Annotated in this window: 87 protein-coding genes; 52 read left to right on the plus strand and 35 right to left on the minus strand. The window is 59.4% G+C overall.

What is annotated here, in order from left to right:
• Positions 1 to 328: 328 nt before the first annotated feature.
• The gene (rhtA, locus tag ACIOZM_RS11035) at positions 329 to 1216 is read left to right on the plus strand and encodes a threonine/homoserine exporter RhtA (protein ID WP_401213229.1); all 888 of its coding nucleotides are present in this window, start codon (positions 329 to 331) and stop codon (positions 1214 to 1216) included.
• A gap of 170 nt (positions 1217 to 1386) precedes the next feature.
• A complete protein-coding gene (locus tag ACIOZM_RS11040) occupies positions 1387 to 1668 on the plus strand; it encodes a hypothetical protein (RefSeq protein WP_401213232.1) in 282 nt (93 codons plus the stop codon).
• Between the two features lies 1 nt (position 1669).
• Here the strand turns inward: ACIOZM_RS11040 and ACIOZM_RS11045 are convergent, their stop codons facing one another.
• Positions 1670 to 2248, minus strand: a complete 579-nt coding sequence (locus tag ACIOZM_RS11045) for a TetR/AcrR family transcriptional regulator (protein WP_401213234.1) — start codon at positions 2246 to 2248, stop codon at positions 1670 to 1672.
• 90 nt (positions 2249 to 2338) lie between these two features.
• Between ACIOZM_RS11045 and ACIOZM_RS11050 the strand changes: the two genes are divergently transcribed.
• Positions 2339 to 3067, plus strand: a complete 729-nt coding sequence (locus ACIOZM_RS11050) for an SDR family oxidoreductase (RefSeq protein ID WP_401213237.1) — start codon at positions 2339 to 2341, stop codon at positions 3065 to 3067.
• 44 nt (positions 3068 to 3111) lie between these two features.
• Complete coding sequence (locus ACIOZM_RS11055) at positions 3112 to 3702, plus strand: 2-hydroxychromene-2-carboxylate isomerase (RefSeq protein WP_401213239.1); 591 nt, start codon at positions 3112 to 3114, stop codon at positions 3700 to 3702.
• Positions 3703 to 3771: 69 nt separating this feature from the next.
• Here ACIOZM_RS11055 and ACIOZM_RS11060 read toward each other — a convergent pair whose 3' ends face one another.
• The 4 genes from ACIOZM_RS11060 to ACIOZM_RS11075 form a co-directional block, all read right to left on the minus strand.
• The gene (locus ACIOZM_RS11060; RefSeq protein WP_401213241.1) at positions 3772 to 5580 is read right to left on the minus strand and encodes an aminopeptidase P family protein; all 1809 of its coding nucleotides are present in this window, start codon (positions 5578 to 5580) and stop codon (positions 3772 to 3774) included.
• A 54-nt stretch (positions 5581 to 5634) separates the two neighbouring features.
• Positions 5635 to 6801, minus strand: a complete 1167-nt coding sequence (locus ACIOZM_RS11065) for an aminotransferase class V-fold PLP-dependent enzyme (RefSeq protein ID WP_401213244.1) — start codon at positions 6799 to 6801, stop codon at positions 5635 to 5637.
• Positions 6802 to 7006: 205 nt separating this feature from the next.
• Positions 7007 to 7621, minus strand: coding sequence for a LysE family translocator (locus tag ACIOZM_RS11070; protein ID WP_401213247.1), 615 nt, complete (start codon positions 7619 to 7621; stop codon positions 7007 to 7009).
• A gap of 103 nt (positions 7622 to 7724) precedes the next feature.
• The gene (locus tag ACIOZM_RS11075; protein ID WP_401213250.1) at positions 7725 to 7982 is read right to left on the minus strand and encodes a hypothetical protein; all 258 of its coding nucleotides are present in this window, start codon (positions 7980 to 7982) and stop codon (positions 7725 to 7727) included.
• A 389-nt stretch (positions 7983 to 8371) separates the two neighbouring features.
• Here ACIOZM_RS11075 and msuE point away from each other — a divergent pair, with 389 nt between their 5' ends.
• The 4 genes from msuE to ACIOZM_RS11095 are packed head-to-tail and all read left to right on the plus strand — an operon-like array spanning position 8372 to position 12448.
• Positions 8372 to 8935: an FMN reductase gene (gene msuE, locus ACIOZM_RS11080; protein WP_401213253.1), complete on the plus strand. Its 564-nt coding sequence runs from the start codon at positions 8372 to 8374 to the stop codon at positions 8933 to 8935.
• Positions 8936 to 8945: 10 nt separating this feature from the next.
• A complete protein-coding gene (ssuD, locus tag ACIOZM_RS11085; protein WP_401213255.1) occupies positions 8946 to 10085 on the plus strand; it encodes an FMNH2-dependent alkanesulfonate monooxygenase in 1140 nt (379 codons plus the stop codon).
• A gap of 48 nt (positions 10086 to 10133) precedes the next feature.
• Positions 10134 to 11321 (plus strand): acyl-CoA dehydrogenase family protein, encoded by a 1188-nt coding sequence (locus ACIOZM_RS11090; RefSeq protein ID WP_401213258.1) that lies wholly within the window; start codon positions 10134 to 10136, stop codon positions 11319 to 11321.
• A gap of 23 nt (positions 11322 to 11344) precedes the next feature.
• The gene (locus tag ACIOZM_RS11095; RefSeq protein WP_401213260.1) at positions 11345 to 12448 is read left to right on the plus strand and encodes a sigma-54 interaction domain-containing protein; all 1104 of its coding nucleotides are present in this window, start codon (positions 11345 to 11347) and stop codon (positions 12446 to 12448) included.
• On the opposite strand, the gene ACIOZM_RS11100 is transcribed toward ACIOZM_RS11095, so the two are convergent.
• Positions 12445 to 12810: an antibiotic biosynthesis monooxygenase gene (locus ACIOZM_RS11100; protein WP_401213263.1), complete on the minus strand. Its 366-nt coding sequence runs from the start codon at positions 12808 to 12810 to the stop codon at positions 12445 to 12447. The two genes, ACIOZM_RS11095 and ACIOZM_RS11100, sit on opposite strands and share 4 nt — an antisense overlap.
• 94 nt (positions 12811 to 12904) lie before the next feature.
• Between ACIOZM_RS11100 and soxR the strand changes: the two genes are divergently transcribed.
• From soxR to ACIOZM_RS11120, 4 genes are all read left to right on the plus strand, one after another.
• Positions 12905 to 13357, plus strand: coding sequence for a redox-sensitive transcriptional activator SoxR (gene soxR, locus ACIOZM_RS11105; protein WP_401213266.1), 453 nt, complete (start codon positions 12905 to 12907; stop codon positions 13355 to 13357).
• A 130-nt stretch (positions 13358 to 13487) separates the two neighbouring features.
• Positions 13488 to 13946, plus strand: coding sequence for a VOC family protein (locus ACIOZM_RS11110; protein ID WP_401213268.1), 459 nt, complete (start codon positions 13488 to 13490; stop codon positions 13944 to 13946).
• 212 nt (positions 13947 to 14158) lie between these two features.
• Entirely contained in the window at positions 14159 to 15034 is an 876-nt protein-coding gene (locus tag ACIOZM_RS11115) for an alpha/beta fold hydrolase (RefSeq protein ID WP_401213270.1), read from the plus strand.
• Positions 15035 to 15055: 21 nt separating this feature from the next.
• Positions 15056 to 16063, plus strand: coding sequence for a LysR substrate-binding domain-containing protein (locus tag ACIOZM_RS11120; protein ID WP_401213273.1), 1008 nt, complete (start codon positions 15056 to 15058; stop codon positions 16061 to 16063).
• Positions 16064 to 16111: 48 nt separating this feature from the next.
• On the opposite strand, the gene leuD is transcribed toward ACIOZM_RS11120, so the two are convergent.
• Together leuD and leuC are read right to left on the minus strand one after the other, a co-directional pair.
• Positions 16112 to 16726 (minus strand): 3-isopropylmalate dehydratase small subunit, encoded by a 615-nt coding sequence (gene leuD, locus ACIOZM_RS11125; protein WP_401213275.1) that lies wholly within the window; start codon positions 16724 to 16726, stop codon positions 16112 to 16114.
• Positions 16723 to 18141, minus strand: a complete 1419-nt coding sequence (gene leuC / locus ACIOZM_RS11130; protein WP_401213278.1) for a 3-isopropylmalate dehydratase large subunit — start codon at positions 18139 to 18141, stop codon at positions 16723 to 16725. Before leuC ends, leuD begins: the two co-directional genes overlap by 4 nt.
• A gap of 386 nt (positions 18142 to 18527) precedes the next feature.
• On the opposite strand from leuC, the gene ACIOZM_RS11135 reads away from it, so the two are divergent.
• Genes ACIOZM_RS11135 through ACIOZM_RS11170 form a run of 8 tightly spaced genes read left to right on the plus strand, consistent with a single transcriptional unit; the run spans position 18528 to position 24794 of the window.
• A complete protein-coding gene (locus ACIOZM_RS11135) occupies positions 18528 to 19730 on the plus strand; it encodes a PepSY-associated TM helix domain-containing protein (RefSeq protein WP_401213281.1) in 1203 nt (400 codons plus the stop codon).
• Positions 19727 to 20269 (plus strand): thiamine pyrophosphate-binding protein, encoded by a 543-nt coding sequence (locus ACIOZM_RS11140; RefSeq protein ID WP_401213284.1) that lies wholly within the window; start codon positions 19727 to 19729, stop codon positions 20267 to 20269. Before ACIOZM_RS11135 ends, ACIOZM_RS11140 begins: the two co-directional genes overlap by 4 nt.
• Positions 20266 to 20607: a hypothetical protein gene (locus ACIOZM_RS11145; protein ID WP_401213286.1), complete on the plus strand. Its 342-nt coding sequence runs from the start codon at positions 20266 to 20268 to the stop codon at positions 20605 to 20607. The genes ACIOZM_RS11140 and ACIOZM_RS11145 overlap by 4 nt, the downstream gene beginning before the upstream one ends.
• On the plus strand, positions 20604 to 21179 hold the full coding sequence (locus ACIOZM_RS11150; protein WP_401213289.1) for a DUF6162 family protein: 576 nt from the start codon (positions 20604 to 20606) through the stop codon (positions 21177 to 21179). Before ACIOZM_RS11145 ends, ACIOZM_RS11150 begins: the two co-directional genes overlap by 4 nt.
• Before the next feature lie 35 nt (positions 21180 to 21214).
• Entirely contained in the window at positions 21215 to 22144 is a 930-nt protein-coding gene (locus ACIOZM_RS11155) for a metal ABC transporter substrate-binding protein (RefSeq protein WP_401213292.1), read from the plus strand.
• Positions 22141 to 22992 carry a metal ABC transporter ATP-binding protein gene (locus ACIOZM_RS11160; protein ID WP_401213295.1) on the plus strand — a complete coding sequence of 284 codons (852 nt, stop codon included), beginning with the start codon at positions 22141 to 22143 and terminating at the stop codon, positions 22990 to 22992. The genes ACIOZM_RS11155 and ACIOZM_RS11160 overlap by 4 nt, the downstream gene beginning before the upstream one ends.
• Positions 22989 to 23888: a metal ABC transporter permease gene (locus ACIOZM_RS11165; RefSeq protein WP_401213298.1), complete on the plus strand. Its 900-nt coding sequence runs from the start codon at positions 22989 to 22991 to the stop codon at positions 23886 to 23888. The genes ACIOZM_RS11160 and ACIOZM_RS11165 overlap by 4 nt, the downstream gene beginning before the upstream one ends.
• Complete coding sequence (locus ACIOZM_RS11170; protein WP_401213301.1) at positions 23889 to 24794, plus strand: metal ABC transporter substrate-binding protein; 906 nt, start codon at positions 23889 to 23891, stop codon at positions 24792 to 24794.
• Positions 24795 to 25138: 344 nt separating this feature from the next.
• Here ACIOZM_RS11170 and ACIOZM_RS11175 read toward each other — a convergent pair whose 3' ends face one another.
• The 5 genes from ACIOZM_RS11175 to ACIOZM_RS11195 all read right to left on the minus strand — a co-directional run bounded on the left by ACIOZM_RS11175 (position 25139) and on the right by ACIOZM_RS11195 (position 29700).
• Positions 25139 to 25360: an MbtH family protein gene (locus ACIOZM_RS11175; protein ID WP_401213304.1), complete on the minus strand. Its 222-nt coding sequence runs from the start codon at positions 25358 to 25360 to the stop codon at positions 25139 to 25141.
• A gap of 83 nt (positions 25361 to 25443) precedes the next feature.
• Entirely contained in the window at positions 25444 to 26853 is a 1410-nt protein-coding gene (locus ACIOZM_RS11180) for an aspartate aminotransferase family protein (RefSeq protein WP_401213306.1), read from the minus strand.
• 143 nt (positions 26854 to 26996) lie between these two features.
• Positions 26997 to 27482, minus strand: a complete 486-nt coding sequence (locus tag ACIOZM_RS11185) for a GNAT family N-acetyltransferase (RefSeq protein ID WP_401213309.1) — start codon at positions 27480 to 27482, stop codon at positions 26997 to 26999.
• Between the two features lie 215 nt (positions 27483 to 27697).
• Entirely contained in the window at positions 27698 to 29020 is a 1323-nt protein-coding gene (locus ACIOZM_RS11190) for an ATP-binding protein (RefSeq protein WP_401213311.1), read from the minus strand.
• The gene (locus ACIOZM_RS11195; protein WP_401213314.1) at positions 29020 to 29700 is read right to left on the minus strand and encodes a response regulator; all 681 of its coding nucleotides are present in this window, start codon (positions 29698 to 29700) and stop codon (positions 29020 to 29022) included. The genes ACIOZM_RS11190 and ACIOZM_RS11195 overlap by 1 nt, the downstream gene beginning before the upstream one ends.
• Positions 29701 to 29967: 267 nt before the next feature.
• Here ACIOZM_RS11195 and ACIOZM_RS11200 point away from each other — a divergent pair, with 267 nt between their 5' ends.
• From ACIOZM_RS11200 to dsbG, 4 genes are all read left to right on the plus strand, one after another.
• Entirely contained in the window at positions 29968 to 30651 is a 684-nt protein-coding gene (locus tag ACIOZM_RS11200) for a hypothetical protein (RefSeq protein WP_401213316.1), read from the plus strand.
• A gap of 128 nt (positions 30652 to 30779) precedes the next feature.
• On the plus strand, positions 30780 to 32516 hold the full coding sequence (gene dsbD / locus ACIOZM_RS11205; protein WP_401213319.1) for a protein-disulfide reductase DsbD: 1737 nt from the start codon (positions 30780 to 30782) through the stop codon (positions 32514 to 32516).
• Positions 32516 to 33397: a prolipoprotein diacylglyceryl transferase family protein gene (locus ACIOZM_RS11210; RefSeq protein WP_401213321.1), complete on the plus strand. Its 882-nt coding sequence runs from the start codon at positions 32516 to 32518 to the stop codon at positions 33395 to 33397. Before dsbD ends, ACIOZM_RS11210 begins: the two co-directional genes overlap by 1 nt.
• On the plus strand, positions 33373 to 34143 hold the full coding sequence (dsbG, locus tag ACIOZM_RS11215; RefSeq protein ID WP_401213324.1) for a thiol:disulfide interchange protein DsbG: 771 nt from the start codon (positions 33373 to 33375) through the stop codon (positions 34141 to 34143). The genes ACIOZM_RS11210 and dsbG overlap by 25 nt, the downstream gene beginning before the upstream one ends.
• Before the next feature lie 85 nt (positions 34144 to 34228).
• Here the strand turns inward: dsbG and ACIOZM_RS11220 are convergent, their stop codons facing one another.
• Both ACIOZM_RS11220 and ACIOZM_RS11225 read right to left on the minus strand, forming a co-directional pair.
• Positions 34229 to 35053, minus strand: a complete 825-nt coding sequence (locus ACIOZM_RS11220; RefSeq protein WP_401213326.1) for an alpha/beta fold hydrolase — start codon at positions 35051 to 35053, stop codon at positions 34229 to 34231.
• Positions 35054 to 35245: 192 nt separating this feature from the next.
• Positions 35246 to 48244, minus strand: a complete 12999-nt coding sequence (locus ACIOZM_RS11225) for a non-ribosomal peptide synthetase (RefSeq protein WP_401213329.1) — start codon at positions 48242 to 48244, stop codon at positions 35246 to 35248.
• Positions 48245 to 48611: 367 nt separating this feature from the next.
• Between ACIOZM_RS11225 and ACIOZM_RS11230 the strand changes: the two genes are divergently transcribed.
• Positions 48612 to 49166, plus strand: a complete 555-nt coding sequence (locus tag ACIOZM_RS11230) for an RNA polymerase factor sigma-70 (protein WP_401213330.1) — start codon at positions 48612 to 48614, stop codon at positions 49164 to 49166.
• A 272-nt stretch (positions 49167 to 49438) separates the two neighbouring features.
• Here the strand turns inward: ACIOZM_RS11230 and ACIOZM_RS11235 are convergent, their stop codons facing one another.
• The 3 genes from ACIOZM_RS11235 to ACIOZM_RS11245 form a co-directional block, all read right to left on the minus strand.
• Positions 49439 to 50452 carry a GNAT family N-acetyltransferase gene (locus ACIOZM_RS11235; RefSeq protein WP_401213333.1) on the minus strand — a complete coding sequence of 338 codons (1014 nt, stop codon included), beginning with the start codon at positions 50450 to 50452 and terminating at the stop codon, positions 49439 to 49441.
• 87 nt (positions 50453 to 50539) lie between these two features.
• Positions 50540 to 51337 carry a substrate-binding periplasmic protein gene (locus ACIOZM_RS11240; RefSeq protein ID WP_401213336.1) on the minus strand — a complete coding sequence of 266 codons (798 nt, stop codon included), beginning with the start codon at positions 51335 to 51337 and terminating at the stop codon, positions 50540 to 50542.
• 91 nt (positions 51338 to 51428) lie between these two features.
• Positions 51429 to 52052 carry a TetR/AcrR family transcriptional regulator gene (locus ACIOZM_RS11245; RefSeq protein ID WP_401213339.1) on the minus strand — a complete coding sequence of 208 codons (624 nt, stop codon included), beginning with the start codon at positions 52050 to 52052 and terminating at the stop codon, positions 51429 to 51431.
• Positions 52053 to 52238: 186 nt separating this feature from the next.
• On the opposite strand from ACIOZM_RS11245, the gene ACIOZM_RS11250 reads away from it, so the two are divergent.
• The 8 genes from ACIOZM_RS11250 (at position 52239) to ACIOZM_RS11285 (ending at position 61585) form a co-directional block, all read left to right on the plus strand.
• Positions 52239 to 54029, plus strand: a complete 1791-nt coding sequence (locus ACIOZM_RS11250) for an acyclic terpene utilization AtuA family protein (RefSeq protein ID WP_401213342.1) — start codon at positions 52239 to 52241, stop codon at positions 54027 to 54029.
• Positions 54030 to 54041: 12 nt separating this feature from the next.
• Positions 54042 to 54926 carry an SDR family oxidoreductase gene (locus ACIOZM_RS11255; protein ID WP_401213345.1) on the plus strand — a complete coding sequence of 295 codons (885 nt, stop codon included), beginning with the start codon at positions 54042 to 54044 and terminating at the stop codon, positions 54924 to 54926.
• A 3-nt stretch (positions 54927 to 54929) separates the two neighbouring features.
• Complete coding sequence (gene atuC, locus ACIOZM_RS11260) at positions 54930 to 56546, plus strand: geranyl-CoA carboxylase subunit beta (RefSeq protein WP_401213348.1); 1617 nt, start codon at positions 54930 to 54932, stop codon at positions 56544 to 56546.
• Between the two features lie 30 nt (positions 56547 to 56576).
• The gene (gene atuD, locus ACIOZM_RS11265) at positions 56577 to 57734 is read left to right on the plus strand and encodes a citronellyl-CoA dehydrogenase (RefSeq protein WP_401213350.1); all 1158 of its coding nucleotides are present in this window, start codon (positions 56577 to 56579) and stop codon (positions 57732 to 57734) included.
• Complete coding sequence (locus tag ACIOZM_RS11270; RefSeq protein ID WP_401213353.1) at positions 57731 to 58528, plus strand: enoyl-CoA hydratase/isomerase family protein; 798 nt, start codon at positions 57731 to 57733, stop codon at positions 58526 to 58528. The genes atuD and ACIOZM_RS11270 overlap by 4 nt, the downstream gene beginning before the upstream one ends.
• Positions 58529 to 58644: 116 nt before the next feature.
• The gene (locus tag ACIOZM_RS11275; protein ID WP_401213355.1) at positions 58645 to 60606 is read left to right on the plus strand and encodes an acetyl/propionyl/methylcrotonyl-CoA carboxylase subunit alpha; all 1962 of its coding nucleotides are present in this window, start codon (positions 58645 to 58647) and stop codon (positions 60604 to 60606) included.
• A 70-nt stretch (positions 60607 to 60676) separates the two neighbouring features.
• Positions 60677 to 61219, plus strand: a complete 543-nt coding sequence (locus ACIOZM_RS11280; RefSeq protein WP_401213358.1) for an exonuclease domain-containing protein — start codon at positions 60677 to 60679, stop codon at positions 61217 to 61219.
• A gap of 81 nt (positions 61220 to 61300) precedes the next feature.
• Positions 61301 to 61585, plus strand: coding sequence for a pyrimidine/purine nucleoside phosphorylase (locus ACIOZM_RS11285; RefSeq protein ID WP_401213361.1), 285 nt, complete (start codon positions 61301 to 61303; stop codon positions 61583 to 61585).
• 83 nt (positions 61586 to 61668) lie between these two features.
• On the opposite strand, the gene ACIOZM_RS11290 is transcribed toward ACIOZM_RS11285, so the two are convergent.
• Both ACIOZM_RS11290 and ACIOZM_RS11295 read right to left on the minus strand, forming a co-directional pair.
• Positions 61669 to 62475 (minus strand): MOSC domain-containing protein, encoded by an 807-nt coding sequence (locus tag ACIOZM_RS11290; RefSeq protein ID WP_401213363.1) that lies wholly within the window; start codon positions 62473 to 62475, stop codon positions 61669 to 61671.
• Between the two features lie 91 nt (positions 62476 to 62566).
• On the minus strand, positions 62567 to 63502 hold the full coding sequence (locus ACIOZM_RS11295) for a chemotaxis protein CheV (protein ID WP_401213366.1): 936 nt from the start codon (positions 63500 to 63502) through the stop codon (positions 62567 to 62569).
• Positions 63503 to 63955: 453 nt separating this feature from the next.
• On the opposite strand from ACIOZM_RS11295, the gene ACIOZM_RS11300 reads away from it, so the two are divergent.
• Positions 63956 to 64426, plus strand: a complete 471-nt coding sequence (locus ACIOZM_RS11300) for a hypothetical protein (RefSeq protein ID WP_401213368.1) — start codon at positions 63956 to 63958, stop codon at positions 64424 to 64426.
• Between the two features lie 33 nt (positions 64427 to 64459).
• Here the strand turns inward: ACIOZM_RS11300 and ACIOZM_RS11305 are convergent, their stop codons facing one another.
• Positions 64460 to 64663, minus strand: a complete 204-nt coding sequence (locus tag ACIOZM_RS11305) for a hypothetical protein (RefSeq protein WP_401213370.1) — start codon at positions 64661 to 64663, stop codon at positions 64460 to 64462.
• Between the two features lie 257 nt (positions 64664 to 64920).
• On the opposite strand from ACIOZM_RS11305, the gene ACIOZM_RS11310 reads away from it, so the two are divergent.
• Positions 64921 to 65814: a sensor histidine kinase gene (locus tag ACIOZM_RS11310; RefSeq protein WP_401213495.1), complete on the plus strand. Its 894-nt coding sequence runs from the start codon at positions 64921 to 64923 to the stop codon at positions 65812 to 65814.
• Positions 65811 to 66470, plus strand: a complete 660-nt coding sequence (locus tag ACIOZM_RS11315) for a response regulator (RefSeq protein WP_401213372.1) — start codon at positions 65811 to 65813, stop codon at positions 66468 to 66470. Before ACIOZM_RS11310 ends, ACIOZM_RS11315 begins: the two co-directional genes overlap by 4 nt.
• Here ACIOZM_RS11315 and yegS read toward each other — a convergent pair.
• A complete protein-coding gene (yegS, locus tag ACIOZM_RS11320; protein WP_401213374.1) occupies positions 66454 to 67371 on the minus strand; it encodes a lipid kinase YegS in 918 nt (305 codons plus the stop codon). The two genes, ACIOZM_RS11315 and yegS, sit on opposite strands and share 17 nt — an antisense overlap.
• Before the next feature lie 316 nt (positions 67372 to 67687).
• Here yegS and ACIOZM_RS11325 point away from each other — a divergent pair, with 316 nt between their 5' ends.
• Positions 67688 to 67996, plus strand: a complete 309-nt coding sequence (locus ACIOZM_RS11325; protein WP_401213376.1) for a hypothetical protein — start codon at positions 67688 to 67690, stop codon at positions 67994 to 67996.
• Positions 67997 to 68050: 54 nt separating this feature from the next.
• Here ACIOZM_RS11325 and glp read toward each other — a convergent pair whose 3' ends face one another.
• Entirely contained in the window at positions 68051 to 69277 is a 1227-nt protein-coding gene (gene glp, locus ACIOZM_RS11330; protein ID WP_401213379.1) for a gephyrin-like molybdotransferase Glp, read from the minus strand.
• Positions 69261 to 69800: a molybdenum cofactor biosynthesis protein B gene (gene moaB / locus ACIOZM_RS11335; RefSeq protein WP_085710731.1), complete on the minus strand. Its 540-nt coding sequence runs from the start codon at positions 69798 to 69800 to the stop codon at positions 69261 to 69263. Before moaB ends, glp begins: the two co-directional genes overlap by 17 nt.
• A gap of 82 nt (positions 69801 to 69882) precedes the next feature.
• Here moaB and mobA point away from each other — a divergent pair, with 82 nt between their 5' ends.
• Positions 69883 to 70485, plus strand: a complete 603-nt coding sequence (mobA, locus tag ACIOZM_RS11340; protein WP_401213382.1) for a molybdenum cofactor guanylyltransferase MobA — start codon at positions 69883 to 69885, stop codon at positions 70483 to 70485.
• Positions 70486 to 70563: 78 nt separating this feature from the next.
• The gene (locus ACIOZM_RS11345; protein ID WP_401213384.1) at positions 70564 to 70785 is read left to right on the plus strand and encodes a YgdI/YgdR family lipoprotein; all 222 of its coding nucleotides are present in this window, start codon (positions 70564 to 70566) and stop codon (positions 70783 to 70785) included.
• Between the two features lie 84 nt (positions 70786 to 70869).
• Here ACIOZM_RS11345 and ACIOZM_RS11350 read toward each other — a convergent pair whose 3' ends face one another.
• From ACIOZM_RS11350 to ACIOZM_RS11360, 3 genes are all read right to left on the minus strand, one after another.
• Positions 70870 to 71760, minus strand: a complete 891-nt coding sequence (locus ACIOZM_RS11350; RefSeq protein ID WP_401213387.1) for a pseudouridine synthase — start codon at positions 71758 to 71760, stop codon at positions 70870 to 70872.
• A gap of 81 nt (positions 71761 to 71841) precedes the next feature.
• Complete coding sequence (locus tag ACIOZM_RS11355) at positions 71842 to 72159, minus strand: transcriptional regulator (protein WP_401213390.1); 318 nt, start codon at positions 72157 to 72159, stop codon at positions 71842 to 71844.
• A gap of 172 nt (positions 72160 to 72331) precedes the next feature.
• Complete coding sequence (locus tag ACIOZM_RS11360; RefSeq protein WP_401213393.1) at positions 72332 to 72568, minus strand: glutaredoxin family protein; 237 nt, start codon at positions 72566 to 72568, stop codon at positions 72332 to 72334.
• A gap of 206 nt (positions 72569 to 72774) precedes the next feature.
• Here ACIOZM_RS11360 and ACIOZM_RS11365 point away from each other — a divergent pair, with 206 nt between their 5' ends.
• Positions 72775 to 74487 carry a cation:proton antiporter gene (locus ACIOZM_RS11365; RefSeq protein WP_401213396.1) on the plus strand — a complete coding sequence of 571 codons (1713 nt, stop codon included), beginning with the start codon at positions 72775 to 72777 and terminating at the stop codon, positions 74485 to 74487.
• Positions 74488 to 74498: 11 nt separating this feature from the next.
• Here ACIOZM_RS11365 and ACIOZM_RS11370 read toward each other — a convergent pair whose 3' ends face one another.
• Positions 74499 to 75707: an ammonium transporter gene (locus ACIOZM_RS11370; RefSeq protein ID WP_401213398.1), complete on the minus strand. Its 1209-nt coding sequence runs from the start codon at positions 75705 to 75707 to the stop codon at positions 74499 to 74501.
• A 306-nt stretch (positions 75708 to 76013) separates the two neighbouring features.
• On the opposite strand from ACIOZM_RS11370, the gene ACIOZM_RS11375 reads away from it, so the two are divergent.
• The 8 genes from ACIOZM_RS11375 (at position 76014) to ACIOZM_RS11410 (ending at position 87364) form a co-directional block, all read left to right on the plus strand.
• On the plus strand, positions 76014 to 76328 hold the full coding sequence (locus ACIOZM_RS11375; RefSeq protein WP_025113166.1) for a YqjD family protein: 315 nt from the start codon (positions 76014 to 76016) through the stop codon (positions 76326 to 76328).
• 2 nt (positions 76329 to 76330) lie between these two features.
• Positions 76331 to 76717: a phage holin family protein gene (locus ACIOZM_RS11380; RefSeq protein ID WP_401213402.1), complete on the plus strand. Its 387-nt coding sequence runs from the start codon at positions 76331 to 76333 to the stop codon at positions 76715 to 76717.
• On the plus strand, positions 76714 to 77052 hold the full coding sequence (locus tag ACIOZM_RS11385; protein ID WP_401213405.1) for a hypothetical protein: 339 nt from the start codon (positions 76714 to 76716) through the stop codon (positions 77050 to 77052). Before ACIOZM_RS11380 ends, ACIOZM_RS11385 begins: the two co-directional genes overlap by 4 nt.
• 124 nt (positions 77053 to 77176) lie before the next feature.
• The gene (locus ACIOZM_RS11390) at positions 77177 to 78340 is read left to right on the plus strand and encodes an EAL domain-containing protein (RefSeq protein ID WP_401213408.1); all 1164 of its coding nucleotides are present in this window, start codon (positions 77177 to 77179) and stop codon (positions 78338 to 78340) included.
• Positions 78341 to 78408: 68 nt separating this feature from the next.
• The gene (locus ACIOZM_RS11395) at positions 78409 to 79737 is read left to right on the plus strand and encodes a deoxyguanosinetriphosphate triphosphohydrolase (protein ID WP_401213411.1); all 1329 of its coding nucleotides are present in this window, start codon (positions 78409 to 78411) and stop codon (positions 79735 to 79737) included.
• 353 nt (positions 79738 to 80090) lie between these two features.
• A complete protein-coding gene (locus ACIOZM_RS11400) occupies positions 80091 to 80717 on the plus strand; it encodes a response regulator (protein WP_401213413.1) in 627 nt (208 codons plus the stop codon).
• Between the two features lie 8 nt (positions 80718 to 80725).
• Positions 80726 to 84370 carry a transporter substrate-binding domain-containing protein gene (locus tag ACIOZM_RS11405; protein ID WP_401213416.1) on the plus strand — a complete coding sequence of 1215 codons (3645 nt, stop codon included), beginning with the start codon at positions 80726 to 80728 and terminating at the stop codon, positions 84368 to 84370.
• Between the two features lie 48 nt (positions 84371 to 84418).
• Positions 84419 to 87364, plus strand: coding sequence for an HD domain-containing phosphohydrolase (locus ACIOZM_RS11410; RefSeq protein ID WP_401213419.1), 2946 nt, complete (start codon positions 84419 to 84421; stop codon positions 87362 to 87364).
• On the opposite strand, the gene ACIOZM_RS11415 is transcribed toward ACIOZM_RS11410, so the two are convergent.
• Positions 87365 to 87847 (minus strand): GAF domain-containing protein, encoded by a 483-nt coding sequence (locus ACIOZM_RS11415; protein WP_401213422.1) that lies wholly within the window; start codon positions 87845 to 87847, stop codon positions 87365 to 87367.
• On the minus strand, positions 87844 to 88734 hold the full coding sequence (locus ACIOZM_RS11420; protein WP_401213425.1) for an ATP-binding protein: 891 nt from the start codon (positions 88732 to 88734) through the stop codon (positions 87844 to 87846). The genes ACIOZM_RS11415 and ACIOZM_RS11420 overlap by 4 nt, the downstream gene beginning before the upstream one ends.
• 166 nt (positions 88735 to 88900) lie before the next feature.
• Between ACIOZM_RS11420 and ACIOZM_RS11425 the strand changes: the two genes are divergently transcribed.
• Complete coding sequence (locus ACIOZM_RS11425; RefSeq protein WP_401213427.1) at positions 88901 to 91222, plus strand: response regulator; 2322 nt, start codon at positions 88901 to 88903, stop codon at positions 91220 to 91222.
• Here the strand turns inward: ACIOZM_RS11425 and ACIOZM_RS11430 are convergent.
• The 3 genes from ACIOZM_RS11430 to msrB form a co-directional block, all read right to left on the minus strand.
• The gene (locus ACIOZM_RS11430; protein ID WP_401213430.1) at positions 91206 to 91667 is read right to left on the minus strand and encodes a MarR family winged helix-turn-helix transcriptional regulator; all 462 of its coding nucleotides are present in this window, start codon (positions 91665 to 91667) and stop codon (positions 91206 to 91208) included. The genes ACIOZM_RS11425 and ACIOZM_RS11430 overlap by 17 nt on opposite strands.
• Positions 91664 to 92149 carry a glutathione peroxidase gene (locus ACIOZM_RS11435; protein ID WP_401213432.1) on the minus strand — a complete coding sequence of 162 codons (486 nt, stop codon included), beginning with the start codon at positions 92147 to 92149 and terminating at the stop codon, positions 91664 to 91666. Before ACIOZM_RS11435 ends, ACIOZM_RS11430 begins: the two co-directional genes overlap by 4 nt.
• 123 nt (positions 92150 to 92272) lie before the next feature.
• On the minus strand, positions 92273 to 92668 hold the full coding sequence (gene msrB / locus ACIOZM_RS11440) for a peptide-methionine (R)-S-oxide reductase MsrB (protein ID WP_401213435.1): 396 nt from the start codon (positions 92666 to 92668) through the stop codon (positions 92273 to 92275).
• A gap of 224 nt (positions 92669 to 92892) precedes the next feature.
• Between msrB and ACIOZM_RS11445 the strand changes: the two genes are divergently transcribed.
• Both ACIOZM_RS11445 and htpX read left to right on the plus strand, forming a co-directional pair.
• The gene (locus ACIOZM_RS11445) at positions 92893 to 94104 is read left to right on the plus strand and encodes a pyridoxal phosphate-dependent aminotransferase (protein WP_401213437.1); all 1212 of its coding nucleotides are present in this window, start codon (positions 92893 to 92895) and stop codon (positions 94102 to 94104) included.
• A gap of 305 nt (positions 94105 to 94409) precedes the next feature.
• Positions 94410 to 95297, plus strand: coding sequence for a protease HtpX (gene htpX / locus ACIOZM_RS11450; protein WP_401213439.1), 888 nt, complete (start codon positions 94410 to 94412; stop codon positions 95295 to 95297).
• A 201-nt stretch (positions 95298 to 95498) separates the two neighbouring features.
• Here the strand turns inward: htpX and ACIOZM_RS11455 are convergent, their stop codons facing one another.
• Positions 95499 to 96155 carry a thiopurine S-methyltransferase gene (locus ACIOZM_RS11455; RefSeq protein ID WP_401213441.1) on the minus strand — a complete coding sequence of 219 codons (657 nt, stop codon included), beginning with the start codon at positions 96153 to 96155 and terminating at the stop codon, positions 95499 to 95501.
• 104 nt (positions 96156 to 96259) lie between these two features.
• Between ACIOZM_RS11455 and ACIOZM_RS11460 the strand changes: the two genes are divergently transcribed.
• Positions 96260 to 97027, plus strand: a complete 768-nt coding sequence (locus ACIOZM_RS11460; protein WP_401213444.1) for a DODA-type extradiol aromatic ring-opening family dioxygenase — start codon at positions 96260 to 96262, stop codon at positions 97025 to 97027.
• A gap of 117 nt (positions 97028 to 97144) precedes the next feature.
• Here the strand turns inward: ACIOZM_RS11460 and ACIOZM_RS11465 are convergent, their stop codons facing one another.
• Positions 97145 to 98818: a DEAD/DEAH box helicase gene (locus ACIOZM_RS11465; protein WP_401213498.1), complete on the minus strand. Its 1674-nt coding sequence runs from the start codon at positions 98816 to 98818 to the stop codon at positions 97145 to 97147.
• Positions 98819 to 98846: the final 28 nt, after the last annotated feature.

Consider the following 98846-nt stretch of genomic DNA (forward strand, 5'->3'; position numbering starts at 1 on the left):
CAGATCTCTCTTCAGCGGGAGGCGAATTCTACAGCGTTACACGCTGCTGTCAACACCTCTTTTTCAACTTCCTTTTGGCTTCGATGAACTGAAGCAACCTGCTGCCGAAACCTACATAACTCTTTGTTTACCAAGGAGTTTTCCGTTTCGACTGCGCCGGAAGTGGGGCGAATTATAGAGACTCAGAATCTGCCGTCAACCGTTAATTTCGCTTTTCGCCGAGAGATGGAAAAAACCTGCTTATATATAGACGCGACCTACGTCAGTGCGCACTATATTGCCCAACATCCGCCCTAGACCACGCCCTCACTTCGGACGACGCCTCGTAATGACTGACCAACCCCGCTCGCTGGCCACATTGTTGTTCCCGGTTGGCCTGCTATTAATAGCCATGGCATCGATCCAGACCGGCGCATCTCTGGCCAAGAGCATGTTCCCGATAGTAGGCGCACAGGGAACCACCACCCTGCGACTGATTTTCGCCAGCGTGATCATGCTGCTGATACTGCGTCCATGGCGAGCCAGGCTGACCGCGAAATCCCTGAAGACCGTGATCGTCTACGGCATGGCCCTGGGCGGGATGAATTTCCTCTTCTATATGTCATTGCAAACGGTGCCCCTGGGCATCGCCGTTGCCCTTGAATTCACCGGACCTCTGGCCGTAGCCATTTATGCATCTCGGCGAGCGATCGACTTCGTCTGGATTGCACTGGCAGCCGCAGGCTTGCTGTTATTGATACCGACGGGAGCCACAACATCGGGTATCGATCCGGTAGGCGCTGGTTATGCATTGGGCGCCGGCGTGTGCTGGGCACTGTACATTCTGTTCGGCCAGAAGGCTGGTGCTGACAACGGCGTCACAACCGCAGCTCTGGGCGTAATGATCGCAGCGCTCTTCGTCGCGCCTATCGGTATTGTCCATGCAGGCGCTGCATTGCTGACGCCTTCGCTGATCCCGATCGCGATTGGCGTCGCCATCTTATCCACCGCCCTGCCCTATACCCTGGAAATGGTCGCGCTCACTCGAATGCCAGCTCGCACTTTCGGCACTCTGATGAGTATCGAGCCAGCATTCGGCGCGCTGTCGGGCCTATTGTTCCTGCATGAATACCTGACGTTGTCACAATGGATGGCAATCATGTGCATTATTCTGGCGTCCGTTGGCGCGACCATGACCATGGGCAGTGCCGCCAAGCCTGCGATTGCGGCAGATTGAAACGGGATTTGACGAAGGTCTGGCAATTGATGCGCATTTAGGCCATGTTTAGCCACGTAACTCAGTGCCAGGCATGGATTTTTTAAAGACAGGGATATCAGAACGCTTAAAGCGCGAGCGAATGCAAGCAGACCCGAGCGCCAGACTCGTGGCCGCTATTAAGGACAGTAATGAAACGAATTTTGATACTGATCGCTGTATTGGCAGTTGCGGGTTGTGCAGCGACCTCGAATACCCAGGTAAAACACGGCAAAAAAGGGCTGCACATCAACTGTTCCGGGCTCTCGTCCTCTTGGGACAAGTGTTACACCAGCGCTGCAAATGCCTGCGCACCAAAAGGCTACAAGGTCATTGCCAAATCGGGGGACGCCGTGGAAGAACCAGGCGACTACCCGTTCGGTCTTAATCCGGCCGGCTATACCAGCCGCAGCATGATCGTCATCTGCAAATAGATCAGCCTTGCTGCCCGACATGTCGAGCAGCCAGTTGATGAGCGATCTCCTCATGACTGGACTTCAGCACCGCACGCTGAATGTCCGGCGTGACCAGCATCCGTGCAACCACCAGCGCGCCGACACATTGCGACAGAATCGCCCAGGCGAGGCTGTCGCTCTGCAGAATCTGCGCCCAATTCGCCTGCAACCGACAAATCCATAGCTCTGCCTGCTCGCGCACCAGCTCGTCTGAACGAGCGATTTCCGCGCCCAGAGTGGGTAGCGCGCAACCGGATTCAGGTTGCTCGACATGGGCCATGCTCAAATATTGCTTGAGACAGCGCTCCAGACGCTCACGATCCTGCTCGCCCTGCCCTCCCAATCGATCCAGGCTTTGACCCAGTTCACGTTCGACGATGGCGGCGAACAAAGCATCTTTTGAAGAAAAGTGGCTATAGAACGCTGCCCCGCTCAGGCCGATCGCTTTCATCAAACCGTCGACACCCACCGTGGAAAATCCGGATCTCTTGGCCGAGAGCGCGCTGCTTTGCAGGAGTTTCTCTCGGGTCTCCAGCTTGTGACCGGCGGAATAACGCATGTATTTACCCTCAAATCGACCGCCTTGACGTTGCCCGAATCCTAGCATAACGTTCGTTCAGTTAACGATCGTTTACTAAAGGGCTCAACCATGAATAACAAGAAGGTCGTATTGGTAGTCGGTGCTGGTGACGCCACAGGCGGAGCGATCGCCAAACGCTTTGCCAAGGAAGGGTTCGTGGCCTGTGTGACACGGCGTAGCGCCGACAAACTCCAACCATTGGTGGAAGCCATTCAGAACGATGGCGGCGAAGCCTACGGATTCGCTTGCGATGCGCGCAAGGAAGAAGACGTTATCGCGCTGATCGAAGACATTGAAACCCGGCTCGGCCCTATCGAAGCGTTCGTGTTCAACATCGGCGCTAACGTGCCTTGCAGCATCCTCGAAGAAACCGCGCGTAAATATTTCAAGATCTGGGAAATGGCTTGTTTCTCAGGGTTTCTCAATGCCCGTGAAGTAGCCAAACGCATGGTCACCCGCGAACGCGGCACCATCCTGTTTACCGGCGCCACTGCCGGACTGCGCGGTGCTTCTGGATTTGCCGCTTTTGCCGGCGCCAAGCACGGCATCCGCGCTTTGGCACAAAGCATGGCGCGAGAGTTGGGCCCACGCGGTATCCACATAGCCCACGTCGTGGTCGATGGCGCCATCGATACGGACTTTATCCGCAGCAACTTCCCTGAGAAGTATGCGACCAAGGATCAGGATGGCATCCTCAACCCTGACCATATCGCCGAAAACTACTGGTATTTGCACAGCCAACCACGGGACGCCTGGACCTTTGAGCTAGACCTGCGCCCGTGGAACGAACGCTGGTAAGCCTTCTATCCTGCAAACCAATAACAAAACAGAGAACAGTGCACATGAGCAAGACCGTGGAGTTCTACTTCGACCTCGGCAGCCCCGCCACTTATCTGGCTTACACCCAACTGCCGAAGATCTGCGCCGAGAACAACAGTCAACTGGTCTACATCCCGATGCTGCTCGGTGGTGTATTCAAGGCAACCGGTAACGCGTCACCGGCCATGATTCCGGCCAAGGGTCGTTACATGTTTGTGGATCTGGATCGTTACGCCAGACGTTACGGCGTACCGTTGAAATTCAACCCGCACTTCCCGATCAATACCCTGATGCTGATGCGCGCCGTCACCGGTATTCAATTGCGTCAGCCAGAGCGTTTCCAGGCGTTCATCGATTGTCTGTTCAAAGCGATATGGGTAGAAGGCCAAGCGCTGAATGATCCGGCCACTGTCGCTGCGGTATTAACCGAGCACGGTTTCGATCCCGATGAAGTTCTGGCCCTCACCGGCGATGAAGAAGTTAAGGCAACGCTCAAGGAAAATACCGAAACAGCCGTTAAACGAGGCGTTTTCGGTGCCCCCAGTATGTTTGTCGACGGCCAACTGTACTTTGGCCAGGATCGGCTGGATTTCGTCGCAGAAGCCTTGCGCTAGATTGCGACCAAAATGACTCAGGCGCTGAATTCAGCGCCTGAGCTTCAACCGGCTAACAGCTTCAGACCGTTAAATAGCCGCCGTCCGAGTAACCAGCCATTCCAGAGCCGCGCCATCGAGCAACGGACTCAAGCGCTCACGCACTTCAGCGTGATAGCTGTTGAACCACTGCTTCTCGTCCTGGGTCAGCAACGACACTTCCAGACAGCGGGTATCAATCGGACACAAGGTCAGGGTTTCGAACTTGAGGAAATCGCCGAACTCGCTGCTCCCCGCCTCGCGGTTCATCGCCAGGTTTTCGATACGCACGCCCCAACGACCCGGACGATAAGTGCCCGGTTCAATCGAAGTGATCATCCCCACCTGCATCGCGGTTTGCGGTGCTGCTGCGGCCTGATAGGCAATCACTTGCGGACCTTCGTGCACGTTGAGGAAATAACCCACACCATGACCGGTGCCATGACCGTAATCGACGTTATCGGCCCAGATTGGCGCCCGTGCAATCGCGTCCAGCAACGGCGACAGAATGCCTTTCGGGAAATGCGCCCGTGACAGCGCAATCACACCTTTCAGCACGCGGGTACAATCGCGCTTCTGCTCGGCGTTTGGCGTGCCGACCGGCACCATGCGAGTGATGTCGGTGGTGCCGCCCAGATACTGACCTCCGGAGTCGATCAGCAGCAGACCATCACCTTCGATCACCGCGTGCTCTTCTTCGGTGGCGTGATAGTGCGGCATCGCGCCATTGGCGTTGAACGCTGCAATCGTGTTGAAACTCAGCGACACATAATCCGGACGACGCTCACGGGCGGCGGTGAGTTTTTCGTCGATGGTCAACTCAGTGATGCGTTCGCGGCCCCAGGCCGATTCCAGCCAGGCGAAGAACTCGCACAACGCCGCGCCATCCTGCTCCATCGCCTGACGGATATGCGCCGCGTCAGCCTGACTCTTTTGCGACTTGGCCAACGTGGTCGGGTTCAGACCTTCGACCAGGGTCACGCCGCTATCGAGGTTATCCAGCAAACCACTGGTGATCCGCGCCGGATCAACCAGCAGGCTCGCGCCGCTCGGCACAGCACGCAGGGCGTCGACGACTTCGTGGTAATCACGCAGTGTCACGCCGTCACGCTCCAGCACCGCACGTAAATCTGCATCGACCTTGTTCAGTGCCACGAACAGCGTCGCTTGCTGCTGGCTGATCAGTGCGAAGGATACGAATACCGGGTTGAACGAGACATCGCCGCCACGCAGGTTGAACAACCATGCGATGTCGTCGAGGGTGGCAATAAAGTGCCAATCGGCCCCGCGCTCTTGCAAGGTTTCGCGCAGTTTGGCGAGCTTCTCGCCACGACTGACGGTCGCTTGCGGTGGCAGATGTTGATAGATCGCTGCGGTCGGCAGACTCGGGCGATCAGACCAGACTTCGCTCAACAGATCGATATCGGTACGCAGACGTGCGCCGCGGGCTTCAAGTTTGCTGCTCAGAGTGCGAGCGGAAGCCACGGCCATTACCGCACCATCGACCGCCACTACGCCACCTTCTGGCGTCTGTTCAGCCAGCCAGTCCAGCGGACTCGGTTGACCCGGTTGCAGCTTGACCAGTTCGATACCGCTGCCTTTCAGTTCCTTGGTCGCCTGCTCCCAATAACGGCTGTCAGCCCAGACGCCGGCGAAATCGGCGGTGACAATCAAAGTGCCGACCGAACCATGGAAACCCGACAGCCACTGCCGCCCTTGCCAGTAACCCGGAAGGTATTCCGACAGGTGCGGGTCAGCCGACGGCACCAGCAACGCATGAATGCCTTCGCGACGCATCAGTTCGCGGGTGCGCGCGAGGCGCTGGGGAACCGTTCCTTCGGTCAAAGTCTGGGTACTCATCATGTCTCCTGCCAATCACTTCTTCGTTATTGTTCGTAGCCGGAATTCGGCTGATTAAAGCCCTGTCGCCCAGAATGCCGGAGCACTGGCGCAGGCGGTCTTGATCAGTGCACAAGCCTTGTCGATATCGTCGGCGGTGGTGAAACGGCCGAGGCTCAGGCGGATAGTGCGGCCGGCCAGACGTGCATCGTGACCCAGCGCCAACAGCACGTGGGACGGTGTGTTGCTCGCCGAATTGCAGGCCGAGGTCGCCGAGAACGCAATCGAATGACTGAGGGCGGCGCTGTTGAACTCGCCGTCAGCGAACGTCAGGCTCAAGGTGTGCGGAATACGCTGGCTGGCGCTGCCATTGAGGCGTACGCCAGGCAGGCTGAGCAATTGTTCGAGCAAGCGTTCACGCAGCGCGACAATCAGCTTTTTCTCTTCATCGAACGCGGCGTGAGCCAAGGCAAACGCTGCGCCCATGCCGGCAATCTGATGCGTGGCCAACGTGCCAGAGCGCAAACCGCCCTCGTGCCCGCCACCATGAATCTGCGCCAACACACGCTGCTGCGCCCGAGGGCCGACGTACAGTGCGCCGATGCCTTTGGGGCCGTAGAGTTTGTGCGCCGAGAACGACATCAGGTCCACTGGCAACTGCGCGAGGTCAATCGCAACCTTGCCCGCGCCCTGCGCCGCATCGACATGGAACAACGCCTCACGCCCACAAACTACCTCACCGATGGCCGAGATATCGTTGACGGTACCCAATTCATTGTTGACCAGCATCAGCGACACCAGAAAGGTGTCATCGCGCATCGCTTCGCTGACCGCTTGCGCAGTGATCAGGCCATCGGCGTCCGGCACCAGATAGGTCACGGCGATGCCGGCGTCCTGCAATTGCCGGGCGGTGTCGAGAATGGCTTTGTGTTCGATCTGGCTGGTGATGATGTGCCCGCCGGGCACACCGCGAGCCTGGGCCACGCCTTTGAGGGCGAGGTTATTGGATTCGGTGGCGCCGGAGGTCCAGACAATCTGTTCGGCTTGCGCGCCGACCAGTTCGGCGACCTGTCGGCGCGCCTGCTCGACCGTTTGCCGGGCCTGCTGACCGAAGGCGTGGGAGCTGGAGGCCGGGTTGCCGAAATTACCGTTGAAACCCAGACACTCGATCATCACCTGGATGACCCGCTCGTCCACCGGAGTGGTGGCGGCGTAATCGAAATACAGCGGACGTTGATTCATAAAAAGACTCGCAGAGCGTGTTCCGGGATCAGGAGGCTCGTATCTGCAAACGACAAACACAGCCTTGTGAGCTGTGCCGAGGTCCGAGAGCGTCATCAATACCTGATCGGATGCCGTTAAAGAAGAACAACTTCATTTAAAAGTGCGTAGGAACGCTCCTGAAGCCGAGCTTAACAGGCATCGGGCCGGCGATTGAAGCAATGCGTCAGCTAAAGCTTTCGAGCAGCAGCGGGTACAAAGAAATGACCAGCAGCGCCGCCATGCCCCAGTTGAACACGCGCAACCAGCGCGGGTCCTTGAGCACGTTGCGCAACAGCGTGCCGCAGCCGACCCAGATCCCGACGCTCGGCAAGTTGATGATGGCGAAGACGGCGGCGATCACCACGACGTTGGTGAAATAACCCTGCATCGGCGTGTAGGTGCTGATGGCACCGATTGCCATGATCCACGCCTTGGGATTGACCCACTGAAACGCCGCGGCGCCGAGATAAGTGATCGGCTTCGCCTCGCCCTGCTCACTGTCGCTGACCGGCCCGGAGCGGGCGATTTTCCACGCGAGATACAGCAAGTACGCGGCCCCGGCATAACGCAGGATCGAGTACAGCAGCGGATAAGTCTGAAACACCGTACCCAGGCCAAAACCCACGGCCACGACCAGCACGAAGAAGCCGCAAGTCACGCCGAGCATATGAGGGATGGTGCGGTTAAAGCCGAAGTTCACGCCCGATGCCAGCAACATGGTGTTGTTGGGCCCCGGCGTAATCGAGGTGACAAATGCGAACAGGGCAAAGCCCAGCAGCAGATCAAGCGAGAGGTTCATCGAAGGGGCAGTCCGTCAGGGTCATTCAGGTGTTGACCCTATCGCACGCAACGGCGCGAACCCATAGACAGCCAGGTAAAATTTCGAGCAGTACAGTCTGGTTTCAGCTTGGGCGACCGTGCAGCTGTATGGCCCGTTCGGCGCTCATTTCAGCTTTCTTGTCGAACTGCGAATGACTGAGTAATCGGGCTTTTTTCGCATGGTATTCATCAAAGGACAGTCCGCTGCGGTTCAGCGCTTCCATCGCCAGTTCGCGACTTTCTTCGGCGGTATAAGGCCGTTCTTCCGGGGCACCGTGGCTGGCGCAGCCGGCGAGCACGGAGACAGCGAGCAGCAGCGAAACAGTCAGTAAATGATTCATGGGGAGCGTCCTGGCGAGCAATGTTGGTCGATGGACAAAGGCTACGCCCGGGCACGCTCGCGTAGAAATCAACGCTCTCAATAGTGGCTATCAGGATTTGAGCATTCAAAACCGCATATTCACTAATCGAATATAAATATCGATTAACGTTCTTTTACGGAATAACCAACAGCCTTTATAAATCCCTGCATGCGCTCGGCACTGTTGTCCGAGCAACTGTTGCTCAGGCAACAGCGGTTCAACAAATCCACCTGAATCATCTGCAACCGACCGCCATAGACACGCTCAACACCCCGTAAACCGGGGCTTAACGGAATTGGTACAGCGTTTGCTCAAGCCTGAGCACTAACTCACTGCTCGCTGAGCAACTGTTGAAAAAGGAACTGATCATGTCGCGTCCCCTGAAAGTTGTCGCCCTGTCCGGCGGTACCTGGCGTCCATCGCGCACTCTGGTGCTGACTCAAGCCCTGTTGAGCGAACTGGCCGGGCATTTGCCGATCGAGAGTCATCTGATCGAACTCGGTGACATCGCCCGCCCGCTCGGCAGCGCCCTATCGCGCCAGGAACTGAGTGCCGAAGTCGAAGCTGAACTGCAAGCCATCGAACAGGCCGATTTGCTGATCGTTGCCGCGCCGGTGTATCGCGGTTCCTACCCGGGCCTGCTCAAGCATCTGTTCGACCTGATCGACCTCAATGCGCTGATCGACACCCCGGTGCTGCTGGCCGCGACCGGGGGCAGCGAACGCCATGCACTGGTACTCGATCACCAATTGCGTCCGCTGTTCAGTTTCTTCCAGGCCGTGACCCTGCCGATTGGCGTGTACGCCACCGAAGCCGATTTCGTCGACTACCAGATCACCAGCGACACCTTGAAAGCGCGGATTCGTCTGGCCGCCGAACGCGCCGCGCCACTGTTCGGCACACAAATCAAACCGTTGCTGAAAATCGCCTGAGGAGCCGTTCATGGATGTTTTCTGGTTCCTGCCGACTCACGGCGACGGCCACTATCTGGGCACCACCCAAGGTGCGCGCCCGGTCACCCTCAACTACTTGAAACAAGTGGCCCAGGCCGCCGACAGCCTTGGCTATCACGGCGTGTTGATTCCGACCGGGCGATCCTGTGAAGACTCATGGGTAATCGCCTCGGCGTTGGTGCCGTTGACTGAGCGCCTGCGTTATCTGGTAGCGATCCGCCCGGGAATCATCTCGCCCACCGTTTCGGCGCGCATGGCGGCGACGCTCGATCGTCTGTCCAACGGGCGCCTGCTGATCAACGTGGTGACCGGCGGCGACCCCGATGAAAACCGTGGCGACGGCAGCTTCCTCAGCCACAGCGAACGCTACGAAGTCACCGATGAATTCCTGCACATCTGGCGCCGGGTGCTGCAAGGCGAAGCGGTGGATTTTGAAGGCAAACACCTCAAGGTGCAGAACGCCAAAGCCCTCTATCCGCCCGTGCAGAAGCCATATCCGCCGCTGTATTTCGGTGGTTCTTCCGACGCTGCCCATGACCTCGCCGCCGAGCAGGTTGACGTCTATCTGACCTGGGGCGAGCCACCCGCCGCCGTCGCGGAAAAACTCGCCGATGTGCGTGAGCGAGCAGCACGCCACGGACGCACGGTGAAGTTCGGCATTCGCCTGCATGTGATCGTTCGTGAGACCGCCGAAGAAGCGTGGAAAGCCGCAGACAAACTGATCGAACACATCAGCGACGAAACCATCGAGTCTGCGCAGAAATCCTTTTCGCGATTCGACTCCGAGGGCCAGCGGCGTATGGCGGCGCTGCACGACGGGCGTCGCGACAATCTGGAAATCTCGCCCAACCTGTGGGCCGGCGTCGGTCTGGTGCGCGGCGGTGCCGGTACTGCGCTGGTGGGCGATCCGCAGCAAGTGGCGGCGCGGATCAAGGAGTACGCGGATCTGGGCATCGAGAGTTTCATCTTCTCCGGTTATCCACATCTGGAAGAGGCCTATCGCTTTGCCGAACTGGTGTTCCCGTTGCTGCCCGAGCCGTACGCGAGTCTGGCTGGACGCGGCGTGACCAACCTGACCGGACCGTTCGGCGAAATGATCGCCAACGACGTCCTGCCCAACAAGTCCTGACCCAACACAAAACCGTGTAGGAGATCTCTTGAAGCAAGGAATCTGCGTGTGACCGCCAAACCGCAAAGCACCCTGTTATCCCCGTTGCAGACCGCGCGCCAATTGGCCGCCGGGTTTGCCCTGACCGCCGTCGAGCGTGACGAGCGCGGTGGCACGCCGAAAGCCGAGCGTGATGCCCTGCGCGACAGCGGCCTGCTGGCCCTGAGCATTCCCACCCGCTACGGCGGCCTCGGCGCGCCGTGGAGTGAAACCCTGCAAGTCGTGCGCGAGTTCGCCAAGGTCGACAGTTCCATCGCCCACGTCTTCGGTTTTCATCACCTGATGCTCGCCACCGTGCGCCTGTTCGCGCGCCCGGAACAATGGCAACCGTGGTTCGAACAGACCGCACGGCAGAATTGGTTCTGGGGCAACGCACTCAACCCGCTCGACACCCGCACGGTGGTCAAGGACTGCGGCGGCTGGCGCGAGTTTTCCGGGAAGAAAAGCTTCTGCTCCGGCGCCACTGACTCACAGATGCTGATCGCCTCGGCAGTGGACGAAAGCGCTGGCGGCAAATTATTGATCGCCGCAATCCCCAGCGGCCGCAGCGGCATCACCCTGCACGACGACTGGAACAACATCGGCCAGCGCCAGACCGACAGCGGCAGCGCCACGTTCGAACGGGTGCGGGTCGAGGAATCGGAGCTGCTGCTCGACCCCGGCCCGTTGAGCACACCGTTCGCCTGCCTGCGACCGCTGATTGCGCAACTGACGTTCACGCATATGTTTCTCGGGATCGCCGAAGGCGCGTTCGAAGAAGCGCGGCAATACACCCTCAGCGAAACCCGGCTCTGGCATAAATCTTCAGCTCGCGAAGTGCGCGAAGACCCTTATGTGCTCGCGCATTACGGCGAATTTTGGGTGGCATTGGAAGGCATTCGTCTACTGGTCGAGCGCGCCGCCGCGCTGCTCGATGAAGCCTGGGCCAAAGGCGCGAATCTCAGCGCCGATGAACGTGGACGACTGGCCACAGCGATTGCTACCGCCAAGGTCGCCGCCAGCCGTCAGGGTCTGGATATTTGCAGCCGATTGTTTGAGGTCACCGGCGCGCGCTCGACGCACGCCTCGCTGCGCCTCGACCGCTATTGGCGCAACCTGCGCACGCAAACCCTGCACGATCCGCTGGATTACAAACTCCATGAGCTGGGCGACTGGGCGCTGAACCAGTCCCTGCCGGTGCCGACGTTCTATTCCTAGCCTTTCCTTGATGGAGCGAGCCTATGCAACTGCTGACCTTACCGCCGTCACCCGCCCTGGCGACGTCGATCCGCGCCACCGCGCAGGTATTCGAAGACCCGAAATCCCAGGCCCTGCTCGCGCATTTGCAACAGGTGGCGCCGAGTGAGGCCAGTGTGTTGATAATCGGCGAGACCGGTACTGGCAAGGAGCTTGTCGCGCGGCATATCCATAACCTGAGCAATCGTCGGCATCGGCCGTTTGTTGCGGTGAACTGCGGCGCTTTCTCCGAATCGCTGGTTGAAGCCGAACTGTTCGGCCACGAAAAAGGCGCGTTCACCGGCGCCCTGAGCGCCAAGGCCGGCTGGTTTGAAGAAGCGGATGGCGGCACCTTGTTCCTCGATGAAATCGGCGATCTGCCGATGGCGATTCAGGTCAAGTTGCTGCGGGTGTTGCAAGAGCGCGAAGTGGTGCGCCTCGGTTCGCGCAAAAGTATTCCGATTGACGTGCGGGTGTTGGCGGCGACCAACGTGCAACTGGAGAAAGCCATCAACGCCGGCAATTTTCGCGAAGACCTTTATTACCGTTTGAACGTGGTCAATCTGGAACTCAGCCCCTTGCGCGAACGGCCCGGCGACATCCTGCCGTTGACCCGACACTTCATCGAGGCCTACAGCCAGCGCCTCGGTTATGGCCGCGTCAGTATCAGCCCCGGTGCCGAACATAAACTGCGCAGCTACAGTTGGCCGGGCAATATTCGTGAACTGGAAAACGTCATCCATCACACCTTGTTGATCTGCCGTAACGGCGTGATCGAACGTGATGACCTGCGCCTGTCGAATCTGCGCATAGAGCGGCCTGACGATCAGCAGTCGAATGTCGATGACTCGCCGGAAGCATTGCTGGAACGGGCCTTTCAAAAGCTCTTCGAACAACAGGCCGGCGCCCTGCACGAGAAGGTCGAGGATGCCTTGCTGCGTGCCGCATATCGCTTCTGTCATTACAACCAGGTGCACACTGCGGCGCTGCTCGGTCTGAGCCGCAACGTCACCCGCACGCGGCTGATCAAAATCGGCGAACTGGCGGTAAACAAACGGCGACTGACGGAAAACTTGCGCGGCGAACGCCTGATTCAGCTGTCGATCTAGCCAACCAGATTGCAGTGCAATGCATCGTCGTGACTGCGGGCGATGCTGCTCAGCACCTGGAACGAACCGAAGGTCACGGTTCGCGCCTGATGGGCATGGATCAACTGCCAGAAATCCTGCTCGCCACTCTCGAAACTGCTGAACGCCGCCTCCCCGGCCTCCCGCGTCTGCCATTGCAGAAAGCTCAGCACCCGCCGGCCATCGTCGCTGGCCTGCACGCTGGCGCTGAGAAAACCGCCGTAGCGCTGGGCCAGACGTTCAGTCTGCACCGACAGCGCCGATACCAGCGCCGATTGCTGCTGCGGTTCGATCTCGAATTCAATCAATTGGGTAAAGCTGCGGTTTTTCGCTGATGACTGCATGAAAGCCCCCACTCATCTGTAAGACGAATCTTGCGACTCGAAGGCGTGCAGGGTAAAACCTCTAGTTAAGTCAAGGTCAAGAGCCATTTGCAAAATGATCACTCCCGAGAACGTGCACAAGCAACTCACCGTCGGCGAAGTCGCGACTCGCAGCGGGGTCGCGGTCACGGCCCTGCATTTTTATGAATCCAAGGGATTGATCCAAAGCCAGCGTAATGCCGGAAATCAACGGCGTTATCCGCGAGAAGTCTTGCGTCGAGTCGCGCTGATCAAGGTTGCGCAACGGCTGGGGATTCCGCTGGCAGAGATTGGCGAGGCGCTGAAAATCCTCCCGAACGACCGGGCACCGACGGCAGCGGACTGGAAGATTTTGTCCGAGCAATGGCGGCGCGAACTGGATGAGCGGATCAATCAGTTGACGTTGCTGCGTGATCGGCTCGATGGCTGCATTGGCTGTGGCTGTTTGTCGATGCAGGCCTGCCCGTTGCGCAATCAGGGCGATGTGCTGGGGGAACAAGGCCCGGGGCCACACTTCCCTCTGGATTGAATCCATTTTTTAGAAGACCACAATCTCCATGTACATCCAGTCGTCGGGCCAGCGGCTGGCGCACATCCACAGTTCTATAGTGAATCGACCGGAATCCGGTGTGTTCATCAACAAGAACAGGGAGAACGTCATGAGCGTCAAACCCATTCCCGAGGGGTATCACAGCATTACCCCTTATCTCGGCATCCAGAAAGCGGCCGAAGCCATCGACTTCTACAAGAAAGCTTTTGGTGCCACCGAAGTCATGCGCCTGACCATGCCCGACGGCGGCATCGGCCACGCTGAACTGCGTATCGGTGACAGTGCGATCATGCTCGGTTCGCCGTGCGATCAAGGGCCATTGAGCAGCCCGGATAAAGCAGTCACGGTTGGCTTGCATCTGTATGTGACTGATGTCGATAAATCCTTTCAACGCGCACTGGACGCCGGGGCGACGGCGGTTTCGGAGGTCAAGGATCAGTTTTATGGTGACCGTAGCGGGACGTTGAAGGATCCGTATGGGCATTTGTGGTTTCTCGCAACGCGCAAAGAAGATCTGACTCAGGAGCAGATTGAGCAGCGGGCGAAGGAGATGTTCAGTCAGGGTTGAGAATCGCGGGGCCCAGTCAGGCCCTATCGCCAGCAGGCTGGCTCCCACAATTGATCGCTTTCCCCTGTGGGAGCCAGCCTGCTGGCGATAGGGCCCGTATTGGCAACTCACATCACACTTCATGAACCGCCACACCACGCTTCAACCCTTGCCCCAGGCACAGAACGATTTCAGGATGCAGGCAACAAGAACCCTGAACAAGGATCAGCCCGATGTTTGCCGGATTCCTCAAAGACCAGCGCCACGTCAACGGCGTCGATATTGCCTACCGCATCGGCGGCAGCGGGCCCGGCCTGTTGCTGCTGCACGGTCACCCGCAAACTCATGTGATCTGGCACAAGATCGCCGAACAACTGGCCGAACACTTCACCGTGGTCGCCGCCGACTTGCGCGGTTACGGCGACAGCGGCCGACCTGCCGCCGATGATCTGCACACCAACTATTCAAAACGCGAAATGGCCCGTGACGGCGTCGATTTGATGCAGGCGCTGGGTTTCGAAAAATTTTCGATCCTCGCCCACGACCGTGGCGCCCGCGTTGCCCATCGTCTGGCGCTCGACCACCCCGCAGCGGTGCAACGCATGACGCTGCTCGACATCGCCCCGACCCTGTCGATGTACGCGCAAACCAACGAAGCCTTCGCCCGCGCCTATTGGCACTGGTTCTTCCTGATCCGCCCGGCACCGCTGCCGGAAACCCTGATCGAAGCCGATCCCGAAGCCTACCTGCGCAGTGTGATGGGCAGCCGCAGCGCCGGGCTAAAGCCATTCACCGACGAAGCGTTCGCCGAATATCTGCGATGCCTGCAACGTCCCGGCAGCGCCCGTGGTATCTGCGAAGACTATCGCGCCAGCGCCGGAATTGACCTGGAACACGACCGTGCCGACCTCGACGCCGGCCATCACCTGAAGCTGCCACTGTTGGTGCTATGGGGCGCCGAAGGCACGGTCGGCCGTTGCTTCGATCCACTCAAGGAATGGCAACAAGTCGCCGGCGATGTACGCGGCAAGGCGCTGCCGGCCGGCCACTATCTGGCCGAAGAAGTCCCCGAACTGCTGCTCGCCGAAGTACTGGACTTCCTGCGCTGAACCGCCCGTAGAGGCGATGCTATGCTGGCGGCTTGTGCCGCCAGTGTTCGTTTCGACATGACCCAGAAGAAAGACACCGTGCCCCTGCCCGAAGACCTGCGCGTTCTGCTCACCGTGATCCGCAAGAACGGCTTTGCCGCTGCCGCCGATGAGTTGGGCCAGTCGCCGGCCTATGTCAGCAAGCGCATTCAGATCCTCGAAACCACCCTCGGCACCCGCCTGCTGCACCGTACCAGTCGGCGCGTGGCGCTGACCGAAGACGGTGAGCGCGTGCAGCGCTGGGCCTTGCGCATTCTTGATGACTTCCAGCAACTGCATGACGAACTGACCGACGCCCACGACAGCCCTCGTGGGCGGTTGCACATGTGCAGCAGTTTTGGTTTCGGTCGCAATCACGTTGCACCGGCCATCTCGTTGTTGGCCGAGCGTTATCCGGATCTGGAGATTCGCCTCGACCTGTTCGACCGCACGGTGGACATCGTCAATGAAGGTTTCGATCTGGAGATCCGCGTTGGCGATGATCTGCCCGGCCAGCACATCGGGCGGCAACTGGTCAGCAACCGGCGGGTGCTGTGCGCAGCGCCAGGTTATCTGCAGCGCCACGGTACGCCGCAAAGCCTGAGCGATCTGCAACAGCATCAATGTCTGGTAATCAAGGAGCGCGACAACGCTTTCGGGGTGTGGAACCTGGATCGCGACAGCGCGCAGGAAAGTGTCCGGGTCAGCGGGCCGTTGTCGTCCAACAGTGGCGAAATCGTCCTGCAATGGGCACTCGACGGGCGTGGGATATTGCTGCGCTCATTGTGGGACGTGAAGCCATTGCTCGAACAAGGCCGACTGGTGCAAGTGCTGGAGGATTACAGCCAGAGTGCCAACGTCTGGGCGGTGTACCCGACGCGGCTGGCGAGTTCCGGGAAACTGCGCGCGTGTGTGGAGTTTTTGCAGGAACACTTCAAGGATCTTTCAATCCCTTGCAGGAGTGAGCCTGCTCGCGATAGCAGTTATTCGGCCGATGATGATGTCGACTGACACGACGCTATCGCGAGCAGGCTCACTCCTACAGGGTTAGCGGGGGCGTCAGTTCAGCCAAGGATTATTGGTCAGGTGTACACGTTCGAAGGCCTTGATCTGTTCGCGACGCTGCAAAGTGCTGCCGATAGCATCGAGCCCCAGCAACAAGGCAGTCTTGCGCAGCGTGTCGATCTGAAAATCGACGACGCTGCCATCCGCCAATCCAATCTGCTGCGCCTCGAGATCAATGCTGATCCGCGCACTGTCAGGCTGGCTGACAAGTTTGCCGATGCGCTGCACCTGCGCCTCGTCCAGCGTGATCAGCAACACGCCGTTGCGCTGACAGTTGTCGTAAAAGATCCCGGCGAAACTGCTGCCGATCAACGCGCGGATGCCCATCTGTTGCAGGCCCCATACCGCGTGCTCACGGCTGGAGCCGCAGCCGAAATTCGGCCCGACCAGCAGAAAACTCGCGCCCTGCCACGCCGGTTGATTCAGCACGAAATCGGGATTGGCCGAACCGTCCGCCAAAAAGCGCAAATCAAAAAACAGACCGCGATCCAGGCCCTGCCGGTCGATGCCCTTGAGAAACTGTTTGGGCATGATCACGTCGGTGTCGACGTTGGCCGCCAGCATCGGCGCGGCCTGGCCGCTGACCTGAGTGAAGGGTTGCAGGCTCATAGGCGTTCTCCAAAATGGCGAATGTCGGTCAAGTGGCCAGTGATTGCCGCCGCCGCGACCATCGCCGGGCTCATCAAATGGGTGCGCGCGCCGGCGCCCTGACGGCCTTCGAAATTGCGATTGGTGCTGGAGGCGCAGCGGTCGCCGGGCGCCAGTACGTCGTCGTTCATTGCCAGACACATCGAGCACCCGGACTGACGCCATTCGAAACCGGCGTCGATAAAGATCGCCGCCAGCCCTTCAGCCTCGGCCTGAGCACGGACTTCGCTGGAACCGGGCACGATCATCGCCCGCACATGCGCGGCGACCTGCTGACCACGCACGACACTGGCGGCATCGCGCAAATCTTCGATCCGCGCATTGGTGCACGAACCGATAAACGCATGGCTGATGACGATATCGCTTAGCGCCATGCCCGCTTCAAGGCCCATGTAGTTCAGGGCACGGCGCATGTCCTGGCGCAGGATCGGGTCGTCGATGGCTTGCGGATCGGGCACCCGGCCGCCGATGGGCGCGGCCTGATCGGGGCTGGTGCCCCAGGTGACCATCGGCTCCAGTGCATTGGCGTCGAGCTGCACTTCGCGGTCGAACACGGCGCCGGGATCGCTGCGCAGCTCGCGCCACTTTTCCACGGCCTGTTCGAAGATTTCACCCTGAGGCGCACGTGGCCTGCCTTTGAGATAAACAAAGACCTTGGCGTCCGGGGCCATGAACGCACCGCGTGCGCCAGCCTCCACCGCCATGTTGCAGATGGTCATGCGCGCCTCGACGCTCAGGGCATCGATGGACGAACCGCAGAATTCAATCGCGTAACCCGTGGCGCCGGAGGCACCGATCCGACTGATCAGCGCCATGATCACGTCCTTGGACGTCAGGCCCGGCGCGAGGTCGCCATCGACGGTCACACGCAGGCTTTTCAAGCGTTTGTAGACCAGCGTTTGCGAGGCCAGCAGATGTTCGATCTCGGAAGTGCCGATGCCAAAACCGAATGCACCGAGCGCGCCGTAGGTGGTGGTATGGCTGTCGCCGGCAGCGATCACCATGCCCGGCAGAATAAACCCCTGCTCCGGCGCGATCACATGCTCGATGCCTTGGCGCTGATCGAGAATGTCCAGCAACTCGATGCCGAAGTCCCGGCAGTTTTCCGCCAGATACGACACCTGCCGCGCACCACCTGCATCAGGCATCGCGGCCACCCGTAGCGGCGTGGTCGGGTTGACGTGATCGACCACCGCCAGCGCCGTGCCCGGCCGCCAGACTTCGCGCCCGGCGGCGCGCAAACCGCTGAAGGCCTGCGGGCTGGTGTATTCGTTGATCACCTGACGGTCGATGTACAACAGGACATGGCCCTGGTCATCGAGACGGCACACCGTGTGCGAATCGATGTGTTTGTCGTAGAGGGTTCTGGGTTTCATCAAGCGCTCACTTGGGGAGTCTGTTTGATTTCCATCATAGGCAGCGCGTGGCGGCCATCAATCGGCGGACAGTGATGGCGCAGATCATGAATCGTGTTCGATCCCCTGTGGGAGTGAGCCTGCTCGCGATAGCGGTGTATCCGCCAATAAATGTGTTGGCTGATGCATTGCTATCGCGAGCAGGCTCACTCCCACAGGGATCAGGCTGTTTTCGCGAAGTGCGAAACATTTACTTTCATATCCCTCATCGGGATTTGCTTCGCTCATCCGTCCTATAGAGATGCAGGCCGTTCGCGTAGGCAACAGCCACGACCGGCCCTTTCAGGGACCACCGTGCTGCGAAGCCCGTAGTGAAGGCTCCTCTCACCGAATCAAGACGTTGAATCATGTCGAAGAAATCCCGCTCGAAACTGTGGTTCCTGGTGCACAGCTGGCTCGCGTTACCGATCTGGTTTTTTGTCCTGATCGTCTGCGTCACCGGCACGCTGGCCGTGGTCAGTCAGGAAATCGTCTGGCTGGCCAATCCGCAAATGCGCGCCAGTGCGCCTTCGGACGATGCGCCGCTGCTCAGCTATGACCAGGTCATCGCGGCCATCAAGAAAGCCGAACCGCAAACGCTGGTCGAAAGCATCAGCCGCCCTGACGAATCGCACTTCGCCCTCGACGTCGAAGTCAGCTACCCCGACGGCCGTTCGCAAACGGTCTACGTCAACCCTTACACCGGGGTGATCCAGGGTTCGGCGCCGCAATTCAACTTCAAGGCATTCACCCGGGCCCTGCATGGCTGGTGGCTGGTGCCGTTCACCAACGGTTACAGTTGGGGCTGGTACCTGGTGTCGTTCCTCGGTTTGCCGATGCTGGTTTCGCTGATCACCGGGCTGGTGGTCTACAAGCGTTTCTGGAGAGGTTTCCTGCGCCCGACCCTGCGTTTCAACCACGGCGCGCGGATCTTCTGGGGCGACTTTCATCGACTCAGCGGCATCTGGTCGATCTGGTTCATCGCGGTGATCTCCATCACCGGCACCTGGTTTCTGATTCAGGCTTTTCTCTTCGACAATCAGGTATCCATTTCAACCGAGCCGATCATTCCGGCGATGGCCCGCGAAAGCGTACCGTTGTCCGTCGACGCCACCTCACCGCCGCGCATCAGCCTCGACCGCGCAGTGAGCATCGCCGAGCAGAAGATTCCCGGCCTGGAAGTCAGTTTCATCAGCCTGCCGGGCAATGCCTACAGCCATATGAGCGTCGGTGGACGTGGCTGGTATCCACTGATGTTCCAGACCGCCACACTCAATCCATACAACGGCGATATGGCGGCATCGCGGCTGATCTCCGATCGCACATCGCTGGAGTTCATCACCGAATCCATGCGCCCGCTGCACACCGGTGACTTCGGAGGGCTGTGGATCAAGCTGATCTGGTTCTTCTTCGGTCTGCTGTTGAGCATGATGGTGCTCAGCGGCCTTTTGATCTGGACCAAACGCACCGCGCTGGCCACCGCCAATGCGCTCAAACGCGAGAGCAAGAAAGCTTGCAGCACACCGGCAAAAACGGCCATCGCCCGTGAACCTTCGGAGGCCAGCCTGTGAGCCAGTCCACGCCTGTTGCCCAACCCTCGCGCCTTGGCCGGATCTGGCGCAAATGGCGGTTCCATATCAACGCGCTGCTGCTCCTGATTCCGCTGGGGTTCATGCCTAAATACTTCGCCGACGCCGCGTTATTTCGTGGCGACAGTGGACTTGGCGAACGGGAGATCGGCGAAGTCCAGGTCGGCCCCTGGAGCCTGCGACTGGCTGAGTTGCGGAATGAGGCACCGCTGCTCACCGGCCCTGCCGGCTACATGAAAGATTTCAATGCTGCGCTATGCGACGCCTGTGTCGAACAGGTCAAGGCCACCTACCTGCGCATCGGCAAACCCCGCAGCCTGCGCGCCGCCGGGGTGATCTTCTTCGGCACGCCATACCGCATGGGCAGTCAACTGCCGATTCCGGAAAAGACCAAAACCGATGCCGAGCTGTGGATCACCATGGAAGGCTGGGACGGCACGATGCATCAAGCGTCGATTCCGCTGAGCCAGGCCTCCCCCGCCACCATCGCCTGGCTGAACAAACAAGGAGCCAAACCATGAGCCACGTTCAACGCCCTTCCCGCCTGCGGCTGAGCGCCGCGCTGCTGCTTGTTTGCGCCGGTTTCAGCACCAGCACGCTGGCCCATAACCCGATGTGCGAATGCAAAGCCGTCGGTGACGAACAGATCAAGTGCACCGGGGGGTTCTCCGATGGCAGCGGCGCGCCGGGGGTGACCCTTGATGTGATCGGCTACGACGAGACGATTCTTGTACCGGGCAAACTCGGCGCCGACTCGACCCTGACCTTCAAGAAGCCCGGCGCCGAGTTTTACGTGCTGTTCGATGCTGGCCCCGGGCATGTCGTCGAGATCGACCAAGCGGATATCGAGACCCCATGAGCACGCCAACCACCCAAGTCGTACGCCCGGCCGGCGCTGGCCACGAAACGCTGACCGTACTGTGTTTGTGCCTGCTGATTCTGGCGGTCGCAGGCTCGGTGGTGGCTTGGCGGAGTGTGTCGCAGGAACCGGAGCCGGTCGCCAGCAACCAGTTGGACGCGCGCCGTGACCTCGCCGCCTCCGAGCAGGGCATCTACGCCGATCTGCGGGTGACCCTCGACGAAATCCACCTGCTGCGCGAAGAACAGAAAACCCTGCCGACTCCGCAAAACCTTGCTGACGAAGGCTTCGCACCGTTTGCAAGGGATGCCAGTTCGGTCAGCCGTGGTGGCCATGTCTGGCAGTTGATTGCCGATACCAGCTACTTCGGTCACAGCCAGTCGCCCGCCATCGCCGGCTCGTTCCTGATGCGCGTGAGCGCCGATGAACACGCCGCACCGGACATCTGGCTCAACCGCAACGCCGATCTTCAGGCGCCCTCCGATCTGACCGACGCCGTGCTGTCCGCTGCCGGCTGGAAGCAGATCGTCGCGCAATTCGATGCCGGGGTTACCCGCGAACATCGCCACTGAACCTTCGCCTTCACCCGAGAGAAGACCGCTTGCCCATGTCTATTTCATCTCCTCGTCGTCCGTTTCTGCGCCTGCTGCTGGTTGGTTTGTGCGCCTGTCTGCTGAGCCCGTTGGCCAGCGCCGATACCGCCAAACGCCTGCGCATCGGCATCACCCTGCATCCTTATTACAGCTATGTGGCGAACATAGTCGGCGACAAGGCTGATGTAGTGCCGCTGATTCCTGCCGGTTTCAACCCGCACGCCTACGAGCCTCGCGCCGAGGACATCAAGCGCATCAGCGGGCTGGACGTGATCGTGCTCAACGGCGTCGGCCATGACGACTTCGCCGACCGCATGATCGCCGCCAGCGAAACGCCGAACATCAAGACCATCGAAGCCAACGAAAACGTGCCGTTGCTGGCCGCCACCGGCGTCGCCGCGCGCGGGGCAGGCAAAGTGGTCAACCCGCATACGTTCCTGTCGATCAGCGCTTCGATTGCCCAGGTCAACAATATTGCCCGCGAACTGGGCAAGCTTGATCCGGACAACGCCAAGACCTACACGCAGAACGCCCGCGCCTATGGCAAACGTCTGCGGCAGATGCGCGCTGATGCGTTGGCCAAGCTGACTCAGGCGCCGAACGCCGAGTTGCGCGTCGCCACGGTTCACGCGGCGTACGACTATCTGTTGCGTGAATTCGGTCTTGAAGTTACCGCTGTGGTTGAGCCGGCCCACGGCATCGAGCCGAGCCCGAGCCAGTTGAAAAAGACCATCGACCAACTGCGCGAACTCGACGTGAAGGTGATTTTCTCGGAGATGGACTTCCCGTCCACCTACGTCGAAACCATCCAGCGTGAGTCGGGCGTGAAGCTGTATCCGCTGTCGCACATCTCCTACGGCGAATACACCGCCGACAAGTACGAAAAGGAAATGACCGGCAACCTCAACACCGTGGTGCGGGCAATTCAGGAGTCCGGCGCATGACTTCCAGAGAAACCCTAATCCCGGACAGCACCGACTCCCCTGTGAGAGCGAGCTTGCTCGCGAAGGCGTCAAGTCAGTCACCATCATCTTTGAATGAGGCTCCGCTTTCGCGAGCAGGCTCGCTCCCACAGGTTTTGGGGCCGACTCTGGATTTCTCCAATGTTTGCCTGACGCTGGGGCGCACGACGATTCTCGACCAGGTCACCTTCCAGGTGCAGCCCGGCAGCGTGCATGCGCTGGTCGGGCCGAATGGCGGCGGCAAGAGTTCGCTGATCAAGACCTTGCTCGGACAAATGCCACATCAGGGTCGCTTGAGCCTGCAATGGCCAGGCGAAACGGGGATCATCGGGTATGTGCCGCAGGCGCTGGAGTTTGATCGCGGTTTGCCGATGACCGTCGACGATTTCATGGCGGCGATGTGTCAGCGCCGTCCGGCGTTTCTCGGTTTGAGCAAACACTACGCTGGCGCCATCGGTGACGCGCTGGAGCGGGTCGGCATGCAGGACAAGCGCAAACGGCGCATGGGTGCGCTGTCCGGTGGCGAACGCCAACGCGTGCTGCTCGCGCAGGGCCTGATTCCGGCGCCGCAACTGTTGGTCCTCGACGAGCCGATGTCGGCCCTCGACGAAGCCGGGATTCAGGTCTTCGAACGCCTGCTCAATGACTGGCGTGCGGCGGGCATCACTGTGCTGTGGATCGAACACGATCTGCAAGCGGTGAAACGTCTGGCCAACCGGGTGACCGGCCTCAATCGCCGCGTGCTGTTCGACACCACGCCGGAACTGGCGCTGACTCCGGAACGCTTGCTGTCGCTGTTCTCGACCCATCCACGGAGCGCTGCCAAATGAGCTATGAAGCCTTTCGTTTGATGGTCCAGGGCTGGGCCTCGGCGGGTTACCTGCCGGAAGCGCTGGCCTACGGTTTCGTGGTCAACGCGCTGCTCGCCGGCCTGCTGATCGGTCCAGTGCTCGGCGGTCTCGGCACGCTGGTGGTGGTCAAGCGCTTCGCGTTTTTCTCGGAAGCGGTCGGTCACGCGGCACTGACCGGTGTGGCCATCGGCATTCTGCTCGGTGAACCCTACACCGGGCCGTATGGCAGCCTGTTCGGTTACTGCCTGCTGTTTGGCATTCTGCTTAATTACCTGCGCAATCGCACCGGGCTGGCGCCGGATACCTTGATCGGCGTGTTCCTCTCGGTATCGCTGGCTCTGGGAGCGAGCCTGCTGCTGATTCTGGCTGGCAAGATCAACGTGCACATTCTGGAAAACGTGCTGTTCGGCTCGGTGCTGACCGTCAACGGTAACGACCTGCTGGTACTGGCCATCGTCGGTTCGCTGGTCATGGCGCTGGCGCTGCCGTTGTACAACCGGATCATGCTCGCCAGTTTCAACCCGCAACTGGCGGCGGTGCGCGGTGTGGCGGTGAAGACTCTGGATTACCTGTTCGTGATTCTGGTGACGTTGATCACCGTTGCCGCCGTGAAAGTCATTGGCGCGATTCTGGTGGGCGCGCTGCTGGTGATTCCGGCAGCGGCGGCTCGCTTGCTCAGTCAATCGCTCAAGGGTTTCTTCTGGTGTTCGGTGCTGATCGCCACAGTCAGCACCTTGTGCGGGATTCTCGCGCCCATCGTCTTCGATCTGCCGATCCCGTCCGGCGCCGCGATCATTCTGGTCGCCGGCATCGCTTTCGCCCTCGCCGCCATCGCGCGCGGTGTGGTCCCCAGCCTCAAAGGGAATCTTGGATAAATGGCTTTCTCTCTGCGAAAACTGACCCTGACCATGGCCCTGTACGGGGTAGTCTGCGCGCCGCTGATGGCCGCCGAAAACGCGAAACCACTGCGGGTGCTGGCCTCGTTGCCGATCACTTATGGCCTCGGCGAAGTGCTACTCAAAGGCACCGATGTCAGCCTGGAACGTGCGGCGCCGGCGAATCTACCAGGCAGTCGCCAGACCGCGTATTTCACCGGTCGCGGCGCTCCGGCGCTGAGCAAACTCGCGACCGGCGCCGACGCGGTGATCGGCGTGCGCTCGCTGTGGGCCGATGATCCGCTTTACCCGATTGCCCGCCGCAGCAACATCCGCATCGTCGAAGTCGATGCTGCTCGTCCGGTCGATGGCGCCCTGCCCGGCATCGCCGTGCAGCCGGGGTCGAAGATCGATGGTTTGAACAGCCAGCCGTGGCTGGCGAGCAACAACATGGGACGCATGGCGGACGTTATGGCGGCGGATCTGGTGCGTTTGGCGCCAGCGGCCAAGCCAAAGATCGAGGCCAATCTGGCGACACTGAAACAACGTTTGCTGAAACTCAGCGCCGACAGCGAAGCGCGTTTGGCCAGTGCCGATAATCTGAGTGTGATGAGTCTGAGCGATCACTTCGGCTATCTGATCGGCAGCCTCAATCTGGAGCTGATTGGCCAGGATGCGCGGCCGGATACCGAGTGGACGCCGGAAGAATTGAAGCAACTGACCGCAACCTTGAAAGACAACGACGTGGCGGTGGTGCTACATCATCGTCAGCCGTCCGAAGCGATTAAAGCAGCGATTGCCGAATCGGGCAGTCGGTTGCTGGTGCTGAGCACCGATGCCAAGGACCCGGTGGCGGAGCTTGAGGGGAATGTGGATCTGGTGCTCAAGGGTTTGAGCGGGGCTTGAGACCGAGTGATCGTTTATCGCTAGCAGGCTAGCTCCCACTGGGTTTTATGAGCAACGCAGATCCAATGTGGGAGCCTGCTGCTGATGCTGAGTGGACGCCGGTAGATTTGAAGCAACTGACGGCGAGATTGAAAGACAACGGGTGCTCAAGGGTTTGAGCAGGGCTTGAGACCGAGTGATCGTTTATCGCTAGCAGGCTAGCTCCCACAGGGTTTTATGAGCAACGCAGATCCAATGTGGGAGCGAGCCTGCTCGCGATGAGGCCATAACAGGCAACACAAATGCCAGGCATGAAAAAACCCGCTGACCGTCACCGGCTCAGCGGGTTTTCTTTGGCTGTCGACTTAGTGAGCAGCCTGAGCTTCCATCTTCTGACGCAGGCTCAGCGGACGCATGTCGGTCCAGGTCTCTTCGATGTAGGCCAGGCATTCCTTCTTCAGGCCGCTCTTGCCGACGGTGCGCCAGCCTTCTGGTACGGCTTTGTAGTCCGGCCAGATCGAGTACTGTTCTTCGTGGTTGACCACGACCTGAAAGAGGATGTCCTCGCGGTCGAATACTGACGTCATGCTGGTTCTCCATCGCTGTAAGGGTGGGCTGCACTCGGGGTGCAGCCGGGTATGTAGAAGGAACGTTCGAGGCGGCGAAAAATTTACACCGCAGCCGTCGCGGCCATCAGCGCACGGCCGAAGATCTCGGCAACGCGGTCGATTTCCACAGCGGTGATCACCAGCGGCGGCAGGAAGCGCACCACTGCGCCGTGACGGCCACCCAGTTCCAGAATCAAGCCACGCTTGAGACATTCGCGCTGCACCAGCGGCGCCAGACGGGCAAAGGCAGGCGGATGACCGAGGGCGTCCGGCGTGCCGCTTGGATCGACCAGTTCAACACCGAGCATCAGGCCGCGACCCCGAATGTCGCCCAGTTGCGGAAAGTCGCGTTGCAAAATGTGCAGGTGCTCGCTCAGGCGTTCGCCCATGGCAGCCGCGTGTTCGCAGACCTTGTGCTCGACCAGATAACGCATCACCGCCGAACCGGCAGCCATCGCCATCTGGTTGCCACGGAAAGTCCCGGCGTGCGCGCCCGGCTGCCAGGTATCGAGCCAGTCGCGATAGACCACCACCGCCAGCGGCAGACTGCCGCCAATGGCTTTGGACAGCACCACCACGTCCGGGATGATCCCGGCATGCTCAAAGGCAAACATTTTGCCTGTACGGGCGAAGCCGCTTTGAATCTCGTCGACGATCAGCGCCACGCCAGCCTTCTCGGTGATCCGGCGCAAACCGCGCAGCCACTCGATGTCTGCCGGGATCACGCCACCCTCGCCCTGCACCGCTTCGACGATCACCGCTGCTGGCAGTAATACGCCGGCTTCCGGATCATTGAGCAGGTTGTCCAGATAGCTCAGGTTGGCTTTCACACCCGCAGCGCCGCCGAGGCCAAACGGGCAACGGTAGTCGTAAGGGTATGGCATGAATTGCACGCCGTTGCTGAGCAGCGCGCCCATTGGTTTTTTCGGCCCCAGGCTGCCCATCAGGCTCAGTGCGCCCTGGCTCATGCCGTGATAACCACCGGAGAACGACAGCACCGTGCTGCGACCGGTCGCGGTGCGCACCAGTTTCAGTGCGGCTTCAACGGCATCGGTGCCGGTCGGGCCGCAGAACTGGATTTTCGCCTCGCCAGCCAGCGCCGCAGGCAACAGGCCGAACAGATCCTGAACGAATTGATCCTTGACCGGCGTGGTCAGGTCGAGGGTATGCAGCGGTAGCTCATCGGCCAGCACTTGCTGGATCGCTTCGATCACCACCGGATGGTTATGCCCCAACGCCAACGTACCGGCACCAGCCAGGCAGTCAATGAAAGTACGGCCCTCGACGTCTTCGACGTACAAACCCTTGGCGCGCTTGAGCGCCAGCGGAATGCGTCGCGGGTAGCTGCGGGCGTTGGATTCCTGCTGGCTCTGGCGGGCCAGAAGTGGCGATTCATTGAACTGATACAGCGTTTCCGCCGGCGCGGTAATCCGCGCCGGCGACTCTTCGATAAGGCTGGTGGCGACTGACATCTCTCGACCCTCAATACGCTATGGATAGTGACCAAAAACTGCACACCGGGCAGGTGCGCGTTCCGGTCACGGGGCGCACATGCAGGTTTTCCTGTTCTGGAAACGCTTAAGCGCCTCGAGGATTTAGACCCTTGATCGAGTTGTCAGTCGGACAGTGGCAACGGCTTGTGCATCAAGACCCGCGCCAAGCCTTCGTGCGTGACCGGTTGCGCTGACTCGCGATACCCCAGACGACTATAAAAAGCCGCGCCTGCGCGGGTGCTCGCAAGACTTGCATGAGGCACACCACGAATCCGCAGCCAACCCTCGAGGTCGGCGATCAAGGCGCGTCCGGCACCACGGCGAAACCATTCCGGCTGGACATGACAGAAGGTGATGTCGCCATTGGCTGTGGCCATGCCGACACCGATCGGTTTGTCATGCAACAAGGCGATATTTAGATAAACGTGAGGGTCGGCGAGGCGCGCGCTGATCAGATCGGCTGACTGGCGCAGAACCCAAAGGCTGACCAGTTGCGGATCATTACGGTGATCGAGAACGCAACCAACGCGAATGGAACGTTCGATGATGCGGCTGATGATGCCGGCGTCGGCCGGTCTGGCCGGGTAAATGCAGATGGGTGCTTCCATGGCGCTGTCCCCTCAATCCATTGAGTCAAAGCTGCCGAGACCATAACGCCGTGAACGCGGAAAAACTAATGGAGAGAAGTTACATTTGATGTGCCACAACACAGATCCTTTGTAGGAGTGAGCCTGCTCGCGATAGCAACTTTACAGTCAACGCATCTTTTGAATGCCAGACCGAATCGCGAGCAGGCTCACTCCTACAGGGGGCCGCGGTGGGATTAGAGCGGTTGCAGCGGCATGTTCAGTTCGACACGCAAACCGTCCGGGCGACTGTCGAAATGCAGCGTGCAGGCGCAGCGCTGAACAATCGCCTGCACAATCGCCAGACCCAGACCGCAACCGGTGCTTTGCCCGTTTCGCCAGAAGCGTTGGGTCAGATGCTGCAAATCGTCCGGCGCAATGCCCGGGCCATGATCGCGCACGATAAAGCGTGCACGATCGCCGATGGTTTCCAGACTCAACTCCACCGCGCCATCCGCCGGGGTATGGCGCAAGGCGTTGTCGAGCAGATTGCGTAACGCGGCAATCGACAGCACGGCCGGCATTTGCAGCGGTGCGTCGGAAGGCGCTGTCGGCAGGTGCAATTTGATCCGTTGGCGCTCACCGCCAGCGGCATCCTGAATCGCCAGTTTCGCCACTTGCTCGGCGCTGCATTGCGCACCGTCATCGAACGACAGGCTGCCCTCGACCCGCGCCAGCAGCAACAATTGCTCCAGCGTGCGGTGCAAGCGGTCAGCGCCCTCCTCGGCCCGGGCCAAGGATTGATCGCGGACACTGCCTTCGGTCATCCGCGCCACTTGCAGGTGGGTTTTGATCGCCGTCAGCGGGCTACGCAGTTCGTGCGCGGCGTCGCCGGTCAGACGACGCTCACGCTCAATAGTCTTGCCGATGCGCTGGAACAGTTGATTTTGCGTGTCGAGCAACGGTTTCAGTTCGCTGGGAAACGACTGCAACTGCAACGGTTCCAGCGAATCGGCATTGCGCCGCATCAGGGCTTCGCGCAAGCGGTTTAACGGCGCCAGCCCCTGACCGATGCCCAGCCACAACAGGCACAGGCAGCCGAGCAACGCCACGCCCACCGGCACCGAGGCCGCCAGCAGAATCGACATGTTCAGCGCCTCGCGCTCGATCTGTCGATCCGCCGTGGTAATCCGCACATCGCCCCGCGCCAGGGTGAAGCTGCGCCACGGCGCGCCATCGATCATCTGATCGTGGAAGCCCATTTTTTCGGCTTCGAGGGTTTGCTCGGGACTGCTGTGGCTGCGGGCGAGAATTTCCCCGCGCAACGAGCTGACCTGACAGGCCATGCCACCGGGAACATTCAGTTGTTCGGCACTGAAATGGGTGCCCTCGCCCTTGCTCGGCAGCGCCGGCAATTGCTCCAGCAACCCGGCAACCATGCGCGCCGAAGCCACCAGACGCTGGTCGAGGGAAAACATCATCTGATTGCGCAGGTCGCTGAGCATCCAGGCTGCTGCCAGAGCCCAGATCAGCGCAAACGCGGCGCCGAGGGTCAGACTCAGACGAAGACGCAGGCTCATCACTTGTTCTGTTCTCCACCGTCGGCCGGGCCAAGGCGATAGCCAAGACCGCGTACCGTTTCAACAATGCCTTTGCCGAGTTTGCTGCGCAGGTGATGGATATGCACGTTCAGCGCATTGCTCTCCAGTTCGTCATTGAAACCATAGACGCTGTCCTTCAATTGCTCGGTGGACAGCACGCGGCCACGGTTATGCAACAAAGCCTGCAACAACGATTGCTCGCGGCGGGACAAGTCGATCGGTTGCCCGGCGAGCATGGTTTCGCGGCTGCTCGGGTCGTAGGTCAACGCGCCGTGTTCGATCAGATTGACGCTACGCCCAGCCACCCGGCGCAACAGGGTTTGCAGACGCGCGAACAACTCACGCAGATCAAACGGCTTCAACAGGTAATCGTCGGCACCCGCCTGCAAGCCATCAACGCGGTCGGTGACCGAATCGCGCGCAGTCAAAATCAGCACTGGAATTTCCAGGCCACTCTGACGCAACTGTTGCAACAGCTTGAGCCCATCTTCATCGGGCAGACCGAGATCGAGCACCATCACGTCAAATTCAGCAACTTTGAGCATCGCCCGCGCCTTCGAGGCGGTATTGACGTGTTCGACCGTCAAGCCTTGAGCCGTCAGCCCGGCGACGATTCCACTGGCAATCAACTCATCGTCTTCGCAAACCAGTACGTGCATGGCGGTTCCCTGAGAAAAAAGGTGAGTCAAACAGAGCAGGATTAAGCCGCAATTATGGCAGGGCCACAACGCTTGCGGCAGACGAGGTTCAGTTTCTGCTGATTTGCTTAAACAACCACAGCAACTAACAACACACAAACAATACAACCACCGAAAAGAAACATAACCAAACACCATTAAACTATACAAGTAAAACGCCCAACACTAACCTTGCCTGGCGATACAAACCAACCCATTAAAATCAACTTACACCTAAAGAACATTAACATGACCGCGACTAAAAACTTTACTGCCGTTGACTGGCGCCAAGGCCCTGATCGGATTTATTTTTTCTTCAAAGAGAAAAATACTTATTCCCGCTTCGATATCGAGGACAATAAAGTCCTCTCCGGCCACCCAACATTTCTTGACGGGAAATGGGAAGGTTTCGACAAACCCGCCGCCGATCTGCGCTTCGGCTTCACCACAACGACAGCCAGCTGGGACGGCGGCGTTGACACACTCTGGCTGTTCTACGACGAGGGTGATACTCCATCAGTCTGTGAATTCAGCCAAAAATCAGACAAAGCACTTTCCAAAACTTCCGTCGCCCGGTCGATGTGGGCACCCCTGCTTCCTTACTTCTATAAAGTTGTCGGCGTCATGTGGAGTGAGAGCTCTGCACAGAAAGAAACTTACTGGGTACTACTGAATGACGGGAACTATCTAATCTACGATATTTACACAAAAACTCTGGAAGTACTGCCACTCAAAAACTCGCCTTGGTCGGAACTGGAACAGTACAAAGGTCGCATGATGACCGCGGTACTTAACGATTACCCGACGTTCGATACTTACTTCTATATCTTTCTCAACGACAATCAGTACCTGCGATATGAACAAGCTGCGAAAAAACTATTTGGCCCGTATACAATCTCCGAAACCTCCTGGCCCGGGCTGCTGAAGGGCTGAGAACATCAACAAGGTCCAGTGCTCCGACGTCGGCCTTCCCGGGTCGACATCCTGCAGGGTTCGGTTAATCACTCGTTAATCGCCGCCCGCCACTGTGCACCTCAATTGCACAGGGACAAGGCTCCTCCATGCGTCGTTTTTTTCTTTTGTTTGCACTGCTGATTTCAAGCCTGGCTCAGGCCGGGAACAATCCATTCGATTCGAAACCGGAGTTTCTCCCGGTCGACAAGGCGTTCGTGCTCACGTCCGAACGTCTGGAATCTGGCGAAACCCAGTTGTTCTGGCAAATCACCGATGGCTATTACCTGTATCAGAAACGTCTGAAGTTCGACGGTCTGACCGCAGCGCAGCAACCGGTTTTGCCCGAGGGCGAGTCGCACAGCGACGAGTTCTTTGGCGAACAGCCGGTCTATCGCCAAGGGCTGGAAGTGAAAATTCCGGCCAATGCCAGTGGCCAGATCAAGGTCAGCTATCAGGGCTGCGCCGATGCGGGCCTGTGTTATCCGCCGCAAACCCGGGTCATCGATCTGGGCGGTCAGGCGTCACCGACCGCAAATACAAATGAAGCACCGGATCAAGCCCTCGCCAGCGGCCTGCAACAGCGCGCATTAGGCTGGAGCTTGCTGGTGTTCTTCGGGCTTGGCTTGCTCCTGGCCTTCACTCCCTGCACCTTGCCGATGTTGCCGATTCTGGCGGGCATGATTGTCGGCAGTGGCGCGACCCCGCGGCGCGGTTTTGCGCTGGCCAGCAGCTATGTGATCTGCATGGCGCTGGTGTATGCGGCGATGGGTGTCATCGCGGCTCTGTTGGGTGCGAACCTGCAAGCGTGGTTGCAGAACCCGTGGCTGCTCGGTTCCTTCGCGGCGGTGTTCGTGCTGCTGGCGTTGCCGATGTTCGGTTTCTTCGAGTTGCAATTGCCGACAGCATTGCGTGACCGACTCGAGCACGCTTCGCGCAGTCGCAGCGGTGGCAGCCTGATCGGTGCCGGCGTGCTTGGTGCGTTATCTGGATTGCTGGTCGGCCCGTGCATGACCGCACCGCTGGCCGGCGCTCTGTTGTACATCGCGCAAAGCGGCAATGCGCTGCACGGTGGCTTGATTTTGTTCTCGCTGGGCATCGGCATCGGCGTGCCGTTGTTGCTGCTGGTGACGGTCGGCAATCGCTTCCTGCCTAAACCCGGCGCGTGGATGAACCTGCTTAAAGGTGTGTTCGGTTTCCTGTTCCTCGCCACCGCGCTGTTGATGTTGCGCCCGGTGCTGGACGCTTCGCTGTGGCTCGGTTTATGCGGCGCCCTGCTGCTGATCGCTGCTTACTGCGCCTGGAAACAGTCAGAAGGGTTTGGCCGTGTCGCGCAGATGTTCGGTGCCAGCGCGGTGTTGCTCGGTTTGTGGGGCAGCCTGTTGGTGGTCGGTGCGGCGGGTGGCAGTGACGACCCGTATCAGCCATTGCAGGTCTACAGCGCTGGACGTACCGGCGCACCGACTGCAGAAGGTCACGACGCCTTCACCACGATCAAGGACCCGGCCGCGCTGCAACGTGAACTCGACGCCGCCAAGGCACAGGGCCAGTGGGTCATGCTCGATTACTACGCCGATTGGTGTGTGTCGTGCAAAGTCATGGAGAAACAGGTTTTTGGCAAAGACAAGGTCATGCAAGCGCTGAGCGACGTTCGTTTATTGCGTCTCGACGTGACCGCTGACGATGCCGCCAGCCGTGAACTGCTGAGCCGCTATAAAGTGCCAGGACCGCCTAGTTTCGTCTGGATCGGTGGCGACGGTGAAGAACGACGCAGCCAGCGCATCACCGGCGAAGTCGATGCCGATACCTTTCTGCAACGCTGGACCACTACCCGAGACGCTCGTTAATGCTGACTTTCACCCTCGGCACCTTTGCCATCGCGCTTAACCACCTGCTGCTGATCAGTGCATTGGCGCTGGCGACCTTTGTCGGCTGGCGGGTCGCCAAGCGCGGCGGCGATAACCCCGAGTCGGCGCTGTTCACGCTGTTCCTGATCGGCCTGCTCGCGGCGCGTATCGCGTTCGTCGCCCTGTACTGGGGCCACTATCGCAACGAGCCGTGGCAGATCATCGACCTGCGCGACGGTGGCTTCCTCGCCTGGCCGGGGGTGATCGTATTGCTGCTGACAGCCTTCTACCGTGGCTGGCGTCGGCCAGGACTGCGCCGTCCCTTGGGGTTTGGCGTGGCCAGCGGTCTGGCGTTCTGGGTGTTTGCGAGCCTGTCGCTGAACATTTACGAACAAGGTACGCGCCTGCCGGAGATCGATCTGCGTAACGCTGCCGGCGAGTCGATAAAACTCAGCGACTATCAGGGCGGGCCGTTGGTGATCAACCTGTGGGCGACCTGGTGTCCGCCGTGCCGACGTGAAATGCCGGTGCTTGAAAGCGCCCAGCAACGACGCCCGGACCTGACATTCCTGTTCGTCAATCAGGCCGAAAGCATGCAAAGCGTGGCGACCTTTCTCGAAACCCAGGGCCTGAGCCTGAACAACGTGTTGTTCGATCGCGGCGGCCGACTGGGTCAGGCCGTGGGTTCCATGGCGCTACCGACTACGCTGTTCTATAGCCCTGAGGGTCGCTTGCTGAGCAGCCACCTGGGCGAACTGTCGAATGCCAGCCTGGCCCGTGCCCTGGAAGCCTTCGACGTCCCTAATTCCAATCAGAATCCGAGCGCCGTACCGGCCGCCTCTTCAAGGAAATTGCCATGCCCCGCCTCCGCCACCTGCTGACGCTGACTCTGGGCACCGCCCTGCTGCACTTGCCGTCGGTACAGGCCGCTGAAGAATTGCCTGCCGCGATCAAACAGATCGAAGCCAAAGGCGCAAAAATCGTCGGCCAGTTCGACGCCCCGGATGGCCTGCGCGGTTACGCGGCGCAGTATCAGAACCGTGGCATGGCGCTGTATCTGACGCCCGATGGCAAGCATGTGCTGTTGGGCAACCTGTACGACGCCGACGGCAAGGACCTGAGCAGCGAGCCATTGCAGAAACTGGTCTACGCGCCGATGGCCAAGGAAGTCTGGGCCAAGTTCGATGCGAGCGACTGGATTCAGGACGGCAACAAGGATGCGCCGCGCACCGTGTATCTGTTCAGTGATCCGAACTGCCCGTATTGCAACATGTTCTGGGAACAGGCGCGGCCATGGGTCAAATCCGGCAAAGTGCAGTTGCGGCACATCATGGTCGGCATCATCCGCGAGGACAGCCCGGCCAAATCTGCTGCGTTGCTGGCTGCCAAAGACCCGGCCAAGGCCCTGGAAGAACACGAGAAGGCCGGCAAGGCCAGCACGCTCAAGCCGTTGAAAGACATTCCTGCGGCGGTGCAGGCCAAGCTCGCGGCGAACATGCAGTTAATGCAGGACCTCGATCTGGAAGCGACGCCAGCAATCTTCTATCTGGATGAAAAGGGTGAACTGCAACAACAGCAGGGCGCGCCTTCGCCGGACAAATTGGCGAAGATTCTCGGACCTAAATAAGCCAGATCAAAAGATCGCAGCGTGCCGCAGCTCCTACAGAAAACTCATATCCCTGTAGATACTGCGGCACGCTGCGATCTTTTTTTCATGAGCGCTGCGAGTTTCGCTCAGCCAAAAAGGTGAACAACACCTCGGTAACAAATTCCGGATTCTCCAGACTGGAGATATGCCCCGCCTCCGGCACCAGCACGCACGGGCAACCGATCAGCTCGGCCATTTCCTGTGCTTCCGACGGTGGCCGTGGCTTGTCCTGATCGCCGCACAGCACCAGCGTGGTCGCTGGATTCAATTCGCCCAGACGCGGCAACAAATCATCCCGACTGAACGTTATCCGGCCCATCGGCACGATGCTTTGGCGCAAGCGCTCGGACGGCAGCGCCGCGAGGTTCGCGCGAAAATTCTGATACAACGCCGACTGCGGATCGATGCCCGGACGGAAGAAGATCGGCACCACAATGTCGAGCAGCGGCTCGGGGATCGCGCCACTGTCTTCGATCTGTTTGAACAGCGAGAAGTAATACTGACGGGTCGGTTCCGGCTCGACACCGACATAGGTGTCCATCAGCACCAGACCGTTGATTCGTTGCGGTGCCGACAGCGCCAGCCGCGCGCCCCACATGCCGCCGACCGACAAACCGACCAGCGTGACCCGGTCGATCTCCAGATGATCGAACAAGGCTTGCGCCTGCCGTGCGATGTCGTCGAGTGACGTGGTGCCTTCTGGTAACGGCCCTGATTGGCCATGACCCCAGAGATCCAGCGCGATCACCCGGTAATGCGCCGACAGCGCGGCGATCTGTGGGGCCCACATGGCCTGATCCCACAGATAACTGCCAGCCAGCAACACGGCCGGGCCGGTGCCTTGATCTGTGTAGTGCAGCGCTTGTCCGTCAATCGTGAATAAAGGCATCGACCACCTCTCGGGAGAAAAACACAACCGGCAGACTGAGCTGCCGGTTGTGGATCGTCAACCTTGGAAATGTCTGAAAATGTGCCGACCTCAATCGCGAGCAGGCTCACTCCTACAAGGGTTCTGTGACAATCACAAATCCCCTGTAGGAGTGAGCCTGCTCGCGATGAGGCCGATACAGCCGCCAGAAGATTACAGCCCCTCAAGCTCCGCCATCAGGTCATTCAGCCGATCAACCTTGTCCTCGGTTATGTCACTGGCCGCCAGCCCTTCGATGTACTCGGCCAGTTCCTCCACCGTGCTGCACTCGAACATCGCCCGCAGCGGCACGTCGCGCTGCAGGGTTTTCTGCACCCGCGACGCAATCTGCGTGGCCAGCAACGAGTGCCCGCCCAGCTCGAAGAAGTTGTCGCGCACGCCAACCTTCTCGACCTTCAACACCTCGGCCCAGATATCCGCCAGGGTCTGCTCCAGTTCATTGCGCGGCGCCAGATAATCCTGGCTCTGCAACTGGCCGATCTCCAGTGCCGGCAAGGCCTTGCGATCCAGCTTGCCGTTAGCGTTGAGCGGCAGTTGCTCCAGCCACAACCAGTGCAGCGGCACCATGTATTCCGGCAACTCGGCGCGCAGGCGTTGCTTGATCCGCTCCAGGCGTTCGCCCGGATTGAGCGCGGAGTCGGCTGCCACCAGATAACCGACGAGGTGCTTGCCATTGACGCCTTCCTGCACGCCGACCGCCGCATCGCGGACTTCCGGTTGTTCGTGCAGACGCGCTTCGATTTCACCCAGCTCGATCCGGTAACCGCGAATCTTCACTTGATGATCGACCCGGCCAACGTATTCCAGCACGCCGTCACTGCGACGCCGCGCCAGATCACCGGTGCGATACAGACGCTCGCCCGGCGCACCGAACGGGTTCGGCACAAACACCGGCGCGGTGCGCAACGGATCGCTGACATAACCGCGACCGACGCCCGTACCGGCTACGCACAATTCACCGACGGCACCCAGCGGCACTAACTCCAGTGCGCCATCGAGCAGGTACAGCAAGTTGTTGTCAGTCGGCGTACCAATCGGCAGATAGCTGCCGCGCGTCGAGGCCAGATCGACGCGGAAGAATGCCACGTCATCCGAGCATTCCGCCGGGCCGTAGGCGTTGACCAGACCGATGTCCGGATAACGCAGCAGCCATTGATGCGCCAGTTCTGGCGGCATCGCTTCACCGGTCGGCAGCATCCAGCGCAGGCCATCGAGGCTCAAACGTTCCTGAGCGAGCATGCCTTGAATCAGCGACGGCACGCTTTCCAGCACGGTGATGCCCTGCTCCTGCACATGCACCAGCAGACCTTGCGGATCGTGGGCGATGGTATTCGGCACAATGTCCACTCGCGCACCGAACAGCGGCGCGGCGAGGAATTGCCAGACCGAAATATCGAAGCTTTGCGAGGCGGTCTGTGCGATCACGTCAGCGCTGCTCAGGTTCAGGTACGGCAGTTTGCTCAATTGGTTATTGAGCATTCCGCGCTGTTCGACCATCACCCCTTTCGGCAATCCGGTGGAGCCCGAGGTGTAGATCACATACGCGAGATTGTCCGGGCCACTGTGGATGCCCGGGTTGTCCTGCGACGTCGCCAACGCCTGCACTTCTTCCCAGACCAGCAGACGCGGACGGTTGGCACAGCTGAACTCGTCGAGCAGAGCCTGTGCCTGTACGCGGCAAGCCTCGCTGCAAACCAGTACCGGCGTGCGACTCAGTTCGATGATGCGGTGCAGACGCTGACTCGGCAGACCCGGGTCCAGCGGCAGATAAGCAGCGCCAGCCTTGAAGCTGCCGATGATCATGCCCAGCAGATCGAGGTTACGTTCGGCGAGCAAAGCCACTGGCTCATCCATCCGCACCCCGGCTGCGACCAAGGCATGGCCGAGACGGTTGGCGTTGTGGTTGAGCGCCTGATAGCTCAGTTGCTGATCGAGGCAACTGGCGGCGATGCGCTGCGGATGTTGTGCCACCTGCGCTTCGAACAGCGAAACGTAACTCTGCTCCAGCGGGTAATCGTGCTCGCTCTGGTTGCAGCCGTGCAGCAGGAAGTCCTGTTCTTCATGGCCGAGCAACGGTAGATCGGCCATGTCGCCATGGAAGCCGTCGACCAATGCCAGCAACAGACGTTTGAACTCGCCGAGCATGCGCTCGACTGTCGATTCGTCGAAGTAACGCTGGTCATAAGACAGGTGCAAACCGAGGTCATCGCCCGGGTAGCAGACCGCCGTCAGCGGGAAGTTGGTGTGGGTCCGGCCCGAATCCGAGGTGGCATTGAGGCTTTGCGCACGGTCCAGTACCGAGACTTCCACCGGGGCGTTTTCGAACACGAACAGGCTGTCGAACAGCGGCTGGCCTTTCGGCAGTTCGCTTTGCTCCTGGATGTTCACCAGCGGCAGGTATTCGTACTCGCGCAGTTGCATGTTGCTGTCGAGCAAACCGCTCAGCCACTGACGCACGCTGGAACGCTGATCATCCGCCGGCATTTTCACCCGCAGCGCGATGCTGTTGATGAACAGGCCAACGGTGCGTTGCATCTCCGGCATGTCCACCGGACGCCCGGCCACGGTCACACCGAACAGTACGTCGCGATCACCGCTCATGCGCCGCAGCACCAAGGCCCACGCGGCTTGCGCAAAGGTGTTGATGGTCAACTGATGGGCCTGCGCCAGTTCACGCAGACGAGCGCCATCCTCGACATTCAGTCGGGTGTAGCGGTCACCGACGACCATGCCGCCGCTTTCGCCAGCATGCTCACGCAGGAACGGACGGTCGCTCGGGATCGGCGTGGTGCGCTCGAAACCTTGCAGGTTCTGCTGCCACCACTGGCGCGCTTCGGCCAGGCTCTGGCGTTGCAGCCAGCCGATGTAATCGCGGTAGCGCGGCGGCACGGCCAACTGCGCTTCGCGACCTTCACCAAGGGCGGTGTAGATTTCGAAGAAGTCGTTCATCAGCAGCGAGCGGCACCAGGCATCGATAAGGATGTGGTGGTTGCTCATCATGAACCAGTAACGCGCCGCGCCAACCTTGATCAGACGCAGGTGGAACGGTGCCTGATTGAGCAGATCGAACCCAGCCTCGCGCTCGCTTTTCAGCAGTGCTTGCAGCTTCGGCTCTTGCTCGGCCTCGGCGATGGCGCTCCAGTCGAGGAACTCGATGGGCGTGCGACCCGGCGTGTGAATCACTTGCAGCATGTCTTCGCCGACGTTCCAGCAGAACGATGCCCGCAACGCTTCGTGACGCGCCACCACCGCTTGCCAGGCCTGAGCGAAACGCTCGGGATCGAGTTCGCTGTTGATGCGGTAGCGATCCTGCATGTAGTAAAGGCCGGTGCCCGGTTCGAGCAAGGTGTGCAGCAACATGCCTTCCTGCATCGGCGTCAGCGGGTAGACGTCTTCAATGTGCGCTGCTGGCACCGGCAAGGCGTCGAGTTGCGACTGGGTCAATTTGGCCAACGGGAAGTCCGACGGCGTCAGGCCACCGGCCTGGTCTTGCAGGCAATGCTCGATCAGACTTTGCAGTTCGCCGAGGTAGGCGTCGGCCAGTTCGTTGATGGTTTGCGCGTCGTAACGCTCGGCGCTGAAGGTCCAGCGCAGCAGCAGTTCACCGCCATAGACCTGACTGTCGACACTCAATTCGTTCGGCAACGGTGCCTGCGGATCGTGAGCGACACCGACCGGTTCGTCCAACGGCCGGAACAGCGCATCGCTGCCGAAACTCTGGTCGAACTGGCCGAGGTAGTTGAAGGTGATCGGCGCGCTCGGCAGTGCTGCCATGCTTCGCTGGCTAAGGTCATCCGCCAGATAACGCAGCACGCCATACCCCAGACCTTTGTGTGGCACGGCGCGCAGTTGCTCCTTGATTGCCTTGATTGAAGCGCCCTGCCCGGCGGCTTCTTCGATGTTGTGCGGAGTCAGCCGTAATGGATAGGCGCTGGTGAACCAGCCCACGGTGCGGGTCAGATCGATCTCGTCGAACAGGGTTTCGCGACCGTGACCTTCAAGTTGAATCAGCGCCGATGGCTGACCGCTCCAGCGGCACAGCACACGGGCCAACGCCGTCAGCAGCAAATCATTGACCTGCGTGCGATAAGCGCTCGGCGCCTGTTGCAGCAGTTGCCGGGTGCGCTCGGCATCGAGGCGCACGCTGACGGTTTGCGCGTGACGATTCTGCTGTCCACCCTGCGGGTTTTCGCACGGCAGGTCAGCATTCGGCCCGGCCAGTTGGGTCTGCCACCAGTTCAGTTCTTCACGCAGGGATTCGCTGCCGGCATACGCCTGCAAACGTGCAGCCCAGTCCTTGAAGGCACTGGTTTTCGCCGGCAGTTTCACCGCTTGTTCAGCGTCGAGTTGGCGGTACACAGTTTGCAGATCGTCGAGCAGCACGCGCCACGACACGCCATCCACCACCAAGTGATGAATCGCGATAAACAGCCGTTGCTGAGCCTGCGGGCCATCGACCAGCAACGCACGCACCAACGGCCCGTCTTGCAGATCAAGACTGCGCTGGGCATCGGCGAACAATGCCGCGCACTTGTCCATCGACGACACCTGAACTTGCCACAGCACGGCAACCTCAGACACCGGTTGGTGCACCGCTTGCCACTGCCCGTTGACCTCAGTGAAACGCAGGCGCAAGGCGTCGTGCTGTTCAATCACCGCGAGCAACGCTTGCTCCAGACGATGCGGTTCGAGCGCGACGGTCGGCTCCAGCAGCAACGCCTGGTTCCAGTGCTGACGCTGAGGAATTTCAGTGTCGAAGAACCAGTGCTGAATCGGCGTCAGACGCGAATCGCCTGCCACCAGACCTTGTTCGGCTGTGACCGATTCAGTGCGGCTGGCCACGGCGGCAAGCGTCTGCACGGTTTGATGCTGGAACAGGTCACGCGGGCTGAAATGGATGCCCTGCTGGCGCGCACGGCTGACCACTTGAATCGACAGAATCGAGTCGCCACCGAGTTCGAAGAAGTTGTCGTTGAGACCGACCTGTTCGACGTTGAGCACTTCGCACCAGATCTGCGCCAGCGTCAGCTCCAGTTCGTTGCTCGGCGCCACGTAGTGCTGACGGTTGAGCTCCGGGTCCGGCGCCGGCAAAGCGCGGCGGTCGAGTTTGCCGTTGGCAGTCAGCGGCATGCTCGCCAGCAGGATCAGGTGCGTCGGCACCATGTAGTCCGGCAGTTGCGTCTTCAGGTGTGCTTTAAGCGCTTCGCGCAGTGAAGCCTGTTCAGCCTCGGCTTGTTCGGCAACGTCGCTCACCAGATAGCCGACCAGTTGCTTGCCGCTTGGCGCATCGAGGGCCAGCACCACCGCTTCGCGGATCGAGTGGTGATCGAGCAAGCGCGTTTCAATCTCGCCGAGTTCGATACGGAAACCACGGATTTTCACCTGATGGTCGATCCGCCCGAGGTACTCCACCAGACCGTCGGCGCGTTGCCGCACCAGGTCGCCGGTGCGGTACATGCGTCCACCATCGGCAGCGAATGGGTCTGCGACGAAACGTTCGGCGGTGATGCCGGAGCGGTCGTGATAGGCCTGCGCCAGACCGGCGCCGCCGACGAACAACTCACCGGTCGCGCCTTGCGGGACCAGCGCCAGATCAGCGTCGAGAATGTACGCAACACGGGCACCGATCACGCTGCCGATCGGCACACTGCCGGCGCCTTCTTCCAGCACTTCCGGCGCCAGACTGGCGAGCGGCATGACCACCGTTTCGGTCGGGCCGTAGGCGTTGAAGAACAGGCTCGGTTTGAACGCTGCACGAATCCGCGTCAGGTGTTCACCGGTCAGTGCTTCGCCACCGGTGATGATCATCCGCACCGGCAGAGTGTCGTTTTGCGTCGCGAGGAATTGCGCCAACTGGCTTCCATAACTCGGGGTGAAGCCCAGCACATTGATCCGATGAGTGCGGATCAGCCCGCAAATTTCTTCTGCATCCCACTGACCTTGCGCGCGCAAAACAACCTGTGCACCGCTGAGCAATGGCACCAGCAGACGCTCGGTGGCGGCGTCGAAGTTGATCGAGTAGAAGTGCAGTTCGCAGTCGTCCGGGCGCATGCCGAAACGCTTGATCACTGCCTGACAATGCATGGCGATTTCGCCGTGGGAGACCACCACGCCTTTCGGTTTGCCGGTCGAACCCGAGGTGTAAATCAGATACGCCTGATGCTGCGGCAGACTGATAAATGGCAGCTCGGTCGCCGGGTAACTGGCCAGCGCAGCGCTGTCCTCTTCCAGGCACCAGCGCGCCACGCTCGAAGGCAAATCGCCAAGGGCTTCGAACATCGCAAGGTCACTGAGCAGCAGGCCGATGCGGCTGTCTTCAATCATGTAATGCAGACGATCGAGCGGGTATTCCGGGTCCAGCGGCACATAGGCGCCGCCAGCCTTGAGGATCGCCAACAGGCCGATGACCATTTCCAGCGAACGCTCCAGCGCCAGACCGACCCGCACTTGCGGCCCGACCCCACGCTCGCGCAGCACCCAGGCCAGACGATTGGCGCGGGCATCGAGTTCGGCATAGCTCAGCGTCTGCCCGGCGAAGGTCAGCGCTGGCGCGTCTTTGCGCAGCAGCGCCTGCTCGGCGAACAGGTGATGGATGCACTGATCGAGGCGATGTTCGCCCGGTTCCTCACCGAGGCTGGCGAGCAGTTGTTGTTGCTCCGGCGCATCCAGCAGCGGCAATTCGCTGAGGCGCTGTTGCGGATCGGCGATCAGCGCTTCAAGCAAATTACGCCAGTGCCCAGCCATGCGCGCAATGGTCGGCTCGTCGAACAGATCGGTGCTGTACGTCAGGCAGCAACCGAGGCGATGGTCGAGGTCGGTGACTTCCAGATTGAGGTCGAACTTGGTCGCCCGCGCATCGTTGGCCAGATACTCGACAGTCATGCCGGCGAGCATGCGGCTCTGCTGGAATTCCCAGCGCTGCACGTTGCACATCACCTGAAACAGCGGGTTGTAGGCGGCGCTGCGTGGCGGCTGCAAGGCTTCAACCAGATGATCGAACGGCAAGTCCTGATGCGACTGACCTTCGATCACGGTGTGACGCACCTGCTCGAACAATTCGCCGACCGACATCATCCCGTCGAGCTGGCAACGCAGCACTTGGGTGTTGAGGAACGCGCCGATCAGCCCTTCGCTTTCCGGGCGGATACGATTGGCCACCGGCGCGCCGATGCGCAGATCGGTCTGCCCGCTGTAGCGGTAAAGCAGCACGGACAACGCGGCGGTCATGGTCATGAACAAGGTCAGACCGTTTTGCGCATTGAACGCACGAACGCGGGCCGCGAGGTCGTCGCTCAGATCGAAGCGGAACAGTTCGCCCTGATGGCTTTGCACCGGAGGACGCGGACGGTCGCCCGGCAGTTCCAGCAACGGATGTTCGCGACCGAGTTGCGCAGTCCAGTAATCGAGCTGACGCTGACGCTCGCCGGACTCCAGCCAGTTGCGCTGCCAGACGCTGTAATCGAGGTATTGCACCGGCAGCGCTTCCAGCGGCGATTCGCGGTCATCGACGAATGCTTCGTACAGTGCGCTGAGTTCGCGGGCGAAAATATCCATCGCCCAACCTTCGGTGACGATGTGGTGCAGGGTCAGGACGAAGTAGTGCTCGTGCTCGGCAGTCTTGACCAGACAGGCGCGCAGCAGCGGACCGGTTTCCAGATCGAACGGCTGATGTGCTTCTTCATCGGCCAGTTGCTGGACCTTTTGCTCACGCAGATCAGCACCGAGTTTCGACAAGTCCTTCCAACCCATGCGCACGCCGGTTTCCGTGTGCACTTGCTGACGGGCCACGCCGTCGACGCTCGGGAACGTGGTACGCAGGGTTTCGTGGCGCAGGATCAGCGCTTGCAACGCCGCTTCGAAATGCTCGACATGCAACGCGCCACGCAGGCGCGCCATGCCGCCGACGTTGTACGCCGGGCTGTCGGGCTCCATCTGCCAGAGGAACCACATCCGTTGCTGGGAATAGGACAACGGCACCGGTTGGCTGCGGTCAACCTTGTCGATCGGTGGCTGTTTGTTAGTGCGACCGCTGACCTTGATCAGACGGATCTGCTCGGCGAAATCGCCCAGTTCGCTGTGCTCGAATAACGCGCGTAGCGGCAACTCTACGTCGCAGGCCTGACGAGTGCGGGAAATGATTTGCGTGGCCAGCAGCGAGTGCCCGCCAAGGGCGAAGAAGTCGTCGCGCAGACCGACTTGCGTCAGGCCGAGCACTTCGCGCCAGATCGCGGCGATTTGCTGCTCCAGCTCGGTGACCGGTTCGACGTGTTCGCGCACCTGCCACAGTGGTTCGGGCAAGGCGCGGCGGTCGAGTTTGCCGCTCGGGCTCAGCGGCATGGCATCGAGGCGCATCAGTTGCGCCGGGACCATGTATTCCGGCAGTTCGGCGGCCAGCGCGGTTTTCAGGCGAGCGCTTTGTGCATCCTGATCCTCGCTGGCATCGAGGGCGGTGAAGTAGCCGATCAGTTGTGCGCCAGCGGCGGTTTCGCGCACCAGCACCACGGCTTGGGCGACGCCGTCCTGCGCCAGCAGACGGGCTTCGATTTCTTCCGGTTCAACGCGGAAGCCGCGTAGTTTTACTTGCTGATCGAGACGACCGAGGTATTCGATCACGCCGTCGGCGGTCCAGCGTGCGCGATCGCCAGTGCGATACAGACGCGCACCGCTTTCACCCAGTGGATCAATCACAAAACGCTCGGCAGTCAGCGACGGCCGGCCGAGGTAACCCCGGGCCAGACCAATACCGCTGATGCACAGTTCGCCCGGCACGCCCGCCGGAACTGGATTGAGATCAGCGTCGAGCACGCGGCACACCACGTTGCCCAACGGCCGGCCAATCGGCGAGCGCTCTCCATCGGCGGCGGTGCAATGCCAATGGGTGACGTTGATTGCGGTTTCGGTCGGGCCGTAACGGTTGTGCAATTGCACCGCTGGCAGTTGTGCCAATACACGGTTGCGAAGTTCGGCAGGCAAGGCTTCGCCACCGGAGAATACCCGGCGCAGGCTGGTGCATTCAGCGCTTAGCGGTTCGTCGATGAACAACGAAAGCAGCGGCGGTACGAAGTGCAGAGTGGTCACACCGTACTCTTGAACCAGTTGCGCAATGCGATGCGGATCACGGTGTTCGCCGGGGGCAGCAATCAGCAAGCGTGCCCCTGTCATCAGCGGCCAGAAGCACTCCCACACCGACACATCGAAACTGATCGGCGCTTTCTGCATCAGTACATCGCTGTCGTTCAGGCGATAGTTGTTCTGCATCCATTGCAGACGTTCGGCCAGCGCTGCGTGGGTGTTGCCGACGCCTTTTGGCTGACCGGTGGAACCGGAGGTGTAAATCACATAGGCGAGGTTGTCGCCGTGCAGATGCAGACCCGGCGCCTGGCTTGGCCAGTTCTCCAGATGCAGGGCGTCCATGGCGATAACGCTGACGCCTTCGCTGGCCGGCAAACGCTCAAGCAAAGCGGTCTGGGTCAGTAGCAATTCGACGCCGCTGTCGCTGAGCATGTAGGCCAGGCGATCAGCCGGGTAATCCGGGTCCAGCGGCACGTAAGCGCCACCAGCCTTGATGATTGCCAGCAAGCCGATCAACAGTTGCGGAGAACGCTCGGCGGCAATGGCCACGCACACGTCCGGGCCGACACCTTTGTCGCGCAGGTAATGCGCGAGGCGGTTGGCTTGCGCATGCAGTTCGGCGAAATCGAGGCTACCGCTCTCCCACATCAGCGCGGTGCGTTCCGGGGTCAGGCGTGCCTGTTCGCTGAGCAGTTCCGGCAGCCATTGTTGCGCCGGGGCGCACGGCGCGATGCTCCAGTCCTGCTGCTGATCGTGCTCGCTGACGGTGAGCAGTTGCAGATCGCCGATGGCTTGTTGCGGGCGTTCGCAGACTTCGCGCAGCAGGTTGGTGAAATGCTCGGCCAGACGCTCGATGGTCGCAGCATCGAACAGTTCGCTGGCGTAGTCGAAGGACAAGGTCAGACGGCCGTTACGATCTTCTTCACTGTGCAATTGCAGGTCGAACTTGGCTTCGCGGCTGTGCCACGGCAGCTCTTCGGCGAGCAGACCCGGCAGGCGTTTGAGCGCGCTCAAGTCACGTTGCTGGTGGTTGAACATGACCTGGAACAGACCTTGTTCGCGAGCCTGCGGAAACGCTTCGAGCAGTTGTTCGAACGGCAGATCCTGATTCGCCTGAGCACCGAATGCGACTTGGCGAGTCTGCGCCAGAAGTTCGCTGAAAGGCTGGCGCGAATCAATCTGCGCACGCAGCACTTGGGTGTTGATGAAGAAGCCGATCAGGCCTTGGGTTTCCAGGCGCGGACGGTTGGCATTGGGCACGCCGATGCGGATATCACGCTGACCGCTGTAGCGGTGCAACAGGCTCTGCAATGCCGAGAGCAACAGCATGAACGAAGTGGCTTCATGGGCCTGCGCAGTCTGGCGGATCGCATCGCTGAGGCTCACTCCCAAACGCACTGTGTGGCGCGCAGCGCTGTGGGTTTGTTTGGCGGAGCGTGGGTGATCGGTGGCCAGTTCCAGCGTCGGATGTTCATCACCCAACTGGGTTTTCCAATAGGCCAACTGGCGCTCGCCCTCGCCTTGCGCCAACCACTGACGCTGCCAACTGCCGTAATCGGCGTACTGCGTCGGCAACACAGCGAGTTCTGCTCGCTGACCTTGGGACGCGGCGGCATACAGCCGCGAGAACTCGTCGATCAACACGTTCAGCGACCAGCCATCGGCAATGATGTGGTGCATCGTCACCAGCAACTGGTGATCTTCATCGTCGAGGCGCACCAGCGTCACCCACAGCAGCGGGCCCTTTTCCAGATCGAACTGAGTGCGGGCCTCATCTTCACGGATTTGTTGCGCGCGTGCCTCACGCTCGGCAGCCGGCAGGTCGCTGATGTCGATCAGTTGCAGGTTGAATTCGCCCGCTGCATCGACTTGTTGCAGCGCTACGCCGTCGCGTTCGAAGAAGCGCGTGCGCAGGGATTCGTGGCGCTCGATCAGTTGTTGGAAGCTTGCGCGCAACGCATCTTCATCCAGCTCACCGCGCAAGCGCAAAGCACCGGGAATGTTGTAGGCGCTGCTTTGCGGATCGAGTTGCCAGGTGATCCACAATCGGTTTTGTGCCAGCGATTGCGGCATCGGTTCATTACGCGACAGCGCAGTGATTTCGCCTTGGGCGCTGCCGCCGTCCTGTTGCTGTTGCGCCACCGCTGCCGCGAATGCGCACAGGGTTGGCGCTTCGAACAACAGACGCAGGTTCAGCTCCAGACCCAGCTCTTCACGCACCCGGGCGATTACTTGAGTGGCGGCGATGGAGTTGCCGCCGAGCAGGAAGAAATGGTCATCGGCAGCGACGGTTTTGACGTTGAGTTGCTCGGCCCAGATCTTGCCGATCAGTGCTTCAAGCTCAGTCACTTCCATTGCTGAATCGGCAGTTGCCGCGTCCATCGACGGGAACAGCGCGTAGCTGTCGAGGCTGCCATCCGCCAGACGATTACGGCAGGCCGAACGTTGCAGTTTGCCGCTGGAAGTCTTCGGCAGCGCGCCGGGGTTGAGCAATACCACCACGCTCGGCGCTTGCTGACAGGCCTCGGCCACGGCTTGGCGGATCGCTTTGATCAGCGCCTCTGGCGGGAGGATTTTCTGCACGCTGCGGCTAATTTCCGCGGCGATGCCGATGCCTTCTTCGCCATTGTGATTGACCGCGAAAGCCGCGACGCGGCCCTTGCGCACCACCTCGACTTCGCGCTCGACGGTTTGCTCGATGTCCTGCGGATAGAGGTTGTGACCACGGACGATCAGCATGTCTTTCAGGCGTCCGGTGATGAACAGTTCACCGTTGCGCATAAAGCCCAAATCACCGGTGCGCAGCCAGGTGCGACCTGCGTGCTGGACGAAGGTCTTGGCACTGGCCTCGGGGTTGCGCCAATAGCCGAGGGCGATGCTCGGCCCGGCGGCCCAGACTTCGCCGACCGAATTGTCGGCGAGTTCTTGCAGTGTGTTTGGTTCGACGATCAGCACCGCGTGATCCGGTTGGCTGATACCGCAACTCATGATCGGGCTGCCCTCGCCCGGCTCGGCGCGGTTTTGCATCAGCACCTGGTCGTTCACGCGCATTGCCGGAATACCGGTGCCACGCGGGGTGCCGGCGACGAACAAGGTCGCTTCGGCCAGACCGTAGGAAGCCATGAAACTGCTGTCGCTGAAGCCGCTGGCGGCGAACTTCTCGGCGAAGCGTTCGAGGCTGTCGAGGCGAATCGGTTCGGAGCCGGAATAGGCCACGCGCCAGCGGCTCAGGTCGAGTCGCTCCAGCGCCGATTCACTGACTCGCTCACTGCACAAGCGGTAGGCGAAGTCCGGGCCGCCGCTGATGGTGCCGCCGTATTGGCTGATCGCTTCGAGCCAGCGCAATGGCCGACCGAGGAAGTACGCCGGCGACATCAGAATGCACGGCACACCACTGAAGATCGGCTGCAGTAAACCGCCGATCAACCCCATGTCGTGGTACAGCGGCAGCCAGCTGACGATCACGTCGTCCGGGTTTACATCAATGCCGAAACCGTGGCGAATCAACAGTTCGTTGGCCACCAGATTGCCGTGGCTGACCTGCACGCCTTTCGGCAGCGCGGTGGAGCCCGAGGTGTATTGCAGGAAGGCGATGTGATCTTGCGGCAGCGTCGGTTCAACCCAGCGCTCGGCCAGCGCGCTGTCGAGCGTATCGACACACAGCAACGGCGGCGCGCCCTCGATCTGCTGCAAGGCATCGCGCAGGTCGTTGCTGGTCAGCAGCAGTTTCGGCTCGGCGTCAGCAATGATCGACAGCAAGCGTTCCTGGTGATGACGACGGGCCGACTCCGGCGGATAGGCTGGCACCGCGATCACGCCCGCATACAGGCAGCCGAAGAACGCCGCGACGTAATCCGGACCACTGGGGAACAACAGAACAGCGCGGTCGCCGAACCCGGCCTCGGCTTGCAACGCAGCAGCGATGGTCCGTGCGCGCTGATCCAGTTCGCGATAACTGAGCACCACAGCCTGTTCCTCGGTTTCCGCGAGAAAACGCAGGGCCAGCCGATCCGGCGTCAGGGCCGCGCGGCGCTGGAGGGCTTGGACCAGGGTGCTGGGGAGTTCGAACGCGTCGGTCATGAGGTTTCCTGCCTGAATTCGGCTTGCTAGTGGAATCGGGTTGCTGCGTCACGCCCGTCGAGGGCATGCAGGGCGCGGTCTGTGCCGACCGCGCAAGGCTTGGGAATACGTCTGGCCGGGGGTCATGCCCCCGAAACCATTCACCAATGAGAACGGATGACGTCTTGAAATAATTAGTCGGCAGGCTGTATCGCCAATGGGGCTGGGCTGCGGCGGCGTGTCGCAGTTCTCATTACGCACTGTTGTGGATCATTAATTCTCTTTCTCAATTGACAATCATTATCATTCAACATAATTTGTCGCTCGATGTGTAGGACGGCCCCGTCCCCAGGCGTCCCACTAACCTATTGGCAGCAAGGTGATTTCCATGACGGAACAAGTATCCACAAGCAGGTGCGATTCACCGCTACTTCAGGCCTTCGTCGAGAATCGACTGATTCTGGTCAAGATTGCAGCGCGTATTACCGGCTGCCGCTCACGCGCCGAAGATGTGGTGCAGGATGCGTTCTTCCGACTGCAGTCGGCGCCTCCGATCACGTCGTCGATCAAGGCTCAATTGAGTTATCTGTTCCAGATCGTGCGTAACCTGGCGATCGATCACTACCGTAAACAGGCGCTGGAGCAGAAATACTCCGGCCCTGAAGAGGAAGGATTGAACGTGGTTATTCAGGGTGCTTCGCCGGAAACCTCGCACATCAACTTCTCCACCCTCGAACACATCGCCGATGCGTTGACCGAGCTGCCGAGCCGCACTCGCTACGCCTTTGAGATGTACCGTTTGCACGGCGTGCCGCAGAAGGACATCGCCAAGGAACTTGGCGTCTCGCCGACCCTGGTCAACTTCATGATCCGTGATGCGCTTGTGCACTGCCGCAAGGTGTCGGGCAGCCGTCGTGATGTGGTGGCTGCGGGCCGTCGGTAAGCCGCAAAACTTCAGCGCCGCGAATCGCTAGCAGGCTAGCTCCCACAATGGATTGGTGTGGTTCATAACCCCTGTGGCAGCCAGCTCCCACAATGGATTGGTGTGGTTCATAACCCCTGTGGCAGCCAGCTCCCACAATGGATTGGTGTGGTTCATAACCCCTGTGGCAGCTAGCTCCCACAATGGATTGGTGTGGTTCACAACCCCTGTGGGAGCTAGCCTGCTGGCGATGGCGGGCTTGAGACCGCAATAGATCTCAAAGCCCTGCCACTTCAAGCCAACTTGCACCGATCAAAAAACCGCTCACGCCCCAACATCATCAGCGCTGCACGCTTGTGCGGGAAATCGAACTCTTTTTCGCAGTGGAAGCACTGGTTCTGCATGTGACCGATCATCTTCGCGTTGTCGGCACGCGGCTCGGCAACCACACGCTGAGTGCGCGGATCGTCCAGAAACAGGTAATGCACCAACGCCGACAGCCAGCTCGCAACCTTGTGCGGGCCGCGATGACTTTCCTCACCCACCAGCATGTGAATGCCACGGTCGTAATTGTCGGCATCGTAAAACGGTGCGATGCGATCTTCCTTGGCCCAGTAAGCCTCGAAATAGGCAAACGGCTGATCGTCGAAGCAACCGATCAAGGTCAGCGTGTGCGGATCGGCGTCGAGTTTGCTCAGGTATTCGCGATGCTTCTCGATGCTGCCCTCTTCCTGCCAGAAACTGGCAACTCGCGGACTGTTCTGCCAGCGATTGAAGCGCGGCAGGTCTTCCTCGATCTCGACCGTGCGCAGGGAAATCCATGCACCTAGGCGCGCATCGAAACGCCGGTAGACTTCGCCGCGTGGTTTCACCGGACGCAGTGGATGGCGTTTGCCATCGCTGATGATCATTTGCTGCGGATAGCTGCCAGTCAGCGAGGTGCCAAGCCACGGTTGCGGCAATTGCCAGAACAGCGTGCGCTCGCAGCGATATTCGCCAGCCACTTCGGTGCTCACCAACAAACCACTGAGCAAAGCTTCAGTGGGAGGCTGATCGAGTTGCCAGATCAGTTGCTGGCTCTCAGGGTCACGGGTAAACAGCCAATAGCAGGCAGCCCAGAGTGCCTGGCCGAGTGGCAGCGCATAACGCTCATCGAGCTGGATCGGCCCCTTGGCTTCACGGTCAAGGCGCAGGCGAATCAGCGGTTGCCCGTCCAGGCTCAGGCACAGACGGCTTTCAGTTGCATCGGCTACCAGTTGGCTGCCCGAAGGCAAGGCCAGGGCAGTCAGATCATTCAGATTGGACATGGGTCGGGCTCACGATAATCGTCGACAGTTCAACGATGTGACGTGAGCCGGGGCAGGAAATTTAGGCTGGAAGTCAAAATTCGCAGGTCATGTATGAGGAACCGGCACGATGGCAATCTTGTAGGGTTCGAAGATTTTCAACAACTGACCGTTGTCGCGCAAACCTTGCAGCAATTTGCTGAAAGCCTCACCTGTAATCGGCGCGGTCGGTCGAAGAATGGCGTAATGGTGATAGACCTGATCGATACGCTGCGAGACCAGTAACTCATCGCGTACCTTTTCGTTACGTTGCAGGTAATCGAACAGATAGGAGCGCGTCACCAGCGCAATGTCGGCCCTCCCCCGCAATACCATCAGCAGGTTGCTGTCGTGGGAATAGGTCAACGTCGCATTGAAGTTCTGGTCGAGGAACTTGGGGTCGGCATTGAAGTTGGCGAACTCGTAGTGATAGCCGCTGAACAATGCCAGACGCTTGCCGGCGAGATCAGCGAAATAGTTCTGCTGACGACCGTCCTTGTGTTGCGCGACGAAAATTTCCGCATCCTCGAGGCCCATATCGACATCGGTATGAGGGATGTCTTTCCACCCCCAATCGGGGTTCTCGAAGATCGCCATGTCGATCCGGCCCTGCTTGAAATCACCGAAACGACGGGGAATCGAAGTCGGAACGAGGACGAACTGATAGTCGCTCTGCAGCGCATTGAGCGCTTCGACCAATTGCGGCAACAAACCCGTATCTGCGCCGTTTTCCGGACGGATGGTATAGGGCGGAAAATGCGCCGCGCCCACTCGAACCAATTGCGCCGCCTGCACGGGCAAAACCAAAAATGCCGCCAGCGCTACGAGTACCAGACTCGCGGCCGTCCCAATTGGCGAAGACTTCAAAACACCCCACTCCCCGAAAAATACCGATCAATGCATTCAAGCTAGGCGGTTTCGCCCAGTTAGCCAGTTTCCCAATCCGATAGAAAGCGTCTCAGCGCTCTTCAAGTACCAGAATCAACGCCTCGTCAGCCAGTTGATCGAGGCTCAGGCTGCCACCGGCACGGAACCAGGTGGTGGTCCAGGACAACGCGCCTGTGAGAAAACGTCGGGTAACAAATACGTCGCCGCGAATGAACCCGGCATCCTTGGCCTCGCCCAACACCTGCAACCAGATATCTTCGTAGACATCGCGCAGCGCGAGGACTTTGGCCTGACCTTCCTCGGACAGGGAACGCCATTCATAGACCAGCACCGCCATCGCCTCGCCGCTGCCGCCCATGATCGATTGCAACTCACAGCGAATCAGCGCCAGCACCCGCTCGCGCACATTGCTGGAGTCAGCCAGTGCCGCACGCATCAATGCGGTGTTGTAACGGATGGTTTCCTCCATCACCGCACGGAGGATTTCATCCTTGCTTTTGAAGTGATGAAAAATGCTGCCGGACTGAATCCCCACCGCCCCGGCCAGATCGCGCACTGTGGTGCGTTCATAGCCTTTGTTGCGGAACAGATGAGCCGCCACTTGCAGCAATTTGCCACGGGCACTGTCCGGGTCGGTCAACTCGCCGTTGTCGACCAGTTCGCGCATGACCCTCAGGGCTTTTTGCTCGTCCACCCGTTCTCTCCTACAGTCGATCAGTCTGTTGCCCCCTGAAAAATCGCAGGGTTGCGCGCAATTTAAGCCGCCGACAGCGACCAAGCAAGCGCTTGGCTGGAAGATAATTTTTGCTGTTTACAAACCAAGCGCTTGCTTGGTAGCCTCGATCCACTTCTATCGCAGGTTTCCGAGCCGGAGATAAAAATGCCAACCACCGTCCGCATCGGATGCGCCAGTGCATTCTGGGGTGACACGTCGACCGCCGCCGCGCAGCTTGTAGCTGGGGGACGGCTGGATTATCTGGTGTTCGATTATCTGGCCGAGATCACCATGTCGATCATGGCCGGCGCACGCATGAAAGACCCACAGGCCGGGTTCGCCAGCGACTTTATCGAGGTGCTCGCCCCACTTCTCCCGCAACTTGCCGAACAGAAAATCCGCGTCATCAGCAATGCCGGCGGGGTCAATCCCCACGCCTGCGCCGCCGCTCTGCAAGCCGCCTGCGACAAGGCCGGTGTCACGCTGAAAATCGCCGTGCTGTCGGGTGATGACCTGCAACCACAATTCAAACAGCTCGGAACACTGGGCATCCGCGAGATGTTCAGCGGTGCGCCGTTGCCGCCGATGTGCGTTTCGACCAACGCCTACCTCGGCGCCCCCGGCATCGTCGAAGCGCTGCGATTGGGCGCAGACATTGTGATTACCGGGCGCGTGGTCGACAGCGCAGTGGTCAGCGCGGCGCTGGTGCATGAATTCGATTGGTCGTGGCACGACTACGACAAACTCGCCCAGGCCGCGCTGGCCGGGCACATCATCGAGTGTGGCGCGCAATGCACCGGTGGCAACTTCACCGATTGGCGCGACGTGCCGGATTACGAACACATTGGTTTCCCCATCGTCGAAGTCGTCGCTGATGGTCAGTTCATCGTCAGCAAGCCCGAAGGCTCCGGTGGGCTAATCACGCCGCTGACCGTCGGCGAACAGATGCTCTACGAAATCGGCGATCCGCAGGCTTATCTGTTGCCGGACGTGATCTGCGATTTCACTCAGGTCAAACTTCAGCAACAGGGCAAAAACGCGGTGCATGTGCACGGCGCCAAAGGCCTGCCGCCCAGCGATAAATACAAGGTCAGCGCCACTTATCCGGACGGTTTCCGCTGCACCGCGAGTTGCCTGATCGCCGGCATCGATGCGGTGGACAAGGCTCGCCGTGTCAGTCAGGCGATCATCGCCAAGACCTCGGAAATACTCGAGCAACGCGGCTGGGGACCCTACAGCGAAACGCAAATCGAACTGCTTGGCAGCGAAGCCACCTACGGCCCCCATGGCCAGCGCCAGGACAGCCGCGAAGTGGTGATCAAACTCGCGGTGCGCCATCCGAACAAACAGGCGCTGATCCTGTTTTCCCGCGAGATAGCCCAGGCCGCCACCGGCATGGCACCGGGGCTGACCGGCATCGTCGGCGGCCGCCCCACGGTCTACCCACTGATCCGTCTGTTCTCGTTCCTGATCGACAAAAACGCCTGCACGCTGCAAATCGACATGGCCGGTGAATCTCACCCGTGCGCCCTGCCTTCGCAAGTGCCGCTCGACACCGAAGAGCTGCCTACACCGCATCAACCGCCCAAGCCCCAGGGCCGTGCCGACGCTAGCGTGGCATTGGTCAAGTTGGCGGTGGCGCGTTCCGGTGACAAAGGCAACCACAGCAACATCGGCGTCATGCCACGTCGCCCGGAGTATCTGCCGTGGATCGCCGAAGCCCTGACCCCGGCAGTGATCGTCGACTGGATGAGCCATGTGCTCGACCCGGTTCATGGCCGGGTCGAACGCTGGTACCTGCCCGGCAGCCACAGCCTGAATTTCCTTCTGGAAAATGCCCTCGGTGGTGGCGGCGTGGCGAGTTTGCGTATCGACCCGCAAGGCAAAGCGTTTGCCCAGCAATTGCTGGAAATCCAGATCCCGGTGCCGCAGAGCATCGCCGAGCAGTTCGACTAGAGGATTGTGTGCATGGCGTTCGAATCGATTTTCAAAGCCGATCTGTTCAGCGGCCAGACCATCATCGTCACCGGAGGCGGCAGCGGCATCGGTCGTTGCACCGCCCATGAACTGGCGGCACTAGGGGCCAATGTATTGCTGGTCGGGCGCAAGCCGGAAAAGCTGCAACGGGTCGCCGCAGAAATCACCGAGGACGGTGGTCGTGCGCACTGGAAGGCCTGCGATATTCGCGATGAAGACTCGGTCCGGCAACTGGTCAGCGAACTGATCGCGGAACACGGGCCGATCCATGGTCTGGTCAACAATGCCGGCGGCCAATACCCGTCACCGCTGGCCTCGATCAATCAGAAAGGCTTCGAAACCGTGTTGCGCACCAATCTGGTCGGCGGTTTTCTGATGGCGCGGGAAGTGTTCAATCAGTCCATGAGCAAACATGGCGGCAACATCGTCAACATGCTCGCCGACATTTGGGGCGGCATGCCCGGCATGGGCCACTCGGGCGCCGCACGTTCGGGCATGGACAACTTCACCAAGACCGCCGCATTCGAGTGGGGTTACGCCGGAGTGCGGGTCAACGCGGTGGCGCCGGGCTGGATCGCGTCCAGCGGCATGGACACTTACGAAGGCGCATTCAAAGCGGTGATTCCGACCTTGCGCGAGCACGTACCGCTCAAGCGCATCGGCACTGAATCGGAGGTCAGCGCGGCGATTGTCTTTCTGCTCAGCCCGGCCGCCGCATTTATCAGCGGCAGCACACTGAAAATCGATGGCGCCGCCAGCCTCGGCAGTCGTGCCTGGCCACTGCACAAGGCGACCAACAGCGAGTCGTTCAATGGCTTTCACCGTGCCTATTTGCCGGAAGTGCTTCGTCCGCAAGTCCCTAAGGACAAGGAGTAAGCCATGCCGGTGATCCACTCCCAACTCGATCCACACAGCGAAGCATTCAGCCGCAATCGCGCTGCAATGCTCACAGCCATCGAACATGTGCAACAGCTCGAGCAGAACCTGCTGAACAAAGCCGCCGAGGCCAAACCGAAATTCGACAAGCGCGGGCAATTACTGCCTCGCGAACGCTTGAACCTGCTGCTCGATCCCGGCGCGCCGTTCCTCGAACTGGCCAGCCTCGCCGGCTACAAACTGCACGATGACAAGGATGGCAGCGCTGCCGGTGGCGGATTGATTGCCGGCATCGGTTATGTCTGCGGCATCCGCGCGATGGTGGTGGCGAATAACAGTGCGATCAAGGGCGGCACGATCTCCCCCAGCGGTCTGAAAAAATCCCTGCGCCTGCAACAGATCGCTCAGGAGAACAAACTGCCGGTGATCACCCTCGCCGAAAGCGGCGGCGCCAACCTCAATTACGCGGCGGACATTTTCGTCGAGGGCGCACGCAGCTTTGCCAATCAGGCGCGGATGTCCGCCATGGGCCTGCCGCAGATTACCGTGGTGCACGGTTCGGCCACGGCCGGCGGCGCTTACCAACCGGGGCTGTCGGATTACGTGGTGGTAGTGCGCGGCAAGGCCAAACTGTTTCTCGCCGGCCCGCCACTGCTGAAAGCGGCGACCGGCGAAGTAGCGACCGATGAAGAACTGGGCGGTGCAGAGATGCATGCACAGGTCGCCGGGACGGCTGAATACCTTGCGGAAAATGATGCCGACGGCGTGCGACTGGCTCGCGAGATCCTGCGTATGTTGCCGTGGAACGAGCAACTGCCGTGGTTGCCGGAACCGCAATACAAGGAGCCGTTGTATCCCATCGAAGAGCTGCTCGGATTGATCCCCGATGACCCGAAGAAACCCTACGACGTGCGGGAAATCATTGCGCGAATTGCTGATGAATCGGAGTTCCTTGAATTCAAGGGTGAGTTCGACCAGCAGACCATTTGCGGCAACCTGAAAATTCAGGGACGTGCCTGTGGTTTTATCGGTAACAACGGACCGATCACCCCCAACGGCGCGAGCAAAGCTGCGCAGTTCATTCAGCTCTGTGACCAGAGCCAGGCGCCGCTGCTGTTTTTCCACAACACCACCGGCTTCATGGTCGGCACCGAATCAGAACAACAAGGCGTGATCAAACACGGCTCGAAACTGATTCAAGCGGTAGCCAACGCGCGGGTGCCGAAACTGACCATCGTGGTCGGCGGCTCCTACGGTGCAGGCAACTACGCGATGTGTGGGCGCGGCCTCGATCCACGGTTCATCTTCGCCTGGCCAAACAGTCGCACCGCTGTGATGGGCGGCGCGCAGGCCGGCAAGGTGTTGCGTATCGTCACCGAAGCCAAGCAATTGAAAGACGGCCTGGTCCCGGACCCGAAGATGCTCGACATGCTGGAACAGGTCACCGCACAAAAACTCGACAGCCAGTCCACCGCCCTTTATGGCAGCGCTAACCTGTGGGACGACGGACTGATCGATCCACGCGACACCCGCACCCTGCTCGGTTATCTGCTGGATATCTGCCACGAAGCCGACATACGCGAACTGCAACCCAACAGCTTCGGCGTCAGCCGGTTCTGACTGCCACGGATCTTACGGAGAACAATAAAAATGATCTTCACCCCGGAACACGAAGCACTGCGTCGCACCGTCCGCCAGTTCGTCGATCACGAGATCAACCCGCACGTCGAAGCATGGGAAAAGGCCGGACGTTTCCCGATCCACGAAATATTCCGCAAGGCCGGCGACCTCGGTCTGCTGGGGATTTCCAAACCGGAAAAGTTCGGTGGCATGGGCCTCGACTACAGCTATTCGATTGTCGCCGCCGAAGAGTTCGGCACCATTCACTGCGGCGGTATTCCGATGTCGATCGGTGTGCAGACCGACATGTGCACTCCGGCCCTCGCCCGTTTCGGCTCCGATGAACTGCGCGAAGAGTTCCTGCGCCCGGCGATTACCGGCGAACAGGTCGGTTGCATCGGCGTCTCGGAAGTCGGTGCCGGCTCCGACGTGGCCGGGCTGAAAACCACGGCGCGCAAGGACGGCGACGACTACGTGATCAACGGCAGCAAAATGTGGATCACCAACTCACCGAGCGCCGACTTCATCTGTCTGCTGGCCAACACCTCGGACGATAAGCCACACATCAACAAGTCGCTGATCATGGTGCCGATGAACACGCCGGGCATCAGCCTGAGTTCACACCTGGACAAGCTCGGCATGCGCAGTTCGGAAACCGCCCAGGTATTCTTCGACAATGTGCGCGTGCCGCAGCGCAACCGCATCGGCCACGAAGGCGCAGGTTTCATGATGCAGATGCTGCAGTTTCAGGAGGAACGACTGTTCGGCGCGGCAAACATGATCAAGGGTCTGGAATACTGCGTCGACAGCACCATCGAATACTGCAAGGAGCGTAAAACCTTCGGCAACGCGCTGATCGACAATCAGGTCATTCACTTCCGCCTTGCCGAATTGCAGACCGAAATCGAATGCCTGCGGGCGTTGGTTTATCAGGCCACCGAACAGTACGTACGCGGGCAGGACGTCACGCGTCTGGCGTCGATGGCCAAGCTCAAGGCCGGACGTCTTGGCCGCGAAGTCAGCGACAGTTGCCTGCAATACTGGGGCGGTATGGGCTTCATGTGGGACAACCCGGTCGCCCGCGCTTATCGCGATGTGCGGTTGGTGTCGATTGGCGGCGGCGCCGACGAAATCATGCTCGGGATCATCTGCAAACTGATGGGCACCCTGCCCGGGAAGAAGAAATGAGCGACCTGCCGGATTGCCAGACCTTGCTGCTGGAACAGCACGGTGGCGTGCTGCACATCACCCTCAATCGTCCTGAAAGCCGCAATGCAATGAACCTGCAAATGGTCGTCGAACTGCGCGCAGTGCTGGCGGCGGTGCGCGATGACCGCGCGGTGCGAGCGCTGGTGATTGGCGGTGCCGGCGGGCATTTCTGCGCTGGTGGCGATATCAAGGACATGGCCAACGCCCGCGCCCGGGGCGGCGACGCTTACCGCGATCTGAATCGTGCTTTTGGCGCCTTGCTTGAAGAGGCTCAGCACGCGCCGCAAGTGCTGATCACCGTCCTGCACGGTGCGGTGCTCGGCGGCGGTTTTGGTCTGGCCTGTGTCAGTGATATCGCGATGGCCGATCATCAGGCGCAATTCGGTCTGCCGGAAACCAGCCTCGGCCTGTTACCGGCGCAGATCGCTCCGTTTGTGGTGCAACGCATCGGCCTGACCGAAACCCGGCGTCTGGCGCTGACCGCCGCGCGCTTCGATGGCAATCAGGCGCGGCGCATGGGCCTGGTGCATTTTGTCGAACACGATCCGCAGGCGTTGGCCGAACGGCTTGATGAAGTGCTCGACCATGTTTTGTGTTGCGCGCCGGAAGCGAATGCCGCGACTAAAAAACTGCTGCTGGCCAGCGCCGGGCAGCCGTCGAGTGAATTGCTCGATGAAGCGGCGCAGTGGTTCAGCGAAGCAGTAACGGGCGCCGAAGGGGTCGAGGGAACCATGGCTTTCATACAGAAACGCAAGCCGGCATGGGCCTCCTAAAAGCATCGCTGGGAAGCCAGCTCCCACAGGTTTTGTGAACGACACACATCCCTGTGAGAGCTGGCTTGCCAGCGAAGAGGCCATCACTTTCACCGCCCATTTTCAGGAAGCCCACAATGCCCGTCATCCACAAAATCCTGATCGCCAACCGCGGTGAAATCGCCTGCCGTATCCAGCGCACCGCCCAGGCGCTGGGCTACCGCACCGTTGCGGTGTTCAGCGATGCCGACGCCGACGCCCTGCACGTAAAAATGGCCGATCAAGCCGTGCACATCGGCCCGCCTCCCGTGCAGCAGTCCTACCTGAATATCCCGGCGATTCTCGACGCTGCCCGCCGCAGCGGCGCCGACGCGATCCATCCCGGCTACGGTTTTCTCTCGGAAAACCCCGAATTCGCTCGTGCTTGTGAACTGGCCGGCCTGACCTTCATTGGCCCAAGCGCCGATGCCATCGAACTGATGGGCAGCAAACGTCTGTCCAAAATCGCCATGCTCGACGCCGGCGTCCCGTGCATCGCCGGTTATCAAGGCGCCGCACAGGACGATGCAACCCTGCTGCGCGAAGCCGAACGCATCGGCTATCCACTGATGATCAAGGCCAGCGCCGGTGGTGGCGGGCGCGGCATGCGTCTGGTGCATAACGCCGAGGAATTGCCGGCGCAGTTGCGCACGGCTCGCTCCGAAGCACTGAACGGATTTGGCAGTGACGAACTGATCCTTGAACAAGCCCTGATCGACCCGCGCCACGTCGAGGTGCAGGTGTTTGGCGATCAGCATGGAAACCTGATCTATCTGGGCGAACGAGATTGCTCGATTCAACGGCGTCACCAGAAAGTCATCGAAGAAGCACCCTGCCCGGTGATGACCGTCGAGTTGCGCCAAGCCATGGGCGAAGCGGCGCTAAAGGCTGGCCGTGCGGTGAATTATGTCGGCGCCGGCACAGCGGAATTTCTGCTCGACAAAAGTGGCCGGTTTTACTTTCTGGAGATGAACACCCGTCTGCAAGTCGAACACCCGGTGACCGAGTTGATCACCGGTCTGGATCTGGTGGCCTGGCAGTTGCAGATTGCCGAAGGCCAGCCGTTACCGCTGACGCAGGAGCAAGTGCAGCTTGACGGGCATGCCATGGAAGTCCGCCTCTATGCCGAAGATCCAGCGCAGGACTTTCTGCCACAAACCGGCCGCATAGAAGGCTGGGAACCTGCGCAGACATCAAATACACGCATCGACCACGGTCTTTGCGAAGGTCAGTCGATCAGTCCGTTCTACGACCCGATGCTCGGCAAACTGATCGCCCACGGCGCGACCCGCGAAGAGGCTCGGCGCAAGTTGCTGCGCGCAGTACAGGACAGCGTGCTGCTCGGCGTACAAAGCAATCAGCGCTTACTGGCCGAGTTGCTGCAACATCCACAATTCATCAGCGGCGAATTCGACACCGGATTCATTCCCCGGCATTTCTCCGATCATTCATGCCTGCACACATACGTGCCGACCGCCGAGGAACTGGCAATTGCCGTGGTGCTGTTTTATCAGTCTGCGGCAGGCAAACACCGCGCGTCCCTGAAGGGCTGGCGCAACAACGCCAGCGTGCCGCTGCATTATCGTCTTGGCCTTGATGAACAGGACTGGACGGTGCAACTGCTCGCCGAGCCAGAAGGAACATTCAAAATACAAACGCTTGATCGCTCGCTCGATCTGAAACTCATCGACCACGACGAACGCTCGGTAACACTGGAAATCGACGGCTTGCGCCAACGCCACGCCTACCGCCGCAATGTCGATCAACTGTGGCTGTTCACCCATCCCGGCAGCCTGCTAGTTGAGGATCGAACTCACGCGGTGATCGACAGTCAGACCAGCGTCAGCACAGGCACGCTGAAGGCACCGATGGATGGTGCGATCATCGATGTGCTGGTCAGCGAAGGCAGTCCGGTCACTAAAGGCCAACTGCTGATGGTGCTGGAGGCAATGAAAATGGAGCACCCGCTCAAGGCCGGTATCGATGGCGTACTCCAGCGGGTGCAGGTCAAGGTCGGCGATCAGGTAAAAAATCGTCAGGTTCTGTTGCAGATCGAGTGAGTCGCCAGGCGCAAACGCAGGGTTTGGCTACGCTCTGAACTATCAGGACGCGGAAATCAGGAACCCTGCGATGCCCCACTGGCTGGTCATTGATCTGGAAGCCACCACCGACGAGGGTGGCTGGCCGATTACAGAAATGGAAATTATCGAGATCGGCGCCACGCTGGTGGATCGAACCGGACGCGAGCAGGATCACTTTCAGCGCTTCGTCAAACCGACGCGGCGACCCTTGCTCACGCCCTTCTGTCGCGAACTCACGCACATCACCCAAGCCAATATCGACAGTGCCCAGCCGCTCAGCGAAGTGTGGCCGGCGTTCGAACGCTGGCTCGGCCAGCATCAGACGCGCCTGGAAGGCTGGGTCAGTTGGGGCGATTACGACCGCAAGCAATTGCTTCAGGAATGGCAGCGCCTGCAACTCGACAGTGCGTTGAGCCGAGTGCCGCACATGAACCTCAAACAACGCTTCGCCAAGGCCCGGCGCCTGGAGCGACCACTGGGGCTCAATGGCGCGTTACAACTGGCGGGGATGCAGTTCAGCGGTCAACAACATCGAGCGCTGGAAGACGCGCGCAACACCGCGCGGTTATTACCGCTGGTGCTGCCGCTTTAGGGGCGTGACGGCGCCAGATGCCTTGTGCATACTGGCCGACCATTTTTAGTCCTTTTTTGCTCTTTTCGAGAGGAATCGCCCATGTTTAAAGTCAACGAGTACTTCGACGGCACCGTCAAGTCGATCGCCTTTGGCACCGCTGAAGGTCCAGCGACCATCGGCGTCATGGCCCCGGGCGAATACGAATTCGGCACCAGCCAGCGTGAAATCATGCACGTTGTGTCCGGCGCACTGACCGTCAAACTGCCGGACAGCGGCAACTGGGAAACCTTCGCCGCCGGCAGCCAGTTCAACGTCCCGGCCAACAGCAAGTTCCAGCTGAAAGTCGCGGTCGACACCGCTTACCTGTGCGAATACCGCGGCTAAACCCACGGGTTTCACAGCGCAAAAAAATGCCCGTGTCTTTCGACGCGGGCATTTTTATTTGGGCTTTAAGATGGTGGACGCGTTTACTCGAGAATCTCTACCGACATCCCGACTTCAAGCTGACCGTTGCTGTCGTTGACCAGGTTCTGGCCAAACATCGCGCCATCAGCCTCGGCACGATATTTCTGCAAGGTTGCCAGCGGCTCACGATCAGCGCTGCGCTCACCGGTCTGCGGGTCAATGGTGGTCAGGATGCAACGCGAGCAGGACTTGACCACGCGGAACTCGACGTCGCCGATGCGGATACGCTTCCAGGTATCTTCGGCATAAGCGTCGCTGCCTTCGATTACCAGATTGGGACGAAAACGCAGCATCTCCAGTGACCGCCCGACTTTCTGCGAAAGATCCTGCAGCGAAGCCTCACCGATCAACAGCAGCGGAAAACCATCGGCGAACGCGACCTGATCGTCTTCGTTGCCATAGCCGGCCTGGGTCATACGCGCACGATCCAGCGGCACCTGAACCAGCCGCGTCGGCTTGCCAATGAAATCGCTGACCCAACGCGCCGCTTCATCACCGGCGTCCGGCACGCGCAAGGTGTCGCGCCAGATGGTCACACCACGCAAGTCGGCGCCGTCGCCGGGCAAGGCAATCTCGATAGCGGCATGTTCCGGGGCGCTGAGAGTCAGGCCGCCTTCAGCATTCCACAACGCCGACAGCTGGCTCATTTTCGCTTCGGCGCGCTGGGTCAGGAAACGCCCACTGGCCTCGTCAACCAACATCCAGCGTCGATCTCCATCAAGCCCCAGCTTATCGAGGCCGATCGCGTGCAGGATCTCGGCCTTGCCGGATTTCAACGGGTAACGATAAAGCGCGCTCAGACGCAGCATGGCCAGCTCCCTTGGTGGGCGAAAAACGCCACCCTATACGAGCTTGCTCAGCGAATCAAAGGCTGGCGCATGCCAGCCTTTGACAACGCCGTCAGGCCGGCACTTCGTCAAGCATCAGGCGCTGGCGCACCACGTCGACCAGTTTGTCGGGCTGGAACTTGGAGAGGAAGTTGTCGCAGCCGACCTTCTTCACCATCGAGTCGTTGAAACTGCCAGACAGCGAGGTGTGCAACACCACGTACAGGCTGCGCAGACGCGGGTCGTTACGAATTTCGGTAGTCAGACGATAGCCATCCATTTCCGGCATTTCCGCATCGGTGAAGATCATCAGCAATTTGTCGGTCATGTTCGCGCCGGTATCGGCCCAGGCCTTGAGCATGTTCAAGGCTTTCAGGCCATCGCTGGCAATGTGCATTTTCACGCCGAGCTGGCCGAGGGTGTCACGCAATTGCGAAAGCGCCACGTTGGAGTCATCGACCAGCAGCACTTCGCGGCCACGGGCACGCTCCAGCACTGGGTCTTCGAGTTTTTCACGCGACACTTTGGCGTTGTACGGGACGATCTCGGCCAGGACTTTTTCAACGTCGATGATTTCCACCAACTGATCGTCGACCTTGCTGATCGCGGTCAGATAATGCTGGCGACCGGCGCTGGTTGGCGGCGGCAGAATGGCTTCCCAGTTCATGTTGACGATGCGATCCACGCCACCGACGAGGAACGCCTGCACCGAACGGTTGTATTCGGTGACGATGATGGTGCTGCCAGGGCCCGGTACCAGCGGCCGCATACCGATCGCCTGGGACAGATCGATCACCGGCAAAGTCTGGCCACGCAGGTTGACCACACCGCAGACAAACGGATGACGCTGCGGCATCAGGGTCAGCTTCGGCAGTTGCAGAACTTCTTGCACCTTGAAGACGTTGATCGCGAACAATTGGCGCCCGGCCAGTCGAAACATGAGAATTTCCAGGCGATTCTCACCCACCAGTTGCGTGCGTTGGTCTACCGTGTCGAGAATGCCGGCCATCAATGACTCCTGGGCTTGTTCTGATGAATTCACTATCAGGGGTTATCGGCCACGAGTGGCGTATCTTGATCCCTGCATTAAGTGACATCAAAATGCCACATCAAGGCATTGATGTCACATTAGCATCATGCTTTACTGGCGCCGTTATTTTCATCTGCTACATTCTCTGCAGCGCGACCACGGTTCAGGCGTTAGGTTCCCGCGCATAGGGGATTCCCCTACCGGCAATCAGGCCCAACCTGATGTTCGCAATATCCAATAGCCATTAATGTGACGCCATTCTCATTGCATGAACGGAGTCAGGCTATTGTGTGCGATCGCACTTCAGTGGAAACACATCCTCTCGAAACCCCCAGCCTGTGTACCTGCACACCGGGGCGCGATCTCGCGACGATTCACGATCGTCGACACACACGGCATTCCGTCATCAGACATGACGCTGTGGAGATAAGCATGCCGAACGATCGTAAAGAGTGGGCGCAGCGCTTCCCGGAGTTTCTTGTCGAAGCTGAAACGCTTCTGGCCAAGTCCGAAGAGTGCCTCAGCCATCTGCAACTGATCAGCAACGACAAAGACGCCATCGACTGCATGCTCAGCACCCTGCTCAAGCTTGCGAGCAGGGCTGAAGCCCTGGCACTGGCGGCGGTTTCCGAATTTTCCCTGCACATTCACAGCCTGCTCAACCATGCGCCGGATCATGTCGACCTGCACACACAGGCGCTGGATGCATTGCAGGACTGCTTCACTTTGATGGCGTGGCAACTCGAGTTGGTCGATCAAAGTACGGGGCAGTTGGGCCTGGATGAAAGTGAGCAGACCTCGCTGATCGAGGCCTTTGCCTTTCAGGTCGGACAGTGCGAGTTCCAGCCGTCAATCAATGCCAAATCGCAGCCGCTGATGTCCTATTCGGAGCGACAGGCCTGACCCGAAGCGGTCATTTGCCAGCTGACCGGGCTATTAGTTAGAGACACCGAATGTCGCAAATGAATAGTTCATACCTGTCAGCGACAAAGCCAAATAAATAATCGTACTGACTCGTGCAGAATCTTTGCTGTCGGCGTCAGGGTTTGCCTGTGTCTGAAAAGACCAACTTAAGGCATTGCCGATATCACTCAAAGACAACAAATCAACTTTTTCCATTATGGAACTTGCGTCCAACATGATCAGTTTCCTGACCCATTGGACATATATAGCAAGCGCGACCAACGGTATCTTAAGTGGTATTATGCCGCCCATTAGTTGATTTCAATTAATGGCACAGTGACTTCAACGATATACGTCAACAAAGTTGACGATCGACAGATTCCTCACTGCACGCGCTTGAAATCCACAACATAAACGACAGTATTTTCAGACAGGGGCCCGTCAGCCACTCTGACCGGTCTGCCCGCAGCGAACATCCATTGGCTCCATCCGCTATGTACGCCAGCCTCAAGTCAATCGCCACATGGCCACCTTCCCGAGAGAACGCACGCCGGTTCACCCTGATGCTGTGCATCGGCTCGGCATTGGGCAGCCTGCTGATCTATGGCTTGTCCGCGCAACTGCCAATTGTCCTTTTGCTGATCAACATCGCCGCAGCCGGATGCGTGTGGACTCAGCACCGTCTTTCGCGAAAGTCGATCAAGTTCCAGCCCCAGGAGTTGGCTGACCGATTGCTCGAAGTCCAGGAAAACGAGCGTCACCGGCTCAGCCGTGAACTGCACGATGATATAGGCCAGTTGCTGACCGCCGCAAAACTGCAAAGCGAGTGGCTGAAAAGACGCCTGCCCGAAGAGTTGCAGGAACAATGCACGTCACTCTGCGACACGCTGGAAGAAACCCTGAACAAGGTTCGTGATGTATCGGCCATTCTCAATCCCCGACAACTGACCAGCCTTGGCCTGGAAGCCAGCCTGCGCGCACATTTGCTCAAGACCCTGAGCAATACGTCAGTGAACTGGAGCCTTGACTGCCAACAGCGGCTCAATGGCATTCGGGAAGAAATGGCCGTCGCGGCATTTCGCATCACCCAGGAAGCGGTCACCAATATCCTGCGTCACGCACAGGCGAAAAATTTGCTGATTCGCGTACAGCGCCTGCCGCAAGGCTTGACCCTGCTGGTCAGCGATGATGGCCAGGGCTTCGCGCCTGCGGCCAATCCAGGTCGTGAAGGACAACGCGGGATGGCCGGGATGGCCGAACGGATCGAGCAATTGGGGGGCACACTGAGCGTCATCAGCGAGCCGGGCAAAGGCACTCAAATCGAAGCACTTTTCCCTTGGGCGCCACGTGCGCTCGAACGGGCCAGTACGAATAAGGTTATGCGTTGACTTGTAACTTACTTCTGGTGGATGACCACTCGCTGATCAGGGCCGGCGTGCGCGCTCTGGTGCTCGACATTCCGGGTTATGCAGTAATCGGCGAGGCCAATGATGGCTCGCAATTACTCGAAATGGTCGAGCAACTGAGCCCCGACATCGTTCTGCTGGACATCTCGATGAAAGAGACCGGCGGCCTGGAGGCTTTGCAACGACTTAAGCGAGTGCGCCCGCAAAGCAAAGTGCTGATCCTCTCGATGCATACCGATCCGGCGCTGATCATGCAGGCGCTGGAATCCGGTGCGCACGGCTATCTGCTCAAGGACACGACCGCCACCGAGCTTGAGCATGCACTGGAAGCCCTGCGTAACAACGAGCGCTATCTGAGCCCGGCGATTGCCCACACGGTGATCAACCAGGCATTGATCCGCACCCAGAAAAACCAGCCGGAAGTCGCCGACTCTCACAACCTGACGGCACGGCAGCTGGAAATCCTGCGTCTGATCGTACGTGGCAAGTCCACGCGGGAAATCGCCAACGGCCTGGGGCTGAGCATCAAGACTGTCGAGACCCACCGTTCGCAGATCATGAAACGCCTGCAAATCTACGATGTGGCGGGTCTGGTGCTGTTCGCTGTGCGGGAGCAGATCATCAGCCTGGATGACTGACTCGTTGTGCACTGCCCAGGAGTGGCGAGTCAGGCGGCAAGTGCACCTTCAGCGCCCCCGGCAACGCCGCAAACCGCATGCTTTCGCCTTCCAGTGGCTCACCATCCAGATTGATGTAAAGACCTTCAGCGACCTTGATTTCGACCCACGGCAATCTAGCCCTGACGAACATGTTGTCAATGCCAAACCCGTCGCTGAGCAGGGTTTTCAAGGTCCCCACCAGTTCCTGTGGCGCCGGCAGGATACTGATATCCAGTAACCCGTCATCAGCCAATGCCTGCGGGCACAGGACGTGCCCGCCACCGGCCTGGCGGCCATTGCCGATACCCAGCGCGAGCAACTCACCACTCCAGTGAAAATCCGGCCCATGCAATTCACCATAGGCCGCATGCAGTTCGCCGAACCGCGACAACCCGGTAAATAGATAAGCTGCACCACCCAATACTTTTTTCAGATCCTCTGAGGTGTTGGCCGTGACCTGACTACCAAATCCGCCGGTGGCCATGTTGAGGAAAATCTGGCCGCCCACTTGTCCCAGATCGATATCCTGCGCTGGCACATCCAGCAGCTTTAACGCCTCCGCCGGTTCCAGCGGAATACCCGCAGCGCGCGAAAAATCGTTAGCGGTCCCCAAGGGCAATAGCACCAGAGTGGCCTGGCCAGCATGTTCCGCAAGCGCTTCAGCAATATCGCGTAACGTCCCGTCACCGCCACCGGCAATAATCTTCTTGTAACCAGCCGCCAGCGCCTCCTCAACCAACCTCTGAGCGTCACCCGCCTCCCAGGTCAGACGCACCGCCAGATCCCAGCCCTGTTTACGTTTTTCCTCGACGGCGGTGCGAACCGCTTCGTTGAGTGCCTGCTTGCCATGCAGAATCAACAGCGCCCTGCGTTCACTCATAACGGTCACTCCTGGAGTCAAATCGATGCGGGACGTGTTAACCGCATGCACCTGTAAAAGAGTCACAAGGGCCTGAATAAGTTCGCGATGAACACTGCACGTCCTACAAGGTGGAGTTTTTTCCTACAAACAGTGATGAATTGGCTTAATTGACCTTGTTCGGTCATTGGTACACCTTGTGCGGGCCGCACCAATCTCAATCAGACAACACACAGGGATGTGAATGTAATGAGTGGATTCACTGTAAAGGCGCAGAGTTGCGCAACGAATGACGCCGAAGGTTTTTGTGGCATTAAAACAGGGAGCCGGTTCACCCATGCAAAGCCATGAAGCCAGTGCGCCGTTAAACCCGCTTTCTCCTCTCACCGAAAAACGCGCCTATCACAAGCCCGATTTCAAAAGCAGCGCTAAAAATACCGGAGAAGTAGAAATGGAAGCTCGTGTCACGGAGTTGGAAACCCACCTCAAGTACATCCGTAGGGACATGGATGAAGTCAGAAGCGACGTCAAAACCATCAAGCATCGACTTGCCTATGCCGCCGGTGCAACAGCGGTAGCCATGGGACTGCTCGGTTGGGTGGCCAACAGTCGGTTCGATCAGCTGGTCACGCTTTTGGGCCATTGAATGCATGCAGGAGAAGGCTGCGCCCAGCCATCTCCATACAAATGCAAAAAACTGTCAGCCCAGAAGGTCACTCAAAGGGATGAAAAACACTTCTTCCCCTTTGAGCAACGTGCGGCCCTCCAGCACTTCGACCAGCCCATCGGCCCAGGCAGCACTGCGCAGGACTCCGGAGCTCTGATTGCGGTAAATCGTTGCCTGTCCCAACTCAAGACGACCACGCAGATACTCCCGACGATTTCCCGCCTGAGGCCAGTCGAAGCCGGCAGGTACCGGAAACTTCAACGGTTCTACAGACTGCACGCCCTGGCGACGCAACAGATAGGGGCGGGTCAACAGTGCAAACGTCACCAGTGTCGATGCCGGATTGCCGGGCAAGCCGATCACCGGTACGTTGCGGAAGTGTCCGAAGGTCAATGGCTTGCCCGGTTTGATGGCAAGCTTCCACAGACTCAACTCACCTTCTTCTCTCAATGCAATACCGAGAAAATCCGCCTCGCCAACTGACACGCCGCCAGTGGAAAGAATCAGGTCAACATCCTGCAATTCGCCCAGTCGCTGGCGAGTGGCCGCCAGGTCATCCGGAAGAATGCCGGCATCAATCACTTCACATCCCAGACGTCTCAACCAACTGCAGAGCAGAACCCGATTGCTGTTGTAGATCTGCCCCGGACCAAGAGTTTGACCGGGCTCCACCAATTCGTCGCCAGTGGACAATACCGCCACTCGCACCTTGCGAATGACGTTGAGGCCAGCACAACCCAGAGACGCTGCCAGTCCTTGTTCGATCGGACCAAGCCGCGTACCTGCCGCCAGAATCAATTCGCCGACAGTGGTTTCCTGACCTTGCGGCCGGATGTTCTGCCCGACGCTCATCGGCTCGATAAAGCGCACGCGCTCATCGATCTGGACCTCGGCATTCTCCTGCATCTCGACACAATCGGCGCCAAGCGGCACCGGCGCTCCGGTAAAAATCCGCGCACAAGTGCCTGGTGCCAGAGGCTCCGGCGACTGCCCGGCAAAGATTTTCTGACTGACCGGCAGCGGTTCGCCCTTCCAGTCAGCGAGGCGCAAGGCATAACCATCCATGGCGCTATTGGGCCACGGCGGCAAATCAAGTGTCGAAATCAGATCTTCTGCCAGTACCCGACCTTCCACCTGTGCCAGAGGCAAATACTCACGCTCGACAATGCGCGAGGCCTCAGCCATTTCCAGCAGGCGCGCCAATGCAGTTTCAACCGGCATCAGGCTGCCGGTCTTGCCCGGCTTACCCACGGGATTCACAAGGTGCAGCCTGTTTCAGATGAGGCACGAAGTTGCACGGACGGTGCCGCGAATCCAGTTGCTCCGCCAGAATCCCGTCCCAACCGGTGCGCACTGCATTGGTCGAGCCGGGCAGGCAGCAAACCAGCGTACCGTTGGCCAGACCGGCCAGAGCACGGGACTGCACGGTGGAGGTGCCGATATCGGCGACCGAAATCTGCCGGAACAACTCACCAAAGCCATCGACCTGTTTGTCGAGCAGGCAAGCCACAGCCTCCGGCGTGCTGTCACGCCCGGTGAAGCCAGTGCCACCAGTGATCAGCACAACCTGCACCACATCTTCGGCAATCCAGTGAGCAACTTGCGCACGGATCTTGTACAGGTCATCTTTGAGCAATACCCGTTCGGCCAGATTGTGGCCGGCGGCAGTCAGACGGTCGACGAAGACCTGGCCTGAAGTATCGGTTTCCAGTGTTCGGGTGTCACTAACGGTCAGCACCGCGATGTTCAGCGGTGCGAAAGGTACATCGGCCTTGGCTTTCATTAGGCTCGTCCAGTTGTAGGAGAAACAGCCCGGTGTTATATCACAGCGCCTGATTTTTTCGTCGCCCTGCCGGAGAGCTGCCATGACCAAAAATACGCCATTGCCCCCCTGCTCCATTCTGCTCCTGGCGGGCGGACGCGGCCAACGCATGGGCGGCCAGGACAAAGGGCTGATTGAGTGGCAGGGCGAGCCATTGATCGCGCATTTGCAGCGCAAGGTGCGCCCGCTGACGGACGATCTGATCATCTCGTGCAATCGTAATCGTGAACGCTACGCGCCATTCGCCGATCATCTGGTAACGGATGACGAGCAAGGCTTTCCCGGCCCGCTGGCTGGCATTCTTGCGGGGCTAAAGGCTGCCCGTCATGGACATCTACTCGTACTGCCTTGCGATGTCCCTCGAATCGATGCGTTGTTGCTGCAAGACATGCGCGAAACCGCCGCCCTGCATCGTGAAAAACCTTTAATGTTGCGTCACGATGATCACTGGGAACCGTTGCTCTGCCTCATACCGGTGGCTCTTTTGCCGGCATTCGAACAGGCCTGGAGTGCCGGTGAACGCAGTCCCGGGAGGATCATGCGTAATCTGGGTGCAACCGCCCTGCAATGCCCGGACAACGACCCGCGGCTGGCCAATCTGAACACCCCGGAACTGTTAAGCTCGCATAACACTGTGTCAGACTGACAGCATTCAAGGAACTTGCACGCCTTGTATACGTCTCAAGCTCAGTAACCAAAAGAATTCCCATTCGGAGACACACCCATGACTCAACGGACCCTCGCCACTCTCATGCTCGCACTGGGCCTGGCTACCCTCGCTGGTTGCTCCTCGCCAACAGTGATCACCATGAATGACGGTCGCGAAATCCAGGCCGTCGACACGCCAAAATATGATGAAGATTCGGGCTTCTACGAGTTCAAGCAATTGGACGGTAAAGAAACCCGCATCAACAAGGATCAGGTTCGGACCGTTAAAGAGCTGTAAGCTCTACGCCCGCACCAGATACAGAAAAGCCCGCATCATGCGGGCTTTTTCATGGGCGATGGAAAGTGCCCTCAGCCACCGACATCACCACTGCAGGGTGATTCGGCTTTCAAACTCGCGCTCTTCACCGGTAACCGGGTCGATAAAGCGCAACCCTTGCGCCAGCAGCTTCAGCGGGTTGGCGTAGTCATCTTCAACGTCTTTCAGTACGTGCGGGTAGAACGGGTCATTGCAGATGCTCGCGCCCAACGCCGTCATGTGTACGCGCAACTGATGCTTCTTGCCGGTCACCGGGAACAGCCCATAGCGCCACAGATCACCGTTCTTTTCCCGGACCTCCACTGCCGTTTCGGTATTGGCGACACCCGGCCCTTCCTGCATACGGAAAAACGGCTCGCCATCGACCAGACGACTTTTGTGAACCAACGGGAATTCCAGCTCGGGCAACGCGTGGGCAATGGCCTCGTAACGCTTGTCGATCTTGCGTGTCGGAAACAGCGACTGATAGGCCGAGCGAGTCTGTGGATTGGCAGAAAAGATCACCAGCCCCGCCGTATGCCGATCAATCCGATGCAGAGGCACCAGATGCGGATTATCCAGACGACGGATCAGTCTGCGCAGCAGCGTCTGCTCCACGTACTCGCCAGCGGGAGTGACCGGCAGAAAGTGGGGTTTGTCCGCCACCACCAGGTGTTCGTCGGCATAGAGTATCGACTCGACCACCGGGATCGGTTTTTCGTCCGGCACTTCACGGAAGTAGTGAATGCGCAGGCCTTCCTTGTAGGGCAGATCCAGCGCAATCGGCTGACCATCCGCATCCAGCACCCGCCCGCGGGCGATTCGGTCCAGCCATTGCTCGCGGCCGATGGCTTTGAAATGCTCACACAGACAATCGAGTACCGTCGGCCAGGCTCCCGGTGGAAGGTACAACGTACTGGCCTGATTCTGCGCAGCAGAAAATGTTGATGTGGACATACGAAAATTCGAACCCTCAATGCAGGCCGGCATTATCCAACACTGAGCGAGACGAACCTAGCGCAGAATCCGCTGGCCGATTCAGGCCGGAATCGACTTCAGCGCTGCCGCTTCGGTGAACTCCTTCAACCAGCGCAACACATCGACAGCCTCCCAGCGGCCCGGGTCATACAGGGCGTACAGCAAGCCTTGATACCCGACCACATCCAGTTGCCTGTGATACCCGGCACGCTGAAACAGCGCCTCGATCTCGGCAAAGCAGGTGTTGAAATGCACTTTGTTGAATGGCGTCTTGCCTTCCGTGACCAGGCCGTCAAGGCGCAATTCGAGGACGGCCTCGCGCACCACGTCAACCGACATCCGGTTCACGCTGTTTTTCAACTGTTCGACATTGACCACGGTTCATCCCTCTGACATCCGGCTCACCTGCCCTGCGCCTGAAAAAGCTCACGTCGCAGCAGGTCGACCCAATTACTGTATGGGCATACAGTAACCGAATCAACCTGAAAGTGCCAAGGGAAGGCTGTGCAGTTGCGACCAGCGGAGGAAAAACTACAGAAAAGAAAAACAATCAGCGCAGGAACGCCACGACTTGTTCAGCATCGAAAGGCCAGTCCAGCTCCGCGCCGGTATCAATTCGGCACAGCACCGGGATACGCAGCCCATAAGCCTCGAACAGCGATTCGCTGTCCGCGATATCTACCAGTTCCACCATCAAACCGTGCTCGACAAGCGGCATCAAATCGGCCTCGGCCAATTCACATAAATGGCAGCCCAGGGTGCCGAACAACTGACATTCAGGAGGCATGATCGCTCGCCTGTAAATTTGAGCAACCATTCTAGGCCCGACAGGAAAACCCGTCGAGACACTGCTGCTCAAAGGTCTAAGTGCATCACGCGGGTCGATGCGCAAAACCCTGACGCAAATCAGTCCAGCCATTTTTCAATTACGCGATGCTCCCGCTCTTTTTGCCTCTACGCTTGAGAGGCCAGAGCCTGACATCGGAGTGTCGTGTGTTTGCAAACCTGTTGATCATCCTCGCCTCGTCCCTCGTGGTGATTGCGTTGTTTCGTCGCCTGCGCTTGCCGCCGGTGCTGGGTTACCTGTGTGTGGGCTTGATGGTTGGACCAACCGCTTTCAATTGGGTCAACGAAAGTGAACATTTGCCCGACGTCGCTGAGTTAGGCGTGGTGTTCCTGCTGTTCTCTCTGGGGCTCGAGTTTTCCCTGTCGAAAATGATTGCCCTGCGCCAGGTTGTGTTTCGACTCGGCAGCCAGCAGGTACTGATCAGCGCGGCGCTGTTGGGGCTGGTGCTGATGTTGATGGGCATGCCTGTCGCATCGGCATTGTTGCTCGGTGCTGGCCTGTCACTGTCGTCTACGGCGATTGTCACCAAGGAACTGGGTAGTCTTGGTGAAGTTTTCAGCAGTCATGGCCAGAACGCCGTCGGGGTTCTGCTGTTTCAGGATGTGATTGCGGTACTGCTGCTGACACTGGTCCCGGTATTTGCCGGCAGTAGCGATCAGGCGTGGTACTGGGCACTGCCCCTGACCCTTGGCAAAACCGTAGTGCTGTTTTTGGGTCTGCTGCTGGCCAGCCGCTGGTTGTTGCCACGGCTGTTTCAGGAAGTCGCCGCTTCGCGCTCGGCAGAGTTATTTGTGTTGTTGGCGCTGGTGATCGTTTTGCTCACTGCATGGCTGACCCACTTGCTTGGCCTGTCCCCTGCCCTCGGCGCCTTCCTGGCTGGCATGCTGCTCGGCGAAAGCCATTATCGGCATCAGATCGAGGCCGATATTCGACCGTTCCGCGACATATTGCTCGGTGTGTTTTTCGTCAGCATCGGCATGCTGATTGATCTGCAACTTTTCATCAGCCACAGCCTGTTGATCCTTGGCCTGACCCTCGGCTTGATGCTGATCAAGGGTTGCGTAGTGGCGTTGCTGGTGAAATGGCGCGGCAATGACAGCGAAACCGCCTGGCGCAGTGGTCTGGCGCTGGCTCAGGGCGGCGAGTTCTGCTTTGCGCTGATGGCGCAGATGCAACAAAACAGCCTGCTACCGGGCGAGTTGGGCGCACTGCTGCTCGCTGCTACTTTCTGTTCAATGGTGCTGACGCCAATGCTGCTGCGCGCGGCGCCACGCATCGCCGCCGCCCTGCACCGCAAGCCCAATCAGGAAGCGCAGATCGAAGAGATCAGCGCACTCAACGCCGGGTTGAATAAACACGTAGTGATCTGCGGATACGGACGTGTTGGCCAGTCCATCGGCCGCTTCATGCGCAGCGCGAAGCAACCTTACATCGCCCTCGATACCGACCCGGTTCGGGTGCAAGAAGCCGCGTCCGGCGAAAGTGACGTGCATTACGGTGACTCCTCACGAGCTGATCTGCTGACCGCTGTTGGCTTGCTGCGCGCAAGGCTGCTGGTGATTGCCGTGGATCAGAGTGATGTTGCCCTGCGCATCGTCAAGGAAGCCCGACGACTGAATCCACAGGTGCCGATTCTGGTGCGCACCCGCGACGACAGCCAATGGGCCGAACTGAAAGCCGCCGGCGCCACCGAGGTGGTGCCGGAGCTATTGGAGTCGAGCCTGATGCTGGCCTCGCACGCCTTGATCATGCTTGGCCTGCCTGCGCATCAGGTTCAGGAACAAGTCGATCAGGTGCGCATTGATCGTTATCGTCTGCTGCGCGGTTTCTACCCCGGTGCAGAAGATAAGGAGACCTGATCCTGAACGCTTCAGTCCTGACTCACAGCGCCGATCTTGTGCACCGAAAGGTCTGCGCCGTAATACTCCTGTTCCTGACTCAGGCGCAGACCATGCAGCGCCTTGATCGCGCCATACACAACAAAACCACCGACCAAAGCCACGACCACGCCCAGTGCCGTGCCAATCAATTGGCTGATCAAACTGACGCCACCCAGACCGCCGAGCGCGGTCTGGCCGAAAATCCCGCAAGCGATTCCTCCCCACACGCCACACAGACCGTGCAGCGGCCAGACACCCAATACATCGTCGATGCGCCATTTGACCTGCGCCGCAGTGAAGCACCAGACAAACAGCGCGCCGGCAATCACCCCGGTCACCAATGCACCGACCGGATGCATCAGATCCGAGCCGGCACAGATCGCCACCAGTCCGGCCAATGGGCCGTTATGCAGAAAGCCCGGGTCGTTGCGCCCGACGATCAGCGCCGCCATCGTGCCGCCGACCATCGCCATCAGCGAATTGACCGCAACCAGACCGCTGACGCCTTGCAGGGTTTGCGCACTCATCACGTTGAAGCCGAACCAGCCGACAATCAGAATCCACGAACCCAGCGCCAGAAACGGAATGCTCGACGGCGCAAACGCCACCAGCCGCCCGTCCCGATAACGCCCGTTGCGCGGGCCCAGCAGCAACACTGCCGCGAGCGCCAGCCAGCCACCCATGGCGTGCACCACCACCGAGCCGGCGAAATCATGGAAACTCGCGCCGAACTGCGCCGCCAGCCAGGCTTGCAGGCCATAGTTGCCATTCCAGATCATGCCTTCGAAGAACGGGTAGATGAACGCCACGATCAGCGCCGTGGCGCACAGTTGCGGAACGAAGCGTGCGCGTTCAGCGATGCCGCCAGAGATGATCGCCGGGATCGCCGCCGCGAAGGTCAGCAGGAAGAAAAACTTCACCAGCCCGTAACCATGATCGGCACTCAACACTGCAGCCGGTTGCATGAAGGTCACGCCGTAAGAGATCCAATAGCCTATAAAGAAATAGGCCAGCGTCGAAACCGCGAAATCGCTGAGAATTTTCGACAGCGCATTGACCTGATTTTTCTGGCGAACCGTACCGACTTCGAGAAAGGCGAAACCGGCGTGCATCGCCAGTACCATCACCGCACCGATCAGAATGAACAACGTATTGGAGCTATGGACCAACGTGTCCACAGCGCTTTGCAGATTTTCCATGGAGTGGCAGACCTGAAGGCTGAAAAAAGCACCAAAGCGGTTCGCTCGAACATTTCATGCACCAAGTTGCGACCGCGCAGTCACCCAATTGAAGCTTCGGTGACCCGCTTTGGCGCACGAGATCGATGTCCTGACACGAACCCTGATTATTTGAGTTAAGGTTTCCCCGGCTTGACGCCCGACGACGGCGCACGAGCACCGAGCGACGCACCACGACACAGCAAAAGTTGTACCAGTCATTTGTAATGAACCTTCACGCAAGGCTCATACTCGAACGCTTCAGACGTCACTTACGGAGATCCACCCATGGCCAGCATCAAGGCAAAGACTGCTCAAGAAATCCTGATGAACGACTTCCAGACTCTGGTCGCCGACACCGAACGGTTGCTCGAGCACACCGCCACCCTGGCCGGCGATCAGGCAGATGAGCTGCGCGAACAGATCCACGACAGCCTGCTGCGCGCCCGCGAAACCCTGAAACTGACCGAAGACACCCTGCGTGATCGCGGCCAGGCAGCAGTGACCGCCACTGAAGATTACGTATCGGCCAACCCTTGGCAGTCGGTCGGCATTGCTGCCGGCGTCGGCTTTCTGATCGGCCTGCTGGCTACTCGGCGCTAATTATGTCGATCGGCGAATCCGGCCCGGCGTCGGGCACAGCTTCTTCCACGCGGCGTCTTGGCGCCGCTGTTCTTGGCTTGCTGCACAGTCACGTCGAATTGTTCGGCATCGAACTGCAAGAGCAAAAAGCACGCACCGTCAGCCTGCTGCTGTTCGCAGGTCTGGCGCTGGTGTTTGCGCTGCTGTTGCTGGTCGGCTTGTCGACCCTTGTGATGATCGTGTTCTGGGACACCTATCGCCTGGCCGCAATCATTGGCCTGTGCGTGTTCTACACCTTGGCCGCGATCTTCTGTGGACTGCGCCTGAAAGCGGCGGTCTTCGATGAATCCTCACCCTTCCACGGCACGCTCGAAGAGCTGGCCAACGACCGGGAGCGCCTGCTGCCATGAGCCTGCCTGAACTTCCGCACAACAGCTCACGTCAGGAAATGCGCAAGGCCCTGATCCGCCTGCGCATGGAAATGCATCGTCAGGAAATCCGCCATGAAGTCGGGCAAGTACTGCAACCCTTGCAGCGCGTACGCGGCATGACGCAAAACCTGCAAGGGGGTTTCGGCATCAAACACGCGCCGTTGTGGGGCGTGGCCGCTGTCACCTTGTTGGGATTCCTCACCGGCAAAGGTACGAAAAGCGGCGGCGTCGGTGGCCTGACCCGGTTGATCCGCCTCGGCACCAGCCTCGGGCCGCTGATCAGACTGGTCATGCAGAGTTCCGCCAAGCGCTGAGCTCATGCTTCTGGCTGCATTCTTGCAATATCGGCGGGATGAACCTCTTGATCCGGAGGTTCAATCCCGCACGCCTATCCGGCCGGTCGGGGTTCAACCCGAACAAGAATACTAAGGAGGCCCCGTGATCGACGGGCAACCGCTCGCCTGCTTTCAGCCTTTCATCGATACCGCCACCGGGCGTATTGCCGGAATAGAAGCACTCGGCCGCTTACGTCAGGTCGATGGTCAACTGACCTCGGTCGGGCCGCTGTTCGCTGACCCGCGCACCCCGGCCATCGCTCTGCGTCGTCTGGATCGGCAAATCCGCGACCATGCCTTGAGCCGTTTTCATGAGGCGCCCGCCGACTGGTTTCTCAGCCTGAACATGTCGCCACGCTGGATCAGCCGGTTGCGCCCGGATCAGGCCCTGCCCAGCCTTAAACAAATGGCGCGACATGGAGTCGATCCGCAACGCATCGTGTTCGAGATCACCGAGCTGGGCGGCAACAGTCAACGGCTGACCGAAGTGGTCAAGCGTTACCGCGAGGCCGGTGCACGGATCGCCATCGATGACTTCGGCGCCGGTTACTCGCAACTCGACCGGGTGCTGGCGTTGCAACCGGACATCCTCAAACTGGACATGCGCCTGTTCCAGGCTGCCGCACTCGGCGGCCCAAGCAGTGACGTGGTCAAGGCACTGGCGCAAATGGCCGAGAAGACCGGTTGCTGGATCATCGCCGAAGGGGTCGAGACCGAAGCGCAACTGAATTTCGCCCTTGAATGCGGTTCGCGCTACGTTCAGGGATTTCTGTTCGCCCGGGCGCAGGAAGCGTTCTATGCCACCGATGCTTTTGTGCCGCGCTTCGCCGAACTGCGCCAACGCTACGTGAAGCAAAAACTCGCCGAGCGCGGGCGGTTGATGCAGATGCGCCAACAACTCGCAGAACTGATGTCGATCTTGCAAGCCTGGGCTCAGGCGCATGCGCCGCTCAGTGCATTGCCGCAACTGGAAGCCTTTCCCTGGCTGTTGCGGTTTTATCAATGCGACCGCCACGGCACGCAACTCACACCGAATCTTGAATGGCGCCAGCACGGCTGGTTCGCGGATAACCGTTATCTGGGGCATAACTGGTCATGGCGCCCATACTTCTATCACCTGCTGGCCGAAGGCTGGGAAGAGCGACGCCTGACGCTGTCGAACACCTACCGCGACGCCACAACCAACCAGTATTGTCTGACCGCAGGACAGTTTTTCGATAACGGCGAACGCCTGCTGTTGATCGATATTGATGCGGCGGGTCTGTAGTTCTGCTTGCAGGTCAGGTTCCGAACCGGGAAGCTAAGGCACCAGTCACCCGACGGAGAGAATCAGCCTTGGATTGGCAAACCCTGCTCAACCGCGAACGTCTTGGAAAACCGCTGCACAGCCCGCAAGAGCTCGGCCGCAGTCCGTTCCATAAAGATCACGACCGTATCATTTTCTCCGGTGCCTTCCGCCGCCTGGGCCGCAAGACCCAGGTGCATCCGGTGACAAGCAACGATCACATTCATACGCGCCTGACCCACTCGCTGGAAGTCAGTTGCGTCGGCCGCTCTCTCGGCATGCGCGTGGGCGAAACCCTGCGCGGTGCGCTGCCCGAATGGTGCGATCCCGCTGACCTGGGCATGGTCGTGCAATCGGCCTGCCTCGCACATGACATCGGCAATCCGCCGTTTGGACATTCTGGCGAGGACGCGATCCGTCACTGGTTTCAACAGGCCGCCGGACGTGGCTGGCTCGACGGGATGAGTGAAGTCGAACGCGGTGACTTCCTCAATTTCGAAGGCAATGCCCAGGGTTTTCGTGTGCTGACGCAACTGGAATACCACCAGTTCGACGGTGGTACACGACTGACCTACGCGACCCTCGGCACTTATCTGAAATACCCGTGGACCGCACGCCACGCTGACTCTCTCGGCTATAAGAAACACAAGTTCGGTTGCTACCAGAGCGAACTGCCGCTGCTTGAGCAGATCGCGCACAAGCTCGGCCTGCCGCAACTGGAGGACCAGCGCTGGGCACGCCATCCATTGGTGTACCTGATGGAGGCTGCCGATGACATCTGCTACGCGCTGATCGATCTGGAAGACGGTCTCGAAATGGAGCTGCTGGAATACGCCGAAGTCGAATCGCTGCTGCTCAACCTGGTCGGCGATGATCTGCCGGAAACCTATCGTCAGCTCGGGCCACTGGATTCGCGTCGACGCAAACTGGCGATCCTGCGCGGCAAAGCCATCGAGCACCTGACCAACGCCGCCGCCCGCGCATTTGTCGAGCAACAGGATGCACTGCTTGCCGGCACGCTGCATGGCGATCTGGTCGAGCACATGCACGGCCCGGCCAAGCGTTGCGTGCTGAATGCCAAGGACATGGCCCGCAAGAAAATCTTCCAGGACAAGCGCAAGACCCTGCATGAAATCGGCGCCTACACGACGCTGGAAATCCTGCTTAACTCGTTTTGCGGCGCTGCACTGGAACAACATGACGGCCGCACGCCGTCGTTCAAAAGTCGGCGCATCCTCGATCTGCTGGGCAACAACGCACCGGACCCGCATGGCCCGCTGCACAGTTCGTTTTTGCGCATGATCGATTTTATCGCCGGTATGACCGACAGTTACGCCAGCGAGATGGCGCTGGAAATGACCGGACGCTCCAGCCACTGATGACCATTCACCTCAACCGGTCAGGGCCACTGGCCGGTTGAGAGATTGTCAGCGACCGGAAACAACTCCCATCAGCGCAGCCAATATTTCATACCGACACCAAACCCCGTTTAAACATCAAAAAAACCCCAATAAAACACCGACCTAATCAACATCCGACAAAGTGTTTAAAACATCCTGACAAATAAACAAGCACAAACTTCCTTACGTCACACCTAGTTGAGCCGTAGTAGCTTTCCTTTTAGTTTGTAGGAATTATCCTATATTGCCGCTAGAGCCATGTCAGTCCATGCGAGCGCTCATACATCTGAGCTAAGGTGCGCGCTTTATTCGCGCACGTATGGGATTTGATTATGAACTCCGTTTTTATTGTCGATGATCACCCCGTCATCCGACTTGCCGTTCGAATGCTGTTGGAGCATGAAGGTTACAAAGTCGTCGGCGAAACCGATAACGGGGTCGATGCCATGCAAATGGTTCGCGAATGCATGCCCGACCTGATCATCCTCGACATCAGCATCCCCAAGCTGGATGGTCTGGAAGTACTTGCCCGCTTCAACGCCATGAGCACGCCCCTAAAAACCCTGGTATTGACCGCGCAATGTCCGACACTGTTCGGCATTCGTTGTATGCAGTCTGGCGCATCGGGTTATGTCTGCAAGGAAGAAGATCTGAGCGAACTGGTCAGCGCTATCAAGGCTGTTCTTTCCGGTTACAACTACTTTCCCAGCCAGGCGTTGAATCCGGTACGCAGTGATGATGTGCGTTTTGCCGAACTGGAACTGTTCAAATCCGTTAATGACCGCGAACTTATGGTCTTGCAGTTATTTGCCCAAGGTCGCACTAACAAGGAAATTGCCAAAGGCATGTTTCTGAGTAACAAGACCGTAAGCACTTACAAGAAGCGTCTGATGCAAAAACTCAAAGCCAAGTCCCTGGTAGAACTTATCGAGATGGCCAAACGTAACGCGCTAGTGTGAGAGCCAGGATGCCCAGCCGCTTAAAGGTCTATCTCGTTGGACTGAGCGCAGGCCTGTGCCTGAACACTCAGGTATCTGCCACCTTCGTCGACCCGCAGGATTATGTTCTTCGCAGTCGTGCGACCTACGAATCGACGCCTGCATCCCTGCAAACCGCGCAGCGGCAATGGCTGCAAAGCCGTACCGAACTGGTATTGGGTACATCCGCTCCGGACTACCCACCGTTCGACATGACCGCCAGCGGCCGCGAGTACGAAGGCTTCACCGCCGACTATGCGGGCATTCTCGGGCAGGCCACGGGTTTGCCGATCCGGATCAAGCGCTTTGCTTCGCGGGATGCGGCATTGCAGGCACTGTCAGCTGGCGACGTCGATATGCTCGGTACGGCGAATGGTTTCGAGGCGGGCAACGCCGACATCGTGCTTTCGACCCCTTATGCCATCGACCAGCCGGTATTGGTCACCCGCGAGGACGAGACCCGGTCGCTCACCGAGGGCCTGGCGGGATTGCGCCTGAGCATGGTCTATCACTATCTGCCGCAGGACGAAGTAAAAGCCCTGTATCCGAAGGCCATTCTGACTTCTTATCCGTCTTATCAGAATGCGATCAACGCAGTGGCTTTCGATCAGGCCGATGTATTTCTCGGCGATACCATTTCCACCCACTACATGATCAACAAAGGCTATCTGAACAATATTCGCATGGCCAACTTCGGCAAACAGGAAGCCCACGGCTTCAGTTTTGCCGTCAACGCCGACAATCCGCAATTGCTCGGCATCATCAATATCGTGCTCGACAGCATTCCAGGCAATGAACGCGACAGCATCGCCAAACGCTGGAGCGCCGGCAGCGACATCTTGCTGACTGACCAGAAATTACAACTGACCAGATCAGAAGAAGAATGGCTGAAACAGCACCCGGTGATTCGGGTGGTCGTCAATGAGGCCTTCGCACCGCTGACTTTTTTCGACAGTGACGGCAACTTCCGTGGCATCACCGCAGATTTGCTCGAAATCCTGCGCCTGCGTACCGGCTTGCGCTTCGAACTCAAACGTAGCCGCAGTGACGGGCAAATGATTGAACAGATCAATCATCAGCAAGCCGACCTGATTGCCGCACTGCTGCCTACCCCCGAGCGTGAACAAAACCTGCAGTTCAGTCGACCGTATCTGGAAAACTCCTATGTATTGCTGACGCGCAAAGCCGCTGACAGCCCTACTCATCTGACCCAACTCAAAGACAAATCCCTGGCGATTGCCCAAGGCAGTCCTCTGGCTGCGTACCTGCGCCGCGAGTTCCCACAGATCCAGCTGATTGAAACATCGGACACCTTCGATGCCGCAACTTTACTCGCCGAAGGCAAGGCAGATGGTGCCGTCAGCTCGCTGGTGATCGCCAATTACTTGATCTCATCGCGAATTTTCGAACACCCGTTGCAGATCACCACCACCCTGGGAACTCGCCAGGCCGCGTTCTCACTAGCCACTGCCCGTGGCAATACGGAACTGGGATCAATCCTCGACAAGGCATTGCTGAGCATCACTCCCGAAGAACTGGGTGTCATCAACAGTCGTTGGCGAGGTTTCTCGACCGCTGCGCAAAGTAACTGGCATCACTATCAACGCCTGTTTTACCAGCTGATTGCCGGAGCATGCCTGCTACTGCTGCTGTCTCTGCTGTGGAACGCCTACATGCGCCGCCAGATCATGCAGCGCAAAGAGGCCGAGAGGGCCTTGAACGATCAGTTCGAATTCATGCGCTCGCTGGTCAACGGCACGCCTCATCCCATCTACGTGCGTGACCGCCGGGGATTGCTGCAAAGCTGTAACGACAGCTACCTCGAAGCCTTCAACGCCAAACGCGAAGACGTCATTGGCAAAAGCGTCATGCAGGGCACTCTGAGCAACGAATTCGAAGCCCGGGCATATGAGGCGGACTACCAGCAGGTCATGACCGAAGGGACACCGCTGGTGCTTGACCGTCCAATGCAGATCGGTAACCAGCGCCTGACGATCTATCACTGGATACTGCCTTACCGAGACTCCAGCGGCGATGTGCAGGGGATCATCGGTGGCTGGATCGACATCAGCGAGCGCCGCCAGTTATTCGATGAACTGCGACTGGCCAAGGAGCGAGCTGACGACGCCAACCGTGCCAAAAGTACCTTTCTGGCGACCATGAGCCACGAAATCCGCACTCCGATGAATGCGGTGATCGGCATGCTTGAGCTGACGCTCAAGCGCATGGCACAGCAGCACCCGGACAGATCGTCCATCGAAACCGCTTACCACTCGGCCAAGGATCTGCTGGAGTTGATCGGCGATATCCTCGACATCGCCCGAATCGAATCCGGACGTCTGAGCCTGAGCCCGGAACGGGTCAATCTGGTCGAAACAGTGGCCTCGGTGGTTCGTATTTTCGATGGTCTGGCCCGCCAGAAAAACCTCCGCCTGCCACTGACCATCAATCCTCCCGGGCTGGACGTCGATGTCAATCTGGACCCGATGCGCTTCAAGCAGATCATGTCCAACCTGATCAGCAACGCGATCAAATTCACCGAGTGCGGACAGGTCAGAGTCAACCTCGACGTACTGCCCACCGGCGTCGCCGGGCACTCGATCATTCAGTTGACGATTCAAGACACCGGCGTCGGCATCAGCGCCGAAGATCAGCAGCGGTTGTTCGAACCTTTCGCCCAGGCCGACAATAATCACCAGCTACCTCGCAGCGGAGCGGGCCTGGGACTGGTCATCAGCCGCAACCTCTGTGAAATGATGGGCGGTCAGTTGCAACTGAGCAGTCAACCCGGCATCGGCACTCAAGTCAGCCTGTCATTGCCGCTGCAAACATTGCCCAGCGAGGCCCCCACCTCAAAGAACGAGCCGCCCATAAGGGTTGCTTTCACGCCCCTGAACATTCTGGTGGTGGACGATCATCCCGCCAATCGCCTGTTGATGTGTCAGCAACTGGAGTTTCTCGGCCATCACTTCAGTCTTGCCGAAGAAGGCCAAAGCGGACTTGAGAAATGGCAGGCAGACGAGTTCGATCTGGTGATTGCGGACTGCAACATGCCCGTGATGAACGGTTATGAACTGACCCGGGCGATCCGCCAACTGGAACAACAAACCGGGCGCCCGCCGTGCACCGTGCTGGGATTCACCGCCAATGCCCAACCCGAAGAAGTACAACGCTGCAAACAGGCCGGCATGAATGATTGCCTGTTCAAACCGCTCAGCCTCAGTGCCCTGAGTGAATGGATCAATGAGCTACAACCCGCCGCTCCCGTCCCGACATTCAACCTGCTGGGACTCAACCAATTGACGGGCGGCAATCCTGCTCAGATCAAGCGTCTGCTCACGGAACTGCTCAATAGCAGTCGTCTGGATCGCCAGGAACTGCTGGCGCTGTCGCCCCAAAATGACCGTGAAGCGTTGGTCGAGGTCGCACACAAGATCAAAGGTGCGGCGCGGATTGCTCAGGCCTCGCGCCTGATCGCCTGTTGCGATGCACTGGAGCATGCCTGCGCCCAAATGGCGCCTGCGCAAACCCTCGCACGCTGCAGCCAGGCGACGGACACGGCGATGGTCGAACTGGAACAGGCATTACTGCAACAACTGGAACAGTCTCACAAAAGCAGAATGACCGAGCCTTAACTATGCTTGGGCGCTGAGCAGTGTGTTTATCCTCATGGAGATTGAGCAATGCCAAGCCCACTGCGCCCGGATCAACGGCGATTCCCGCTGCATGTGCACATCAGTGTCATGTTCACGTTTCTGCTGTTGCTCACTGGCGTGGTGCTGGGCCTGTTCAATTACCGCCAGACAACTCGCGTCATCCTTTCGAGCAGCGAGAACCTGTTCAATCGCATCGAACAGGATGTACGTCTTGATCTGCATTCGACATACGAGCCGATTCGGCACTTGCTGAGTTTGCTGGCCATCAATCCTGCGAGCGAGTCTGCGAATCTTGAGCAACGTCTGGCGCTGCTCAAGCCGTTCAGTCAGTCGCTCAAGGACAACCCCGATCTCGCTTCGCTGTACCTCGGTTACGCTAACGGCGACTTTTTCATGGTGCGCCCGTTGCGCACCGCCGCACTGAAAAGCCTGTTCAAGGCTCCGGAGGCCGCCGCCTATCAAGTCTGGAGCATCGAGCATGACGCCAGCGGCAAAGCGTCCTCACAGTCGCTGTTCTTCGATCAAGCGCTAAAACCCATCGGCCACCAGGACAATCCCGACGACAGCTACGATCCGCGCAGCCGCTCGTGGTACTCGAACGCCATTGCCCAAGGCGATCAGATCACTACCGAACCCTACGTGTTTTTCTCCACCCACAACGTCGGCACGACCCTGGCGCGGCGCAGCGGCGCGGCAAGCGTGATCGGCGCCGACCTGACTCTGGCCGCGCTCTCCGCGACGTTGACCAAACATGTGGTGACCCCGGCCACTGAAATCGTCCTGTTCGATGCCGAAGGCAATGCCGTGGCCTATCCTGACAGCAGTCGTCTGATCGTTGACGACCGCACCGCACGTCTGGCCAAAGCTGCCGACCTGAGCCCGACCCTGCATGCACTGCTTTCAACGGAACACCAAGGCAAACGGCTTGAGGTCGATGGGCGCCAATGGATCGTCGCCCGCAGCCGCCTGCAAGAAGGCGGGCCGAAAGGCTTGCAGATGGCATTGCTGGTACCGGAAGACGAATTGCTGGTGGATGCCTATCGCATGCGCTGGCAAGGCGCGCTGATCACGCTGGCGACATTGTTACTGTGCCTGCCGCTGGGTTGGTTGATCTCGCGAATTCTGGTCAAACCGCTGCACGCCTTGGTCAGAGAAGCGGATGCCATCCGCAGTTTCGATTTCAACTTTCCGGTCACCCGCCGCTCACCGGTACTGGAAGTCGATCAGCTAAGCCTGTCGATGGCGCGGATGAAAGACACGCTGGCGAGCTTCTTTCGTATCACCGACAGCCTGTGCGCCGAAACCCGTTTCGCCCCGCTGTTGCAGCGCGTGCTATTTGAAACGGTGCACATCGCCCAGGCCCAGGCCGGCCTGATCTATTTGCGCGAAAGCGATGGTGACCGGATGGAGCCTTATGGACTGGTGATCGACGACGTCTCCCAAGCGCTGGAAACCTTCGACATTCAAGGCCACGATCTGCGCGCGGATCAGGGGCCGGAATGGTTCCGGCAATTGGTCGAGGCCGACAATGTGGTGAGCAACCTCGGCTTCGAACAGGCCGGGGATCTGCAAAAAGTCTTGCTCGCGATGACTTCACCACGGGTGCATCTGATCGGTATCCGTTTGCGCAATCGGCATAACGAAACCATCGGCCTGCTGATCCTGCTGATAAACGACAGCGGCGCCGCTCAGGATCTGGAAAAACTGCGCCCCGACCGCATAGCTTTCCTGCAAGCAGTGTCCGGTGCCGCGGCAGTCAGCATCGAGAGCCAGCGTCTGCAAGCGAAGCAGAAACAACTGCTCGACGCCTTCATTCAATTGCTCGCGGGTGCCATCGACGCAAAAAGTCCTTACACAGGTGGCCACTGCCAACGCGTACCGGAGCTGACCATGATGCTGGCGCACGCCGCTGCCGCCAGTCAGGCACCGGCCTTTGCCGCCTACCAACCAGGCGAAGACGATTGGGAAGCCTTGCACATCGCGGCCTGGCTGCACGACTGCGGCAAAGTCACCACGCCGGAGTACGTGGTCGATAAAGCCACCAAACTGGAAACCCTCAACGACCGCATCCACGAAATCCGCACCCGTTTCGAAGTGCTCAAGCGCGATGCGTGGGTCAGCTATTGGCAGGCACTGGCGCTGGGCGGCGACAACACGCAACTGAGCGAACTGCGCAACGCCACCCTTGCCGGTCTGGATGATGATTTCGCCTTCGTTGCCCGCTGTAATCTGGGCGGGGAAGCCATGGCCGAAGCCGATCGGCAACGACTCAACGAACTTGCGCAACGCACCTGGACGCGCACGCTGGATGACCGCCTCGGGGTGTCATGGGAAGAAAATCGGCGACAGGCACGAACGCCAGCATCGCAGTTGCCGGTCAGCGAGCCATTGCTGGCAGACAAACCCGAGCATCTGTTCGAGCGCGGGGAAAGCGAGTTGATCCCTGAGGACAATCCATGGGGGTTCAAGCTTGACGCCCCGCAATACAAATACAACCGCGGCGAGCTGTACAACCTGAGCATTGCGCGCGGCACGCTGACTCGGGAAGAGCGCTACATCATCAACCATCACATGGTGCAGACGATTCTGATGCTCAGCCACCTGCCCTTCCCCGGACACCTGAACAACATCGCGGAAATCGCCGGCGGTCATCACGAAAAAATGGACGGCACCGGTTACCCGAAACGCCTGAAGCGCGAAGAGATGAGCCTGCCGGCACGGATGATGGCGATTGCCGATATTTTCGAAGCGCTGACCGCAGCGGACAGGCCTTACAAGAAAGCCAAGACCCTGAGTGAGGCGCTGGGCATCATGGCGACGATGTGCCGCGATGCCCATATCGATGCGCAATTGTTCGGTCTGTTCATCAACGATGGCGTGTACATGCAATACGCCACGCGCTTTCTCGAGCCCGCGCAAATCGACGCGGTAGATCCGGCCAGCCTGTTACGCAAGGCCGGTCTGGCCGCTTGATCAGCAGTCGGTCAGGCGCAGGAAGATCGCCGCCAACTGCTCGATTCCGGCCTGATCCTGCGCGCCGAAACGCGCCAGTTTCGGGCTGTCGAGGTCGAGAACGCCGATCAGGCGACCATCCTTGACCAACGGCACGACCAGTTCACTGTTCGATGCGCTGTCACAAGCGATGTGGCCGGGGAACGCATGAACGTCTTCGACCCGCTGAGTCTGCAAAGTAGCTGCCGCCGCGCCACAGACGCCGCGCCCGAATGGAATACGCACACAGGCGATCTGGCCCTGAAACGGGCCGAGCACCAGTTCTTCGTTGCGGTTGAGGTAGAAACCGGCCCAGTTCAAATCATCGAGCTGGTTAAACAGAAACGCCGAAAACTGTGCGGCGTTGGCGATGAAGTCGCGCTCGTCCGCCAACAGCGATTCCAGTTGCGCGGCCAACATGCCATAGCCTTCGAGGCCCTGGCCGCTCTGTTGCAAATCAATCATGCCTTGTGCTCCAACAATTTCAGTCCCACCCAGTAACGGGCGAATTGGTACGCGCAACGTCCGTTGCGATTGCCGCGACCGGTTGCCCAGCGCACGGCAAGGATGTCCAGCTGTTCATCGCGCTGCCAGCTCAGGTTGGCCTTGGCGGCCAACTGGCCGATCCAGTGCTCGACGACATTGAGGAAGTGTTCCTGGGTGAACGGGTAGAACGACAGCCACAGGCCAAAACGATCGGACAGCGCGATCTTGTCTTCCACTGCTTCGCTTGGGTGCAGTTCGCCATCGACGCGTTTCCAGTTCTCGTTGTCGCTTTCCTTCTCCGGCACCAGGTGGCGGCGGTTGGAAGTGGCGTACAACAAGACGTTGTCCGGGGCTTGTTCGAGCGAGCCATCGAGCACACTTTTCAGCACGCGATAGTCGCCTTCACCGGACTCGAAGGACAGGTCATCACAGAACAGTACGAAGCGTTGCGGCAGCTTGCCGATCTGTTCGACCACTCGCGGCAGGTCAGCCAGATGGTCGCGCTCGATCTCGATCAGACGCAGACCGGCGCCGGCGTGTTCGGCCAGCAGTGCCCGTACCAACGAAGATTTACCGGTACCACGCGAACCCCAGAGCAAGGCGTGATTGGCCGGCATGCCGTCGAGGAATTGCCGGGTGTTGCGACCCAGTTGCTCCAGTTGCCGGTCAACACCAATCAGGTCGGACAGGCGCATGTCGAGGCTGACTTCCAGCGGCAGCAGATAACCGCTGCGCCCGTCGCGCTGCCAGCGTGCGGCCAGACAAGTGTTCCAGTCGATCACCGGCCGAGTGGCCGGCAACAGCGGTTCGATCCGTGCCAGAACCGACTCGGCACGTTCAAGAAAAGCATTCAATCGGGAATCCACGTCTTCTCCTCGGGCACGTTCACAGTGATGATGGCGATCCTGCGACAATGCACAGATCCAGTTTTCCGCTCCAAGCCTTGTTACAAGGCGATTCGGGAACCTCGGCATCCATACATGATCGACTATGCTTGAGCAGCGAAGGGAAACGGAAGTGGTTCAACACCCCATGGATATCAAATTCACCCACCGGCTGTCTTACAAACAGGCCCGGCTTACCGTGCTGGTCGGGTTCATATTGGGCACGCTGCTCAGCCTGCTGCAAATCGGCATCGATTATGCCAGCGAAGACGCCTCTATCAACCGTGAAATCCTGTCTTTACTGGAAATCAGCCACAATCCGGCGTCCCGTATTGCTTACAACATCGACGCCGAACTGGCTCAGGAACTCACGCTGGGACTGCTGCGTTCGCCGGCAATCATTTCCGCGCAACTGACCGACAACAACGACAACGTACTCGCCAGCGTCAAACGACCTGGGCTGCAAAGCGGTTATCGGGTGATCAGTGACTTCCTGTTCGGCGCAAAACGCGAGTTCAACGACCGTCTGTACCTCGATCATTTACCGACCGAATCTTTGGGTGTGCTGAAACTGGAAGTTGATACTTACGCGTTCGGCAGTCGCTTTCTGCGACGGGCCGAAGTCACCCTGCTCAATGGGTTTGCCCGCAGCCTGATCCTCACCGGCATTCTGCTCGCGCTGTTTTACGTGATGCTGACCAAACCGCTGGTGCGGGTCATACGCGAACTCAGCGGACGCGACCCGCGCAGCGCCGAGGCCACAACCCTGGAATGCCCGGCAGGGCACGCCAACGACGAGATCGGCGTGCTGGTCAAGGTCGCCAACCAGCAATTCGAAAACATCGCCACGGAAATCCAGCAACGGCGTAACGCCGAAAATCGCCTGACCGATTACCTCGGGCAACTGGAACACATCGTCTCGGCACGTACTGCCGAACTGAAGGCGATCAACGCCCGCCTCAGCCAGTCGAACGAGGAGCTTGAGGTCGCCCGCAGCACAGCTTTGGACATGGCCGAAGCGCGCTCGGTGTTCCTCGCCAACATGAGTCACGAGATCCGCACGCCGCTCAACGGCCTGCTGGGCATGATAGCCCTGTCGCTCGACGGGCCGTTGAATGCCGAACAGCAGCAACAACTGTCCATTGCGCATGACTCGGGCAAGGTTCTGGTCGAGTTGCTCAACGACATTCTCGATCTGTCGAAATTCGATGCCGGGCAACTGGAACTCGAACACATCCCGTTCGATCTCGGCTCGCTGATCGAAGACACCGCCAACCTGCTGTCGCAGAACGCCGCACCAAGTGTCGAATTGACCTGCCTGATCGACCCGCAATTCCCCGCTCTGGTGCTGGGTGACCCGACGCGGGTACGGCAGATCGTCAGCAACCTGTTGTCCAATGCGCTGAAGTTCACCCGTTTCGGCCGGGTCGATGTGCGCCTGTCGGCGTACAAGGACGGCGTACGCATCGAGGTCTGTGACACCGGTATCGGCATTGCCCAGGAAGCGCAGGTAAAAATCTTCCAGCCGTTCACTCAAGCCGGCGCCGGTATTACCCGCCAATATGGCGGCACCGGCCTTGGCCTGGCGCTGACTTATAACCTCTGCGAAGCCATGCAAGGGCGGCTGACCATCAGTTCCGAGGCGGGTTTCGGCAGTCAGTTCTGCGCCGAACTGCCGCTGCCTTGCCACACCCGTGCGGTGGTTCCCGCCCCGCTGCACGGCAAAGTGCTGGCGATCACCGCCGCCAGCAGCGGCCTGGCCGAACTGCTCAAGACCTTGCTGCCGGGCTGGGGTATTGAATATGAACAGCGCTCGATGGACGACCCGTTACTCGGCCTGTCTCCGGACGTGCTGATAACCGACTGCCCGGAATGCCTGTTCGCCCTGCGCCCGACCCTCAGCGTGCCGATTCTGGTGGTCACCGCTTACGGCAGCTTCATGCCCAGCGAGGAAGCCGCCGCACTTGCGCCTCTGCAACAACAGGCTCGGCCGCTGGCGCGTAATGCGCTGTATCAGTCCCTGCGGCGAGTCCTGCAAGCAGAGACCACCAACATCAACGACGCGCGTCTCGAATCACTGCCAGGCAGACGTCGCGGGCGAGTGCTGCTGGTCGAGGACAATCCGGTCAACCAACTGGTGGCCAAAGGCATGCTCGGCAAACTCGGTTGTGAAGTGGTGGTAGCGGCGCACGGCGCAGAGGCGCTCGATCAACTGGAGCACGACGCCTTCGATCTGGTGCTGATGGATTGCAACATGCCTGTCATGGATGGCTACGAAGCGAGCCGGCAGATTCGCCAGAGCGGACGCTGGCCGAACCTGCCGATCGTCGCGCTGACCGCCAACGCCATGTCCGAAGAGCGCGAACGTTGCCGTGCGGCGGGTATGAGCGATTACCTGGCCAAACCGTTTCGCCGCGAAGAACTCGCGGCGTTGCTGGACCTGTGGATACCGACTACGACGCAGCTCTGATTTGCCCGAGCAAATGATCGAGGCCGTTACGCAACTCACTCAAGCGATCCAGATCGACACCACTGTCGCACAGCAAACGGGCCTTGATCGGCCCGACCTGCTCGCGCAACGCCAGCCCTTCAGGCGTCAGACTCAGATGCACTTCACGTTCATCGCGTGCCGAGCGACGACGTAGCACCAATTGCAACTGCTCAAGACGCTTGAGCAGTGGCGTCAGCGTGCCGGAGTCCAACAGCAGACGCTCACCCAAGGCTTTGACCGTGGGCTGCTCAGGCGCAGTTTCCTGCCATTCCCACAACACCAGCATCGCCAGGTATTGCGGGTACGTCAGGCCAAGCTGATCGAGCATCGGCTTGTAGGCGCGAATCACCTCCCGGGACGCGGCGTACAGCTTGAAGCACAACTGACTGTCGAGCTTCAGCGAATCAACGGGCAGGTCGTTCATTTCAACAGGGCTTCAATCTCGCGGCTCAGATCCTGCGGCTTGGTGGCCGGCGCGAAGCGTTTGACCAACTGGCCGTCCTTGCCAATCAGGAATTTGGTGAAGTTCCATTTGATGCCCTGAGAACCGAGCAGGCCCGGCGCGCGCTTCTTCAATTGCACGAACAGCGGATGGGCGCCGGTGCCATTGACTTCAATCTTCTTGAACAGCGGGAAACTCACACCGAAATTCAGCTCACAGAACTCGCTGATCGCCCCTTCGTTGCCCGGCTCCTGCTTGCCGAACTGATTGCACGGAAACCCCAGCACCACCAGGCCCTGATCCTTGTAGGTCTGCCACAACTCTTCCAGACCTTTGTACTGCGGGGTGAAACCACACTTGCTGGCAGTGTTGACCACCAGCACTGCTTTACCGGCGAAATCGGCCAGGGTCTTTTGTTCACCCTTGATGGTGGTGCACGGGATGTCCAGCAGGTTGTCGCTCATGTGTGCGCACTCGGAAATGACGAAGAAGGAACAAACATAGCGAGCAATTGAATTGTATGCAATTTAATAAATCAATAAAAAACCTGTTGGAACCGCCACTGGCTGCTCCAACAGGTCATGCGATTACTCGCGGGGAACCAGATCCAGGCACACCGAGTTGATGCAATAACGCAGGCCAGTCGGCGGCGGGCCGTCCGGGAACACATGGCCCAGGTGCGCATCGCAACGGGCACATTTCACTTCGGTGCGGATCATACCGTGAGTGGTGTCACGGATTTCCGTCATCGCACTCTCGCCAATCGGCGCGTAGAAGCTCGGCCAGCCGCATCCGGAGTCGAATTTGGTCTGGGAGTCAAACAGCGCCTCGTTGCAGCAGACGCAGTGATAAACGCCATCGGTTTTAGTGGCGTTGTACTTGCCGGAGAACGGTCGCTCGGTAGCACTGAGGCGGCAGACCTCGTACTGCTGCGGGTCGAGCATGGCTTTCCATTCTTCCAGGGTTTTTTCCAACTTTTCCATCATCACACCTCAGCGGCTGAAAAAGCCCGATCTGTACCTTTTCCACGGATCGGGTGGCACGTATGATTGCGCCTCGTCACACGCCAGTCTGGCAGTCAGACCGGGCGCATTCAAACGGATTCTTGGCGCCACGGCGCAAGACGTCCGCCTGTGCGAAGACGCAGGAATCCCAGTACGGTTGTCCATCCGCCGTCTGGATCGTTCATTTTCGGGATCACATCGCCATGCAGTTCAGCAAATCGAACAAGCTCGCCAACGTCTGCTACGACATTCGCGGCCCGGTGCTCAAGCACGCCAAACGTCTGGAAGAGGAAGGCCAACGCATCCTCAAGCTGAACATCGGCAACCCGGCGCCCTTTGGTTTCGAAGCGCCGGACGAAATCCTTCAGGATGTGATCCGCAACCTGCCGACTGCGCAGGGCTACAGCGACTCCAAAGGCCTGTTCAGTGCGCGCAAGGCCGTGATGCAGTATTACCAGCAGAAGCAGGTCGAAGGCGTCGGCATCGAAGATATCTACCTCGGCAACGGTGTGTCCGAGCTGATAGTGATGTCGTTGCAGGCCCTGCTCAACAACGGTGACGAAGTGCTGGTGCCAGCGCCGGACTATCCGCTGTGGACTGCCGCCGTCAGCCTGGCCGGCGGTAATCCGGTGCACTACCTGTGCGACGAAGGTGCCGACTGGTTCCCGGATCTGGCTGACATCAAGGCCAAGATCACCCCGAACACCAAGGCTCTGGTGATCATCAACCCGAATAACCCGACTGGCGCGGTGTATTCGAAGGAAGTCCTGCTGGGCATGCTCGAACTCGCGCGCAAGCACAATCTGGTGGTGTTCTCCGACGAAATCTACGACAAGATCCTCTACGACGACGCCGTGCACATCTGCACCGCATCGCTGGCCCCGGATCTGCTGTGCCTGACCTTCAACGGCCTGTCGAAGTCCTACCGCGTAGCCGGTTTCCGCTCCGGCTGGATCGCGATCTCCGGGCCGAAGCACAATGCCCAGAGCTACATCGAAGGCATCGACATGCTCGCCAACATGCGCCTGTGTGCCAACGTGCCGAGCCAGCATGCGATCCAGACCGCATTGGGTGGCTATCAGAGCATCAACGATCTGGTTCTGCCCCAAGGTCGCCTGCTGGAACAGCGCAACCGCACCTGGGAATTGCTCAACGACATCCCGGGCGTCAGCTGCGTGAAGCCGATGGGCGCGTTGTATGCGTTCCCGCGCATCGATCCGAAGGTCTGTCCGATCCACAACGACGAAAAGTTCGTGCTCGATCTGCTGCTGTCCGAGAAGCTGTTGGTGGTCCAGGGCACCGCGTTCAACTGGCCATGGCCAGACCACTTCCGCGTCGTCACCCTGCCCCGTGTCGATGAACTGGACATGGCCATCGGACGCATCGGCAACTTCCTCAAAACCTACCGCCAGTAACCGGCCATCAGTGCGCAACGGCCCAAAACGTTGCGCACTGTCTGATTCAGCAACACTTCTGCATCACCAGCCCCCCAGCGCCTTCTACACTTGCGATTCAATCAGATCATCCGCACCTGACGTAACGGCGGCGGGTGATGGCTGTCTGTCGTCTGTTGCAGTTTCGGCCGGGGGAACAGGCGCAAATACCGAGGAATCTGCTGTAGGACACAGTTTGAAATAGTCACTCAGTTGAATAGCCCGGTGCAGCACCTTATATACCCCGCAGTACGCTACATCTTTAGCTTGAGGAGATTTCTACAACCATGATGCGCATCCTGCTGTTTTTGGCCACTAACCTGGCGGTCGTGCTGATAGCCAGCATCACCCTGAGCCTGTTCGGCTTCAACGGGTTCATGGCGGCCAACGGGGTTGATCTCAACCTTAGTCAGCTGCTGGTTTTCTGTGCGGTCTTTGGTTTCGCCGGTTCGCTGTTCTCGCTGTTCATCTCCAAGTGGATGGCGAAGATGAGCACCAGCACCCAGATCATCAGCCAGCCACGTACCCGGCATGAGCAATGGCTGCTGCAAACCGTCGAGCAACTCTCCCGCGAAGCCGGGATCAAGATGCCCGAAGTCGGTATTTTCCCGGCCTACGAGGCAAACGCCTTTGCCACCGGCTGGAACAAGAACGACGCACTGGTCGCGGTCAGCCAGGGTTTGCTGGAGCGTTTCTCGCCGGATGAAGTGAAGGCGGTTCTTGCCCACGAAATCGGCCACGTTGCCAACGGTGACATGGTTACCCTGGCACTGATCCAGGGCGTAGTGAACACCTTCGTGATGTTCTTTGCGCGGATCATCGGCAATTTTGTCGACAAAGTGATCTTCAAGAACGAAGAAGGCCAGGGCATCGCTTACTACGTGGCGACCATCTTCGCCGAACTGGTGCTGGGCATCCTCGCCAGCTCGATCGTCATGTGGTTCTCGCGCAAACGCGAATTCCGTGCAGACGAAGCCGGTGCTCGCCTGGCCGGCACCGCCGCGATGATCGGCGCACTGCAACGCTTGCGCGCCGAACAGGGCCTGCCGGTGCATATGCCGGACACCCTGAACGCCTTCGGTATCAACGGCGGCATCAAACAAGGGTTCGCTCGCATGTTCATGAGCCACCCGCCGCTGGAAGAGCGTATTGACGCTTTGCGTCGTCGCGGTTGATCCGTCCGATGCAGTAAACAAAAGGCCCGCAGTGATGCGGGCCTTTTTTTGTTTGCTTGATTTATGGGGTGATCTTGCTGGGCCCATCGCTGGCAAGCCAGCTCCCACAGGGTTTCGGGATGTTCTTTCAATCTCCAGCACACCCTAAATCCCTGTGGGAGCTGGCCTGCCAGCGATGAGGCCTGCATTGCCAGCAAAATTCTACCGGCCAGAAACCCGATAAACCCGCTCTTCCAGCCGCGTCACGCCCGCCTGCAAGAACTTCCAGCTCTCGCCCAACACATCCTGCTCTTCGAGCATCTGCACCTGCCAGGCGCTGCTCAGCAGTTGCTTAACATCCCCATCACCCACCGCAAACGGCGGCCCCGGCATCTGCGTCTGATAGTAATCCAGGGTAATCAGCAGACCGCAAAAATCCGTCGGCAGGATTTTTTGCAGGTGCGCGGCATAACGCTCGCGCATCGGCGGTGGCAAGGCGATCAGCGCCGCGCGGTCGTACAACGCCGCACAATCGGCAACATCGGCTGCCGTCAGCGCAAAGAAATCCCCTACCCATAACTCGATCGAGCCGGCGCGATACACCTTGAACGCGCCCTCCTCGATGATTTGCGGCTCCAGTTGCTGCTCGCGAAAGAAATCTTCCACAGCCTGCTCCGACAACTCGACGCCCAGCACCTCATGCCCTTGCTGCGCCAGCCAGCGCAAATCCACACTCTTGCCACACAACGGCACCAGCACACGGGTCTGCGCAGCAAGCGCCAGAGATGCCCAATGCCGCTGCAGATAAGGGTTCACCTCTGGCAGATGGAAGCCGATCTGGTTCGAAGCCCACTTCTTGTGCCAAAACTCGGGCTGCATGTCTAACTCCCAAAAATTCGATTAAAAAGCGCTAAAACTTATATTAGATTTAGATCAATGATCTGCCTGAAGATGAGCTCATCTTACCGCTCAGGAGCCCTTCCATGTTTCCCAGCCTGTATATCTCTCATGGCTCACCGATGCTGGCGCTGGAACCCGGGGCCAGTGGTCCGGCCCTTACGCGACTGGCTGCCGAGCTGCCGCGGCCAAAAGCCATCGTGATTGTGTCCGCACACTGGGAAAGCCAGGAGCTGCTGGTCAGCAGCAACCCGCAACCAGAAACCTGGCACGACTTCGGCGGTTTCCCCCGGGCACTGTTTGAAGTGCAGTATCCGGCACCGGGAGATCCGCAACTGGCCAATGAAGTCGCGGCCTTGTTGACTGCCAACAATCTACCTGCGCGCCTTGATCCGCAACGCCCGTTTGATCATGGCGTCTGGGTGCCGCTGTCGTTGATGTACCCGCAGGCCGATATTCCGGTGGTGCAGGTTTCGTTGCCCAGCCGTGCCGGCCCGGCGCTGCAAACCCGAGTCGGGAAAGCGCTGGCGGGCCTGCGTGAGCAGGGAGTTCTATTGATTGGCTCCGGCAGCATCACCCACAACCTGCGTGAACTGGACTGGCATGCTGGCCCGGAAAGTGTCGAGCCGTGGGCCAGAGAGTTCCGTGACTGGATGATCGACAAGCTCGCCACCAACGATGAAGCGGCGCTGCATGACTACCGCCAGCAGGCTCCGAGCGCAGTGCGCAGCCATCCGAGTGATGAGCATTTGTTACCGCTGTATTTTGCGCGGGGTGCCGGGGGCGAGTTCAGTGTTGCGCATCAGGGTTTCACCATGGGCGCGCTGGGTATGGATATCTATCGCTTCGGCTGATGCAATCGCTAGCAGGCTAGCTCCCACAGGGTTCTGCATGACCCTGAATAGCAGGCAAAAAAAATCCCCGAACCAGTCGGGGATTTTTTATGTTCGATCAATCAGCCCAAGGGCGGATCAATCTTCGCGATAGCGACGCAGCTTCAACTGCTTGCCAGCAACGCGAGTGTCCTTCAGTTTGGTCAGGAGTTTGTCCAGACCATCTTCCGGCAGCTCAACGAGGCTGAAGCTGTCACGCACCTGGATGCGACCGATCGCTTCACGGGCCAGACCACCTTCATTGAGGATGGCGCCCAGCAGGTTTTTTGCAGCGATACCGTCACGCGCACCCAGCGCGGTACGGCAACGTGCACGGCCTTCGCCCAAAGGCATTGGCGCGCGACGCTCGCGGTCACCACGATCAGGACGGTCACCGGTACGCTCTGGACGATCGCCACGCGGTGCATTGTTCGGCACCAGTGGACGTTCTTTCTCGATAGCGGCCAGTGTCAGCGCTTGACCGTTGGTAGCCTTGCGCAGCAGAGCTGCAGCCAGGGCACGCGGGGTGCAACCGATATCAGCGGTCAGACGATCCAGCAGATCACCGTGAGTCGACTCGGCATCAGCAACCAGCGGCGACAGGCTGTTGGTCAGTTTCTTGATGCGGGCATCGAGAACAGCCTGAGCGTCCGGCAGACGTACTTCGGCAACTTTCTGACCGGTTACACGCTCGATCACTTGCAGCATGCGGCGCTCACGAGGAGTTACCAGCAGCAGTGCACGACCTTCGCGACCAGCACGGCCGGTACGGCCGATACGGTGAACGTAGGACTCAGGATCGTAAGGCATGTCCACGTTGAATACGTGGGTGATACGCGGTACGTCGAGACCACGAGCAGCAACGTCGGTCGCTACAACGATGTCCAGACGGCCATCTTTCAGCGACTCGATGACGCGCTCACGCTGGTTCTGGGCGATGTCACCGTTCAGCGCAGCGGCTTTGTAGCCTTTTGCGTCGAGGGCGCTTGCCAGATCCAGGGTCGCTTGCTTGGTTCGTACGAACATGATCAGAGCGTCGAAATCTTCCACTTCCAGCAAGCTGAGAACGGCCGAAGTCTTCTGGTCAGCGTGAACCAACAGGTGAGCCTGTTCGATCGCGGTAACGGTCTGAGTCTTGGTCTGGATCTTCACGTGTTGCGGATCGCGCAGATGGCGTTCGGCAATGGCACGGATCGACTGCGGCAGGGTAGCCGAGAACAAAACAGTCTGACGGGTTGCAGGGAGGGCCTTGAAGATAACTTCCAGGTCGTCCATGAAGCCCAGTTTGAGCATTTCGTCCGCTTCGTCGAGAACCAGGTGGTTCACGGTCGACAGGACTTTTTCGTCACGACGCAGGTGGTCGCACAGACGGCCCGGAGTGGCGACAACGATCTGTGCGCCATTACGGATTGCTTTCAGTTGCGGGCCCATAGGCGCGCCGCCGTAAACGGCCACAACAGTAACGCCTGGCATTTGCTTGGCGTAGGTTTCGAAAGCGGTTGCTACTTGCAGCGCCAACTCACGGGTTGGCGCCAGGATCAGGGCTTGCGGTTCGCGCTTAGCAGGATCGATGCGGTGCAGGATCGGCAGGGCGAACGCAGCGGTTTTACCCGTACCGGTTTGCGCCTGACCGATCATGTCCTGGCCGGCCATGATGATCGGGATCGATTGCTGCTGAATAGCCGAAGGCTCTTCGTAGCCAGTCGCTGCGACGGCTGCAAGAATATTCGGATTAAGATTAAAAGCGGCGAAGCCGCCGGTTTCCTGGGTCATGGGTCTGCCTCTAAGTGCATCCGCAAAG

It is taken from the genome of Pseudomonas sp. NPDC087346, from assembly GCF_044744235.1.
GTDB lineage: Bacteria > Pseudomonadota > Gammaproteobacteria > Pseudomonadales > Pseudomonadaceae > Aquipseudomonas.

Bases quoted from the DNA above. Each gene is read 5' to 3' on its own strand.
- ACIOZM_RS11230 (WP_401213330.1), top strand. From the start codon at position 48,612: ATGACGGAACAAGTATCCACAAGCAGGTGCGATTCACCGCTACTTCAG.
- ACIOZM_RS11250 (WP_401213342.1), top strand. From the start codon at position 52,239: ATGCCAACCACCGTCCGCATCGGATGCGCCAGTGCATTCTGGGGTGAC.
- atuD (WP_401213350.1), top strand. From the start codon at position 56,577: ATGATCTTCACCCCGGAACACGAAGCACTGCGTCGCACCGTCCGCCAG.
- ACIOZM_RS11070 (WP_401213247.1), bottom strand. From the start codon at position 7,621: ATGAACCTCTCGCTTGATCTGCTGCTGGGCTTTGCCCTGTTCGCATTT.
- ACIOZM_RS11380 (WP_401213402.1), top strand. From the start codon at position 76,331: ATGTCGATCGGCGAATCCGGCCCGGCGTCGGGCACAGCTTCTTCCACG.
- ACIOZM_RS11180 (WP_401213306.1), bottom strand. From the start codon at position 26,853: ATGTCAGTCGCCACCAGCCTTATCGAAGAGTCGCCGGCGCGGATTACC.
- ssuD (WP_401213255.1), top strand. From the start codon at position 8,946: ATGGATGTTTTCTGGTTCCTGCCGACTCACGGCGACGGCCACTATCTG.
- yegS (WP_401213374.1), bottom strand. From the start codon at position 67,371: ATGAGTGAACGCAGGGCGCTGTTGATTCTGCATGGCAAGCAGGCACTC.
- ACIOZM_RS11045 (WP_401213234.1), bottom strand. From the start codon at position 2,248: ATGCGTTATTCCGCCGGTCACAAGCTGGAGACCCGAGAGAAACTCCTG.
- msuE (WP_401213253.1), top strand. From the start codon at position 8,372: ATGTCGCGTCCCCTGAAAGTTGTCGCCCTGTCCGGCGGTACCTGGCGT.
- htpX (WP_401213439.1), top strand. From the start codon at position 94,410: ATGATGCGCATCCTGCTGTTTTTGGCCACTAACCTGGCGGTCGTGCTG.
- rhtA (WP_401213229.1), top strand. From the start codon at position 329: ATGACTGACCAACCCCGCTCGCTGGCCACATTGTTGTTCCCGGTTGGC.
- msrB (WP_401213435.1), bottom strand. From the start codon at position 92,668: ATGGAAAAGTTGGAAAAAACCCTGGAAGAATGGAAAGCCATGCTCGAC.
- leuC (WP_401213278.1), bottom strand. From the start codon at position 18,141: ATGAAACCCAGAACCCTCTACGACAAACACATCGATTCGCACACGGTG.
- ACIOZM_RS11285 (WP_401213361.1), top strand. From the start codon at position 61,301: ATGTTTAAAGTCAACGAGTACTTCGACGGCACCGTCAAGTCGATCGCC.
- ACIOZM_RS11255 (WP_401213345.1), top strand. From the start codon at position 54,042: ATGGCGTTCGAATCGATTTTCAAAGCCGATCTGTTCAGCGGCCAGACC.
- ACIOZM_RS11435 (WP_401213432.1), bottom strand. From the start codon at position 92,149: ATGAGCGACAACCTGCTGGACATCCCGTGCACCACCATCAAGGGTGAA.
- ACIOZM_RS11310 (WP_401213495.1), top strand. From the start codon at position 64,921: ATGTACGCCAGCCTCAAGTCAATCGCCACATGGCCACCTTCCCGAGAG.
- ACIOZM_RS11040 (WP_401213232.1), top strand. From the start codon at position 1,387: ATGAAACGAATTTTGATACTGATCGCTGTATTGGCAGTTGCGGGTTGT.
- ACIOZM_RS11385 (WP_401213405.1), top strand. From the start codon at position 76,714: ATGAGCCTGCCTGAACTTCCGCACAACAGCTCACGTCAGGAAATGCGC.
- dsbG (WP_401213324.1), top strand. From the start codon at position 33,373: ATGCCCCGCCTCCGCCACCTGCTGACGCTGACTCTGGGCACCGCCCTG.
- ACIOZM_RS11075 (WP_401213250.1), bottom strand. From the start codon at position 7,982: ATGAATCATTTACTGACTGTTTCGCTGCTGCTCGCTGTCTCCGTGCTC.
- ACIOZM_RS11405 (WP_401213416.1), top strand. From the start codon at position 80,726: ATGCCCAGCCGCTTAAAGGTCTATCTCGTTGGACTGAGCGCAGGCCTG.
- ACIOZM_RS11345 (WP_401213384.1), top strand. From the start codon at position 70,564: ATGACTCAACGGACCCTCGCCACTCTCATGCTCGCACTGGGCCTGGCT.
- ACIOZM_RS11210 (WP_401213321.1), top strand. From the start codon at position 32,516: ATGCTGACTTTCACCCTCGGCACCTTTGCCATCGCGCTTAACCACCTG.
- atuC (WP_401213348.1), top strand. From the start codon at position 54,930: ATGCCGGTGATCCACTCCCAACTCGATCCACACAGCGAAGCATTCAGC.
- ACIOZM_RS11175 (WP_401213304.1), bottom strand. From the start codon at position 25,360: ATGACGTCAGTATTCGACCGCGAGGACATCCTCTTTCAGGTCGTGGTC.
- soxR (WP_401213266.1), top strand. From the start codon at position 12,905: ATGATCACTCCCGAGAACGTGCACAAGCAACTCACCGTCGGCGAAGTC.
- ACIOZM_RS11325 (WP_401213376.1), top strand. From the start codon at position 67,688: ATGCAAAGCCATGAAGCCAGTGCGCCGTTAAACCCGCTTTCTCCTCTC.
- ACIOZM_RS11400 (WP_401213413.1), top strand. From the start codon at position 80,091: ATGAACTCCGTTTTTATTGTCGATGATCACCCCGTCATCCGACTTGCC.
- ACIOZM_RS11410 (WP_401213419.1), top strand. From the start codon at position 84,419: ATGCCAAGCCCACTGCGCCCGGATCAACGGCGATTCCCGCTGCATGTG.
- ACIOZM_RS11200 (WP_401213316.1), top strand. From the start codon at position 29,968: ATGACCGCGACTAAAAACTTTACTGCCGTTGACTGGCGCCAAGGCCCT.
- ACIOZM_RS11095 (WP_401213260.1), top strand. From the start codon at position 11,345: ATGCAACTGCTGACCTTACCGCCGTCACCCGCCCTGGCGACGTCGATC.
- ACIOZM_RS11150 (WP_401213289.1), top strand. From the start codon at position 20,604: ATGAGCACGCCAACCACCCAAGTCGTACGCCCGGCCGGCGCTGGCCAC.
- ACIOZM_RS11170 (WP_401213301.1), top strand. From the start codon at position 23,889: ATGGCTTTCTCTCTGCGAAAACTGACCCTGACCATGGCCCTGTACGGG.
- ACIOZM_RS11100 (WP_401213263.1), bottom strand. From the start codon at position 12,810: ATGCAGTCATCAGCGAAAAACCGCAGCTTTACCCAATTGATTGAATTC.
- ACIOZM_RS11280 (WP_401213358.1), top strand. From the start codon at position 60,677: ATGCCCCACTGGCTGGTCATTGATCTGGAAGCCACCACCGACGAGGGT.
- ACIOZM_RS11290 (WP_401213363.1), bottom strand. From the start codon at position 62,475: ATGCTGCGTCTGAGCGCGCTTTATCGTTACCCGTTGAAATCCGGCAAG.
- ACIOZM_RS11350 (WP_401213387.1), bottom strand. From the start codon at position 71,760: ATGTCCACATCAACATTTTCTGCTGCGCAGAATCAGGCCAGTACGTTG.
- ACIOZM_RS11050 (WP_401213237.1), top strand. From the start codon at position 2,339: ATGAATAACAAGAAGGTCGTATTGGTAGTCGGTGCTGGTGACGCCACA.
- ACIOZM_RS11110 (WP_401213268.1), top strand. From the start codon at position 13,488: ATGAGCGTCAAACCCATTCCCGAGGGGTATCACAGCATTACCCCTTAT.
- ACIOZM_RS11425 (WP_401213427.1), top strand. From the start codon at position 88,901: ATGGATATCAAATTCACCCACCGGCTGTCTTACAAACAGGCCCGGCTT.
- ACIOZM_RS11120 (WP_401213273.1), top strand. From the start codon at position 15,056: ATGCTGGCGGCTTGTGCCGCCAGTGTTCGTTTCGACATGACCCAGAAG.
- ACIOZM_RS11300 (WP_401213368.1), top strand. From the start codon at position 63,956: ATGCCGAACGATCGTAAAGAGTGGGCGCAGCGCTTCCCGGAGTTTCTT.
- ACIOZM_RS11430 (WP_401213430.1), bottom strand. From the start codon at position 91,667: ATGAACGACCTGCCCGTTGATTCGCTGAAGCTCGACAGTCAGTTGTGC.
- ACIOZM_RS11055 (WP_401213239.1), top strand. From the start codon at position 3,112: ATGAGCAAGACCGTGGAGTTCTACTTCGACCTCGGCAGCCCCGCCACT.
- ACIOZM_RS11165 (WP_401213298.1), top strand. From the start codon at position 22,989: ATGAGCTATGAAGCCTTTCGTTTGATGGTCCAGGGCTGGGCCTCGGCG.
- ACIOZM_RS11135 (WP_401213281.1), top strand. From the start codon at position 18,528: ATGTCGAAGAAATCCCGCTCGAAACTGTGGTTCCTGGTGCACAGCTGG.
- ACIOZM_RS11155 (WP_401213292.1), top strand. From the start codon at position 21,215: ATGTCTATTTCATCTCCTCGTCGTCCGTTTCTGCGCCTGCTGCTGGTT.
- ACIOZM_RS11460 (WP_401213444.1), top strand. From the start codon at position 96,260: ATGTTTCCCAGCCTGTATATCTCTCATGGCTCACCGATGCTGGCGCTG.
- ACIOZM_RS11185 (WP_401213309.1), bottom strand. From the start codon at position 27,482: ATGGAAGCACCCATCTGCATTTACCCGGCCAGACCGGCCGACGCCGGC.
- ACIOZM_RS11065 (WP_401213244.1), bottom strand. From the start codon at position 6,801: ATGAATCAACGTCCGCTGTATTTCGATTACGCCGCCACCACTCCGGTG.
- ACIOZM_RS11225 (WP_401213329.1), bottom strand. From the start codon at position 48,244: ATGACCGACGCGTTCGAACTCCCCAGCACCCTGGTCCAAGCCCTCCAG.
- mobA (WP_401213382.1), top strand. From the start codon at position 69,883: ATGACCAAAAATACGCCATTGCCCCCCTGCTCCATTCTGCTCCTGGCG.
- ACIOZM_RS11415 (WP_401213422.1), bottom strand. From the start codon at position 87,847: ATGATTGATTTGCAACAGAGCGGCCAGGGCCTCGAAGGCTATGGCATG.
- ACIOZM_RS11360 (WP_401213393.1), bottom strand. From the start codon at position 72,568: ATGCCTCCTGAATGTCAGTTGTTCGGCACCCTGGGCTGCCATTTATGT.
- ACIOZM_RS11465 (WP_401213498.1), bottom strand. From the start codon at position 98,818: ATGACCCAGGAAACCGGCGGCTTCGCCGCTTTTAATCTTAATCCGAAT.
- ACIOZM_RS11115 (WP_401213270.1), top strand. From the start codon at position 14,159: ATGTTTGCCGGATTCCTCAAAGACCAGCGCCACGTCAACGGCGTCGAT.
- ACIOZM_RS11235 (WP_401213333.1), bottom strand. From the start codon at position 50,452: ATGTCCAATCTGAATGATCTGACTGCCCTGGCCTTGCCTTCGGGCAGC.
- ACIOZM_RS11370 (WP_401213398.1), bottom strand. From the start codon at position 75,707: ATGGAAAATCTGCAAAGCGCTGTGGACACGTTGGTCCATAGCTCCAAT.
- dsbD (WP_401213319.1), top strand. From the start codon at position 30,780: ATGCGTCGTTTTTTTCTTTTGTTTGCACTGCTGATTTCAAGCCTGGCT.
- ACIOZM_RS11060 (WP_401213241.1), bottom strand. From the start codon at position 5,580: ATGAGTACCCAGACTTTGACCGAAGGAACGGTTCCCCAGCGCCTCGCG.
- ACIOZM_RS11270 (WP_401213353.1), top strand. From the start codon at position 57,731: ATGAGCGACCTGCCGGATTGCCAGACCTTGCTGCTGGAACAGCACGGT.
- ACIOZM_RS11375 (WP_025113166.1), top strand. From the start codon at position 76,014: ATGGCCAGCATCAAGGCAAAGACTGCTCAAGAAATCCTGATGAACGAC.
- ACIOZM_RS11160 (WP_401213295.1), top strand. From the start codon at position 22,141: ATGACTTCCAGAGAAACCCTAATCCCGGACAGCACCGACTCCCCTGTG.
- ACIOZM_RS11305 (WP_401213370.1), bottom strand. From the start codon at position 64,663: ATGTTGGACGCAAGTTCCATAATGGAAAAAGTTGATTTGTTGTCTTTG.
- ACIOZM_RS11445 (WP_401213437.1), top strand. From the start codon at position 92,893: ATGCAGTTCAGCAAATCGAACAAGCTCGCCAACGTCTGCTACGACATT.
- ACIOZM_RS11455 (WP_401213441.1), bottom strand. From the start codon at position 96,155: ATGCAGCCCGAGTTTTGGCACAAGAAGTGGGCTTCGAACCAGATCGGC.
- leuD (WP_401213275.1), bottom strand. From the start codon at position 16,726: ATGAGCCTGCAACCCTTCACTCAGGTCAGCGGCCAGGCCGCGCCGATG.
- ACIOZM_RS11195 (WP_401213314.1), bottom strand. From the start codon at position 29,700: ATGCACGTACTGGTTTGCGAAGACGATGAGTTGATTGCCAGTGGAATC.
- ACIOZM_RS11145 (WP_401213286.1), top strand. From the start codon at position 20,266: ATGAGCCACGTTCAACGCCCTTCCCGCCTGCGGCTGAGCGCCGCGCTG.
- ACIOZM_RS11275 (WP_401213355.1), top strand. From the start codon at position 58,645: ATGCCCGTCATCCACAAAATCCTGATCGCCAACCGCGGTGAAATCGCC.
- ACIOZM_RS11220 (WP_401213326.1), bottom strand. From the start codon at position 35,053: ATGCCTTTATTCACGATTGACGGACAAGCGCTGCACTACACAGATCAA.
- moaB (WP_085710731.1), bottom strand. From the start codon at position 69,800: ATGAAAGCCAAGGCCGATGTACCTTTCGCACCGCTGAACATCGCGGTG.
- ACIOZM_RS11190 (WP_401213311.1), bottom strand. From the start codon at position 29,020: ATGAGCCTGCGTCTTCGTCTGAGTCTGACCCTCGGCGCCGCGTTTGCG.
- ACIOZM_RS11295 (WP_401213366.1), bottom strand. From the start codon at position 63,502: ATGGCCGGCATTCTCGACACGGTAGACCAACGCACGCAACTGGTGGGT.